This window comes from Priestia sp. SB1 (assembly GCF_038898415.1).
In genome coordinates this window covers 1-110,476 of the sequence record NZ_JBBJSS010000010.1, presented here as the reverse complement: position 1 = coordinate 110,476, position 110,476 = coordinate 1, and the positions used below count along the sequence as shown (strand labels likewise).

136 protein-coding genes, 2 pseudogenes and 2 riboswitches (1 of these 140 cut by a window edge) are annotated in these 110,476 nt (G+C 37.8%); of the genes and pseudogenes, 50 read left to right on the top strand and 88 right to left on the bottom strand.

What is annotated here, in order from left to right; all coding sequences use genetic code 11:
- Positions 1–405, bottom strand: partial view of an N-acetylmuramic acid 6-phosphate etherase gene (gene murQ, locus WKH56_RS30015; RefSeq protein WP_048019317.1) — the 5' end (the start) only. Its footprint begins 486 nt before the window's first position; the window shows 405 of its 891 coding nt (coding positions 1–405); it begins with the start codon at positions 403–405; the stop codon falls past the left edge of the window.
- Between the two features lie 604 nt (positions 406–1,009).
- On the opposite strand from murQ, the gene WKH56_RS30010 reads away from it, so the two are divergent.
- Positions 1,010–2,122, top strand: a complete 1,113-nt coding sequence (locus WKH56_RS30010) for a type II asparaginase (protein WP_048019316.1) — start codon at positions 1,010–1,012, stop codon at positions 2,120–2,122.
- A 134-nt stretch (positions 2,123–2,256) separates the two neighbouring features.
- Here the strand turns inward: WKH56_RS30010 and WKH56_RS30005 are convergent, their stop codons facing one another.
- The 10 genes from WKH56_RS30005 to mreC form a co-directional block, all read right to left on the bottom strand.
- Positions 2,257–2,643, bottom strand: a complete 387-nt coding sequence (locus WKH56_RS30005; RefSeq protein WP_048019315.1) for a hypothetical protein — start codon at positions 2,641–2,643, stop codon at positions 2,257–2,259.
- 308 nt (positions 2,644–2,951) lie between these two features.
- Positions 2,952–3,815 carry a DUF4097 family beta strand repeat-containing protein gene (locus WKH56_RS30000; protein WP_310884043.1) on the bottom strand — a complete coding sequence of 288 codons (864 nt, stop codon included), beginning with the start codon at positions 3,813–3,815 and terminating at the stop codon, positions 2,952–2,954.
- Positions 3,805–4,368, bottom strand: a complete 564-nt coding sequence (locus tag WKH56_RS29995) for an HAAS signaling domain-containing protein (RefSeq protein ID WP_048019633.1) — start codon at positions 4,366–4,368, stop codon at positions 3,805–3,807. The genes WKH56_RS30000 and WKH56_RS29995 overlap by 11 nt, the downstream gene beginning before the upstream one ends.
- Positions 4,355–4,684: a PadR family transcriptional regulator gene (locus WKH56_RS29990; protein WP_033580026.1), complete on the bottom strand. Its 330-nt coding sequence runs from the start codon at positions 4,682–4,684 to the stop codon at positions 4,355–4,357. The genes WKH56_RS29995 and WKH56_RS29990 overlap by 14 nt, the downstream gene beginning before the upstream one ends.
- A gap of 280 nt (positions 4,685–4,964) precedes the next feature.
- Positions 4,965–5,120 (bottom strand): hypothetical protein, encoded by a 156-nt coding sequence (locus WKH56_RS29985; RefSeq protein WP_048019313.1) that lies wholly within the window; start codon positions 5,118–5,120, stop codon positions 4,965–4,967.
- Between the two features lie 492 nt (positions 5,121–5,612).
- Complete coding sequence (locus tag WKH56_RS29980; RefSeq protein WP_048019312.1) at positions 5,613–6,281, bottom strand: phosphatase PAP2 family protein; 669 nt, start codon at positions 6,279–6,281, stop codon at positions 5,613–5,615.
- 140 nt (positions 6,282–6,421) lie between these two features.
- On the bottom strand, positions 6,422–7,840 hold the full coding sequence (locus tag WKH56_RS29975; RefSeq protein WP_048019311.1) for a HAMP domain-containing sensor histidine kinase: 1,419 nt from the start codon (positions 7,838–7,840) through the stop codon (positions 6,422–6,424).
- The gene (locus tag WKH56_RS29970; RefSeq protein ID WP_048019310.1) at positions 7,841–8,524 is read right to left on the bottom strand and encodes a response regulator transcription factor; all 684 of its coding nucleotides are present in this window, start codon (positions 8,522–8,524) and stop codon (positions 7,841–7,843) included. It abuts the gene before it with no gap.
- Positions 8,525–8,785: 261 nt separating this feature from the next.
- Positions 8,786–9,481, bottom strand: coding sequence for a response regulator transcription factor (locus tag WKH56_RS29965; protein ID WP_028414892.1), 696 nt, complete (start codon positions 9,479–9,481; stop codon positions 8,786–8,788).
- A 181-nt stretch (positions 9,482–9,662) separates the two neighbouring features.
- A complete protein-coding gene (mreC, locus tag WKH56_RS29960) occupies positions 9,663–10,454 on the bottom strand; it encodes a rod shape-determining protein MreC (protein ID WP_310884044.1) in 792 nt (263 codons plus the stop codon).
- Positions 10,455–10,964: 510 nt separating this feature from the next.
- Here mreC and WKH56_RS29955 point away from each other — a divergent pair.
- The 3 genes from WKH56_RS29955 (at position 10,965) to WKH56_RS29945 (ending at position 12,324) form a co-directional block, all read left to right on the top strand.
- Entirely contained in the window at positions 10,965–11,729 is a 765-nt protein-coding gene (locus WKH56_RS29955; RefSeq protein ID WP_230683497.1) for a COG4705 family protein, read from the top strand.
- A gap of 113 nt (positions 11,730–11,842) precedes the next feature.
- On the top strand, positions 11,843–12,001 hold the full coding sequence (locus WKH56_RS29950) for a hypothetical protein (protein ID WP_155017460.1): 159 nt from the start codon (positions 11,843–11,845) through the stop codon (positions 11,999–12,001).
- Positions 12,002–12,048: 47 nt separating this feature from the next.
- The gene (locus tag WKH56_RS29945) at positions 12,049–12,324 is read left to right on the top strand and encodes a hypothetical protein (RefSeq protein WP_155404455.1); all 276 of its coding nucleotides are present in this window, start codon (positions 12,049–12,051) and stop codon (positions 12,322–12,324) included.
- A 529-nt stretch (positions 12,325–12,853) separates the two neighbouring features.
- Here the strand turns inward: WKH56_RS29945 and WKH56_RS29940 are convergent.
- On the bottom strand, positions 12,854–13,756 hold the full coding sequence (locus WKH56_RS29940) for a LysR family transcriptional regulator (protein ID WP_168761387.1): 903 nt from the start codon (positions 13,754–13,756) through the stop codon (positions 12,854–12,856).
- 91 nt (positions 13,757–13,847) lie between these two features.
- On the opposite strand from WKH56_RS29940, the gene WKH56_RS29935 reads away from it, so the two are divergent.
- Together WKH56_RS29935 and WKH56_RS29930 are read left to right on the top strand one after the other, a co-directional pair.
- Positions 13,848–14,444 carry a cyclophilin-like fold protein gene (locus WKH56_RS29935; RefSeq protein ID WP_342837250.1) on the top strand — a complete coding sequence of 199 codons (597 nt, stop codon included), beginning with the start codon at positions 13,848–13,850 and terminating at the stop codon, positions 14,442–14,444.
- A gap of 81 nt (positions 14,445–14,525) precedes the next feature.
- Positions 14,526–15,695, top strand: a complete 1,170-nt coding sequence (locus WKH56_RS29930) for an MFS transporter (protein WP_221832201.1) — start codon at positions 14,526–14,528, stop codon at positions 15,693–15,695.
- Positions 15,696–15,825: 130 nt separating this feature from the next.
- On the opposite strand, the gene WKH56_RS29925 is transcribed toward WKH56_RS29930, so the two are convergent.
- From WKH56_RS29925 to WKH56_RS29880, 10 genes are all read right to left on the bottom strand, one after another.
- Positions 15,826–16,383, bottom strand: a complete 558-nt coding sequence (locus WKH56_RS29925) for a sugar O-acetyltransferase (RefSeq protein WP_275210893.1) — start codon at positions 16,381–16,383, stop codon at positions 15,826–15,828.
- 166 nt (positions 16,384–16,549) lie between these two features.
- Positions 16,550–17,908 carry an SLC45 family MFS transporter gene (locus tag WKH56_RS29920; protein ID WP_275210892.1) on the bottom strand — a complete coding sequence of 453 codons (1,359 nt, stop codon included), beginning with the start codon at positions 17,906–17,908 and terminating at the stop codon, positions 16,550–16,552.
- 1,398 nt (positions 17,909–19,306) lie between these two features.
- Complete coding sequence (locus tag WKH56_RS29915) at positions 19,307–19,720, bottom strand: helix-turn-helix domain-containing protein (protein WP_048019303.1); 414 nt, start codon at positions 19,718–19,720, stop codon at positions 19,307–19,309.
- 191 nt (positions 19,721–19,911) lie between these two features.
- Positions 19,912–20,064: a YjcZ family sporulation protein gene (locus WKH56_RS29910; protein WP_013058439.1), complete on the bottom strand. Its 153-nt coding sequence runs from the start codon at positions 20,062–20,064 to the stop codon at positions 19,912–19,914.
- Between the two features lie 284 nt (positions 20,065–20,348).
- Positions 20,349–20,456 carry a YjcZ family sporulation protein gene (locus WKH56_RS29905; RefSeq protein ID WP_081213975.1) on the bottom strand — a complete coding sequence of 36 codons (108 nt, stop codon included), beginning with the start codon at positions 20,454–20,456 and terminating at the stop codon, positions 20,349–20,351.
- 201 nt (positions 20,457–20,657) lie between these two features.
- Complete coding sequence (locus WKH56_RS29900) at positions 20,658–20,996, bottom strand: CotD family spore coat protein (RefSeq protein WP_028414903.1); 339 nt, start codon at positions 20,994–20,996, stop codon at positions 20,658–20,660.
- Between the two features lie 183 nt (positions 20,997–21,179).
- The gene (locus tag WKH56_RS29895) at positions 21,180–21,368 is read right to left on the bottom strand and encodes a hypothetical protein (protein ID WP_028414904.1); all 189 of its coding nucleotides are present in this window, start codon (positions 21,366–21,368) and stop codon (positions 21,180–21,182) included.
- 125 nt (positions 21,369–21,493) lie between these two features.
- Positions 21,494–22,237: an HAD family hydrolase gene (locus WKH56_RS29890; protein ID WP_243495026.1), complete on the bottom strand. Its 744-nt coding sequence runs from the start codon at positions 22,235–22,237 to the stop codon at positions 21,494–21,496.
- Between the two features lie 223 nt (positions 22,238–22,460).
- Entirely contained in the window at positions 22,461–22,643 is a 183-nt protein-coding gene (locus WKH56_RS29885) for a hypothetical protein (RefSeq protein WP_243495027.1), read from the bottom strand.
- Positions 22,644–22,776: 133 nt separating this feature from the next.
- Positions 22,777–22,983, bottom strand: coding sequence for a hypothetical protein (locus tag WKH56_RS29880; RefSeq protein ID WP_063247133.1), 207 nt, complete (start codon positions 22,981–22,983; stop codon positions 22,777–22,779).
- A gap of 186 nt (positions 22,984–23,169) precedes the next feature.
- Between WKH56_RS29880 and WKH56_RS29875 the strand changes: the two genes are divergently transcribed.
- From WKH56_RS29875 to WKH56_RS29860, 4 genes are all read left to right on the top strand, one after another.
- Positions 23,170–23,334 carry a hypothetical protein gene (locus WKH56_RS29875; protein ID WP_310884045.1) on the top strand — a complete coding sequence of 55 codons (165 nt, stop codon included), beginning with the start codon at positions 23,170–23,172 and terminating at the stop codon, positions 23,332–23,334.
- A 42-nt stretch (positions 23,335–23,376) separates the two neighbouring features.
- Positions 23,377–23,583 carry a hypothetical protein gene (locus WKH56_RS29870; RefSeq protein WP_016766362.1) on the top strand — a complete coding sequence of 69 codons (207 nt, stop codon included), beginning with the start codon at positions 23,377–23,379 and terminating at the stop codon, positions 23,581–23,583.
- 342 nt (positions 23,584–23,925) lie between these two features.
- The gene (locus WKH56_RS29865) at positions 23,926–24,132 is read left to right on the top strand and encodes an alpha/beta-type small acid-soluble spore protein (RefSeq protein WP_168761155.1); all 207 of its coding nucleotides are present in this window, start codon (positions 23,926–23,928) and stop codon (positions 24,130–24,132) included.
- 83 nt (positions 24,133–24,215) lie between these two features.
- Entirely contained in the window at positions 24,216–24,374 is a 159-nt protein-coding gene (locus WKH56_RS29860; protein WP_196299089.1) for a hypothetical protein, read from the top strand.
- A 221-nt stretch (positions 24,375–24,595) separates the two neighbouring features.
- Here WKH56_RS29860 and WKH56_RS29855 read toward each other — a convergent pair.
- Positions 24,596–24,697: pseudogene (locus tag WKH56_RS29855) on the bottom strand (esterase); the annotation flags it as partial.
- A gap of 265 nt (positions 24,698–24,962) precedes the next feature.
- On the opposite strand from WKH56_RS29855, the gene WKH56_RS29850 reads away from it, so the two are divergent.
- Together WKH56_RS29850 and WKH56_RS29845 are read left to right on the top strand one after the other, a co-directional pair.
- Positions 24,963–25,751, top strand: coding sequence for a hypothetical protein (locus tag WKH56_RS29850; RefSeq protein ID WP_221832190.1), 789 nt, complete (start codon positions 24,963–24,965; stop codon positions 25,749–25,751).
- 4 nt (positions 25,752–25,755) lie between these two features.
- Complete coding sequence (locus tag WKH56_RS29845; protein ID WP_221832188.1) at positions 25,756–26,226, top strand: hypothetical protein; 471 nt, start codon at positions 25,756–25,758, stop codon at positions 26,224–26,226.
- Between the two features lie 211 nt (positions 26,227–26,437).
- Here WKH56_RS29845 and WKH56_RS29840 read toward each other — a convergent pair whose 3' ends face one another.
- Positions 26,438–26,956, bottom strand: coding sequence for a YfiT family bacillithiol transferase (locus tag WKH56_RS29840; RefSeq protein ID WP_275210886.1), 519 nt, complete (start codon positions 26,954–26,956; stop codon positions 26,438–26,440).
- Between the two features lie 268 nt (positions 26,957–27,224).
- Between WKH56_RS29840 and WKH56_RS29835 the strand changes: the two genes are divergently transcribed.
- Complete coding sequence (locus tag WKH56_RS29835) at positions 27,225–27,455, top strand: hypothetical protein (protein ID WP_275210884.1); 231 nt, start codon at positions 27,225–27,227, stop codon at positions 27,453–27,455.
- A 79-nt stretch (positions 27,456–27,534) separates the two neighbouring features.
- Here the strand turns inward: WKH56_RS29835 and WKH56_RS29830 are convergent, their stop codons facing one another.
- From WKH56_RS29830 to WKH56_RS29805, 6 genes are all read right to left on the bottom strand, one after another.
- Positions 27,535–28,026, bottom strand: a complete 492-nt coding sequence (locus tag WKH56_RS29830; protein ID WP_243495029.1) for a hypothetical protein — start codon at positions 28,024–28,026, stop codon at positions 27,535–27,537.
- A 218-nt stretch (positions 28,027–28,244) separates the two neighbouring features.
- Entirely contained in the window at positions 28,245–28,520 is a 276-nt protein-coding gene (locus WKH56_RS29825; RefSeq protein WP_063247136.1) for a hypothetical protein, read from the bottom strand.
- A gap of 27 nt (positions 28,521–28,547) precedes the next feature.
- Positions 28,548–28,838: a hypothetical protein gene (locus WKH56_RS29820; RefSeq protein ID WP_063247137.1), complete on the bottom strand. Its 291-nt coding sequence runs from the start codon at positions 28,836–28,838 to the stop codon at positions 28,548–28,550.
- The gene (locus WKH56_RS29815) at positions 28,838–29,137 is read right to left on the bottom strand and encodes a DUF2089 family protein (protein ID WP_063247138.1); all 300 of its coding nucleotides are present in this window, start codon (positions 29,135–29,137) and stop codon (positions 28,838–28,840) included. Before WKH56_RS29815 ends, WKH56_RS29820 begins: the two co-directional genes overlap by 1 nt.
- A gap of 209 nt (positions 29,138–29,346) precedes the next feature.
- Positions 29,347–29,628: a hypothetical protein gene (locus WKH56_RS29810; RefSeq protein WP_025749994.1), complete on the bottom strand. Its 282-nt coding sequence runs from the start codon at positions 29,626–29,628 to the stop codon at positions 29,347–29,349.
- An 81-nt stretch (positions 29,629–29,709) separates the two neighbouring features.
- Positions 29,710–29,895: a hypothetical protein gene (locus WKH56_RS29805; protein WP_028414911.1), complete on the bottom strand. Its 186-nt coding sequence runs from the start codon at positions 29,893–29,895 to the stop codon at positions 29,710–29,712.
- A gap of 109 nt (positions 29,896–30,004) precedes the next feature.
- Here WKH56_RS29805 and WKH56_RS29800 point away from each other — a divergent pair, with 109 nt between their 5' ends.
- Positions 30,005–30,442, top strand: coding sequence for a hypothetical protein (locus WKH56_RS29800; RefSeq protein WP_243495030.1), 438 nt, complete (start codon positions 30,005–30,007; stop codon positions 30,440–30,442).
- Positions 30,443–30,516: 74 nt separating this feature from the next.
- Here the strand turns inward: WKH56_RS29800 and WKH56_RS29795 are convergent, their stop codons facing one another.
- From WKH56_RS29795 to WKH56_RS29785, 3 genes are all read right to left on the bottom strand, one after another.
- Complete coding sequence (locus WKH56_RS29795) at positions 30,517–30,918, bottom strand: DUF2178 domain-containing protein (protein WP_342837247.1); 402 nt, start codon at positions 30,916–30,918, stop codon at positions 30,517–30,519.
- Positions 30,919–31,410: 492 nt separating this feature from the next.
- Entirely contained in the window at positions 31,411–31,848 is a 438-nt protein-coding gene (locus WKH56_RS29790; RefSeq protein WP_231099188.1) for a DUF3267 domain-containing protein, read from the bottom strand.
- A 381-nt stretch (positions 31,849–32,229) separates the two neighbouring features.
- Positions 32,230–32,811: a manganese efflux pump gene (locus WKH56_RS29785; RefSeq protein ID WP_063247141.1), complete on the bottom strand. Its 582-nt coding sequence runs from the start codon at positions 32,809–32,811 to the stop codon at positions 32,230–32,232.
- 119 nt (positions 32,812–32,930) lie between these two features.
- Here WKH56_RS29785 and WKH56_RS29780 point away from each other — a divergent pair, with 119 nt between their 5' ends.
- Positions 32,931–33,572, top strand: a complete 642-nt coding sequence (locus WKH56_RS29780; protein ID WP_243495031.1) for a DUF1232 domain-containing protein — start codon at positions 32,931–32,933, stop codon at positions 33,570–33,572.
- A 43-nt stretch (positions 33,573–33,615) separates the two neighbouring features.
- Here the strand turns inward: WKH56_RS29780 and WKH56_RS29775 are convergent, their stop codons facing one another.
- Positions 33,616–33,888, bottom strand: coding sequence for a DUF3973 domain-containing protein (locus WKH56_RS29775; protein WP_063247143.1), 273 nt, complete (start codon positions 33,886–33,888; stop codon positions 33,616–33,618).
- Positions 33,889–34,080: 192 nt separating this feature from the next.
- Here WKH56_RS29775 and WKH56_RS29770 point away from each other — a divergent pair, with 192 nt between their 5' ends.
- Positions 34,081–34,422: an SPW repeat domain-containing protein gene (locus WKH56_RS29770; protein ID WP_375166594.1), complete on the top strand. Its 342-nt coding sequence runs from the start codon at positions 34,081–34,083 to the stop codon at positions 34,420–34,422.
- 240 nt (positions 34,423–34,662) lie between these two features.
- Here the strand turns inward: WKH56_RS29770 and WKH56_RS29765 are convergent, their stop codons facing one another.
- The 3 genes from WKH56_RS29765 to WKH56_RS29755 form a co-directional block, all read right to left on the bottom strand.
- The gene (locus tag WKH56_RS29765) at positions 34,663–35,535 is read right to left on the bottom strand and encodes an AraC family transcriptional regulator (protein WP_342837246.1); all 873 of its coding nucleotides are present in this window, start codon (positions 35,533–35,535) and stop codon (positions 34,663–34,665) included.
- A 249-nt stretch (positions 35,536–35,784) separates the two neighbouring features.
- Positions 35,785–36,354: an MEDS domain-containing protein gene (locus tag WKH56_RS29760; protein ID WP_028414918.1), complete on the bottom strand. Its 570-nt coding sequence runs from the start codon at positions 36,352–36,354 to the stop codon at positions 35,785–35,787.
- 1,128 nt (positions 36,355–37,482) lie between these two features.
- Positions 37,483–38,076, bottom strand: a complete 594-nt coding sequence (locus WKH56_RS29755; protein ID WP_342837245.1) for an NAD(P)H-dependent oxidoreductase — start codon at positions 38,074–38,076, stop codon at positions 37,483–37,485.
- A 119-nt stretch (positions 38,077–38,195) separates the two neighbouring features.
- On the opposite strand from WKH56_RS29755, the gene WKH56_RS29750 reads away from it, so the two are divergent.
- Positions 38,196–38,573 (top strand): winged helix-turn-helix transcriptional regulator, encoded by a 378-nt coding sequence (locus WKH56_RS29750; protein ID WP_013058468.1) that lies wholly within the window; start codon positions 38,196–38,198, stop codon positions 38,571–38,573.
- A gap of 124 nt (positions 38,574–38,697) precedes the next feature.
- Here WKH56_RS29750 and WKH56_RS29745 read toward each other — a convergent pair whose 3' ends face one another.
- Together WKH56_RS29745 and WKH56_RS29740 are read right to left on the bottom strand one after the other, a co-directional pair.
- Positions 38,698–38,883 carry a hypothetical protein gene (locus WKH56_RS29745; protein ID WP_342837243.1) on the bottom strand — a complete coding sequence of 62 codons (186 nt, stop codon included), beginning with the start codon at positions 38,881–38,883 and terminating at the stop codon, positions 38,698–38,700.
- Between the two features lie 250 nt (positions 38,884–39,133).
- The gene (locus WKH56_RS29740) at positions 39,134–39,916 is read right to left on the bottom strand and encodes a GNAT family N-acetyltransferase (protein ID WP_342837241.1); all 783 of its coding nucleotides are present in this window, start codon (positions 39,914–39,916) and stop codon (positions 39,134–39,136) included.
- 149 nt (positions 39,917–40,065) lie between these two features.
- Here WKH56_RS29740 and WKH56_RS29735 point away from each other — a divergent pair, with 149 nt between their 5' ends.
- On the top strand, positions 40,066–40,497 hold the full coding sequence (locus WKH56_RS29735) for a terpene synthase (RefSeq protein ID WP_342837239.1): 432 nt from the start codon (positions 40,066–40,068) through the stop codon (positions 40,495–40,497).
- A 420-nt stretch (positions 40,498–40,917) separates the two neighbouring features.
- Positions 40,918–41,058, top strand: coding sequence for a YvrJ family protein (locus WKH56_RS29730; RefSeq protein ID WP_080963362.1), 141 nt, complete (start codon positions 40,918–40,920; stop codon positions 41,056–41,058).
- Positions 41,059–41,072: 14 nt separating this feature from the next.
- On the opposite strand, the gene WKH56_RS29725 is transcribed toward WKH56_RS29730, so the two are convergent.
- On the bottom strand, positions 41,073–42,338 hold the full coding sequence (locus WKH56_RS29725; protein ID WP_342837237.1) for a molybdopterin molybdotransferase MoeA: 1,266 nt from the start codon (positions 42,336–42,338) through the stop codon (positions 41,073–41,075).
- Between the two features lie 114 nt (positions 42,339–42,452).
- Here WKH56_RS29725 and moaC point away from each other — a divergent pair, with 114 nt between their 5' ends.
- Together moaC and WKH56_RS29715 are read left to right on the top strand one after the other, a co-directional pair.
- A complete protein-coding gene (moaC, locus tag WKH56_RS29720) occupies positions 42,453–42,941 on the top strand; it encodes a cyclic pyranopterin monophosphate synthase MoaC (protein ID WP_033580001.1) in 489 nt (162 codons plus the stop codon).
- Positions 42,942–42,953: 12 nt separating this feature from the next.
- Positions 42,954–43,466, top strand: a complete 513-nt coding sequence (locus WKH56_RS29715; protein ID WP_275210877.1) for a MogA/MoaB family molybdenum cofactor biosynthesis protein — start codon at positions 42,954–42,956, stop codon at positions 43,464–43,466.
- A gap of 33 nt (positions 43,467–43,499) precedes the next feature.
- Here the strand turns inward: WKH56_RS29715 and WKH56_RS29710 are convergent, their stop codons facing one another.
- The 3 genes from WKH56_RS29710 to WKH56_RS29700 form a co-directional block, all read right to left on the bottom strand.
- The gene (locus WKH56_RS29710) at positions 43,500–44,162 is read right to left on the bottom strand and encodes a sulfite oxidase-like oxidoreductase (protein ID WP_310884532.1); all 663 of its coding nucleotides are present in this window, start codon (positions 44,160–44,162) and stop codon (positions 43,500–43,502) included.
- Positions 44,163–44,237: 75 nt separating this feature from the next.
- Positions 44,238–44,344, bottom strand: a riboswitch (SAM riboswitch).
- 141 nt (positions 44,345–44,485) lie between these two features.
- Positions 44,486–44,854 carry a hypothetical protein gene (locus WKH56_RS29705; protein ID WP_048020426.1) on the bottom strand — a complete coding sequence of 123 codons (369 nt, stop codon included), beginning with the start codon at positions 44,852–44,854 and terminating at the stop codon, positions 44,486–44,488.
- Positions 44,855–44,867: 13 nt separating this feature from the next.
- The gene (locus WKH56_RS29700) at positions 44,868–46,478 is read right to left on the bottom strand and encodes a putative polysaccharide biosynthesis protein (protein WP_342837233.1); all 1,611 of its coding nucleotides are present in this window, start codon (positions 46,476–46,478) and stop codon (positions 44,868–44,870) included.
- Positions 46,479–46,810: 332 nt separating this feature from the next.
- Between WKH56_RS29700 and WKH56_RS29695 the strand changes: the two genes are divergently transcribed.
- A complete protein-coding gene (locus tag WKH56_RS29695; RefSeq protein ID WP_114896401.1) occupies positions 46,811–47,395 on the top strand; it encodes a YjgB family protein in 585 nt (194 codons plus the stop codon).
- A gap of 27 nt (positions 47,396–47,422) precedes the next feature.
- Here the strand turns inward: WKH56_RS29695 and WKH56_RS29690 are convergent, their stop codons facing one another.
- The 3 genes from WKH56_RS29690 to WKH56_RS29680 form a co-directional block, all read right to left on the bottom strand.
- A complete protein-coding gene (locus tag WKH56_RS29690) occupies positions 47,423–48,265 on the bottom strand; it encodes a GNAT family N-acetyltransferase (RefSeq protein WP_342837230.1) in 843 nt (280 codons plus the stop codon).
- Positions 48,262–48,927: a cyclase family protein gene (locus WKH56_RS29685; RefSeq protein WP_342837228.1), complete on the bottom strand. Its 666-nt coding sequence runs from the start codon at positions 48,925–48,927 to the stop codon at positions 48,262–48,264. The genes WKH56_RS29690 and WKH56_RS29685 overlap by 4 nt, the downstream gene beginning before the upstream one ends.
- A 95-nt stretch (positions 48,928–49,022) precedes the next feature.
- A complete protein-coding gene (locus WKH56_RS29680; RefSeq protein WP_243495686.1) occupies positions 49,023–50,150 on the bottom strand; it encodes a 2-methylaconitate cis-trans isomerase PrpF family protein in 1,128 nt (375 codons plus the stop codon).
- 184 nt (positions 50,151–50,334) lie between these two features.
- On the opposite strand from WKH56_RS29680, the gene WKH56_RS29675 reads away from it, so the two are divergent.
- From WKH56_RS29675 to WKH56_RS29665, 3 genes are all read left to right on the top strand, one after another.
- Positions 50,335–51,195 (top strand): LysR family transcriptional regulator, encoded by an 861-nt coding sequence (locus tag WKH56_RS29675; protein ID WP_033579989.1) that lies wholly within the window; start codon positions 50,335–50,337, stop codon positions 51,193–51,195.
- Between the two features lie 296 nt (positions 51,196–51,491).
- Positions 51,492–52,808 carry a CitMHS family transporter gene (locus tag WKH56_RS29670; RefSeq protein ID WP_028414937.1) on the top strand — a complete coding sequence of 439 codons (1,317 nt, stop codon included), beginning with the start codon at positions 51,492–51,494 and terminating at the stop codon, positions 52,806–52,808.
- Between the two features lie 67 nt (positions 52,809–52,875).
- Positions 52,876–53,037, top strand: coding sequence for a hypothetical protein (locus WKH56_RS29665; protein WP_165636182.1), 162 nt, complete (start codon positions 52,876–52,878; stop codon positions 53,035–53,037).
- 104 nt (positions 53,038–53,141) lie between these two features.
- Here the strand turns inward: WKH56_RS29665 and WKH56_RS29660 are convergent, their stop codons facing one another.
- Together WKH56_RS29660 and WKH56_RS29655 are read right to left on the bottom strand one after the other, a co-directional pair.
- Positions 53,142–53,819: a hypothetical protein gene (locus WKH56_RS29660; RefSeq protein WP_221832173.1), complete on the bottom strand. Its 678-nt coding sequence runs from the start codon at positions 53,817–53,819 to the stop codon at positions 53,142–53,144.
- Positions 53,820–53,967: 148 nt separating this feature from the next.
- Positions 53,968–54,420, bottom strand: a complete 453-nt coding sequence (locus tag WKH56_RS29655; protein WP_063247159.1) for a hypothetical protein — start codon at positions 54,418–54,420, stop codon at positions 53,968–53,970.
- A 200-nt stretch (positions 54,421–54,620) separates the two neighbouring features.
- Between WKH56_RS29655 and WKH56_RS29650 the strand changes: the two genes are divergently transcribed.
- Complete coding sequence (locus WKH56_RS29650) at positions 54,621–54,863, top strand: hypothetical protein (RefSeq protein WP_063247160.1); 243 nt, start codon at positions 54,621–54,623, stop codon at positions 54,861–54,863.
- An 85-nt stretch (positions 54,864–54,948) separates the two neighbouring features.
- On the opposite strand, the gene WKH56_RS29645 is transcribed toward WKH56_RS29650, so the two are convergent.
- The 4 genes from WKH56_RS29645 to WKH56_RS29630 all read right to left on the bottom strand — a co-directional run bounded on the left by WKH56_RS29645 (position 54,949) and on the right by WKH56_RS29630 (position 57,289).
- Positions 54,949–55,083 (bottom strand): hypothetical protein, encoded by a 135-nt coding sequence (locus WKH56_RS29645; RefSeq protein ID WP_255902688.1) that lies wholly within the window; start codon positions 55,081–55,083, stop codon positions 54,949–54,951.
- A gap of 139 nt (positions 55,084–55,222) precedes the next feature.
- Positions 55,223–55,867 (bottom strand): Bax inhibitor-1/YccA family protein, encoded by a 645-nt coding sequence (locus WKH56_RS29640; protein WP_025750024.1) that lies wholly within the window; start codon positions 55,865–55,867, stop codon positions 55,223–55,225.
- A gap of 145 nt (positions 55,868–56,012) precedes the next feature.
- Positions 56,013–56,594, bottom strand: a complete 582-nt coding sequence (gene clpP / locus WKH56_RS29635; RefSeq protein ID WP_221832171.1) for an ATP-dependent Clp endopeptidase proteolytic subunit ClpP — start codon at positions 56,592–56,594, stop codon at positions 56,013–56,015.
- A 29-nt stretch (positions 56,595–56,623) separates the two neighbouring features.
- A complete protein-coding gene (locus tag WKH56_RS29630; protein ID WP_275210870.1) occupies positions 56,624–57,289 on the bottom strand; it encodes a sigma-70 family RNA polymerase sigma factor in 666 nt (221 codons plus the stop codon).
- 152 nt (positions 57,290–57,441) lie between these two features.
- Here WKH56_RS29630 and WKH56_RS29625 point away from each other — a divergent pair, with 152 nt between their 5' ends.
- Positions 57,442–57,981, top strand: coding sequence for a DUF2199 domain-containing protein (locus WKH56_RS29625; RefSeq protein WP_063247162.1), 540 nt, complete (start codon positions 57,442–57,444; stop codon positions 57,979–57,981).
- A 39-nt stretch (positions 57,982–58,020) separates the two neighbouring features.
- Here the strand turns inward: WKH56_RS29625 and WKH56_RS29620 are convergent, their stop codons facing one another.
- The 3 genes from WKH56_RS29620 to WKH56_RS29610 form a co-directional block, all read right to left on the bottom strand.
- The gene (locus WKH56_RS29620; protein WP_063247163.1) at positions 58,021–59,271 is read right to left on the bottom strand and encodes a C40 family peptidase; all 1,251 of its coding nucleotides are present in this window, start codon (positions 59,269–59,271) and stop codon (positions 58,021–58,023) included.
- 179 nt (positions 59,272–59,450) lie between these two features.
- Complete coding sequence (locus WKH56_RS29615; protein ID WP_063247164.1) at positions 59,451–60,650, bottom strand: MFS transporter; 1,200 nt, start codon at positions 60,648–60,650, stop codon at positions 59,451–59,453.
- Positions 60,619–61,071: a MarR family winged helix-turn-helix transcriptional regulator gene (locus WKH56_RS29610; RefSeq protein ID WP_063247165.1), complete on the bottom strand. Its 453-nt coding sequence runs from the start codon at positions 61,069–61,071 to the stop codon at positions 60,619–60,621. The genes WKH56_RS29615 and WKH56_RS29610 overlap by 32 nt, the downstream gene beginning before the upstream one ends.
- Positions 61,072–61,324: 253 nt before the next feature.
- Between WKH56_RS29610 and WKH56_RS29605 the strand changes: the two genes are divergently transcribed.
- Positions 61,325–61,753 carry a hypothetical protein gene (locus WKH56_RS29605; protein ID WP_063247166.1) on the top strand — a complete coding sequence of 143 codons (429 nt, stop codon included), beginning with the start codon at positions 61,325–61,327 and terminating at the stop codon, positions 61,751–61,753.
- 14 nt (positions 61,754–61,767) lie between these two features.
- Here WKH56_RS29605 and WKH56_RS29600 read toward each other — a convergent pair whose 3' ends face one another.
- From WKH56_RS29600 to WKH56_RS29585, 4 genes are all read right to left on the bottom strand, one after another.
- Entirely contained in the window at positions 61,768–62,145 is a 378-nt protein-coding gene (locus WKH56_RS29600; RefSeq protein ID WP_063247167.1) for a hypothetical protein, read from the bottom strand.
- 149 nt (positions 62,146–62,294) lie between these two features.
- Positions 62,295–62,945 carry an RNA polymerase sporulation sigma factor SigH gene (sigH, locus tag WKH56_RS29595; protein ID WP_013058500.1) on the bottom strand — a complete coding sequence of 217 codons (651 nt, stop codon included), beginning with the start codon at positions 62,943–62,945 and terminating at the stop codon, positions 62,295–62,297.
- A gap of 386 nt (positions 62,946–63,331) precedes the next feature.
- On the bottom strand, positions 63,332–63,487 hold the full coding sequence (locus WKH56_RS29590; RefSeq protein ID WP_162837669.1) for a DUF3934 family protein: 156 nt from the start codon (positions 63,485–63,487) through the stop codon (positions 63,332–63,334).
- Between the two features lie 77 nt (positions 63,488–63,564).
- Entirely contained in the window at positions 63,565–63,765 is a 201-nt protein-coding gene (locus WKH56_RS29585; protein WP_013058502.1) for a cold-shock protein, read from the bottom strand.
- Positions 63,766–64,246: 481 nt separating this feature from the next.
- Here WKH56_RS29585 and WKH56_RS29580 point away from each other — a divergent pair, with 481 nt between their 5' ends.
- Positions 64,247–64,921, top strand: a complete 675-nt coding sequence (locus WKH56_RS29580; protein WP_243495045.1) for a hypothetical protein — start codon at positions 64,247–64,249, stop codon at positions 64,919–64,921.
- 41 nt (positions 64,922–64,962) lie between these two features.
- Here the strand turns inward: WKH56_RS29580 and WKH56_RS29575 are convergent, their stop codons facing one another.
- From WKH56_RS29575 to WKH56_RS29565, 3 genes are all read right to left on the bottom strand, one after another.
- Positions 64,963–65,076 carry a YjcZ family sporulation protein gene (locus WKH56_RS29575; RefSeq protein ID WP_080754474.1) on the bottom strand — a complete coding sequence of 38 codons (114 nt, stop codon included), beginning with the start codon at positions 65,074–65,076 and terminating at the stop codon, positions 64,963–64,965.
- Between the two features lie 189 nt (positions 65,077–65,265).
- A complete protein-coding gene (locus WKH56_RS29570; protein WP_063247169.1) occupies positions 65,266–66,654 on the bottom strand; it encodes an amino acid permease in 1,389 nt (462 codons plus the stop codon).
- Positions 66,655–66,695: 41 nt separating this feature from the next.
- On the bottom strand, positions 66,696–68,090 hold the full coding sequence (locus WKH56_RS29565; RefSeq protein WP_342837225.1) for an amino acid permease: 1,395 nt from the start codon (positions 68,088–68,090) through the stop codon (positions 66,696–66,698).
- A 531-nt stretch (positions 68,091–68,621) separates the two neighbouring features.
- Between WKH56_RS29565 and pruA the strand changes: the two genes are divergently transcribed.
- The 3 genes from pruA to WKH56_RS29550 all read left to right on the top strand — a co-directional run bounded on the left by pruA (position 68,622) and on the right by WKH56_RS29550 (position 72,154).
- Entirely contained in the window at positions 68,622–70,190 is a 1,569-nt protein-coding gene (pruA, locus tag WKH56_RS29560; RefSeq protein WP_048020392.1) for an L-glutamate gamma-semialdehyde dehydrogenase, read from the top strand.
- Between the two features lie 72 nt (positions 70,191–70,262).
- Positions 70,263–71,177: a proline dehydrogenase family protein gene (locus WKH56_RS29555; protein ID WP_033579975.1), complete on the top strand. Its 915-nt coding sequence runs from the start codon at positions 70,263–70,265 to the stop codon at positions 71,175–71,177.
- 173 nt (positions 71,178–71,350) lie between these two features.
- The gene (locus WKH56_RS29550; protein ID WP_342837223.1) at positions 71,351–72,154 is read left to right on the top strand and encodes a YwqG family protein; all 804 of its coding nucleotides are present in this window, start codon (positions 71,351–71,353) and stop codon (positions 72,152–72,154) included.
- A 63-nt stretch (positions 72,155–72,217) separates the two neighbouring features.
- On the opposite strand, the gene WKH56_RS29545 is transcribed toward WKH56_RS29550, so the two are convergent.
- Positions 72,218–72,745, bottom strand: coding sequence for a YcxB family protein (locus tag WKH56_RS29545; protein WP_342837222.1), 528 nt, complete (start codon positions 72,743–72,745; stop codon positions 72,218–72,220).
- A gap of 172 nt (positions 72,746–72,917) precedes the next feature.
- On the opposite strand from WKH56_RS29545, the gene WKH56_RS29540 reads away from it, so the two are divergent.
- Positions 72,918–73,304 carry a VOC family protein gene (locus tag WKH56_RS29540; RefSeq protein ID WP_342837221.1) on the top strand — a complete coding sequence of 129 codons (387 nt, stop codon included), beginning with the start codon at positions 72,918–72,920 and terminating at the stop codon, positions 73,302–73,304.
- Positions 73,305–73,330: 26 nt separating this feature from the next.
- On the opposite strand, the gene WKH56_RS29535 is transcribed toward WKH56_RS29540, so the two are convergent.
- The gene (locus WKH56_RS29535; protein WP_165636172.1) at positions 73,331–73,483 is read right to left on the bottom strand and encodes a hypothetical protein; all 153 of its coding nucleotides are present in this window, start codon (positions 73,481–73,483) and stop codon (positions 73,331–73,333) included.
- Between the two features lie 189 nt (positions 73,484–73,672).
- Here WKH56_RS29535 and spoIIP point away from each other — a divergent pair, with 189 nt between their 5' ends.
- On the top strand, positions 73,673–74,857 hold the full coding sequence (gene spoIIP / locus WKH56_RS29530; protein ID WP_034271278.1) for a stage II sporulation protein P: 1,185 nt from the start codon (positions 73,673–73,675) through the stop codon (positions 74,855–74,857).
- Between the two features lie 257 nt (positions 74,858–75,114).
- Here spoIIP and WKH56_RS29525 read toward each other — a convergent pair whose 3' ends face one another.
- From WKH56_RS29525 to pgaC, 4 genes are all read right to left on the bottom strand, one after another.
- Positions 75,115–76,830 (bottom strand): sensor domain-containing protein, encoded by a 1,716-nt coding sequence (locus tag WKH56_RS29525; protein WP_342837218.1) that lies wholly within the window; start codon positions 76,828–76,830, stop codon positions 75,115–75,117.
- Positions 76,831–77,210: 380 nt separating this feature from the next.
- A complete protein-coding gene (locus WKH56_RS29520; RefSeq protein WP_048020379.1) occupies positions 77,211–78,077 on the bottom strand; it encodes a polysaccharide deacetylase family protein in 867 nt (288 codons plus the stop codon).
- The gene (pgaD, locus tag WKH56_RS29515) at positions 78,074–78,535 is read right to left on the bottom strand and encodes a poly-beta-1,6-N-acetyl-D-glucosamine biosynthesis protein PgaD (RefSeq protein ID WP_047750023.1); all 462 of its coding nucleotides are present in this window, start codon (positions 78,533–78,535) and stop codon (positions 78,074–78,076) included. The genes WKH56_RS29520 and pgaD overlap by 4 nt, the downstream gene beginning before the upstream one ends.
- Complete coding sequence (pgaC, locus tag WKH56_RS29510; protein ID WP_048020377.1) at positions 78,493–79,749, bottom strand: poly-beta-1,6-N-acetyl-D-glucosamine synthase; 1,257 nt, start codon at positions 79,747–79,749, stop codon at positions 78,493–78,495. The genes pgaD and pgaC overlap by 43 nt, the downstream gene beginning before the upstream one ends.
- 293 nt (positions 79,750–80,042) lie before the next feature.
- On the opposite strand from pgaC, the gene WKH56_RS29505 reads away from it, so the two are divergent.
- The 5 genes from WKH56_RS29505 (at position 80,043) to WKH56_RS29485 (ending at position 83,277) form a co-directional block, all read left to right on the top strand.
- Positions 80,043–80,564, top strand: coding sequence for a ferritin (locus WKH56_RS29505; protein WP_310884051.1), 522 nt, complete (start codon positions 80,043–80,045; stop codon positions 80,562–80,564).
- A gap of 22 nt (positions 80,565–80,586) precedes the next feature.
- Positions 80,587–80,787, top strand: coding sequence for a hypothetical protein (locus WKH56_RS29500; protein ID WP_014458732.1), 201 nt, complete (start codon positions 80,587–80,589; stop codon positions 80,785–80,787).
- Positions 80,788–80,929: 142 nt separating this feature from the next.
- A complete protein-coding gene (locus WKH56_RS29495; RefSeq protein ID WP_014458731.1) occupies positions 80,930–81,085 on the top strand; it encodes a hypothetical protein in 156 nt (51 codons plus the stop codon).
- Positions 81,086–81,566: 481 nt separating this feature from the next.
- Positions 81,567–82,292, top strand: a complete 726-nt coding sequence (locus WKH56_RS29490) for an AbrB/MazE/SpoVT family DNA-binding domain-containing protein (protein WP_168761178.1) — start codon at positions 81,567–81,569, stop codon at positions 82,290–82,292.
- A gap of 250 nt (positions 82,293–82,542) precedes the next feature.
- On the top strand, positions 82,543–83,277 hold the full coding sequence (locus WKH56_RS29485) for a class I SAM-dependent DNA methyltransferase (protein ID WP_168761179.1): 735 nt from the start codon (positions 82,543–82,545) through the stop codon (positions 83,275–83,277).
- A 321-nt stretch (positions 83,278–83,598) separates the two neighbouring features.
- On the opposite strand, the gene WKH56_RS29480 is transcribed toward WKH56_RS29485, so the two are convergent.
- On the bottom strand, positions 83,599–85,149 hold the full coding sequence (locus WKH56_RS29480; RefSeq protein WP_342837297.1) for an ABC transporter substrate-binding protein: 1,551 nt from the start codon (positions 85,147–85,149) through the stop codon (positions 83,599–83,601).
- A gap of 205 nt (positions 85,150–85,354) precedes the next feature.
- Here WKH56_RS29480 and WKH56_RS29475 point away from each other — a divergent pair, with 205 nt between their 5' ends.
- Positions 85,355–86,851, top strand: a complete 1,497-nt coding sequence (locus tag WKH56_RS29475; protein ID WP_048020368.1) for a gluzincin family metallopeptidase — start codon at positions 85,355–85,357, stop codon at positions 86,849–86,851.
- Positions 86,852–86,981: 130 nt separating this feature from the next.
- Here WKH56_RS29475 and WKH56_RS29470 read toward each other — a convergent pair whose 3' ends face one another.
- The 3 genes and pseudogenes from WKH56_RS29470 to WKH56_RS29460 all read right to left on the bottom strand — a co-directional run bounded on the left by WKH56_RS29470 (position 86,982) and on the right by WKH56_RS29460 (position 89,608).
- Positions 86,982–87,860 carry a 5'-methylthioadenosine/S-adenosylhomocysteine nucleosidase gene (locus WKH56_RS29470; protein WP_033579961.1) on the bottom strand — a complete coding sequence of 293 codons (879 nt, stop codon included), beginning with the start codon at positions 87,858–87,860 and terminating at the stop codon, positions 86,982–86,984.
- Between the two features lie 155 nt (positions 87,861–88,015).
- A riboswitch (purine riboswitch) is annotated at positions 88,016–88,119 on the bottom strand.
- Between the two features lie 113 nt (positions 88,120–88,232).
- Positions 88,233–88,446: pseudogene (locus WKH56_RS29465) on the bottom strand (hypothetical protein).
- Between the two features lie 151 nt (positions 88,447–88,597).
- Positions 88,598–89,608: an aldo/keto reductase gene (locus tag WKH56_RS29460; RefSeq protein WP_310884052.1), complete on the bottom strand. Its 1,011-nt coding sequence runs from the start codon at positions 89,606–89,608 to the stop codon at positions 88,598–88,600.
- A 286-nt stretch (positions 89,609–89,894) separates the two neighbouring features.
- On the opposite strand from WKH56_RS29460, the gene WKH56_RS29455 reads away from it, so the two are divergent.
- The gene (locus WKH56_RS29455; protein ID WP_028409779.1) at positions 89,895–90,140 is read left to right on the top strand and encodes a hypothetical protein; all 246 of its coding nucleotides are present in this window, start codon (positions 89,895–89,897) and stop codon (positions 90,138–90,140) included.
- A 124-nt stretch (positions 90,141–90,264) separates the two neighbouring features.
- On the top strand, positions 90,265–90,879 hold the full coding sequence (locus WKH56_RS29450) for an MSMEG_1061 family FMN-dependent PPOX-type flavoprotein (protein WP_168761183.1): 615 nt from the start codon (positions 90,265–90,267) through the stop codon (positions 90,877–90,879).
- A 38-nt stretch (positions 90,880–90,917) separates the two neighbouring features.
- Here the strand turns inward: WKH56_RS29450 and WKH56_RS29445 are convergent, their stop codons facing one another.
- From WKH56_RS29445 to WKH56_RS29430, 3 genes are all read right to left on the bottom strand, one after another.
- A complete protein-coding gene (locus tag WKH56_RS29445; RefSeq protein WP_168761184.1) occupies positions 90,918–91,085 on the bottom strand; it encodes a hypothetical protein in 168 nt (55 codons plus the stop codon).
- Entirely contained in the window at positions 91,069–92,073 is a 1,005-nt protein-coding gene (locus WKH56_RS35190; RefSeq protein WP_375166595.1) for a GNAT family N-acetyltransferase, read from the bottom strand. The genes WKH56_RS29445 and WKH56_RS35190 overlap by 17 nt, the downstream gene beginning before the upstream one ends.
- Positions 92,074–92,134: 61 nt before the next feature.
- Positions 92,135–92,683 (bottom strand): hypothetical protein, encoded by a 549-nt coding sequence (locus tag WKH56_RS29430; RefSeq protein ID WP_342837212.1) that lies wholly within the window; start codon positions 92,681–92,683, stop codon positions 92,135–92,137.
- A gap of 202 nt (positions 92,684–92,885) precedes the next feature.
- On the opposite strand from WKH56_RS29430, the gene WKH56_RS29425 reads away from it, so the two are divergent.
- A complete protein-coding gene (locus WKH56_RS29425) occupies positions 92,886–93,080 on the top strand; it encodes a hypothetical protein (protein WP_048407606.1) in 195 nt (64 codons plus the stop codon).
- Between the two features lie 583 nt (positions 93,081–93,663).
- Entirely contained in the window at positions 93,664–94,050 is a 387-nt protein-coding gene (locus WKH56_RS29420) for a MerR family transcriptional regulator (protein WP_033579956.1), read from the top strand.
- A gap of 36 nt (positions 94,051–94,086) precedes the next feature.
- On the opposite strand, the gene WKH56_RS29415 is transcribed toward WKH56_RS29420, so the two are convergent.
- Positions 94,087–95,049, bottom strand: a complete 963-nt coding sequence (locus WKH56_RS29415) for an aldo/keto reductase (protein WP_048019975.1) — start codon at positions 95,047–95,049, stop codon at positions 94,087–94,089.
- Between the two features lie 226 nt (positions 95,050–95,275).
- The gene (locus WKH56_RS29410; RefSeq protein WP_048019974.1) at positions 95,276–95,956 is read right to left on the bottom strand and encodes a CPBP family intramembrane glutamic endopeptidase; all 681 of its coding nucleotides are present in this window, start codon (positions 95,954–95,956) and stop codon (positions 95,276–95,278) included.
- Between the two features lie 83 nt (positions 95,957–96,039).
- On the opposite strand from WKH56_RS29410, the gene WKH56_RS29405 reads away from it, so the two are divergent.
- From WKH56_RS29405 to WKH56_RS29395, 3 genes are all read left to right on the top strand, one after another.
- Positions 96,040–96,777: a MerR family transcriptional regulator gene (locus WKH56_RS29405; RefSeq protein ID WP_049166009.1), complete on the top strand. Its 738-nt coding sequence runs from the start codon at positions 96,040–96,042 to the stop codon at positions 96,775–96,777.
- On the top strand, positions 96,774–98,018 hold the full coding sequence (locus WKH56_RS29400; RefSeq protein ID WP_240962117.1) for an MFS transporter: 1,245 nt from the start codon (positions 96,774–96,776) through the stop codon (positions 98,016–98,018). The genes WKH56_RS29405 and WKH56_RS29400 overlap by 4 nt, the downstream gene beginning before the upstream one ends.
- Before the next feature lie 199 nt (positions 98,019–98,217).
- Positions 98,218–98,499: a hypothetical protein gene (locus WKH56_RS29395; RefSeq protein ID WP_028414975.1), complete on the top strand. Its 282-nt coding sequence runs from the start codon at positions 98,218–98,220 to the stop codon at positions 98,497–98,499.
- 40 nt (positions 98,500–98,539) lie between these two features.
- On the opposite strand, the gene WKH56_RS29390 is transcribed toward WKH56_RS29395, so the two are convergent.
- Both WKH56_RS29390 and WKH56_RS29385 read right to left on the bottom strand, forming a co-directional pair.
- Entirely contained in the window at positions 98,540–98,713 is a 174-nt protein-coding gene (locus WKH56_RS29390) for a hypothetical protein (RefSeq protein WP_196299102.1), read from the bottom strand.
- Positions 98,714–98,845: 132 nt separating this feature from the next.
- The gene (locus WKH56_RS29385; protein ID WP_221832148.1) at positions 98,846–100,324 is read right to left on the bottom strand and encodes a glycoside hydrolase family 32 protein; all 1,479 of its coding nucleotides are present in this window, start codon (positions 100,322–100,324) and stop codon (positions 98,846–98,848) included.
- Positions 100,325–100,651: 327 nt separating this feature from the next.
- Here WKH56_RS29385 and WKH56_RS29380 point away from each other — a divergent pair, with 327 nt between their 5' ends.
- Positions 100,652–101,125 carry a YtxH domain-containing protein gene (locus WKH56_RS29380; protein ID WP_013058548.1) on the top strand — a complete coding sequence of 158 codons (474 nt, stop codon included), beginning with the start codon at positions 100,652–100,654 and terminating at the stop codon, positions 101,123–101,125.
- A 43-nt stretch (positions 101,126–101,168) separates the two neighbouring features.
- Here the strand turns inward: WKH56_RS29380 and WKH56_RS29375 are convergent, their stop codons facing one another.
- The 3 genes from WKH56_RS29375 to WKH56_RS29365 form a co-directional block, all read right to left on the bottom strand.
- Entirely contained in the window at positions 101,169–101,507 is a 339-nt protein-coding gene (locus tag WKH56_RS29375) for a hypothetical protein (RefSeq protein ID WP_033579950.1), read from the bottom strand.
- A gap of 297 nt (positions 101,508–101,804) precedes the next feature.
- A complete protein-coding gene (locus tag WKH56_RS29370) occupies positions 101,805–102,065 on the bottom strand; it encodes a hypothetical protein (protein WP_016765166.1) in 261 nt (86 codons plus the stop codon).
- 136 nt (positions 102,066–102,201) lie between these two features.
- Positions 102,202–102,810 (bottom strand): hypothetical protein, encoded by a 609-nt coding sequence (locus tag WKH56_RS29365; RefSeq protein WP_310884053.1) that lies wholly within the window; start codon positions 102,808–102,810, stop codon positions 102,202–102,204.
- Positions 102,811–102,983: 173 nt separating this feature from the next.
- Between WKH56_RS29365 and WKH56_RS29360 the strand changes: the two genes are divergently transcribed.
- A complete protein-coding gene (locus WKH56_RS29360) occupies positions 102,984–103,349 on the top strand; it encodes a DUF3221 domain-containing protein (protein ID WP_028414979.1) in 366 nt (121 codons plus the stop codon).
- 11 nt (positions 103,350–103,360) lie between these two features.
- Here WKH56_RS29360 and WKH56_RS29355 read toward each other — a convergent pair whose 3' ends face one another.
- The 6 genes from WKH56_RS29355 to WKH56_RS29330 all read right to left on the bottom strand — a co-directional run bounded on the left by WKH56_RS29355 (position 103,361) and on the right by WKH56_RS29330 (position 109,232).
- Positions 103,361–104,293, bottom strand: coding sequence for a patatin-like phospholipase family protein (locus WKH56_RS29355; RefSeq protein ID WP_028414980.1), 933 nt, complete (start codon positions 104,291–104,293; stop codon positions 103,361–103,363).
- Between the two features lie 126 nt (positions 104,294–104,419).
- A complete protein-coding gene (locus WKH56_RS29350; RefSeq protein ID WP_342837208.1) occupies positions 104,420–106,330 on the bottom strand; it encodes an ABC transporter permease in 1,911 nt (636 codons plus the stop codon).
- Positions 106,317–107,084, bottom strand: a complete 768-nt coding sequence (locus tag WKH56_RS29345; RefSeq protein WP_342837207.1) for an ABC transporter ATP-binding protein — start codon at positions 107,082–107,084, stop codon at positions 106,317–106,319. Before WKH56_RS29345 ends, WKH56_RS29350 begins: the two co-directional genes overlap by 14 nt.
- A complete protein-coding gene (locus WKH56_RS29340; protein WP_342837206.1) occupies positions 107,081–107,437 on the bottom strand; it encodes a YxeA family protein in 357 nt (118 codons plus the stop codon). Before WKH56_RS29340 ends, WKH56_RS29345 begins: the two co-directional genes overlap by 4 nt.
- Before the next feature lie 87 nt (positions 107,438–107,524).
- Positions 107,525–108,559, bottom strand: a complete 1,035-nt coding sequence (locus tag WKH56_RS29335) for a sensor histidine kinase (protein ID WP_154989849.1) — start codon at positions 108,557–108,559, stop codon at positions 107,525–107,527.
- A gap of 1 nt (position 108,560) precedes the next feature.
- On the bottom strand, positions 108,561–109,232 hold the full coding sequence (locus WKH56_RS29330) for a response regulator transcription factor (RefSeq protein WP_047750006.1): 672 nt from the start codon (positions 109,230–109,232) through the stop codon (positions 108,561–108,563).
- Between the two features lie 325 nt (positions 109,233–109,557).
- On the opposite strand from WKH56_RS29330, the gene WKH56_RS29325 reads away from it, so the two are divergent.
- On the top strand, positions 109,558–110,376 hold the full coding sequence (locus WKH56_RS29325; RefSeq protein WP_033579942.1) for a squalene/phytoene synthase family protein: 819 nt from the start codon (positions 109,558–109,560) through the stop codon (positions 110,374–110,376).
- Positions 110,377–110,476 lie beyond the last annotated feature (100 nt).

Sequence of the window (110,476 nt, the reverse complement as noted above, 5' to 3'; positions counted from 1 at the left end):
TACAACAATGTCTACCTTAGTAAGTCGAATGTTTTGTAAGTCTTCCATGCCTAACTCTTTACTATCTTCTGCTCCTTCTACTGCTTTGATAAAAGCTTTTTCTCCGCCGGCAATTAAGCCTATTACTTCATCTGGGTTTGTACCAAATGTAGGCGGACACTCAACAGCATCAAGCAAGCCGATGCGGCCACTGGTTCCTGCACCTATATAAATAAGGCGCCCTCCTTGTTTCTTAGCTTCTATAATAGCTTCTACAGCTTTCGCAATAGAAGGCAGTTCTTTTTTTATCGCACTCGCAACTTTTTCATCTTCTTCATTCATGGTTGTAAGAAAATCTAAAACGGACATTTCATCCAGATTCATTGTTTTTTCATTACGAGTCTCAGTAGTTAAATGTTCAAGCATTACTTATCCATCCTATCTTTGTTTTTGTTTGAAATCGTTCTCAAGTACAGAATAACGTCTTTGAAATTAAATTTCAACAATTATTTTAAAATCTTAAAATTTAATTTCAAATACTATAGTAATATGTGACTTTGAACAAGCATCATATGCCTGAATTTTAGTAAATAAGACAACTCTCGCCGTATAAATATCAAGCATGGCTTATATCAATAATGACTCCTTCCCTCCTGCAGCAAGGATTTTTTCACAAACGTTCCTATTAAAATCATTATTTTCATCCCTATATAGAGACTACCTTATGTTAAATGGGTAAAAAAGCGAAATGATTTCCATTTTTTAGAACAGAATAGTTCCTTAAAATGTTATAAAGGAACCCAACTCATGTCTAAACAAATGGAAGATATAAACGAAATAAAGATTTTAGATTCCCAAGTTCACTTATGTGAGGAGATTAGAAAATTGTTAAGAGAAAAAGCAACAAGGATCTCATAAAAATAATGCGTTTATCTATTTATTCTTCGTGCGGACAAATGATTGGATATTTCAAACTCAAATTACTAATAATACCGTTACATGTCTTTGGCGTAAAAGGAGCTACGTAACGATGAAACTGAAAAGAATAGTAAGCATCACCTTTTTATCAAGCGTTATCTTATTTTCGGGATCTTTATCATTTGTCAATGCATCAGTAAATGATTCTAAAATGACTGTAAAACATTCAGTGAAAGAAGAGTTGCCCAATATAAAGATTTTGGCCACTGGAGGTACGATTGCAGGTTCTTCTGAGAGCAGCACAGACACAACTGGATATGAATCAGGAGCCCTTGATATTAAAACCATCATTAAAGCTGTTCCTGAGTTAAAAAAACTAGCGAATGTAAGCGGAGAACAAGTTGTAAATATCGGAAGTCAAAATATAGATAACACCATTCTGTTAAAGTTAGCAAAACGAATTAATACACTATTAGCGTCTAAGGACGTTGACGGGATTGTCGTGACACACGGATCTGATACGATGGAGGAAACGGCTTATTTTCTAAACTTAGTAGTAAAAAGTGAAAAACCTGTAATTGTGGTTGGTTCAATGAGACCAGCTACCGCTATAAGTGCAGATGGGCCGCTAAACTTGTATAATGCGGTGAAAATTGCTTCTACAAAAGAAGCACGAAATACCGGTGTTTTAGTAGCGCTTAACGATCGAATTGGCGCAGCTCGTTATATAACGAAAACACATACAACGGCAGTAGATACGTTTAAATCCACCGAACAAGGATATGTAGGAGAAATAGCTGGAGATCAGGTAATATTTTATAACAAACCAACTCGCAAGCATACAACACAATCAATATTCGATGTATCAAAATTAGATAAGCTTCCTCAAGTAGATATCATATATGGATATCAAAATGATTCTAGGAACTTTTATGACACAGCCGTAAAAGCTGGAACAAAAGGAATAGTCGTTGCAGGAGTAGGAAATGGACTGCTATCGGATGCTGCCCTAACAGGTGCTAAAGATGCGGTAAAAAAAGGCGTAGTTATTGTTAGATCTAGCCGCGTAGGAAGCGGGGTTGTGACACATGAAGAATCAGATGATAAAGATACGTTTGTTACATCTGATTCATTAAATCCACAAAAAGCCCGTATTCTTTTAATGCTTGCTTTAACAAAAATAAAGGACCCTAAAAAGATTCAAGAATATTTTAATGAGTATTAATTAAAAATATCTTTCCTCCTCTATTTTGGTGCTTTAAGAACAATCGGTAACAAAAGTATAAACAGGCCGAGACACCACCACTAGCATACTTTTGTCTCAGCCTGTTTTCATAAGAAGAAACATCAGCAGGTCCCTTATTCATTTCCCCAATTCTTACTTTCCATAATTAAATGATGAGATGCTTTGTCTAGCACACGCCATACCAAGGTCTTACCTTCTATATCTTTTAACTCGATAATGCCTTCTAGCTTATTGGTATTCACATGGACACGCTTCTCATCTATTCTTTGCGCACTTTTTAATCTCGTTCCAAATGTTGCAGGACTTTCTTCCGTTAGCTTTACAATTACATCTATCATACGTTTGTCAGAAATATAGTTTTCGCTGTTTTCATAGTTTTGATCAGCAGGTTTAATAGCGTGTTCTAACCCAGTTTCATACTGACACCAATCAACAATTAAAAAAAGCGCAAATACTAAAGACACTGTTAGTAATAAGCCATACACAACATTTCGTTTCATTTACTTTTGCTCCTTTCGCAGGAATAGGTTGTATCAGAAAATAGTATCGTTTCATTTAAAGAAATATTCCTTTTTTAGCATAAAAGAAGATATATTTTTTCTAGACCTTCCATGCTCAAATTACAAGAACCAAGAGAGATTTGTATACGGCTCATTTTTAGCTGCCATTATTACTTTACTTCACCATAAACTAAATTAAAAAAGGTTCCACTCATCAACGTTCAATGAGTGAAACCTTTTTTTGATTATCTGCTGCTAGCTGTGCCTCTGCTTTTTTGCAGATGAGCTTTGTGCGTAGAGCTAACAGGCTACTTTGTTACAGAAATACTGCCGTTATGAGTGGCTAGTTTAATAATATTCTTTCCTTTTCCAATAACAGCGTCCCTATCATATTTATTCAAGATATCGACTTTTCCATTATCGACAGAAACGTTAAATTGAACGTTACTTGGTTCTTTTTCCGTTGTAATCTCAACTTTTCCATTGTGCGTTTTAAAGTCAATATCTCGATCAAGTTCTTCTGTTTCAAGAGTGATACTTCCGTTATGGGTTTCACCTTCTAAACTACCTTCCACGTTACTCAGCGTTATTTTTCCGTTATTTCCTTTTGCTTGAACTGTTTTGGCTGCAGCATTTTTTATGCTCGTAAGTCCATTGTGTACGCTGGTGGTCAGGTTTTGTGAATCAATGTCCTCTAATTCTACACGTCCATTGTTTGCACCGACAGAAACATCTGCTGCGCGTAATTTTTTAACAGACACATATCCGTTGTTACTGGAAATCCCCAATGAATTATACTGTTTTTCAGGCAGATAAACGTTGATGGATAGCGGTTTTAATACACTAACAATGTCAAAATTGACCCAGCTGCGCTGCTGTTCATTATAGGAGATAAAAAGCGTTGAATTTTTAACGTCAGTAGTGAAGTCTCTTTTTATATTAGGAGATGTTTCGCCTTTTAATGTTACTTTGATATTATCACCTTTGATAGGATACACGTGAACACGAGTATTATCCGTATCAATGTTTACCTTGGATACTTGATTGCTGTTAATAACTTTTTCTTTTGAAATAGGTTCAGGATCAATAGCACGATAAGTAAGGAGGCCTCCTATAATCCCAACAAGAATGAGAATGCCTGCAAGAACGGAGAGTTTCTTTTTATTCAGCACGTTTTAAACCGCCTTTCACCAGTGATACATTGTATTTCAGATAACGTACAAAGCCTTTTATAGCTAGCTTCGTTACAACAAACATACCTAGCATAATAAAATATCCAATTCCGCAAAATGCTAACGACATAAATAAATTAAAGAGAAAAAAGCCGCTCCAATGTACAATAGCCTCACCGAGAACTAGAATAGGTGATAGCAAGAAACATAGACCTATGGCCCAAGCTGATAAAATAAAGCCAGCTAATGCAACGGCCGGACCAAGAACAATTACTACATTAAAAAAAGCTAAACCAATTACGGCCCAAGTGGCTCTCAAAATATTTTGAGTTGTTGCCTTAGCTGTTGCTTGCTCAACGTGATAATCTGCCAGCAATTCTTTGGCTATTTGATTCGGGGATCCTAGCGACGCTACAATTTCTTCTTCTGTTTTTCCTTCTTCTAAGCCAATGGAAAAATGTTCTTCATAATCTTGCAAAATATCCTCTCGTTCTTTTGAGGACAATGGTTTTAATGATTCATTCAATTGCTGTAAAAATTTACTCTTCGACATTGTTCACACCTTCTTTAATTAATTGATTAACACCTCTTGAAAACTCATTCCATTCATCGATAAGTTCGTATAAATACTCCCTGCCTTTATCGGTAAGCTGATAATATTTCCTTGAAGGACCTTCTGTAGATTCCTTTAAATACGTTGTAAAATATTCTTCTTTTGTTAATCGGCGCAGAAGAGGATATACCGACCCTTCTGATATTTCAATTTGATCGGAGATTTTTTGAACTAATTCATATCCATAGCGGTCTTTCTTATCCAGTAATACAAGGACACAAAGCTCTAAAACTCCTTTTTTAAATTGCACGTTCACTGTTCTTCACCCTTTTCTTTTCACAGTCCACTACTGTTTATTGTATAGTACTGATTTATAATAACTTCCTAATAATTACAATATATCACCAGCTATTGTTTATTGCAAGGTACTGTTTAATATTTTTTAAATTTTAATCATTTTACAGTCGTAAGACATTTTTTATAAAGCAAGGTTCAACCTTCTTTTTCTAATTAGCTTATATATGAAATTATTTTTAACGTGGCCAAAAGAAAAAGCAGCCTATAACTATAGACTACTCAGCAGCGAACATTCTAGGCTATTTTTCTTTTGCCTGTTTGATAAATAAAAAGAAAACCGTTATTAAAATAAAATAATTTAGAGGATTTTTAAAGATATTACCGTCTAAAGCCAATTGTAATAAGATCCATAAAGCGAAGATAACTAATACGGCTGGTATTGTAAGTTTGTTCATACATTGCTCATCCTTCGTCTCAGAGTAATACAGTAATCATGACTCTCAATACTTTTTATACTGTAAAAATTAAATCCGCAAATAGTTTTGAAAGTATATTGATTGAATTCCTGTAAGAATATCACTTTTTAAGATAAAATTTAACAGTTTCCGCCACGATTGATAGAAATGGATCAATTTCATTTGATTTTTTTGTAATAAGTTCAAGAAAAAAGTAACCGTTATTTTACATTTTCTAATAATAAAAACAGTCAATTTTATGACTGTTTTAAGTAGAATGCTATCAAAAATTTCATTTCCTAGGTGGTGTATCATCTTTATAAAAAATGCAGTTCTTATAGATTCGTTTTTTATTCCCCCTACTGAAAAAACGTCCATAAATCAATGCTGGCTGTTCATATCAGTACTTTTGATAATCCACATTTAATTATGAAGCCAGTCACTTGCATCCGTACCCTATATGGTTATTTTCGCGTTGATATATCATCGTATTCATTCTTTACTTTGAGTAGATCTTCTTTGCTCAACCTTCTTCTCCTGATAGCGCTGATAGAACCAAATAGCAATAGCTAGCCAGCAGCCGCTAGCAAAATAGCCTCCAATAACATCGCTAGGATAATGCACGCCTAAGTAAATACGACTAATACCTATTGCTAGAATCATTGTAGTGCTAATAACGATTAAAAGTGTACGTCCCCAGCGAGTAGAAATATGACGCCAGAGCAAAAATGAAAGGACGCCGTAAACAGCAAAAGCACTCATAGCATGCCCACTTGGAAAGCTATAACCATTGATTTCGATTAATCGATGGAAATCAGGACGTGCACGATGAAAAAATAGTTTTAGCAGCTCATTGAGGATTGGAGAACCTACAATAATCGCGATAAATAAAATAAGCTCCGTTCGATGTTTTAATACTTTATAGAGAAAAAACAAACTAAAGAGAGAAATCACTGCAACAGATGGCGTAGAGCCAATAAAAGTAAAGCATTTCATAATAGTCGTTAGCCCAGGAGTTTCGACCCCTTGAATTAGCGATATAATAGACCGATCAAATGCGACAATTTTTGATCCATTAATTAAAAGAGCCATCCCACTAAAACAAATAAGGGACAACAAGCTTAACATAAAAGCAATTGTAAATTGAAACTTCAACTTCATACTAGACACCTCTACTTTCTGTGCTTTATCAAGCTACTTTTGATGAAATGTGATAAAGTCTTTTTACTTCTAGATTTTGATGCTTCTTTGCTTTTGAAGTTAGGAGTATTAAAAATAAAGATCTTGTTTTATATGCACATTTATAGAGAATTAGTAAACAGAGGCAATACAGCCGTTACATTTGTTCCTTCGCCCTCTTTACTCTCGATGTTAATCGTACCATGGTACTTTTCAATCCATCGTTTGGCTATAGCCAGTCCTAAGCCAAGCCCTCCTTGTTTTCTGCTTCTTGCCTTATCCACTCGGTAAAATCTATTTAAAATATAAGGTATATCCTCTTCTGGAATTCCAATTCCTTTATCCATTATTTTAAGGGATACCTTTTCATTGATGAGAGAACAGTCTATAACTACCTCTTTCTCTTCCTTCTTAGAATATTTGACTGCATTATCTAACAAAATGATTAATATTTGTTCTAGATGGCGAGAAGAAATATTCACGTACAGATTTTCATGTGAGTGTCTTATTTTAAACTCATAGTTGTTATACAGTACTTCAAAATTCCTTACAACATGTTGAACAGTGGCCAATACGTTAATAGGTTCAACATCTACAGGATTTATCAGACTATTTTCAGCTCGGGATAGCTCCAATAATTCTTGCACAAGATTCGTTAAACGCTCTACTTCTTTCAGACTGGATTTCAAGGATTTATCTAATACTGCTGCATCATTTTTCCCCCAGCGATTTAACAATGTCAAATGTCCTTGGATAATGGCTAACGGAGTTCTTAATTCATGTGAAGCATCCTCTACAAACTGTTTTTGCTGTAAAAAAGAGTCTTCGAGGCTATCCATCAACTCATTAAATAAACTGCCTAATTGAGCAAATTCATCGTTTTTTTCATTAACTGGAACACGTTCTTCAAGGCCATTTGTTTTTATTTTTTTCATCGTCAATGTTAACGCTTGAACGTTAGATAGTATTTTCTTTGCTAGAATGGTTCCACCTAGAATACTAAAGATTAGTGAGCCTATCCCTGCAGCAAGCATTAATAAAAAAATCTTGTCCATAAAAGCATCAGACATCTCCATATTTCTAACAATTTCAACCGTTCCAGTGAAGTTGTCGGTGACAATTGGAGAACGAAGAACGAGTAGACGTTCATCGTGGTTTCGAATCACTTTATACTCTTTGTGCTTCACCGCCTTCGGTTGCTGCCAATTTGGTGAAACATTGTTTGAGGTACTGGTTATAATGTTCCCTTTCCTATCAAGAACACGAATCAACTGATTCTTTTCATTAATTTTCGATAAGTATCCTTCACTGTTTTCAATTTGTTTTAAGGATAAAGGTTCATCATCAGATTGAATAAAAGCGAGAACCTCGTTTAATTGATGAATACCATTTTGCTTCTCATAATTTAAAATACCGTTATCAATCACAATGTATTGAAAGAGGTTATAAGAGAGAAAAAGAAAAAATAAAAACATGGAAGACCATAACGTTATCTTCCATCTTATAGGTAAATCTTTTATACAATTTATCCACTTTCTCATTTAAACATCACGCATCACGTACCCAACCCCTCTGATGGTTTGAATATATAACTCTTTGTCCTCCGCACTTAATTTATTTCTTAAATATCTAACATATACATCGACAACATTCGTTTCAACAACTGAATCGTACCCCCACACTTGCTCTAAAAGTATGTCTCTCGTTAATACTTTGTTAATGTTACGCATAAAAATGGCTAGGAGTTCAAATTCTTTATTCGTGAGTTCAATTAGTTTTTTTTCTTTTATCACTGTTCTTGATTCCAAATCAAGTTCAATATCTTTAAATGTTAATAGTAGCTTCTGATTCAGCATGTTGTTGTTTTCTTGACGTCTAAAAATGACTCGCATTCTTGCAAATAATTCTTCAATTGCAAATGGTTTGGACAAATAATCGTCAGCTCCATTATCAAGCCCCATTACCCTGTCCATGACACTATCCTTAGCTGTGAGCATAATAACAGGAGTATCCTTAGTTGTTCTTAGTCTTCTGCATACCTCAATTCCATTTAATCCAGGCATCATTAAATCCAATAATATAATATCGTACTTCTGCTTGGTTGCTTTATCTAAACCAGTACGACCATCGTAAGCTACGTCAACTAAATATCCTTCATATTTTAGTTCTAATTCTAAAAATTCTACTAATCCTTCTTCATCCTCTACAATTAGTACCTTTTGCATATAAAGTACTCTCCTTTGTCTAAAAATTAAAAACGTAAAAACTGCTTCTACAAATGAATATGAGTACTAGTACTATATCCCTCCATTTTGAAAGATAATAAGAAGAAATATGAAATAAGTTTTCTATGACTTTCTTCTTTATAGGCTTTTCTTCAATTTATCAAATAAAAATTAGATTTGAATAAAAAAGAGATTAAGAATAAATGAATTTATTTCTTAATCTTCTTTAATGAATCATATAAAGTTGCTTTCCTTGTTTCTTTAACTTTCTTTAATGGTGTATCCTATGCCTCGAACAGTCTCAATGAGTGAGGGACTAAATCCTTCTTCAATTTTCTTTCTCAAATAACTTATATAAACATCAAGTATATTTGTATCTCCTTCGTATTCATATCCCCATACATTTAGTAAGATTCCTTCACGAGTAACCGTCTTATTTTTATGGATGACTAAGTAAATTAATAAATCATACTCTTTCGGGGTTAAGCTGATTTTTTGCCCAGCCCTAGTTACTTCTCTTGATTCAGTATTTATAACCATATCTTCAATTAATAATAACGAGTCTTTTTCTACCTTATTCCTAATAACAAGGTGCTTATAACGTAGTAAAGAACGTATCCGAGCCAGCAATTCTTCAGTTTTAAATGGTTTAGTTATATAATCATTTGCGCCATGATCTAACCCCAGTATTTTGTCTAGAGTTGAGTTGCGAGCTGTCAAAAGAATAATAGGCACGTAATTTTCTCTCTTTCTTACTTTACGCAAGACCTCTATACCACTCATTTCCGGTAGCATAATGTCAAGTAAAATTAAATCAAACATATTTGATAAGGCCATTTCGAGACCATCTCTTCCATTGTTTTTAATTTTCACTTGGTAACCTTCATGTTCAAGTTCCATTTTTAATATATTGCCTATTTCTACTTCATCTTCCACAATTAAAATACTTTCTTTCATCTAACTAACCTCTCTTTTCAATCTCTATATTTTTGCTTTGCATATCGATCGCTCTTTCCAATAATAAAGAGAAGTGTACAGCTATCACAAACCAACATCTCAGTGGACAATAGGAAATTTTAAGTGCTGAACATAAAAACGTAAGATAAAAGACTTCTATTAGAATGTGATATTAAATTCACTACCCATTGCTCTTTGCTTTAATAACAACTACTTCACTAATATCATTAAAGTTGGATGAGGGTTTTACAACGGCCAATTGCGTTAGTCCATATTCATCAGGCTTTACTTTGATGACTTTTCCTAAGGCTAATTTCCCTTGAAAGATTGAACTGATAGGAGAGGTTTGAACTTTATCTCCTACATTAACCTCAGCCTCACTAGGGATTTTTCTAATAATTAAATTACCTTTTTTATCATCGTAGCCTTCTAATGTTCCATTCACGCTTTTCCTATCCTTTAACATTACCGCCATACGATTTGTCCTAAGGTTTGAGCTAATTAGTTCTACGATAGAGGTTGACGAAAAAACTTTGGATACCTTCCCAATGACGCCATTTGTACCTAGCACATTCATATCTATTTTTAACCCCTGCTTCTTTCCTTTATCAATTGTTAATTCATTGTTCCAGTTGTTCGTTGAGCGGCCAATTACGGTAGCTGTTACAGGATTATAGGTTTTTACCTGATCTTCTGCTTTTAAAATTTTTTTTAAGACTTTATTTTCATATTCCAACTTATAAGCATTTGCTTCCTCTTGGTTTTCAGTGGCTAGCTTACTCTTTAAGATAGAGTTTTCTTTGTAAGTGGAAAATAATTGACTCACTTGTTGAGGTTCACTCCAAGAAAGCTTGTCTAAAGAAAGTAAGCTACCTTTGTACAAGGTTCCAACAAAAATAAGTCCTCCTACAGTAAGAATCCCTCCTATCAAAATATATGTATGTCTTTTCTTCTTTCTTTGAAAACGTATCAAAATGGCACCTTCCTACCAATAGTCATGCTATTTATAATCTTACTAGCTGTTTCTTAAAAATTTCTTAAGTATTATCATCTTTGACCTCTTAACAACTATTCAACGTTCTCCTTCTTTTAATGAATTGTACTTATTTTCTAGTTTCAAAAGCTGAAGGCATAACGTTATGTTTAAAAAACTTGGCTCACATAATTTAAATTTAATACGGTGTAATGAAATTTAAATGAAATTAAAATGAGAATTCGATAAAAAATAAATATTTTATTTTTATAAAAACATAATGGTGCAACAGAGTTGATAAAACATTTAATTAAAACATTAATAAAAAGTTTTTTATAAAAATCTCATTAAATTCTTATTTATTTTTCATTTTGATTTTAGAAAAAGACTGTACAGTTTGAATTACAGCGATGAAGCTTTTAAAAAATTTCTTTAAGAAAAACGTTAGGCAAGTGTGCCGTTTATTTAAGAGAATAAACAGTTAGCACAAGAAGGAGAGAAAAATTAAAAATGCAAACATCTTCGCCAATGAATAAAATTGCACAAATTACCCTTGTTTTTTGGATTATGAAGATTTCTGCTACGACACTGGGTGAAACCGCAGGTGACTTGTTAGCACAAACATTAGGAGTTGGATATGCAGTTAGTACGCTGATCTTTTTTAGCATATTTTTAATTACACTTGTAGCTCAACTAAGCTCTAAGAGGTATATTCCGGCCCTTTATTGGACTGTTATTCTGTCAACTAGCGTAGCTGGCACAACTATGTCTGATTTTATGGATCGTACACTGGCATTAGGTTACGCAAAAGGCTCGATGATATTAATCACTATATTGTTGTCGATATTTGCATACTGGTATTTTAGCGAGCGTTCATTAAATATCAACTATATTAGAAACCGCAAGGCTGAAATACTTTATTGGATTGCCATCCTTTTCTCAAACACATTAGGTACAGCTTTAGGAGATTTTTTGTCTGATACGTCTGGCCTTGGATATATAGGTGGAGCTATTTTAATTGGCAGCTTACTAGCATTCATTGTTATATGTAACTTCTATACAAAGATTTCTCGTGTATTTTTATTTTGGGTAGCATTCGTTTTGACTCGCCCTTTCGGAGCAACATTTGGAGATCTTTTGACAAAGCCACATGAAAAAGGTGGTTTAGACTTAGGTACGGCAGGCTCTTCTCTAGTCCTAGCCTCCATTCTTATTGCCTTTATGATTCATACGACATTTAAACAAAATAACGTAAGCTCAGAACAAGCGCTGTAGATTTCTTTTTTTATTTAATACATTACAAAACCCATAAAAAGAAAAAATCTAACGAAGTGACTAATTGCATGAACCACCTCTTTTTCACACATACTCGTAAGGAGGTGGTGTTTATGGTTAATCAGTTAGAAGTTCTTACCCAGCGTGTTAATGATAAACAATATGATTACTGGCTTCATCATGATTTATTTAGTGCTCAATGGTGGCTAATTATCATTTTAAGTGCGCTTTTCTATTCGTTTTTTATCTCCTCATTGACCGACAACGAATAATATTTATTCTCTTAGTATTTTTCATTAGTTTTGTTTTAGTTGGTACTGTGGATGAACTCGGAAAGTTCTTTGGCGTATGGAGCTACCCTCATCAATTATTGGTCTTTACTCATCGTTTTCATTCCGTTGATTTTGCAGTTATCCCGGTTATACTTACATTAGTTTACCAATTCTTTAGCAAATGGAAGATTTATTGGATTGCTTCTCTTATTGCTTCAGCTTTTATCGCTTTTATTGGAGTGCCTATATTTACTTTTTTCCATATTCTATGGAGCATATTAATTACAGACACAAAAAAAGCTCACCTTAAAAGGTCAGCCTAAATAGGGGAGTTCTATAGAAAATGTTGTATTGCATTACTGATATTTATACTAGCATCTAATAGTGAAAAATTGGTGAAATGTTCGTCTCACTTATCTTTTTAAAAATTTCTTCTTTGAAAAATGAAGTCTACGTTTTAAGCTCTCACTATAAAAGCGTGAACTCGTGATAGGCTACGCTTTTATACATCTATATTCCATTAAGATCTATGAAAGTTAACCGGTCTCTAATCATCGCTTACTCGTTCAAGCCTGCTATTTTTAGGTACGTCTCTTTTATCTTCAATCGCTCCCTGTAAAGGAAGCTAAAAGAACTGTAAAATATATGGACGAAAAAGCTAATCATTACCTTGATATTATTAACGGTTTATCGCCAGATGACACTAACCCTGGCGAATGGAAGTTAATACATCCTAATAAAACATCCTAAGGCTCTTAACATCACCTCCATACCCGCAGTAAAAAGACTTATCTACCATACCGTATAGATAAGTCTTTTTACTCCATTTGTTTGAACTAGACCGACGCGCTGTCAGTTTAGAGTTTGTGAAAATTCCCCCTGCAGTTCTTTTAAAAACGCATCAGCTGCAGCTGAAAGAACATGATGCTTTTTCCACACAATATTTAAACCTGATTCAAGTCTTGGCTGTAACGGTCTGAAACAAAGGTTGCTATTAGTAGACGTATTGACTATTTTATCAAGTGTTATGGCATACCCAATGCCTTCTTCAACCATAATGGCCGCATTATATGCAAGATTGTATGTAGTAACGATGTTTAATTTATGAAAGTCTTCGCCAAACCAATCCGAAAATTCATTTTTTGAAAATGTCTGCTTCATGGCCTGTCGTGAACAGATTAGTGGAGCGTTTAATAAATCCGCAGCTTGAATGCTTTCTTTGAGGGCAAGAGAACTGTCTCTTCTCATCACAACGCCCCAAACATCTTTGGCAGGGATATTAAGATAATTGTATTTTGAAATATCAGCCGGTTGAATTAAAATGCCAAAGTCAAGCAGCCCCTTGTCAAGCCGTTCCGTTATATCTTCTTCGTTTCCGCTGTAGAGGTGATATCGTATATTGGAATAACGTACCTGCACATCTTTTGCGACTCGTGCAATATGTTTCATTGCTTCTGTCTCCCCGCCCCCTATATAAATATCACCACCTATTGTTTCTTCCATGGAACTAAACTCCGCCTCCAATTTATCGACCATATTAACAATTTCCTCTGCCCTGTTTCGCAGAAGCATTCCTTCATCTGTCAAAATGATACTGTGACTGCTGCGAATAAATAATTTTTTGCCCAACTCTTGTTCAAGATCTTTTAATTGCCTAGAAAGTGTGGGCTGTGTCACATGCAAAACATCAGCGGCCTTCGTGATGTTTCCTTCTCTTGCAACCGTAAGAAAATACCGCAAAACTCGAATTTCTATATCCCTCTCCTCCTTTCATAAGCTTTAGTATATACACTCTAGAAATGCTTATCAAACATATCATGATATAAGATATAAGTATTTTTTATATTTGGAAGAAGCCGTTAGAATAAACAACAAAGAAGTTCATATCACACCATCAACATCTTTAATAATTCAATGTGGAAAGGAGCTTAAGATGAAAAAAATGTTATATCTGCCTTCTATCTTAGTAATAAGCGCTGCACTCGCTGCTTGCGGCAACAATCATTCTTCTGCAACCGACCATAATGCCAGTAAGCATTCAAACCGAGTACCAGAACAAATAGAAGAAGATAGTATTTCAAATACAAAAATAAAGTTAACGTTCAACAACAAAGAAGTGTTTGTTAGGATGTACGATAACCCAGCAAGTAAGGGTTTTCTAGTTCAACTGCCTTTAACCGTAACGTTTGAAGATTATATAGGTAAAGAGAAAGTTAGTATTTTACAAAAAAGATTATCTATAGATGATGTACAAGCCGAAGACCTATCCAAAAAAGGAGACTTTGCTTATTACGCTCCTTGGGGAAATGTAGCTATTTTTTACAAAGGTCTTGAGGATGCTACAAACGACCTTATCATACTAGGTCAAATTGAATCAGGAAAAGAAAATGTTGAAAATGTTGATGGTGATTTTACAGGTAGAATTGAAAAAGTGACTAAGTAAAAACATGACAATACACCTTTAAACAACCCGATTTACAGCCACTAGAACACAACATTTTTTAGAAAGAAGGATCTTTATTTTATGTCTAAACAAACTAAGCTACTTATATTTGTCTTAACTTTAGGAGCTTTCGGTATTATCAATACCGAAATGGGCGTTATAGGGATATTACCCTACATTGCGGATCACTTTCATATCAGTGTATCAAAAGCAGGATGGCTGGTGAGTCTCTTTGCGCTTACCGTGTCAATATCCGGTCCAACGATGCCGTTATTATTTTCGGGAGTCAATCGCAAGAAGGCAATGCTGCTTGTACTTGGTATTTTCATTTTAGGTAACATTATCTCTATCTTTACTTCTAATTTTGCTATTGCCATCATTGCGCGTGTGATTCCAGCTATTTTTCATCCAATTTATTTTTCAGCAGCTTTTACAATGGCAGCGAACTCAGTCAGCAAGGAAGAGGCTCCAAAAGCTGTTTCAAAAGTCTTTATTGGCGTATCTGCAGGTATGGTACTTGGTGTGCCGATCGCAAGTTTTCTTGCAAGTACAGTCTCGTTTCAACTATCCATGACGTTTTTTACTGTTATTAACGCGATAGTATTTATTGCTACGTGGGCATTTTTCCCTTCTATGCCTGTTACAGAAAGACTTTCATACGGAGCACAGCTAAGCGTATTAAAAAAACCTGTTACTTGGCTTTCTATTATTGCCGTCCTTTTACTGAATTCAGCAGTATTTGGGGTATATAGCTATCTTGCTGAGTATCTTAAAAGCGTTACGAACCTCTCTGGACAATTAATTAGTTTCATGCTGGTTCTGTACGGTGTGGCAAATATTATCGGAAACATTATCGCAGGGAAATTACTTACGAAAAATGCCATTAAAACGGTAGTCGTTTTTCCTTTCGCATTGGGAATCGTTTACATCATTTTATTCTTCATCGGACAGTTTACTTGGCCTATGGCTATCATGACTTTAGTTTGGGGAATATTTGCTGGTATAGGAACGAATATTAATCAATATTGGATTTCATCAGCAGCTCCAGAAGCCCCTGATTTCGCGAATGGATTATTTTTAGCATCCGTTAACTTAGGAACAACCATTGGCACAGCCGTAGGTGGACTATTTATATCAGGAATGGGTATACAATACGTTGTACTAGTGGGCATCTTGTCATTAGTATTGAGCGCAGTATTTATTTTACCAAGAAGTTATATGAAACGTCCTGTAAGTCAACTTTCAAAATAAGACATCAACGCAACTTTCTTTCGTTAGGTTTATCATACAAATGAAAAATCCGAACGAGTTAGATTTCATACCAAGACCCTAACTCGTTCGGATTTTTTAAAACAAATAGGCTTTTGTAGCATATTAGAAATTAATCCAACTTCTTTATAATCTTTGCGGGGTTCCCTCCCACTACTACATGATCTGGAACATCTTTTATCACAACAGCTCCGGAAGCGATTACAACATTATGTCCAATTGTAACGCCTGGATTGATGACAGCTCGTCCCCCAATCCATACATTATCTCCAATCGTGACGGGCTTGGTATATTCAACTTCTGTAATTCGCTGTTCTGCATTCACAGGATGAGTATTCGTATAAATATGTACGCCTGGAGCCATCATACAGTTCTTCCCTATCGTAATTCGTCCCCCATCTAAAAGTGTGCAGTCAAAGTTCGCATAAAAATTTTCTCCTACGTGGATATTGTATCCGTAGTCGCATCGAAAGTTGGATTCAAGGTAGATACGTTCTCCAGTTGAACCAAAGAGTTCCTTTAGTAACTCCGTACGCTTTTCATAATTCGTCTCATCTGTATCGTTAAACGAACGAACAAGCCTTCTTGCATCTTCCCGGTCCTTTACTAATTCTTGGTCTGCTGGAAAATACAGCTCGCCATCCACCATTTTTTCTTTTTCAGTTTTCATTGATTCATTCTCCATTCTTGTTATCAAATTTCCCACTAAATTGAATTCGTTTACATTCTATCATGATAGTCAATACAAAAATGAGATGTTTATAGATTCCGGTCAATAGCTCGAACACAAAAAAGCTAAGAAACCACGCTGCTTTTGTACCATGGACAGTTACTAATTAGTTTGTATATGTTTCCTTAATAATTGAAACAGACGCTGCTCCCGTAGCAAGTAAAATACCTGAGATTAAAATCATGCCTGGCATAGAAGATCCGATTATTGGGAACAAAGCAAAACTCAAGCAAGAAGCTATAATTTGCGGCAAACAAATACTTCCATTAAATAACCCTAGATATGTTCCCATATTCTTTCCTGACAGGGCGTTGGTAAGCATCGTGAACGGAAACGTCATCATAGCAGCCCAAGCGATACCAATTAAAATAAATGAAGCAATCAGCATCCATTGATTGTGAATAAAAAAGACAGATCCAAAACCAATACCGCCTAGCAGTAAACTAAAAGCATACGCTGGCTTACGTTTGTTGTTGGCTACGCGTGACAAAACTAGTGACCAAATGACTGCGGCAATCGACTGTACAGCTGATAAAATGCCGAACCAGTTGCCAGCTGCTTGATAGCCGGAGCTAGACGGCTGATTCGTATACCAAACGTTTTCAGCGACTGCACCTGTACCGTATGTCCATAAATATTGAAAGCCCATCCAGCAGAAAAATTGAACAAGTGTCACCGTCCAAAAAACCTTTGGAGCGTTACGAAGCAGTTTAAAAACGTTTACATTTTCTTTTGTAGCTTCGTCTGCAATACCGTGGTATGCTGCAAATTCTGCAGGCGAATATTCTTTTACTTTAAGTATTGTAAATAAACTACAAATAATTAACACAACGGCTCCAACATAAAATGAAATAACAACTGATTGTGGTACTACCCCTTTTGGTGCACTATTTGATACGCCTAATACCGTTAAAACAAAAGGGAAAATACAGGCTAGCACAGCACCGCTGTTTGATAGAAAACTTTGAATAGAATAGGCAAAACCTTTTTGCTCTTCATTGACCATGTCTCCAACCATCATCTTAAATGGCTGCATGGCTACATTTGATGATACATCCATAAACAAAATAGTGATGGCGCCAAAAGTCATCGCAGCCACTGCACTAAAACCAAAACTGCCGGCGTTTGGCAGCAAACACATAACAATTACGGCTACAATTGCGCCAATCAGTAGATAGGGGATACGACGGCCAAGCCTTGGCATCCAGGTACGATCTGAAAAATAACCAACTAAGGGCTGAACCACTAAACCGGCCAACGGCGGTAAAATAAAGAAAAAGCCTAATGTAGTTGGATCAGCACCGATTGTTTGAAATATGCGTCCCATATTTGAACTCTGTAATGAGAATGCCATTTGTACACCTAAAAATCCAAAACTAATTAACCATATGGTACTGATCGGTAGATAAGGTAAGTTTGGCTGAACGCTTTTTTCACTGGTTTCAACGATTCTTTCTTCTAACATAACTGCCTCCTATGATTCAATTAACAGCCGCAAAAGATAGATGTTCTGATGTAAAGTGCTACGACATTCGTTGTGAACGTTTTCAAAACAACGATGAATACTGTAAATGTTAGTGTCTTTGGCTGGCTGTTTTCTATTTTGCTAGATTACCTCAGGAATACGGCATAACTAATAGTCCTGTCTAAAAATGCTGTTTGAGTATGTAAGAATTTTCACTATCTGCTCATCCGTAAGCTGCTGACTATCGCTATACCTTCTTAAAAGTTTCATAAAATCTAATTATTAAAAACATTAGAATACTTTTATTTGAACATTATATACTAAACTAATAATTTAATGCAATCGTTTGCACGAATTATTTTTTAAATATTTAAAGACCTTCGAATCTCGTGACACTATGCGTACATACTCATTATCATTGCTTTAATATTTCTAAGTCAAAGGAGGCTTTACTCTTGAAATCTTATAAAAAACCCAAAGAATATACGTATTCCTTGGGTTTAAGTTCCTTTAATTCACTTAATTTCCTTCTGGAGCAATCCATAATAGAACAGAGATTATCTGTAATATAACTTTAACTGAAGGTTTTTGTAACCATAAGGATTATAAAGAAGATAACCGCGAAGAAAAATCCTTGACTGACAGGGCTAGTAGTCTTTTTATCTAAGGATTTTCGGGTAAATAGCTTGAAGAACAATGGAAACAGAATGCCTCCAATGATTGCTGTAATTAGTGCTTTAACTAACATCCAATACTCCTTTCTAAAAACTGTTAATATCCGTGTATATCTGGTTCAGTAGAGAAAACAACATCGCCCCATTTCCCGGGCAAATATTTTGGTAACCAATAGGAATGTTTAAGAGTTGATACCTTTAGCTATCACACTACTTTCTTATGTAAAAGTTTTTACAATTAAAAGCATAATAAACATGATAATCGCAAACAAAGCTCCCTGAAGAACAAAGTTTATTGGCCTATGAGTAGCTTCATTTGCTTTTAGAAAATACTTTGACCATCTTGTATGCATCATTACGTTTGCACATAGGCTAAATAAAACCCCCGCAATGATTGAGGCAACTGCTGTTTTTAAGATATAAATTCACTCCTTTCTAAAACAATTAGAGGATACCCATAACTTAACATAAACACCTAAATCATACAAAAAAAACCATAGAGTCGAAAGCGTGTGGTAATCGCCCGTAAGCCATTCGTTTACAGACGAAACTGTGAATTAGACTACGAAATTTTGTGAAAAACCGTTCGTTTCCTTACTACTAACATCTTTATCTATATTACTCATATTTAATAAACCCTCTAAAAGAAAATAATAGCCAATGTTAATGTTTGTATGACTACAAGTACAAAAACAGGCTTTAAGGTTCCTTAAAGCCTGTCCACTTACCTTTCTTCCTTAAAATCCTTTTTTATATTCCAAAACGTTTGTTTTAATTCGTTATAAAAAAGCATAATTGCAAACCCTAGTATCGAAACACAGAATGAAAATTTACCCAAGTCAAAAAATATTCCTATAAATACAATGATAATCCCTATGACGAACCCTGGAGTAGCTGGCTCCTCTTCCTCTTCATCTATTGCAATTTTCTTTTGAAACTTCTGATCTCCCTTAATCAATTCATCCAGCGTCACATTATAAAGCTCACTTAACTTAATAAGGTTCTCAATATCCGGATACCCTTTATTATTTTCCCACTTATAGACGGCTTGTCTAGATACATTCATTTCCCCAGCTAGGTCTTCCCTGGACATCTTTTTTTCTTCCCTTAGCTTCTGCAGCTGTTCCCCTAAATTCACTCTCATCACCTCTAAGGCTTAGCTTACAATAAATATGTAAAAAATTCCATAAACGCTTAGTAACAAGCTGTAAACCATTGGTTAACGCGGCAAATATAAAGCGTAATCACTGGACATGTACAAATTCAACACAGAAAAAAAGCTAGCATAAAGCTAACTTTTTTAAGTTAGAGATAAAGGCAGGCTAATAATTAGCAACCGCCAAATCCTCCCCAACAAGCACAGCCAATAATGATTAATAAGATAAACAGCACGATAATTAAAGCAAAACCACTGCCACCGCCGTAACCGCAGCCGCCGCCATAACCATAGCCACAACCTCCGCCATAACCGCCAAAGAACATAAACTCCACCTCCTTCTTCTTCATACATTTAGCATATGATAAAAAACGAAATGTGCTCCACGAAGTGGATAGACTACGTTTTATACCACTATAAAAAAAACAATAACCTTTTAGTTTCTTTTACATACAATGAAGCATCCTCAGATCCCATATATGAGTTGTACACCCTCTGCAATAGAGTGTTTGAATTCCGCCCAATCAGTTCTATTGCGTATAAAAGCACTCCCTCACAACCTCGAATAAAAAAGTCTTTCTCAAATTAGAGAAAGACTTTTTTATTGTTATTAACAGCCAAATCCGCGACCGTAACAGCTGCATCCAATAATGACAAGAAGAATAAACAGAACAACTAATAAAGCAAAACCAGAACCAGCTCCACCATAACTAGACATATAAACACTTCCTTTCGTGATATTTAACTAAAGGAAAAAACTTTAAACTTACATGGGTTAAGGTATTATATGTAGACATAGCTCATATCGATTGGATTTTGGTCTAAAATGGGCTATTTTGTTTAACGATAGCTAAATAACATCCTAAATGTCACATAGTAAAAACCCTTCATTGTTAAAATGAAGGGGCTTTTTTGGCTATCAGCACCACGGACGAGGTCTAGGAGGACAGCTTGGAGCACAAAAATGTTGGTGCGTTTCCTGACATACAACGGATTCTGTATGCGGGAATGAGTGCATATATTTATAATTTTTTTGATAAACATTTGTAGTATGACTCGGATGCACCACTGGCACAAACACATCTTGACCAGTAAAAGATGTATTTTGTTTAACTGGGTCATACTGAGCAGGCATGGTTTGAGGAGGCAATTGACCACAAGGTTTAGCTTGAGGATAACCGCAGTTACCTTGCTGAGGATACATAGCCCCGTGATAACCACCGTAATTAGAGTGCTGATAAGGATAGTTGTTTCTCATATGAAAAATCTTCTCCTTTCTGTTAGTAGACTCCTATTACTGTATGTGAAACAACCATAGAATGTTTGGACAAATACCTAAAAAAGACCCTAACTAGTTAGGGTCTTTTTTACTAAGAGAAAAAATGTGTATCCTTAGTAACATAGCTATGATACTAAGAAATAAAAGGTTTTTTAATGCCCATTATTCCTCAAGATTAACATCCATCGCTCCGTTATCAATATTATTTAAAATGGTTTTGTTTTTATCGTCTAATTCATTACGTAAAAGTGAATTACGCGTCGCTTCGTATAAATCGTAGCTTCTTTCATCAACTGGAGAATTATGATCTTCACATATCATTTTTTCTGATTCTTTGGATTGACCTCCCATATCAGTCACCTCCTCTGTATAGTATGTGAGTTGATTAGAAAAAACATAAGAGCTTTATCTAGCTACTGTTAGGTAAGGTTTAATCAACGGTTAGCTGTTTCTGTATATTTTGTTTATATATGACCTTAGGTGGACACAACCGTTTCTTGAGCGTGCTTTTGAATGATTTCTGGAACTTCCAGCAGTGAATGAACGGTTATCATTTTACCTTTTGGCACAATATCAATTTCAACTTGATTATAGCTCCACTCCAGTTCAGAAGGTACATGAATCGCATGTATTCCAACCTCTACTGCCGGTCTTATATCGGTTTTTAATGAATTGCCAATCATCCAAGTCTTTTTTGGATCGTACTTAATTTGATTTAGTATCTCTTTTAATGCAGATGTATCTTTTTGTTCAGAAATGAATACCCTTTTTTCAAAATATTTAGCTAGCTCTAGCTGAACAATTTTTCTACCTTGGTTTTCCTCGTCTCCACCTGTGTGTAAGTAGAGATTATGTCCTTGTTCTTTAAGCTTATCTAATACTTCATACATATTTGGCAGAGGCTCTATCGGTACTTCAAATACACTTTGGCCAATTTTTTTGACTCTTTCGACTCTCTCGTCATGGATATCTTGATGATTTTGTTCACTAAAAAACAAATAAGTAGCTACTAATGATTCTGGAAAACGGGAAGAGTGAAGGCCATACTTTTCGATACTTTTTAAATCTATCTCTAACTGCTTTTGTTTTATTTCTTCCTTAGTCAGATTCTCAAACCACTCCTGCAATTGAGCCACAAAAGCATTTATGGTGTCTCTAAAATATTTATTACAGTGAACAAGCGTATCGTCTAAATTAAAAAGTAAGGTTTGCTTCTGCATTTCGTTAAATCCTTTCTACAATGGATGTACGGACAGTACATATGAAAAAACACTAACCACTTTTATTACCTATGCACACCTAAAACCAAGATAAAATCTCCAATGTGTTAGGAATAAGCAATTGATTACTACACTGAAATAAGAATATTTAGTGGAAAAATCCTTCTAACATATAAAATAGAAGGATCTTTTTAATAAAATAAAACGCTGCAGAATATTCCTGCTAATAAATATAACGTTCAAAATGTTCTCTATTCATATTTGTTTTGAACATAGAGGTACTCAGTCCTGAACGATTTATTAGCGGTTGGCTGCCTTCGTTTTCTTTAGGTATATTCATTTCAAGACCTTGTATAGTGAAAGGATCATACATATACGTTGTTCGTTCAGTTTCTGTATGCGACATTAACTTCACCTCTATTAATAGCCCTCGTTTTTTTAAACCATGTTAACTCGTTTACAGCAGATCCTCTAATAAAAATAGCTACGTTTCATAGGTCTTTTCGCTAAAAAAGATCCGCCATTTTTGACTTTTTTTATTACGTTGTAATTTCTTGTGGCTCTTCGCCTTCAAGGTCAGTAAAGAAATTTTCTAAAGATTCCCTTGGGTCAAGAGCACGTCCGTCTTCTTCGACAATACGGTTAAGCGTAGGGTCATTATGGCTATCTTTATTTTTATAGTTGTTATAATCAACTCTTTCTGCAATTCCTGAATTATCAACGTCTTTAAAGTCTTTCTTTGGCATAAAAACACCTCCTAGCCCTATTGTTTGAAAATTTGAAGATAAAATAAGTGGAAGGTTAAGTTATATTTTTATTTCCCCAGAATTAATTAGATACTTGTTGCTAAGAGATATGTACAACACGCTTAATTGTTTTACGAAATGGGGAAACTAAAGCGCCAAAACTTACTTTGCTGAGGAGGAATATAAGTGGAAGGAAACCCTAGCACAAGACAGTTTCAAGATGATCTAAAGCAGTATCAAATGCCAGATTCAGTAAAAAAACAAAAATCTGGAACTTATCGAGTTGGATTTGAATCAAACACTGAAATTGAAAAATTACAGAATCAGCAAGAAGGCAAAGAAAAGAAATAAGCTTGATCAATTTATGCTTTTACATGACGAGGAGGGTATCCCATGGATCAACAAAAAATGTTAGCAAATGAATTAAGTAACATGCTTACAGAAAATAAGCTGCCGATTACAATTGAAGAAGATATCCATGAAATCTGCAGAGGTTTACAATCAGGTGAAATCAGCGTGAATGATTTGAAGGAAAAAGATCCTTTTGTTGTAAATGCAGTTCAAGAAGCAATGGATAGAATCAATAAACCTAACTCTTAAAACAGATATAAAAAGCAATCCTTTGAGGCAGCTTTTTGAATATTGATTGTTTTCATCAAGCAAAAGACTAACTCTTTATAGAGTTAGTCTTTTTTCCTTCAAATAATATACCCATGAACATGAAAAAAGAATGACAAACGAATTGTCATTCTCCCTCCTACACATGGCAAGCGTTTAGTTTTTAGTCACAAGGAAATGAAACATCTAATCCCACTTTTTACAGTGTCGGTTGTTTCTAAAAATTAGTATGTCATCATAACAAGGAAATACACATCCATTATTTACCACGAATACATCTCTTCCACAATAGGAAACTTAAGAAAAACAAGGAGGTGACACAACATGGCAAACAACAACAGCAATAACAATGAATTATTAGTATACGGTGCTGAACAAGCAATCGATCAAATGAAATATGAAATCGCGAGCGAATTTGGTGTAAACCTTGGTGCTGATACAACTGCACGTGCAAATGGATCAGTAGGTGGCGAAATCACAAAACGTCTTGTACAAATGGCTGAGCAACAACTGGGCGGCGGACGTTTCTAAGACAACTTTATAATCGATGGCTGAAGGAAGAATGGATCTCCATTCTTCCTTTTTGTACGAATAAAAAAAGAAGGAGAGATTATATGCAGCAAAATCAATCGGCTAACGAAAATGCTGGTTTTACTGAAAAATCAACAGCTTCTGCAACAAATGCACAACAAGTAAAACAAGAAATCCAAAGAGACGTAAATGAAGGACAAGGTGCAATGACTTCTCGAGAAGCAGGCGCAATGCGCGATTAAAAAAACGCTTTAAGCAGTTTTTGATCACACACTCTTTGTATAAGAACCTATAAAAGTACCTCAATTAACCGAGGTACTTTTAGCAGTCTACTCTATTTCGACGCGAGAGATACTGTGACTTCGGGTGTGTTTCATCAGGTCCATACTGGTGAAACACAAAGGCAAACGGTCTAATCCCCAATATATAAAAGGCGAGCCTGCCTTGTCCACCTGAAAAATAATTAGTTTGTATTTTGTCCGTCGCCATTCAGCCCTTCTTTTATGTACCCGTTAACCTGACTATTTGAAAGCAACCCAATATATCCAATGCCATAAAGTTGAATATATTTCTATATCTTGAACAAACGAATCAAGACGCCATGAAGCATCTAACCACCTCTTTATTAACATAATACCAATTGTTAGAAACAACATGTAAAAAAGGTCTCTATCGAAAAATAAAGAGCTTTTTCTTATCAACGAATTCTCTATTTTGACAAAGATTAAGTGTATATCAATGGATTGCATAAAATAAGTAAACAAGACCATATTAAATATGAATGATAGGTATAAAAAGTATATTTCCTTCCAAACCATAGGAGATCGTATATGAATAATTATAAAAATGACAATACTGCAAGACGCTATATTGCTCATGTTAGTATATTTGGAACGACTCAAATTCATTTAAGAAACCCCTATATTGTTGCTTGGTGGTCAGCAGCTTTTCCTGGGTTTGGACACTTGCTACTGTCTAAATATCTTCGCGGCTTTGTGTTATTTATATGGGAGGTCGTCATAAACCTTAAATCTCATGTAAATTTAGCAATGATTTATTCTTTTCAAGGAAACATTGATATGGCCAAAGACGTGCTTAATACAAGATGGCTTCTTATTTATATTCCCGTTTATATTTTTGCTATATGGGATAGTTACCGAACAACCGTTGATTTAAATAAAATATACGTGTTAGCTGAAAGAGAAAATCATCGGTTCAACTCCTTTAGTATAGGAGCCATGGAAATAAACTATTTAGATAAACGGAATCCCGTCTTGTCGGTTGCCTGGTCCTTTTTGATGCCAGGTCTAGGACAACTTTATATTCATCGGATCATTGGTGCTTTCTTTGTTATCATTTGGGCAGTCATTTTCTTTTATTACTCTCACCTGCTTGAAGGGGTTTCTCTACTATTTTTAGGAGAAATAAAACAGGCTACTTCCATTTTAAATAAAGAATGGTTGTTATTTTTCCCTTCCCTATATGGTTTTGCTACTTTTGATTCCTACATGAATACTGTCGAGAACAATAAACTTGTGGAAAGAGAGCAAAAAAATTTCTTCGAGAAAACGTACCAACATCCAAGCTTTTGTATTGCGAAAGGAAAAAAGGTGGAGTGAAAATATGCAGGTCTTTTCCACATTTGAATACTCCAGTTACATAGAATTAGCTGTTTCAGATCTAGAAAGAAAAGGGATAAAGAAAGAAGATATATTTATTGTTCCTCTCAATAATCGAACGGAAGATCGCCGGATTTTTGACAGCCTTCATCGAGCCGATGGAGTTTCTCTTATTGATCTAGGAATGGCTCTAGCAACAGCTTTTTCAGTCATCGGCGCAAGCATTGGTTTTAAACTAAGCTGGGGGCCCATCTACTGGGGACTAATTAGTGCTTTTATCGGATTTATCTTAGGACTAGGAATTAAACTATTTATGTTTAAAGTAATCAAGAAAAATCAACGCCTTTTACGCGGCAAACATTCGGAAGTTATACTCATTGTGGATTGTCATACTGTGGACGCCGGAGTGGTTGAACAAACCTTGTGGGAAAACCTTGCCTTAGGTGTTTCAAAAGTCAGATCTGATGGCTTATAAAAATAAGTCACCATCGTACAATACAATAGCGAGATGCAGGATGAATGAATCACTATTCAGGATTAGAGATAACTTCCTTAACGGTTTGAGGGATTGAGGGAGTTTTCCTGTTTTTAAGCTGTATACTCTTTAATTAGCATAATTCATTTATTAGAACTAAAAAAGCTCTTAAAAAGAGCTTTTTTAGTTCTAACATATGTTAAATGCCTTTCTACCATCCTTTTTGATTTCTTAATGTCGTAATATGAGCAACATGATGCTTTCCATGCCAGGCGTACGTAGCTATCAATTGCTCAATCGTCACTTCCCCGTTTTCAGGATGATGGATAGTTTTCTTCAAGTCTTTTTCATCAAGCGAGTTTAACAATGTATAAAGGCGCTTATGTAAAGCTGAAAAAAGTTGGAGAGAAACTTCTATGGGTAGCTCATTATCAGGAAGATTCGACCAAGCTACTTCATCATATGCCTTAATAGTAGGCGCTTGCTCTGTTAACCCTAATTTAAAACGGGTATAAGCATTCATATGGGAGTCAGCTAAATGATGGACAACTTGACTTAATGTCCAGCCGCCTTCTCGATAAGGCGTGGCTAATTGTTCTTTTGTCAGTCCTTCTACAGCATCAGCTAATTGCTTTGGGGCATCTCCAATGTCATGAATCCAACCTTGAATATCTTCTTGCTGAATATTTTCTTTCACAGTAAATTTCCCAATCGGATATTGATTAAACATATTTCTTCCTCTCTTTCTATTTTTATTACTATCTAGTATAGCACTTTACTCAAAAATAAATTTAACTATTCAGAATTAAATATAGGTGAAGAATTATAATTTATACATATGGTGTGTACTTTCAGTTATCATCATGTATCTTCTCCGCAGTACAAAGACCTGCCTTTGCTATAATTCATGATCATTATTTCCCTAAATTAGGCCGCTTTTAATTAAAACAATAAACATATAGATAAACTTGCCGTAAAATTAAAGTGAGGTGAGTAAAATGAGCAGTGATTATAAAAGCTATTTCTACAGTAAGTTCTTTTTAATATATTTTATTACCATGTCATTATTTATTAGTGTTGATATTATAGAATCAGGAAGAATTACACTTTTTTCTTTTGCAGACAGCTGGAATTTCATTTTGTATCAAATTGGTTTTTGTTTAATTGCTATTGGCTTTTTTAGTGCCTTCCTTTCAACCTTATTATGGAAAATAAAAAGAGTTAAATAAATACGTCATAGCTCCCCACAGAAATAACAAAAGACCTTCAGCTATTAGAAGATCCTTTTTGGATAGTTGCTTTAAGCGCTTATAATCTTGACTGAGAATCATTGGTTTGCCCAATTACTTTTTCCACGATGTACTGATATCCATATAAAACAACGGCTAAAACCGTAGTCATCCCCCAGTACATGCTTGGCGACATCTTTTTCATTTTAAATATGCCCACTTTTTTCAAAGCGCCGCCAAAAGGGAAAATATTAAACCAGTCTAACACCGTATTGGCAAGTATGTATTTTAGAAAAGAGCCGTACGTTAGCTTAAATATCCAAAGCGTTCCTATTAAGTGCGGACCTAAAATATAAGTAAAATCTATAGGTGCTTTAGGAAATAAAGGATTATTATTTCTAAACCATTTTTTCTGATTGGCAATGACGGTAAACACAATGATGAATAAGTTAGCGAAAGTAGCTACAGGCAAAAAACGGACAAATGATTTTGTTCCTATAAAAGGCACGGTTAACCATGGAAAGATTAGCACGCTTAAAGAAATGATCAATTTTCTTTTATACTTACGCATGAATTGTCTCCTCAAACTATATTTTCCAAAATATTATTACCTAAAATTGAAAGGTTATGTAACATGCACAACGATTCTAGGCAAAGATAACCTAGATAACCATGACATACGTATATTTTTATATTTCTAGGCGTTTCTACCTTTGCACTTTATAATGGTGAATCGTGATAAAGAAAGCAAAGAGAATGTTCTCTTTGCTTTTTTGCCTTTATGCTACTTTATATATCCTGAGTTTTCATTTTATTTAATTCATCTTGCTGCTTCTTTTTAAAAATCTTTCTTCCTTCTTCCCATTCGATGAGAAATATACTTAAACCAAATAAAAGCAATAAAATTAATTTGATTGGGTGATTTATTTGGTGAGCTGTAAATATCCATCCGCAGTATACTAAGTAAGCTGTTGGCATAATCGCTCCCCAGTATACACTTGCTCGAGTAGATAAAAAGTAATGAACGGCACATATCAGTACAAAAAATAACAAATGATGAGGCATGATTTAATCTCCCTTTCAAAGATTCCTTTATATATCCTGAGTTTTCATCTTATTTAATTCATTTTGCTGCTTCTTTTTATGAGAATCTCTTCCTGTTCCCCAGTCGACAATGAATATAGACAACACAAAAAGGATTGCTAAAGGAGCCTTTATAGGATGATCCATTAGTATTTGATGATTCGTAAACAATCTCCATCCACAATAGGATAGAAAAGCGGTTGGAACGATAGCTCCCCAATACACACTCGCTCGAGTAGATAAAAAATGATGACCTAAAATTGCAATAGCAATAACTACAATCGTACTCCAATCAGACATTACTTAATCCCCTTTTCACCTTTATATTTCTCTATAATCAGCTTGGCATCTTCTAAGCTAATGCGCTCTTCAATAGCAAGCTTTTTAACAAGGCTAATTAATTCTTCTTTATCATGTTCTTCATTTATCTCAATCTTTTGTATTAAACGATCCAAACGTATACGAACAGTTGGATAGGACACTTCGTAGTCTTTTGCAAGCTGTTTTAAAGAACCTGAATTTAATACAAATTTTCTTATAAATTCTACATCATCACTTTCTAACGACAGTATCCACGAAGGAACATCTCTATTATCCATATATAACCACCTCTTCCTTTTTTAATATACCATGAACTTAAATAAAGTTAAAGTATTTTTTAATAAAATTAAAAACACTAATAAAATAAAGTTTCGTTTTATTAGTGTTTTTAGTTTATATAGCGTTTATTTCTAGTGACGATGGCATTAGAATCCAATCCTCAAAAAAAGAAGCATCTAGTCTTTAAAGACTAAATGCTTCTCCTCCTTTACACCTTATAGATTTCATTAGACGACAGCCAGTCAACGAATTGATGATACGGATAATATGTAGTCCCTTTCAGCTCTATTTTTGGAGCTCCAGGATATTTAGTTAACAGTTCTTCAATTTCACCCTTACTCAAATGAAAGTGATAGTGCAGATCTTTTTCTTTAATCAAATAAGGATATTTTGATTTCCTTTGAGGTTTACTAAAATTTTTTAAACCATCGCCTATAAAATAACCAAGGGCAGCTAATCCTAACGCTAACCAAAAAAAGTTCATTTCCAAAACAGGATACCCCCCAAACATTTCTAATAAATACATTCTAGCGTAAGATTCATAACAAAGGGATCTTACTTTATAAGATCTCTACAAATTAGCCAGTTTTTCATCAGCTATAAACTTCATAAGTATACCTGCCCCTGAAACATTTAATAATATGCTGCTTCCTAAAATAACACCATATAATAATCCAGCTATATGTAATGTTAAAGCTAAAATCAAAAAGACTGTTCCTATACCGACTAAAAATAATCCCAAGCTTCGATTATCCATCTATTTCACCACCAAAAAAATAAATATAGTTATATTTTAACATAATTATACTTATTTTACTTTTAAATGTTAAAATAGGCTTATTGATGAGCGGGGAGATTATAGGATCATGAAAAAAGTTATATCGTTTTTAATTTCTACCTTGTGCGGTAGCTTAGTTCTTTCTGGACTATCTTTTTCTAATGGTTACGAGCAAATGAGCTTAAACCATTTTCTAGACCAAATAATGTTTGGATTTATGTATATTGCACCATTTGTAATTGTATTAGGAATTCCTTCTTCTTTCATAATCGATGCTATTGTAAAGAATCAAACGAGGCATAAATATATAGTTGAGCTAGTATGGTATGTTGTGTTCGGTGTTATAACTGCATTCATTAGCTCCGTACTTATTTCACTACTTATCTCAATAGATGATCGTAAGTTTTTTATAAACTTGAGTTTAGTTAAACCATTCCTCTTTTTTTCTCTTAGTTGTTCAGTGCCGTTTGGAATCTGCTCTACCTTGTTGAAATTTAGAGTAAAAAAGAATTTTTTTAGTAAATAAATAGTGTACATCCTTCTAGCTTCTTATGAAAATCAAAAAGTTTAGAACCACAGTGGTTCTAAACTTTTTGATTTTTATCTATATCGCCTTGCCGAAAAGAATTGGACAATCGGAAAAATAATTAAAGAAAGACATATCGCTGCAAATAAAGATATGTTGCCAAAATCATTTCTTCTGACGAAAATAATTCGATCTAGTACCCAAAGAACAAAAAGAGCTATTGTTAGGATATGATAGCTTGTCTTTGCACTGATAGCAGCAATTTTCTTTCCCATTTCATCTTTTTGTACTTTTTTATCAGATCCCCATGTACTAAATTGCAACCAGGCAATTAATAAAAGGACAATTCCTAGAATACTATTTAGATTTAATTTCTTGTCATTTATAAAATCCGTTATGTATAAAGTAAGCAGCCCTAAAGTAATAATACCTAATATAATACCTCCAACTACATTGTTTCTTCTCTCATTATTCACCATAAATCCCTCCTGCTTCTATACAAAAATAATTCGTCATCACTTACATTAAAATTCTGTACTACTAGAAACGCTAGAACTAACTTGAATCATACTTAATAATTTCAACAGTATTAATCATTTGCCTGGAAACTTAGCACGCATTCACTAACCCCTCCGAGGATAATTTCTTTGGTTTCCTAAGGTTCTTTCATTCGGTGGTGCATTTATATCCCTCTACACCAACATGTAAAACATCTTTTACATATATAGTTTATGGTAAAAATTTCATAATATCAAACACCTTTTACAAAATTATTGAATTACTTTATGGTATTAGTAACTCCAAAGACAGTACCTTTAGAAAACATCGTCTAGTTTACCTATTACAGTAAACACTACAATCCTTACTTTTATCTTGGAATACCGGCTGGTTTTATCAGCACAAAAAAAGCACCTAATTACTACAGGTGCTCCTTTTCTAGATGTGAATACAAATAAACCAATCTACTACTATTTTACGTGATAATAACCTCTGCAAAAAAACGAGTTCTTCGGTTTAATCGCAATTAAAAATGAGTTATAGATATCTGAGCCAGAAATGAATGTATTTATCCAACATACAAACAATAGGATGGATCTAATATTTCCTGATACATAGAACGACGTAATAGCAGGAACTATCGATAATACAAGAAAAGGCAAGCTCATAAAGATCCAATATCTCGTTTTAGATAGAGTTGCATTTGTATTGAGCCAGAAAAATATTCCGCTAAATGTCAAGCTCACATCACCTTTTTTATATACGACTAAAACGTGCAGACATTCATGAATAGCAAAGACAATCATACCCATTATAATAAGATAAAAGAGATTGATGTGAGTAAAGTCTGCTCCAAAGAAATAAGGTATCAATAGAATAATAATTTGAAGTAAATATACAAACTTCATATAGTGTTTTCGATACCACGTATTCTGGATAAAAGGCGTCCATTCAGAAAAGTCCCTGCTTATTTGTGGCAAGTGGCGAAACCAACTGATGATAAGCGTTCCCTCCCTTGTCCAAACTTCCACTAATTATGCGTTTGTTTTAACGTAAAATCTCCTAATATATATTACGCTTTATTATTTAAATACTGAGTAAGAAAATACACTGCAGCATTTGTGAGTTGATCACTATGTCCCGCCCCCCTAATATAAAGAATATATTGATTATATTTCCATTTTATCATAGTTTAGTGGATGAACACGGTATACGAACTTAATCAACATAATGTACTAACTTAAAACATAAGGAAGAGACGCCACTTGCTTTAAATGGCGTCTCTTCTTTTAGAATATTTGAGTAAAAGCTACAATTAAAATCGTAATCCCGCTGATTAACGTTCCAAATTGACCTAATGTAAACTTCCCAATTTGAACATTTGCTGCTTTTTGCCCCACCATTACTCCTAGCCATACCGTTATAAAACTACCAAATGCTGATGTGAGCGAAATAGCTAAAGGTGATAAACCAAGTAAACCCGCTCCTAGACCGTTTGTAAGTGCATTGGCTGAAAGTGCAACACCTAGCACACTGCTTTCAACCCAGCCAATATATCGTACGTTTTCTTGACCACTACTATCTAATTCATCAATTTCATTATTTTTTTGGGAACCAACTAATAAAATAATTCGAATTCCAATTAGCGTTAATAATACGACGGCTACAATAACATGGAACACCCCTGGTAAAATCGTTGAAAGCCATCGGCCAAACATAATCCCGGTCATGCTAAAGAGGAAACAAATAGCTGCTATTAGTAAATTCGAAAGCCATTTTATCCTGATTTTTCGTACTCCATAAGATATTCCTACACCAAAGTTATCTATACTTGATGATAGAGCAAAACCTAAAATGAATAACCATTCCATTTTGTATTCTCCTTTTGATGATAATATTGAGGAAATTTGCTCACTTGTTGCATATATTGTTGATAAACCTTCAATAAAATGAGTACTGCGCGTTGAAAAATATAAAGAGGTGAATCGCAATGTCAAACATCCAAAATGACCAAAGCCTTGGTCTGTTATTAAGGTCTTTATTAAAGGAAAATGCTTTATCTATGCGGAAACTAAGCTCACTTACGGGGATTGACACGGCAACTATTTCACGGATTATAAATGGCAAGCAGCAAGCAAATCTACATCATTTAAAGCAATTTGCACACTATTTAAATACGCCTCTTGAAGCATTGATTGATCCTGCTGAAGCTGCTTCAAACCATACAGAAAATGAACTAGAAACAGGCATTCATTACTCCATCGATAAAATTCAAGAAATACTTAAATCTTTTAATATAGCAGATACCAACTTTACGATTGAACGTGTAAAACAAGAACTAACAAAATACAAGCAATATGCACAGACAGACGAAGGACACAGCATGATCATAAATAACTTTCAATCCAAAATAGAGCAAGTAGGAAGCGTTGGTACTTTCATCGACCAATTAAAGCAAATGTATCTTGAATATTGTAGCGAAGAAACCTCAGCCGCCAAGCGCTCTATATTGGGAAGTGCGCTATTGTATTTTATTTTGCCTACCGATATTATTCCAGACTACGTCTTTCCAATCGGTTATTTAGACGATGCAATAGCTGTACAACTAGTGATGAATCAACTTACGGAATAAAAACTGAGTTTTATTAAGGGAACTGAACGCGGCATTCCGCTATTTATTGTGAAAATGGAACTTTTTCTGAACCATGACGATGAGCAGGTAAATACTCTGTTGCCTTCTTTAATTTAGATAATTCCTTTGGCACAATCTTTTTAATGATTTTTTCTTTTTTACATGGCTCGCATGACTCATGGTTGCATCTATGTGCACACATACCTAAAGGGATTTTCTCTCCTACAAATGGATCTATATAGACTCCATTTTCAAATAACTTACTCTTAATAAGATTTTCATTTTGCAATCTGCAGCAATTAACGCAATAGTACATTTGTTTTCACTCTCTTTCTTATACTTGATTTTGAAACATCTTATGAGAACTCATCAACAGAAGTGCTTGTTCCTACATGAAAAGTTGAAAAAATCTCAACAGGCGTTGATGAATACTCAACACACGTTACTTCCAAACATATAGTTTAATCATGACATCACTACGAGTGTCATAATTTGAGGGGGGATAATGATGAAAGCAAGAGGAATCGCTAACGCCGTAATTGGTATTTGGTTTGTTATGGCCCCGTGGATGCTTGGGTTTTCATATAATGCAGGGGCTACGTCAGCAAGTATTGTATTTGGAACCCTTCAAGTGATTATGTCTTTTTGGGGAGTTACTAAACCCGGATGGAATTCATGGCAAAATTGGATTTCACTCATTACCGGATTATGGTTTATTCTTTTTCCCTTTATTTATTCATTAACAGACGGGGTGCCTTGGTCTAGCGTCATACTTGGGTTAATGACCGTATTACTTAGTTTATGGAGCTTAAACTCTAAAGCAAGATTAAAATTAAAAGCTGTAAGTTAAAAAGCGAATAATATTCCAGTGTTTGCTTAAACTACTCAAGATACCGCAACGTATCGACTATGTGAGAAATAATTCTCCTAGCAGAAAAGCTCCCTACGGAAATAGGGAGCTTTTTCTGCTTTTTATGTAAGGACGGTACATATTTATTTAGTCAACGTAATGTAGTTGATAGAAAGCTCTAAAGTAGCAAAGGTAGATCACATTTGCGATCTACCTTTGCTCTCCATTACGGAGTCATCATTACTTTTTTAACACGGGTATCCATATTTCACTTTTAAAGGTTGGCGACGTTACATTTTTATGTTCATTCCATAAGATTTCCGGTCCTTCTAATTGTTCATAAGTTGAGGCCGGAAACCATTCTGAATAAATTCGTCCCCATACATCTTGTAATGTGTCAGGAAATGGTCCGACTGCTTCGAATACAGCCCATGTTCCAGCTGGCACTTCAAGTTGTACTAAATGATTGGGACAATCCTTAGTTGTGGCTACACCGATATAATGGTCCAGCTGCCCTTTTTCCTCCATTCTCCCTTCAGAAAAGTTCACAGATGCACTAAGCAAACCTAATGGTGTAACATTAGAAAGTTCTTTTAATTCACGTATTGTTTCATCGTTCAAGCTTTCCCACATAGCAGCAATCTTTGGATTGACTCCATGAAAGATTATTGGAACTCTTTCTTTAATACCGACTATATGAAAGTCTTCTTTTTTTTCAATGCGATAATTCATCTCATTTCCCCCTTTAATCGATAACTGAAAGGTCATTTTTGGAAATGCTTTAAGTGAACTGCCGCTCTTTTTAGCTTCGGAAGGAGTTATACCATGCAAATTTTGAAAAGCTCTTGTAAACGAATCTGGTGAGCTGTAATTGTACTTGATCGCAACATCAATGACTTTGATGTTACTATCTTTAAGTTCAAATGCTGCAAGTGTAAGTCGTCTTCGGCGAATATATTCTGATAAAGTAATACCTGCAAGAAAAGAAAACATTCTTTTAAAGTGATACTCAGAGCAAAGAGCCAGTCTTGCTACTTCTCTAAAATCGATATCATTGGTTAAATTCTCCTCAATATAGTCTAAAGCTCTATTCATATTTCTAAGCAAATCCATTTATATGACCTCCCTTATTATCAGAATAGCAGGATTTGAATAGACCTATCCGACATTTCATGCACAGTTATGCAGGCTTTTTTCTTCTGTTCATAAGTTTTCACAAACTTAAACAAGCTATTCAAAATGCAATTTTAGTTAACATAATAACTTTCGAAAACAACCAATAAAGAGCCTTAAAGTATAAGGCTCTTTATTGGTTCTCTATTCACCTGTGTTTTTATGAGCAAATCCCAACCAAAATAGCAATTACACTGCATCTGTCATTACATATAAATGGGATGGCGCAATTTTGTTTTCTAAAATTACGTATGGATGGCATTTCATTAAAGCGAGCTTAAGAACTTCTGGTACTCTCTCTTCATCATAAGCGCATACTAAATACAATCCGCCTTTATTTACTAATTTATCGGCTTCATTCTCAAACTCTTCTAGAATAGGTATAATTCCTTCTTGCTGTCCCCATTCTACATGAGCCCATATTTGAAAAGATGTATTGTTTTTATAGAAAGGATCTAAGTGTCTAGAAAGGTGTTCAAAGATTATGGCAGGCTGAAAACTTCCACTTGAACAGTAATAATCAAAATTATTAATAGTATGTATATAGGTTAATTGATCTTTAGTTAGAATTCCCTCTAATTTTTCAAAAATTAATGGAATTAATCTTTCACTTTCTATAACTAAAGTATGTCTCTTCTGTTCAATACCCGAAACAATATAAGACACAAGATTGTCTAAGTAACTTTTCATATCGTCAATATTGTAGTAAATATGAACGCTTTCATTATTCTGTATTAATTGAGCAAACTGATTTTTCAAATATGTACGCTCCCTTATATAAAATCAACCTAAATTTTAAGCCTTTTAAAATAGTAAATTATCTATTCATTAGAACAATTCTACGCTTTGCATTCTTGTCTGTCAAAGCTAGATGTTTTCCCCTTTGTTTTAGAGTGTACGGCTGCTTTTAGAACAGTGTATCCATATCGATTGCAAAGGGTATAACATTTGCGGCAATTATTCTGGCACCTTGACTAAAGAATACTATACCCCTTTTCAAATACGATTAAACCCTAACAAGAAATGATTATGGAATTAAACTTAAAAGAGAAGCTCTAACGTTTCTTCTATATTCATTTATGTCCTCTCAAAACCTTCCATTATACGGAAAACAGAATGTATGCAATATGCTGCTTCTAAGTACCAAAAAAGAGCATCTAATCACCACATTAGATGCTCTTTCTTATTCATCATTTTTTTACTTTACTTAAAATCCTATAATACCATTCACTATTAATGATCTTTAGTAATCTTAAACACATAAGCAGTACTACTATTACTAAGGACACACACATTGTAAATGTACTAAATACTTTTCCGGGAAACTCAAAAGAAAAAATATAAATGAAACAAGATGTGATAAATACAAGCATATAACAAGGTATTAAACATAGTTCATAGCTGAAATTTAGTTGTTTCATTCTCCTAAAAAGCGATTCACAGCCTATTTTCATAACAGCAAGATAAACAAATAACAGTATTCCACTAATTAAAGAAATCATAAATGAACTTGTCCTCCGCACGTCATTTTTGAAATCTATTTACCAATTGTACCAAATGAAAATTCCGACAATGATTAAAGGAACACATGCCATTAATATCCCATAAAAGGAGAGTTCGAATTTTTCTGGGTGACCCATATACGACCTTATCCCAACTCTATCTAGACTAGGTTTCTCAATCTCTGATTCCATTTTCTCCTTATCACACATATCAACCCACTCCTCTTCTTTTTTTCTTTACACAATGGAATAATAAAAAGTCTTCTATATTGATATGTTTACAAAGAAAATTCATTGTATACAATGTCCCTTTTGGGTTTACATAATAAAAAATAAATTGGATTTCTCTCATTAACGGATTATGGTTTGTTCTTTTCTCCTTGGTTTATTCATTAACAAATGAGGTATTTTCGTCTAGCTGTTTTAAATAATTACGAAAACGAATTTTCGGATTTAATTCTGTATTTGTAATATGCTTTACATAGCGAATTGAACTTTGACTAATATCATAGTCACTAATTTTATTGGAACGATATTCTACAAAAGGAGGAAGGTAGGTCATGCCAACTAAACTAGCAGATGCCTGGAACGGCTTTGTTATTTCGCTTACTGAAAATAAATTATACCCACCCGCTTGATAAGAATGTTCAGGCGAACCGATGGAAATAGCCAGCACCCACTCCTTTCCCGTCAGCTTCGTTCCACCAGGACCATGAGCCCATCCAAAGGTAAACACTTCATCAAACCACTGTTTTAAAAGTGGCGGACTGCTGTACCAGTACAATGGAAACTGAAAAACAATACGATCATGAGCAAGAAGCAGCTGCTGTTCAACTTTCACATCAATGGGTTGATCACAATATGTTTCATAAAGATCATGAATCGTTACATCCGTTTTATTCAAAGCTGATTCCTTCCATTTTTTATTTACTCGAGAAGATTCAATATGTGGATGTGCAATGAGTACTAATGTTTTCATATATAGACCTCCTTGTTATTTTTGGTATGATTATATTGTATATTTTGTAATAAATTAGAGGAAGTACGCACATTAATTAAACATAGTATAAAACTGTATACTACAAGGAGTGAAAATGGATGAGAAACCAAAAAGTAGGCTTCGACTATTCCCCCAGTAAAGTCGGGTGCCCGGTCGAAACCACATTAGACGTAATAGGTGGAAAATGGAAAGGAATTATACTTTATCATCTCATTGATGGAAAGAAGCGTTTTAATGAGTTCCGAAAACTATATCCTGCCATTACACAGCGCATGCTGACTTTACAATTAAGAGAGTTAGAAAAAGACGGTATTGTTCACCGTGAAATATATAAAGAAATCCCCCCAAAAGTAGAGTACTCCCTAACCGAATTCGGAAGATCTCTCGAACCAATCATTTTGCTTATGAAAGACTGGGGAGAAACGCATAAGAACAGAATTATTAATGCGAGAGCAATAGAAAAAGAAGAAATTTAAATATAAATTATATTTATTAATAGATTCGTGTACTTTAGATATGGCCTATACACGAGTAGTTACTGTAATGTAATAAGCTAAAAAAGTGCTTGGATAAATATTATCCAAGCACTTAAAAAATTAATTATGTATGACTTTTCTTTTTAATTTGTACACCTGTATAAATAGAGTTACCTATTAATATTGCGGTTCCTACAAGCCAGCCCACCGTAGGAAAGTGCTCGAATACATCTCTCAAAGCCATTCCTAAAGAAATGGCTGCTATTCCTAGCATTAATAAAAGTACAGTAATGCTTTGCTGTCTTTGCATATATGCCCCCTCACCCTCTTTTTCTTCTAGTTATTGTTTTTCTGTCTGCTCTTTTTTCCCTACAATCCAAGCTAAAGATAAAATTGAAACAGTTACAACTGTTGCCGTTAACATCCCTATATCCCCCTTTTATTCCTTATAATTACATTGTAACATACTTTTAGAACAGTGCTTACACATGCTTATTTTATCTAGACTTTGTTGCTTTAAAAGTATAATCGGTACAAAAAAGCCCTATTTTTAGGGCTTTTCATTTTAATACATATAAAGCGTACCTCTCTTCATTAGAAAATCCAAGTTTACTAGCTAATACTTTCGATGCTTCATTATTATTATCGCAATCCCAAGCAGGCATAACATTCTTTTCTAAACACTTATTTATAAATTCTTGACCCACTATTTTTCCCAATCCTTGTCCTCTATAGCTAGGATTAGTCACAATATCAATTTCAGCTATTGTTCCACTATGAAAAATCGACACACATTCAGCGACAATATTTTCTTTATAGATTACATAAACTCCTAATCCGTTTTTCAGAAAATGACTTTCTGATCCCCAGTAATCCACTATATATGATTCATTAAAATTCTTACTTTTTCTTAAAGCGTCGGAGTTAAAATCTTTTAACTCATAAAAATCGGGAAGATTATACTTAGAAGGAACTTTTGAAGGAACAAATCTATACTTAGAACGCATCATTTTCTTTACGTACGGTTCGAAAGTCTCGTCAAAAAAAGCCTCCCAGTCGGTCGATGGAGTAAAAACAGTAAAACGTTTTTCCTTACCATAAACATTCTCAACAAAGTAACGATAGAGAGATTTATTAAACACCCCATCATTTCCTTTACCAAATACATAATAGTCACCTGCAGGTATTCTAAGAAATCCTGACGTTGGCCTCATACGATCATTTACATACACAAATCCTTCAATAACATGATTAACGACAGAAAAAGCAAATGTAGGAGTCTTAAATGACGCTTTTAAAATGTTATGTATCTTATCATAATCTTTTGGTTCTAAACAATACATTTTATCTACTCCTCCTTAACAAAGTATATGTTTATATATTTGTTAATTAATACCACACAAGACTATTTTACTGTAAACTGAATACTACAGATTTAACAATATCTAATTTATAAAAATATCGTACATCAACATGTTAGCAGGAGGAACTTATGATATCGCTTCATAGAATTTTAAAATTGCGTGATTTAGAGATTTTCCATGTAACAAGAAATGGAAGAATCATATCATATGTAGTCATTGAAGACACTCGAAGTCCATTTACAGAAGAAGATAAAAAACTAGATCCATTATGTTACATGGATGAAGAAGATATTGACGCAATTTTAAACGTCTTTAGGATTTCAATCATTAATGATGAAAAATTAAATACAGAAGATTCAGACCTTATAACCTCGTTCTTTTCAGACTTTGTTAACGATACAAATTTAACAAACTTTATTATAAAAGAATACATTCAAGAAGATTTGTATAATCATGAAGTTAATCTAAAATTCTTCAATAAAATATTAAAAAACATAGGCTCAAATTATAGTATTGAAGAATTTGATGAAATCAACTGGATTTATTTATCTCAGGATTAAGACCGTGTACACAAACCACCCTCTTAGGCACACAGGAAAAAAGAGAACCCCTAGGGAAGTAAGGGTTCTGAAAGAGTCACTTTTATAGAATACGCTGCTTTTTATACATCCTTCATTTAATTGGCTTTTGATTAGGAGGACCCACGTAATCGATGAATTAAAAGCGCACCTTTTATTCATATGTTAGAACACATCCAAAGTAGTATTTATATTCAAAAACATGTTAAAATCTAGTAGTCATTTATACTCGAATACGTATAAATGAACCCTTACAAAAAAGCAGCCTCGCTTGCCAATGCCGAGGCTGCGTTTTCTTATTTTTCAAGGACTTTTGTCTTAAAAATGGCCGTATACCCTGCGAACAAATACTTAGAAATCACATATGATAATATATCTTCTACGTGAAGGAGGTATGCTACTATAGAAAATTTAGTTAGCTATATTAAAGATTTAGGTTTTCCAATTGCACTATCTTTTTACTTACTTGTTCGCATTGAAAGCAAATTAGATCGAATTACAGAACTGCTTCAAATTCTTATTGAAAAAAAGGACAAGCAATAAGCAGACTTCTGCTTTTATACCCAAAGCGAACTTGTACCTTCTTTTTCAAGATGCAGCACATCCACTTCTATTCCCCTATCGTATCCATGTTCTCCACCCGGAAGAACAATCAAGCCGTTCGCCGCAGCTAAAGATGAAATAGCACCCGACTTGTCCATGCCAACAGGCGTTACTAAGAGCCTTCCCCCTTCGTCTGTAATTTCTCCTCGCACCATTCTTGTGAATGCGTTAGGCTCTTTAAAACGGCCGTTTAACACCGCTTTTGTTTTATGTAAATGAGGCGCCGGTGAATGTAAAAAGCTGCGAACAATCGGACGTACAAACAGTTCAAACCCGACATAGCAAGCAGATGGGTTTCCTGATAATCCAAACAACAGCTGTCCGTTTCGTTCTGCGACTGTTGTGACGCTTCCCGGTCGCATCGCAATTTTGTTAAACAGCACATTGGCACCAAGCTTTTCATAAATAGCCGGCAAATAATCATAGTCACCAACGGATACCCCGCCGGTTGTCAGTAAAATATCCACTTCTTCAAGTGCTTTTTCTACCGCTTCATAGCAGCGGTCAAAATCATCTTCAAGCTTCCCTAAATATTTCGGAATTCCCCCGCTTCTTACGATTTGCGCAAGTGCCATATAAGAGTTGCTGTTGCGGATTTTTCCTGGCTCTAGCGGCTCGTTTACATCAAGCAGTTCACTTCCCGTTGTTAACACGCCAACCACCGGCTGCTTCACCACGGCTACATCCGCATAGCCAAACGTAGCTAAAAAAGCCGTGACGCCCGGATTAATGCGCGTTCCTTTTGAAACGAGCACGTCTCCTTTTTTTGTTTCTTCTCCTTTTAACGCAATGTGTTCCCACTTTGAAGCCCGCCTGCTTAACGCCATATACGTTTTGCCTTCTTTTTCATACGACTTCGTTACTTCAAGCATCACAACCGCATCACATGAATGAGGCACTTGCGCTCCTGTCATAATGCGCACTGCTTGAAACGGCTTTACTTCTTCTTCAAAAACAGAGCCAGCGCCGATTTCACCTACAACTTCGAACTCTACAGAATGTTCATTTGATACTTCTACGCAGTCTTGTGCTCGAACCGCAAAGCCGTCATAAAGCGATTTATTAAAATGAGGCACGTTTTGGTCGGCAATAATATCTTCTCCTAAATAGCGCCCGTAGCTTTCGGTGATCGATACGCGTTCGATGCTGCCTTTTCTTTTATATGTCATAACTTTTTCAATTGCTTCAGGAATTGAAATAGGTGTTCTGCTTTCTAACATACATTCTTCACTTCCTTTATGTCTGTTCACTTTTTACGCTATGGTGTAAAATCATAGCATATCTCACTATTTCTATCATACAACAAAATTTACTGAAAAAGGATGAAAACACCGATGTCTTCTTTTACACATTTTAATGACCAAGGCCGTGCCAATATGGTCGATATTAGCGAAAAATCTATCACTCGCCGCGTTGCAACAGCTCGTTCAAGCATACTCGTTAACAAAGAAATTCACGAAGCCATTGTAGAACATAAAATCGGAAAAGGCGATGTGCTTGCTGTGGCACAAGTAGCAGGGATTATGGCAGCAAAACGCACGTCTGACATTATTCCGATGTGTCACCCTCTTTTATTAAAAGGCGTAAACCTTTCATTTGACTGGGATACAAGCAATGACAAGTATCGTTTATTAATAGAAGCAACTGTTAAAACGGAAGGCTCAACGGGCGTTGAAATGGAAGCTTTAACTGCCGCTTCTGCCTGCGCTCTAACCGTTTATGATATGTGCAAAGCCATTGATAAAGGCATGATTATCGGCGAAACATATCTGCTTGAAAAATCAGGCGGCAAAAATGGTGACTACAAGCGTACGGAAGCGTAAAGGAGGTACATAATGAGCGCACATGAACATAAATCCAAAGCAACTCAGCCCGTTCGCTGCAAAGTCATTACGGTATCCGATACACGTACAAAAGAAACCGATAAAAGCGGCGCGCTAATGATCCAACTTCTGAAAGAACACGAGATGCAGGTCGCTTCCTATGAAATTGTAAAAGACGATCAAACGTCGATTCAACAAGCGATACTTACCGGATGCAGTGCTGAGGACATTGACGTTGTTCTCACAAACGGCGGCACCGGCATTACAAAACGAGACGTCACAATTGAAGCCGTTCAAGCGCTGATTCATAAAGAAATCGTCGGGTTTGGCGAGCTGTTTCGCATGCTGAGCTATACCGAAGACATTGGCAGCGCAGCGATTATGAGCCGGGCAATTGCCGGGACGATTAACGAAAAAGCCGTTTTTTCTACACCAGGATCAAGCGGTGCTGTTCGCCTAGCTATGACCAAACTGATTTTGCCTGAACTTCGCCACGTTGTGTGGGAATTAAACCGCCAGCGCTAACAAAATGCCTATGCTTGCGCATAGGCATTTTCATTAATCATAGTCTTTATGTACCCACTCATCTTCTGGAATGCCTAAATCTTCTCCAGAAAAACGCTCTTCTTTAAACGGATCTCCTCTAAGATGAAAGCCGTTTTGCTCCCAAAAGCCCGGATGGTTTTCATCAATAGCTTCAAAGCCCCGAAGCCATTTGACACTTTTCCAAAAGTACAAATGCGGCACAACCAATCGCAGCGGATATCCATGCTTAGGTGTAAGCGGCTCTCCGTTAAAGGAATGAGCGAGAAGAATATCGTCTCTCAGTAAATCTTTTACTTCAATATTTGACGTATAGTCATTATCTCCGTGCAGCATGATGTATTTACTTTTCAACTCCACGCCAACTGCTTTTAAAAAGTCTGCAAACAGCACGCCCGTAAATTCATTATCAAGTCTTGTCCATCTCGTTACGCAGTGAATATCACATTTAACCGTTGTTTGAGGCATGTTCAATATATCTTGATACGAAAGCATCACTTCTTTGTCTACCAACCCAAACACGCGAAGCGTCCACTCCTCTAAGTTATAATCCGGCACATCGCCTTCGTGTAAAATGGGAAAGCGCTCTGTTACTACCTGACCCGGAGGCACTCGTCCTTCATACTTTGGATCAATTTCCGGTGTTTTCATTCGTTTAATACGGTCTGCTTTGTTCAAATTATCACCTCGTTGTTTTTTGTACATAAAAAGCCCTTCCTTAAATAAATAAGGAAGAGCTTTGTTTCAGCTTCTTCCTTATCTCTAAGAGCGATACACTCTTAAGGATTTGGCACCATTCTGTCATAGACAGCGGTTGCCGGGTTTCACAGGGCCAGTCCCTCCACCTCTCTTGATAAGGAAACAAATTGTATTTGTTTTATGTAATAAAGTCAGTATTAAGCTTTTTGTCATAATTGTCAATATTATTTTTCTTTTCCGCACAAAAAACTTTAAAAACAGATAGAGTTATAAGGTTTTAGTCTACTAAGTATGTAAAGCCTTTACCCTTCTCCATCAATCATCGTATACTTCCTAGCAAAGCGCTTGTAGTAAATTTGCTCATCCTCTTGCCCATTGTTAAAAACAAGTCGGTTATGATCAATATCTTTCTCTTTTAACACATAGCCTTTTTCATTCATCAGTTGAATATATTCATCTAAATGTCCTTTTTTCACCATATAGTAAAGAACATTATCTGAATCCGTAGTCTTTGCTACATCTTGACTTCCCACTTCTAACTTGAATACGGCTGTTGCTGTTTGAATGGGACGGTAGTCTCCAAACACCTTTTCCCAGTTTAGTAGCAGCAGCGCGCCGAAGATTATGATACATCCTCCAGCGGCTACGGTTAGTACAAATCGTTTTGACACTTCTTTCTCTCCTTTACATTCTTTTTCTTCTATTTAACACAACAGATTGCCCTAAACTTGTTTTGACGCCAAGCCCTAGATACACAGCAGCACCTAAAGCTATTGAAATACAAGACGTGCTACTCGCAAGTGAAGATGCAGACAGCTTATTTTCCAGAAAATAGTGAGAAGCATAATTGCCAATAAGCACAGCGGCTGACATCACACTTACTAATAAAACAGGAGTCAACGCGGCTTTTCCTAGTGATTGAACTCGGTAAGAAATGGATTTTTCAATTAAATAAAAGTTATAGATAACCGATACACCATATCCTCCGTACGTCGCGACAACAGGTCCAATTTCTTTTAAGCTTGAAACCAACAGTACGTTTAATACTATCTTCACAACAATACCTAAGCCCAAGCCAAAAATTAATTTCTTTTGCTGATTAATTCCTTGAAGAATCGCGGCTGTTACGGTAAAAAGAGCAAATAAAATGGCAGCAGGCGCATACCATTGTAAAACAACTCCACCGATTTCAGGACTGTTTTTCGCTCCAAAGATCATCATATATACCGGCTTACCCAATAAACAAAGCCCCACCGCAGAAGGAAGAGTAAAAAACAACAGCAGCTGCAGCGTTTTTGTAATCTTTCCTTTTACTTCTCGTAAATTTCCTTGCACAAAAGAAGATGTAATACCCGGAATCAGCGACATGCTGAAGGCAGTCGCTAGCGATACCGGCACCATTACTAAAATTTGCGCTAACCCAATGACGGAGTTAATCGTTTCGGCTTTAGCTTGTCCATACCCTATTGATTGAAAAAGCATGTTAATCGTAAACGTATCAATATTTTGATAGATTGGAATAGCTAAACCAACTAATACAAACGGAACAGCGTACGTCACAAGCTCTTTGAACATTAAAGAGAACGGAACAGATTTATTATTCTTTCCGCTATTCACTTCCTTCATAATCAGCCGCTTGCGTTTTAGATACGTCGCACCAAGAATCCCTATACCCCCTAAGCCTCCAATAAACGCTCCAAACGTACCAATTCCAACAGCTTTTGTCATCGTGCTATGAAAGAGATGAATAACAGCGTATGCTCCTGCTAAAATAAACAGCACACGCACTATTTGTTCAATAATTGTACTTAGCGCGGACGGTCCCATGGACTGGTTACCTTGAAAGTAGCCTCGTAATAGACTCATAGGCGGGATAATAATTAAAGCAAAGCTCACCATTCGAATCACGTATACCACGTCTTTTTGACTATTTCCTGAGGAATCTTTTCCGTTAATCACTAGCTCAGCGAGCGAAGGCGCCATGGTATAGAGGACTAAAAATCCTATTATGCCTGTTATCGTCATTAATAGAAGGCCTGCTTTTAATAGATCTTGCCCTGCCCTGTAGTTTCCAAGACCGTTATATTTCGATACATACTTCGAAACAGCAAGCGGAAGACCCATTGTCGATAAGCTTAGCATCAAGGTATATGGACCGTATGCATACTTATAAAGCGCGTAACCTGACGTTCCGACTAGCGCTGTAAACGGAATAATATAAATAAAACCCAAAATCTTTGTTAGCAAAGAAGACGCTGTTAACAAAAGCGTACCTCTCATCAAATTTTTTTCCATACATCAAAACTCCAGCAATAAATATTATATTTTTAACAAATACTTGATTTATTGTATCATACTTACAGTTATTATCTAGTTTTTTATAAAGACTTAGAATCCTCCCTATATTACGTTTTTTTACATAATAAAGGAACAAAAACCAATCTTTTCACCTATGAGAAATGAATCGTTTTTTGCTTTTCACCTTACCTGACGTTTATATTCTGAAAGGCGTGTTACATTATATATATCAGTTACCAACTCAACTAAGACTCCTTGACCATTCTGGCCTACCTTCTCTTTTAGGTAGACTGAGATTGATAAATCGTTATATATAGGAGGAAAAAATCATGAAAATGAAACAACGACTATCAAAAGCGGCTGCTGCTGCGACGATTACAGGAATTGCTGCGTTTGGATTTGCTCCTGTGGCTCAGCTTGATACCCCAGCACACGCAGCTACATCTCAAGAAACAAGCAGCCAAAGTCAAACAGCTGTAAAAAACATTAACGAAATTTATAATGCGGCGGTGCAAGGTGAAGTGCCGCGGTTAACAGCAGACTTAAAAATTGGCAAAAGCCTGCGTCAAGATGTTCGAGATCAGTTCGGTCCTCCGCCTGAAGGTTCATCAAATAACTTTGACTACTATCATGCGGAAATGGGCCATCCTGGATATGCATTTGGTTATGACCAAAATAACGTCATTAACGAAATTCGCTATTTTGGTACAAATGTAGAGCGTCAAACAAATTTAGGGTCCATCACGCAAGCTAACTTAAAGAAAGAATTAGGTCAGCCAAACTTTACAAGCAAAGTAAAAGGTGATGGTACGACTCAAACGAGATACACGTATCATGCCGGCGCCTATGATCTTGAATTTATTTTTGATGATAGCAAAACGTTGAATCACGTAAACTTAGTTGCAAAACCTTAAGAAATAGAAAAAGTAGCAGGCAGCCTGCTACTTTTTTTCATGAAATAAAACTAATGCGGAATCAGCTACGTGTTCATACCCAATCTCCATGTAAATCTTGTTAGACGTAGGGTTTGTCGTGTCCGTGTATAGACTTGTTGTTTGAAAACCGCTGTCTAGCATAAGCTGAGAAAGCGTGGACACACAGCTTGATGCATAGCCTTTTTTACGTTCTTCCCGCGGCGTGTACACAAAGTTAATCGTAACGTTGTGGGTTGTCGGACGCGTAGCATTAGCAATTGACACATACTTCCCGTTCACTTCCCATAAAAATAGCCGTTCTGCTTTAATAAAAGCTTCGCCTGTTTTGACAGCTTGCTCTTTTGATACAGGCTCTCCAATGACGTCCATAAACTCCCAAATCCATTCCGTCACGAGCGGAATATGCTCTGATCTTGCTTTTACCAGCACTCCTTTCGCGTCCGCAGCTTTTTTCACTTTGTCTAACCGATAAATGCGCTGATCCATTTTCAACGAAGCTTCTTGATTTTTTAGCGCTGCTAGTTTTTGAGAAAGATATAAAACCGTTTGCTTTTCTCCAACTAAGCCCGGTACGGCGGTTTCTTTTAACAGCTCAGCTACTTCGTTCAGCTCATCATTCGTTAGCTTCTGTATTTGAGACAGGATGATTTGCTGAGGATGGGTTTGCAGTAACACAAGCGCAGCACGATTGTCTTTTAAAATAATGCCCATAAAATTCGGTTTGCTGCTTTCATGTAAGCTTTGTAAAATGCCAAGCGCTAAGTTGTGAAGAACTTCATTTTTCTCTAAAAGCGGCTCGACTTGGTTTTTAAATTCCTGCACTTCCCTGTATCTATGTAATTGGATCATGTTCTTTCTACCTCCGCAAATGCTCTTACCGGAAATGTTCCGGCTCCTTTTATTTTAGGAGGCACGGCGTAAAATAAAAAGGACCCCGTTAGTTGATCTAAGCGACATAAGTGTTCAGCAATCACAATGTCCGCTCCTAACAGCAGCGTATGAGCTGGTCTTGCTTTTCCTTTTGTGTCGTCAATATTCATCGAATCAATTCCGACAAGAGCGGGCTGTTGAGACACTAAATAAGCCGCCGCGCTTTCTGTTAAGTATGGATGGTTTTCTAAATAATCGTCTGTATTCCAATAGCGATCCCATCCCGTATGAAGTAATACCGCTTTGCCTTTTACATCTACATGCTGAAAATGAGATTCATCAATAGCCGTTAAAGTCGGGTCGACTGAAACTACTATTCCTTCCAGTCCGGCTGTTTTATCAATAGCTGTTTGAGCCAAATCTGCTCCGTTTTTATATCTGTGAAACGGCACGTCAATATACGTACCTGTATTTGTAACCATTTCAATTTTACCGATTTGAAATTCAGTCCCTGGTTCATAAAGCTTTTTAGACTCTTCTCGGCTTAAATAGTCGCAAATGATCGGTGCCGGCAAGCCTTTATGTGTGATAACTCCGTCTTCGATGATGTGGCTTAAATCAATATACGTTCTTTTTTTCATACTACCACCCACTTTTTCAATATTTAGTAAAAATATTCTAACACAAAAAAACTCTTCCTAGTTTCCTAGAAAGAGTTTTTTTTTAGAGAACGTTATTAACTTGATAAACATACATCGTACGCATGCTTTGTATAAACAAATCCTTCAAAAATAAGACGGGCCGTACGCACTACTTTGATTCCATTAACCTGTCCTTCTTTTAGATCTACACTGGTTTCCATAATTCCCATTGGATGAGCAAGTCGAACCGTATCGCCTTTTAGTTGAACCATTTCTGACAGAAGCGTGCCTTTTGTATAGATAGCCGCCGTTGTACAAATTGCTCCTGTAATCGCAAGCGTTTGATGCGGTTTTTGCATGGACATCATCCGGATTAATACGTCCATTTGAGAAGCCTCTTTGTCTCTGCCAGTCCCGTCGCGGTGGTCCATCGGAGGAGCAATAATCGTCATTTTTGGAACCGCTGGTGATAGTTTAGTTGCTTTGTCTTGAGGTGCGAGCCCCGCTTTTTCCGCTGCAATGGAGCGAATTTCTTCAAATAGCTTCAGCTGTTTGTCCGTGTATTCATGCGGAAGTTCTGTTCCTTTTAGGCCAATATCCGCTGCTTTAACAAATACAAGCGGATTTCCTACATCAACAATTGATGCTTTTACTGTTCCGATAGATGTTTGCAGAAGATCAATAGCGTTCCCGGTCGGAAGCAGTTTTCCGGTAACGGCTCCTTCTCCGTTTTCAAACGAAAGATAAATAGGTGAACCCGTACCTGGCACTCCAGGAATCATACATTCTCCTTCTGTTTTCACTTTCCCGTTTTCTACTTCTACTTCCGCTACGATTACTTTTTTAGTATTCGTATTATAAATCCGCACTTTGGTCACCGATTCCACAGCTTGTACAAGTCCTTGTTCAATTGCGTAAGGCCCCACTGCTGAGGAGATATTGCCGCAGTTTCCTTTAAAATCAACGAGAGATTCGCTGATGCTGACCTGCGCAAACGTGTAATCTACGTCAGCTTCTTCTAAATCTGATTTTTTTATAATCGCAATTTTACTTGTCAGCGAATTGGCTCCGCCTAACCCGTCAATTTGACGTTGATCCGGACTTCCCATTATATCTAGCAAAAACGGTTCCCAATCCGATTTGTTCACAGGCATTTCTTCATGATTGATAAAGACCCCTTTACTCGTTCCACCTCTCATAACCGTTACAGGAATACGCGTCATCTTAATCACCTTTCTCCCCTACTAACAAACGCCGAGGCGTTCATCAAACCATTTTATTTTTTTACTATTTAGAACCGGTTCATTTGCCATTTATCGTATAATAGAGGTGGTCATAAGTAAAATACATAAAATTTATTGTCTTTTTAAAAATTTTTTTATAATCTAAATACAAGGGGGAATTGGGATGGATCAAAAAGATTGGATATTAATTAAAACGCTTCACGAAGAAAAGAACATTACGCGAACGGCTGAAAGGCTCTACGTATCGCAGCCTTCTTTAAGCTACCGGCTTAAAAATCTTGAAGAAGAATTTGGCGTGACGCTTTTTTTCAAAACGAAAAAAGGAATTGAGTTTACATCTGAAGGTGAGCATCTTGTTCGCTATGCAGAAAATATGTGGAAACAGCTGCAAGAAACAAAAGACAGCATGCGTAATATGAGCGAAACCGTTACGGGAACGCTTCGCCTAGGGGTATCGAGTAACTTTGCACAGCATAAGCTTCCAAAGATTTTAAAGCAGTTTTCTCTTCACTATCCAAACGTACAGTTCAGTGTGAATACAGGCTGGAGTACGCAAGTTATGAATCTATTAGACTCTTCCCGTGTGCACGTTGGTATTTTGCGAGGCAATTACCCGTGGAACGGAGAAAAATCACTGCTGACGAAAGAGCGGCTTTGCTTAATTTCAAAAAAAGAGATTGCGATCGATGACTTGCCGAACCTGCCTTATATTAACTATAAAACCGATACGTCGCTAAAAGATCTCATTCAAGACTGGTGGCATGACAAGTTTTCAGAGCCTCCGTTTGTGGCAATGGAAGTTGACCGGCAAGAAACGGCCAAAGAAATGGTTAAAAATGATTTAGGCTTTGCAATTTTGCCTGAAATTTGCCTTCACTCCAGCGACAACTTATATACATACGGACTTTCATACCGAGATGAATCACCTTTGCTTCGAAACACGTGGCTCATGTATGATCCTTCTTATTTGAATCTAGCGGTCGTGAAAGCATTTATTGACTTTTTAAAGCTAAGTGAAAAATAAAGCAAAAGCTAAAAAGTTTGCGTCTTGGAAGAAACTTTCTTTTAGACCAAGCTTTTTTCTAGACTACCATTATAAAAAATTTTTATGAACTTTCTAAAAAAACCTATATTTCCTTTATTTTTCAAAATGTACTAACATGAAAACAAGAAACATCAGCGGGAGTAAAGAGCGGCTTTAAAAATTCTTAATAATCAAACTACGGCTCATACATGGGGATGAGAGATGTTAGTCACGTTTTTTTACTCTAAAAGTAAACGCTTTCAAAGAAAAGAGGGAAAATAAAGGAGGTTGTTTGAATGCTAGCACTACTAGGTTTTACAATGATTATTGTCTTTACGTATCTCATTATGTCAAAAAGGATGTCTCCTATCGTAGCTTTAATGGTCATTCCGCTTCTTTTTGCGGTGATTGGAGGGTTTGGCAAAGGCGTCGGAGACATGATGCTAGAAGGGTTAAAACAAGTAGCTCCGTCAGCTGCGATGCTGCTGTTTGCCATTTTATACTTCGGCGTTATGATTGATGCCGGCCTGTTTGATCCATTAATTAAGCAGCTGTTAAAAATCGTAAAAGGCGATCCGCTCAAAATCGTGATTGGAACCGCTCTTCTATCGCTTTTAGTTGCACTAGACGGAGACGGTACAACTACTTATATGATTACGGTTTCTGCTCTTCTTCCACTGTATAAACGTCTGAATATGAGCCCGTTAGTGTTAACGACGGTTGCGATGCTTTCTCTTAGTATTATGAGCAGCATGACGCCTTGGGGAGGCCCGGCTACTCGCGCGATTGTTGCTCTTAACCTCGATGCATCAGAGTTCTTTATTCCACTTCTTCCAACGTTAATTGGCGGAGCTTTGTGGGTGATTTTTACAGGCTATATTCTTGGAAAAAAAGAGCGCAGACGACTTGGTGCTATTGACATCGAGCAGTTTGAATTAAAAAGCTCGCTTGCTTTTGCTGAAGACGCGTCTTTAACTTCTCAAGAAGATATTACGCAGCCTAAAAAAATCTGGATTAACTTAGCTTTAACCATTGCACTTATGGTCGTATTAGTTTCTGGTATTTGGTCCGTTTCTGTTTTATTTATGATTGGTTTTGCGCTTGCTCTTATGATTAACTATCCAAAACTTGAGGATCAAAAAGAACGTCTAATGGCTCATGCAGGCAACGCGTTAACCGTTGCAGCCCTTGTCTTTGCAGCCGGTATTTTTACAGGAATACTATCCGGCACTAAAATGGTTGACGAAATGGCAAGCCTGTTAATTCATTTAGTTCCTGATTCACTCGGTTCGTTTTTACCAACAATCGTTGCTTTGACAAGCATGCCGTTTACATTTGTGATGAGTAACGACGCCTATTACTTTGGTGTTTTACCAATCTTCGCTGAAACAGCTGCTTCTTACGGAATTGATCCAATGGAAATTGCGCGAGCTTCAGTACTCGGACAACCTGTTCATCTATTAAGTCCACTCGTTGCCTCTACTTTCTTACTTGTAGGTATGGTAGGTGTTGATCTTGGTGAACATCAGCGCTTTGCATTTAAATGGGCCGTTTTAACGTCTCTTGTTCTCATTGTCCTTGCTATTGTCACAGGCGCACTTACGCTATTTTAATAGGGAATAAAAGCTGCTATAGCTTTTTATTAATAAATTCTACATGATAGGTGGAGGTACTTCTAAAATGTATGTGATTACGTGTTATGTCAGAAAAGATGAAATAAAAATGTACGAGTTTGATAGTAAAGAAGAAGCGCTTTCTCAGCTCAAAAAGCTGAAAGGCTGCAGTATTCTTTCAGAAGTTGCTTACTTTAATGATTCATCGGTTATTCCGATAGCTATTTAATTATGCACCACTCAACCCTATAGGTACAAATTTGATAAGCTTCCTTTCGCTCAAAAGGAAGCTTCTTTTTTATGTTCTTCTCAAGCTCCGGCCCTTTTCTCTCATCAACGTTTTGTTACGTCTGGCTCGTTTTGTTTCCTTGCTTCAATCATATGAATAATTCGATTAGTATGTGGAGTTAATGCTGTACATTTTTGATAGAAGGCTCCGTCTACAACAAGCAGCTCTTCGTCCATCCCGCAAAACTTGCAGCGAAGCTCTTGCGGTCCCCTGTAGGATGTGTGATAGACGCTATCGTTAAAGATGGTGTAAAAAGTATCTCGTTGCTGCGCGTCGTAAAAGCCATATTCTTTATTACTGTCATCACGGTAGTTAACTCCATAGTTCCGTTCAAATTCTTCTTGAGTAAATCCATCCTGCAAAAGTTCATTTTGTACTAGTTCTCTTAAACAACCTTCTATTTCTTTGTAGTTAAATGAACAATTATGTGCGTAAACATCCAGTTCTTCAGTGCTGTTCTCTTTTACCATCACTTCACTGCCGCAAATCTTACAGGGGTGTTTAGGACGCTGTTGATTAAAGTAAGAGAGAGTTTGTACTTTTTCCACTGCTATTTCATCGCTCACCTTTTTAAATTTAATCATCACATTTTCTGTTTGACTAACGTTTTCGTTATACAACATCACTTCATATTCATCTATATTCTTTCCGTTTTCTTTTCGACTCGAATGCTCCATTACTTCATACGAAGAAATGGTAAAAAACTCATTAAAATTCACCACTAGCATGCATCCTTCCAAAAAATTTGCGTTCTCTATGTACCTGCTCTATACTACCATTTTTTCAAAGGCTCGCACCACTAAACGAACTTCTTTTAAATTCATGCATGTATAGCAGTTCACTATAACTCCCAAATATCCGATCAGTTGGCTATTTCACATTCACATCAAATAAATAAGTTGCCTTTCCATGAGGCCATTTACCCGATACTTCGTAAAGATAGTAACCGTTCTTTGAAGACACTTCAATATGATTATCCGTTATTTTAATTTTTTCTTTTTGATTATTTTTGTTTAGTTGATAAATTGTAAGTTTTGGATTGTTTTTTAGTAGAATTGTAACTTTGGTATCTTTCTCTAGCGTGAGGTCATCAAATTCTTTAGCAACCTCTTTTGGTGAGTAAGAATCCGTTTTGGTTATGTGCGCACCATCGTCACCGTTCCATTCATATTCTCCTACTCGCATTTCATACTCTTTGTCATTAACCATAATGCTTCCTGACACTGGAACTTGTTCATCATTAGGTGTAGATACATTGACCTGTTCTTGGTTGCAACCAACTAGTAAGAAAAAGAATAACGATGTAAGAACTACTTTATTCATACTTCCCCTCCTCTTAAGACTCGCTCTTCTCCTCATCTTATTTTTCATCACAAATATATAATACCAAAAATATCCATAAGAGAAACCATGAAAAATCGTCACAATTATGAGTTACATCAATCTGTTTGGTTACAACGCCTTATGCATATTCTTTTACTATGCGGCATACGTAACACTAACCCTTTTATAAGGAGGATTCCATGAATACGTATGTAATCATCAGTATTGGCGTTGTTGCCAGCGCATTTTTATTTCGTAAATATCGAAAGCAAGTCGTTGAAATATATACAATCAGTGAATTTATTCATGCTAAAAACGGCGCGGTCGCTACAGGCTCCACGTGGCTTGAAAAGTTTTTGAAAGAACCTTACGCTACCGGACCAAACTATGAAAAAACAGAGGATGACGTTAGCGAGGATGGAGAAGGGGATGGCGGAGAATAACTAAAACAAAAAAAAGAGATTGTGATATAACTACATCACTCCCATCTAAAGATCAACAGATTGGATACATGAGGTGGACTGCTTATTATACCGCTGTTGATTTCCGTGCAAGGCTTCGCTTTCCGCCGGCGGCCGCTGAGCCTCCTCGTCGCTTCCGCTCCTGCGGGGTCTCACCTATTCCGCTTCTCCCGCAGGAGTCTCCGCCTTGCCCTCCAATCAACAGCTAGAAGCATCTAAATGGATGACACCTACGCTCATCCTACCAATAAAAAATCCGAACGAAGTTGATTCTCCATCAAGAATCTTCACCGTTCGGATCGCCCTTCAGTTAGAACACTTTTGTCCCAGCCTATTTCTTATTAATCATCGCTGCCTAAAATACCAAAAAAGCGAAGCAAGTTGATGAATAGATTAATAAAGTCTAAATAAAGAGATAGTGCCAGCAGTGGAACAAGCTCTTCTGTAATTTCACCATGCTTCATTTTGTTAAAATCATATAGTACGTAAAGTGAGAAAACGATGGTACCAATCACTGAGAATGCCATGAGTCCAGGCGTTGTTAAGGGACTAAACAGCGAGAAAATACTGATGCACACTAGTGCTAACAGCGCCACTAATAAAAAGCTGCCTAAAAACCCTAGATCTTTTTTTGTTTTTGCGCCAATTACACCCATCACCGTAAAAATAACGAACGTGCTTCCAAACGCATAAAGAACGACTTGCGCCCCCGCTACTGATGTATAGTAGCTGACAATCGGAAACAGCGTGATGCCTGATATAAATGAAAAAGCATATGTAAAGCCATATCCTACGCTTTTTTTCTTTCGTAACATAAATGCCGCAACCAGCATCACAAGTTCAGCAATCGCTAAAGGAAGAAAATAAGCCGGCGGCACATATTGACCTACGTATAAGCCAACTGTGGAAATAAATAACGAAAAAATAAATGTGACTAATACTTTTTGAAACAGAGACCGCTGCTCTACTCCAATCACTTCTTGCATGTGTAAAACCTTCTTTCTAAAATCTGTTATATTTTATATAATACCTACCTTTTCAAGAAAAATAAAGATAATACTAAGGTCTTTTTTCTTATTTCTATAGACAAGCAAGCATAGACGCTGCCGTCTATGCTTCCTTATCACCTCTTTATTTCGGCAACAGAATACCATCAATAATTCCGTAAGTCATTGCTTCTTCAGCGCTCATAAAATAATCTCGTTCCGTATCGTTTGCCACTTTTTCAACCGGCTGCCCCGTTCGTTTTGATATGATTTCATTAATATGCTGCTTCAATTTTAAAATCCGCCGGGCGCTAATTTCAATTTCAGTCGCCTGCCCTCTAGCCCCTCCTAGCGGCTGATGAATCATCACTTCACTATTTGGAAGTGCATAGCGCTTTCCTTTTGCTCCTGCTAGGAGAAGCAGTGCGCCAAAAGAAGCGGCCATGCCCGTGCAAATCGTTTGAACGTCCGGCTCGATGTACTGCATCGTATCATAAATCGCAAACCCTGCTGAAGTCGAACCTCCGGGGCTGTTAATATAGAGTGAAATATCTTTTTTAGGATCATCTGCCGCAAGAAACAGCAGCTGCGCGACCACGCTGTTGGCAATATGATCATTGATTTCATCACCAATTAAAATAATTCGGTCTTTTAAGAGCCTTGAATAAATATCATACGAACGTTCACCGCGGTTGCTTTGTTCAATTACATATGGAATGGTACTCATATATATCCTCCCTATCACACGTAATATGGCTATGCAGCCATGCAGAGAGTGCATGTCGGAGTATACGTTGGTTTTTGAATGACGCTTTTTAAGGAAGGCAACTCCCGAATCAAAAGTGCTGGGTCCTGCGCTTCTAACGTTTTATAAAACAGTTCTGACAGCTTTTTACGCTCTCTTTCATTCCAAAAAGAATCTGTAGAAAACGGCTCACTGTCTTTTTCTAACCGCTGCTTAGCACGATGTAAATTGCTTTTCACCGCTGTTTCTGACGTTTGTAAAATCGAAGCGATCTCTTTCAGCTGATAGCGAAAGCCTTCTTTTAAGAAAAAGATAACCGCTTGCTTCGGCGTAAATTGACTAAGCAGCAGTTCGACCGAGTGTCCCTTACTATCAAACGTATGCTTGTCGGCTTGTTGTTCCAAAGCTTTTTCTTCGACTATTCCTTCACGCTTTCGTTTTCGCAGCAGGTCGATCCAGTGGTGGTACGCAATTTTATTTAACAGCGCAGAAGACAAATTGTGCTCTTCGCCTTTATATCGCTGAGCTTTTAAAAACGTTTCTTGCGCGATATCATCTCCGTCCCACACATTTTGTGCTAAAAAGCGGCAGTACTGCTGCAGTTTTGGGTAATGCTCGTTCCAGCAAGCCTCATCAAAGCTTTCTGTTTGTTTTTCAATTTTTTTTGAATGTGACATGGTTTTCACTCCTTTTGCACTCTCTATTTACTAAACGATTAAAGGAAGTTCAAAAGATACGGGGAATCAAACTTTTTTATACATTATACGCTTAAGCAGCCATTTTTTTGTATTATAATGGAGATACTTTTATCTGAGGAGTCTAAAATAATATGCGAAGAAGACGATTATACGGCAAAAAGAAAAAGAACAAACTTCACTATAAAGACTTAACTTGTGAACACCCTCTGCCCGCTTTGCCTATGAATTATACAAGTGAAGCTCCTTTTTACTATTATGAGGCGTCAGAAGACGAAAAACAAAACGACTTTGAACTATATTCAGAGATTTGTATCATGAATCAAGAACATTTTTTCGTCAGAGGCTGCGTTGAAATTCCCGTTCTTAATGAAGAAGACCCTTTCATTTGGAACATTTGGGTTTCTTTAAGCGAAGAAAATTTTCATCGAATGATAAATTTATGGGAAAGTGACGAAAGAGAACATGAACCGCCTTATTTCGGCTGGTTTTCAGTTTCAATTCCAGGCTATCCTGAAACGTTAAATTTAAAAACAAATGTGCATACAAGACCTGTTGGAACGAGACCTCTCATTGAATTAGAACCAACCGACCATCCTTTAGCCATCGAGCAGCGGGAAGGGATAACGCTAGAGCGAATCAAAGACATACAAAAACAATTGGCTACCTATTAAAAAACCAAGACAGCCCCAGACTGTCTTAGTTTTTTACCTTTATGGCATGCGCTTTGCTCCGTAATATTTAGGCGCCCAGTAGCTGTCTACTTTATAGTTTGTAATTTTCACGCCCTCAGATGTGGATACGTGAACGACATAGTCATTTCCAATATAGATAGATGGAATAAGTGAACTTCCTTCAAAAAAGACGAGATCTCCCGGCTTCAAGTCAGATTGTGAAATGGTTTCTCCTGCTTCCCACTGCTGACTTGCATAGCGCGGAATGTCTTTTCCAGCTGCTTCTTTATAAATGTATTGAACAAAACCAGCTGTATCAAAGCCTGTAGAAGGACTTGTCCCACCTTGTGCGTAAGGTACTTCTCCTACATATTTAAGAGATTCCGTCACAAATGGATTGTCTTTTGACAGCGATAAGTCATCGTAGCGCCTTGCTCCGGCGTACTTAGACGTCCAGTAGCTGCTTGTTAGGTAATCAACCGTCACATTTTCGCTGCGCTTGGCGTGAATAAACTGATTGCCGCCTGCGTAAATGCCTACGTGTGAAATCCCTTCACGATACGTGTCTTTAAAAAAGATAACGTCTCCTGGCTTTAAATCTGCCCGTGCAACTTCTTCTCCAACTTGCCACTGCTGATCGGTTGATCGCGGAAGGTAGACGTCCGATGCATGTTGAAATACATAGGCAACAAATGCGGAACAGTCAAAACCGTCTGTTGGCGACTCGCCTCCAAATACATATGGCGTGCCGAGATGTTTTAATGCTTCTGCAATGACTTCATTATCTTTTGCAATTTCCGGTGCTCCTGTAATGTGCTTTGCTTTGGCGAAATGTGATGACCAATAGGCACTGCTTGAAATGTTTTTCACCACGACTTTTCCGTCTGAGGAAGATGCATAAATCATCTCATCGTCTCCGATATAAATAGCGGCTACGTTCACTTCACCGTTTTCATTAGTGTCAAAAAACAATACATCACCCGCTTGCAGCTCGTTTTTATCAACGTCTGTCCCAAGCTCTGACTGTTCTTTCACGGAACGAGGCAGCGTTGTATCCAGCGCTTGCTTAAACACATATTGAACGAAGCCAGAGCTGTCAAACCCTTCGCTTAGCGTCTCTCCTCCAGATGTATAATCGGCTCCTTCATACGTTTTTGCTTTATCAGCAATCACGTTTTCATCTGTAGCAGCCTGTACTTGCACAACTTTTTCTGCAGGAAAAGCGCCTTCATAAAAAGTGGCAAGACTAAGCCCTAACGCTGTGACCATAAGAGGTTTCATTACTTTCATGTTTGTTCTCCTTTGTTTTTTATTTCATCCAAGAAGTTTTATATGTAAATGGTTCCCCTGTTAAAGTATGGTGCAGATGGATAGGAATTGGCTAGTACCTTTTGACTTAAATATGCTTCCCTTCCAAAGTCCTGTAAAAAATCCATAAAAAAACTCGGCGCATATTACGCCGAGCTTTTTTATTTCATGCCCACCTGGATATTTGCTGCTTTTTGTTTTTGACGTAAATTTGCAATCCACTTGTAGTAAAGTGTAATCAAAAGAACAAAAATACCAAGCGCAAAGTACAATTTTGAATAGCCTAAAGCACCTGCTACAATTCCTAATACAAACGAACCAACTGCAATTCCGCTATCATAAAACGTAAAGAACGTGGCAGTTGCATATGCGCTTCGGTGAGCAGGCGCTGCTTGAATCGCCAGCGTTTGGAAGCTAGGAAGCAGCGTTCCGTAGCCTAGTCCTACTAATGCACCTGAAAACAGCAGCATCCAAGAAGAATGCGTAAAGCTTAAGCTAAATAGACCAATCGCAAAGACAACGCATGATGGAATAATCACGATGTTTGGACCAGATTTATCGAATAGTCTTCCGGTAAACGGTCGTGAAATCAGCATCGCAGCTGCGAACACAACAAAGAAAAAGCTTGCTGTTTTAATTAATCCAAGCGACTGTGCGTACACAGAAATAAACGAAATAATACTTGCATACGAAAAAGAAACGAGAATACCTACAGATGAAATCGGCATGGATTTCTTTTCAAACAAGTCGCTCAGTGAAAATGATTTCTTCACTGGCGAAGCAGCGTTTTCTTGAAGATTTTTGACCATCATTCCACACAGCCAACCAACGAGCATAATCACGCCAAATACAAGGAAAATAATGTTGTATGCCATGTATTGATGAAGCGTTAATGCTAAAAACGGCCCTGCAACTACAGCTAAGTTCATTGACATTCCGAAGTAGCCAAGCCCTTCTCCTCGTCGTTTAGCGGGAACTAAATCCGCTGCAATCGCTCCGGTGACGGTTGTCGCTAAGCTGAATGAAATTCCTTGAAAGAAGCGCAGTAATAAAAGCACGTTAAAATGGTGGATAAACATATATAAGAAGGAAGAAAGCGCAAAAATGAGGGTACTAAATACAAGCGTTTTTTTCTTTCCAATGTTTTCAATGACTTTCCCTGAAAACGGTCTAACAATAATCGCAGATAATAAAAAGATGGTAACAACAAGCCCTGCCTGCGTACTCGTGCCGTCCAAGGCGTCTAATACATAAATCGGCAGCAGCGTCAGCAATGCATAAAACACGACAAAAATAAAAAAGTTGGTAATCGCAATGCTGATAAAGCTTTTAGTCCAGATTGGCTCCTGCTGGTTCGTCATTCATTTCACCCTTTTCTGTAGATTTACAAATTTTCTTTAATAACGAAATAAGCTGATTCTGTTCGCTGTCGGATAAAGCAATCAGCAAATTTTCTTCTAAACGTTCAATTTCTTGCTGAATTTCTGGAAGCTTTTTCTTCGCTTGAGGAGACAAATAAACGATGCGCTCTCGTTTATCACTGCCTGCTTTTCGAACGATCCATCCGCTTTTTTCAAGCCTTGTTAACGTGCGGGTAACCGTTGGCGCTTCGACATTTAAATACTGCCAAATCTCCGTTTGCGTCATCGAGCCGAATCGCTTTAAACAAAATAAAATCGAATACTGTGAGCTGTATAGCCCGTACGCTTTTAACACTTCATTTACTTCTTTAATAGACAATCTCGACTTTTGATGAAGCTCATGAAACACCAAGTTATTCACTTTTCTCACCTCACCTTTTCATTTTATTTACCTAGGTAACTAATTGCTCTTTTATTAGTATATGTGCTGCTAGTTGATGTGTAAAGGCGGCCAAAAAGAGTAAAAATCAGCTGTTTTCTCTCATTTTCTACTAATGATTTACGCTTACACTTCTGTTTTCTTATTCTTTCGTATCACGAAACTTTTTGTATAGATTTACATGCACCTGCAAACTCTGTTAAAGAAGACGAAACAATATGCGGGAGGCTGGTATATGTTTTCACTGCGCGGCGATGCTCATAAAGTCTACCTTAAACTGAAAAAAGCGGCTCATCAAAATCAAAACGCAGCAAATATTGATGAATTAGCGGAAATGGAAGAAATCCGGCAGCTTTACCTTACGCTAGAAAGCGCTACTTTGCGAAAAGTGTATTACCGAATGACCAAAGAAAAAAACGGCTCCGGCGTCATCCCTATCCTTGTTTCTGCCTTGCCTTGGCTCTTTTTTTTATTTTCGCAGCGGCTGCAGCAATTTTTATTTAAAGACGGCAGCTGGCTTTGGATTATTTTTGTCGTGCTGTATGTTTTTATTCTCATTCCAAGCGTGTTTCTTCATTTCCGTGAACAATCGTGGGCTTCTGTTCATATTGAAATTATTCAAGACATTTTAAAAGACCGTGAAAAAGAGCCGAAACCCCTTTGAGGTCCGGCCCTTTTCTATTCATGTAGCTTATTCATCACTTTTGGAATGACGTGAGACAGTAAAAACCTACCTAAAAGAATCAGCAGGTAAATCATAATGAATTGAAAAACAATGAACACATGATGCGTATGTGCCCAAGCAAGCATATGAGTCGTAGAATAAGCCAATACAACAATTAATAGTAAAAAACACAGTACGTATAAAATACGCTTACCCCAAGAGGTAGCTTTTATTTTCTTTTTAATAAGCCTGCGATGTTGAATTCCCTGTAAGCATATGTAGAGGGTCAATACAAATGTAAGCATATCTCGCCTTACGAAAAAAAGAATAAGTCCGATTCCTACAATCATCCACGTTAGCCTGTCATGATGCTTGTCTAGAAAGAAAAACATAAAATCCCCCTTCGAAATTAACGTGCTATTAGTTTAACACATAAAGGAAATTATGGTAAAAACCTAAATTTGTTAAATATTTCAGTGCAGAATAGACACCTATTCAATAAAAAAAGAACCTTATTATCCAATAAGGTCCTCTTTACCTATTATGAAATAGCTTGTCTGCTTTCTACGTCTCGACCTAACTTTCTTTTGATACGCTGCAGCGCGTTGTCAATTGACTTGACGTGCGTGTTTAATTCTTTCGAAATTTCAGCGTATGAATGGCCGTCCATATACAGCGTCAATGCTTTTCTTTCCAATTCACTAAGTGTTTCCGCAATTTTTAACTCGCGGTCTTCCACTTTTTCTTGATGAATCAGCACCGCTTCCGGATTAGCAATTTGATCGCCAGGAATCATATCCATCAGCGTATAGTTTGATTCTTCATCATACAGAGGCTTGTCCAATGAAATGTACGAATTTAACGGACCGTGCTTTTGACGAGTAGCCGTTTTAATCGCCGTAATAATTTGTCTTGTGATACATAACTCCGCAAAACCTTTAAAAGATGTTAGCTTGTCTTCGTTGAAGTCGCGAATTGCTTTGTACAGTCCAATCATTCCTTCTTGGACAATATCTTCTTTTTCAGCACCAATCAAAAAGTATTTTCTTGCTTTTCCCCTTACAAGATTTTGATACTTGTTGATTAAATACTCTAATGATTTTTCGTCTCCACTGTGAACCATTTCAACCAAAACATGATCTTCTAACATAGCATAATTTTGAACTTTTTCAATTACGATGCCTACGCTCACTCATATCCCCCCGTTACACTTAGTTGAGTTTTGATGTGTTCTAAACTGATGCATGATCTACTTGTTACGACGCTACTGCAATACGGTCCAGAAACGTAAAAAGCGTACAGAGTAAACTGTCGCTTTCCTCTCTCACTTTATGCTCCCCTGCATCTTTCTATAATCTATTATAAAGAAGTATAACCGATAAAAATCAAAAAGGTTGTCGAAATATGAAAGTGTTTGCAAAAAAAATCAATTTTTATAGAAAATTCACACAAATCACTTTATTATTTCATATAGTGACAGTAAACTGTAAAAAAAGCAATAAAAAAATACTTCCAATATGAAATAAACTTACTCAAACAGAGTAAGTCGAAGTTGCAGATGATACTGCGCATATAGGATTAGTTGCCTTCCGGCTTATCAGCATTTTTTGTTCCCTTACTTTTATAAGGCTTTGCATTTTTCTTCTTTTTTGCACTCGCCTGCCAGCGGTTCCATCCTTTTTTGCCGGTGCCTCGCCCCGTGCCGCCTTTACCTTTTGCTTTACTCATACGTATTCCTCCGTTACCTGCGTGTTTGCTACAATAAAAAAAGACCCCGTCCAAAGTCGGAGTCTTTTTTGGATTGCATAAAATTATGCTTTTACAACGTTAGCAGCTTGTGCACCGCGTTGACCTTGCTCGATGTCGAAAGTCACTTTTTGACCTTCGTCTAAAGATTTGAATCCGTCGCCTTGAATTGCGCTGAAATGTACGAATACATCTTCTCCGCCTTCAATTTCGATGAAACCGAAACCTTTTTCTGCATTAAACCATTTTACTGTACCTTCAGTCATACTATTTCCTCCAGTGGTGGAATTACTCCACACATATATTACTACCCTTGCTCAATCGTACTATTTCCAGATAAAAATTTCTATTGAAGAATATTTCTCTTCTTTCAATTTCATACCGAACAAAAATAATTAAACTTAGTGTAACATATCAATTTAGAAATAGCAAGTCTCTGTTCTAAGACAGGCTTTATCCTAATTATGTATGGTTAAAACCCTCTGTGTAAGCTTTGAGGCTACCGACATTTCTGGATTGTGATGCGCCATAAAGTTTTTTCATTCGGCAATATGTATCATTTGCACAAAAATAAATATTTCATACCCTGCTTTCTAAGAAACTACGACGCTTATAAATGGACATGCACATTTTTTATCAATTTATTTTCCACTCTCTCTTCTCCCACGCAATAAAATAACCATTAATTACAAAAAAAGATAATAATAGTATATAATGATACGTGATTTATAGCTAAGGAGGAACAACATGATTCGTGAACGATCACTTTTTACAAAGGGACTCATTTTTTTACTGATTGTTTTTATTTTAAACATCCCTTTCCCTAATTCAACACCGCTCAGTCATTCTGTCTTTTCTTTTTTAGGTCTTCCCCTCTATGGAGATGAAGAAACAATGACGGGAATTCAATATGCCAGCAATGCGTGGGGAATTATACTTTTACTTGGTCTTTTTGCACTTTACAAAAGTTTAAATCGTCACCGTTTAAAATTAACGATTTTAGCTGCGTTTATTGTCATATCGGGTCCTGGTCATATAGTTGAAGCGATGCAAAAGACCGTATTACCAGGTATGTATGCCATTTCTTATGATGTGGAAAACAGCATTTGTACATTTAAGAGAAATAAAAAAGAAACCGTATTAACGGGTACCTGTGACCTTTCATTTGAAAATCACAGCTCAAAACCCGTTACGTTTGAAGTAGCACTGGATGAACGCTTCTATTTTAAAGAAGATACCCCTTTTTTACAAATGATGAATAAGCCTAAACTTCATACCATTACGCTAGAATCAAAGGGGTATCAAACTGTAGAAATTACTTCATCTGTCAAAGTAGCTGATTTACCCTCTAAACTCTATATCGGAGAAATGAACGACTTTCACGTAAACATTTATCAAAACGGGAAAAAGCGTTATTTATAAGCATTGAAAAAAGCCCTTATAGGGCTTTTTAAATGAGTGAATTACCAGCCAAGGCCTCCGCCGTAGCAGCTGCAGCCGATGATTACTAATAAAATAAATAATACAACTAATAAAGCAAAACCAGATCCATATCCACATCCAGCGTTTCCAGACATACGAACACTTCCTTTTCTTTAGTTACTCTTTCCTCAAGAAAAACGCCGCTTGCATTTCGCTTGAGTTGGATTATCTTATGCCTGAACACGCCCTTTTGACTCTGGTTTTTTCTTTTTTCTTTTTCCTTCTTGCCATGCACCTCATTAGTAAAAAAAGAAAATGCTTTTCAGCCCCTCTTACAAAATCATTTATTTCACTAGCTTACGTCTTTCAGAAGACCGTACTTCCGTGCGCTTTCCGATACCTAGTACATAGTAGCTCAGCACGACAATAGCTAAAAAGATAATCCCGACAATCAGCGATATGCGCGTTTCATCATTAAACCACATACCTACAAGCACCATAAGTAAAAACGCGATGGTTACGTAGTTCGTCACAGGAGCAAAAGGCATTTTAAATGGATGCTGATCCATCGCCGCTCCTTTTGCTTTTCGAAAACGAATTTGACTGATAAGAATGACAAACCATGGAATCATACCTGGAAGCACGCTCGCGCTGTACACGTACACAAAAACATTTGGCGGAGCAATATAATTTAAGACAACGCCCGCAGCTAACCCAATCATTACCGCAACGGTACTATAAATAGGTACACCGTTTCGAGAAACCTTTGTAAAAAACGCTGGAGCCTGTCCGTTTACGCCTAACGTATAAAGCATGCGTCCTGCGCTGAAAATTCCGCTGTTACATCCAGACATTGCCGCTGTGATGACCACAAAGTTAATGATTCCCGCAGCTGCCGTAATCCCTACTTTCGCAAATGTAGAAACAAACGGACTGCCGAGTGAGTCAAGCTCATTCCACGGATATACCGTTACAATGATAAAGATGGCACCGATATAAAAGATTAATATACGCCAAATCAAGCTTTGAATCGCGCTTGTTAACGTTTTTTTAGGATCTTTGGCTTCTCCTGCTGTAATTCCAATAAGCTCTACTCCTTGATAGGCAGCAATCACAAGCGACAGCGCAAAGAAAAAGCCGGACCATCCGCCTGTAAAGAAACCTCCGTTTGCCCACAAATTCGATAGTCCAAGCGCTTCTCCCCCGTTTCCAAGACCGAAGAAAACAAGGCCAAGACCGGCAATAATCATGAGCACAATCGTCACGATTTTAATCATTGCAAACCAAAATTCAAACTCTCCAAAAGATTTCACTGAGATTAAATTTGCCGCACCGAGAATGATCATGGCGACAATTCCCGGAACCCACGCCGGCAAATGCGGGAACCAGTACTGCATATAAGCTCCGACGGCAATAATTTCTGCCATGCCGACAATCACCCACTGAAACCAGTTGCTCCAAGCCGTAATGTAACCAGCTAACGGGTGAATATATTTATGACCAAATGTCGCAAATGAACCCGTACTTGGCTCTAAGTAAAGCATTTCACCCATTGCACGCATAATAAAGAAAATAAAAACGCCGCAAATAGCATACGCAAGCAGGACGGATGGCCCCGTCCATTCAATGGTGCTTGCTGAACCCATAAATAACCCTACCCCGATCGTTCCTCCAAGAGCAATCATTTGAATATGACGAGATTCAAGCCCTCTTTTTAACTCTTTGTTTGCCAATTTACTTCCCCCTAGCCCCTCGTGATGATTTTCTCTTCTATTTAAGAGATTCTTTTATTTCCCTGTCCTGATAGGGAATGATCATCTTTTTTCTTTTTCATAAAGAAGTACGAACATACCACAAATATAGCAATCAGCAGCGTGAGATAAAACTGAGTGCGAAGCGAATCAATAAATGCCATCGCAATAAAGATGCTTGTGATCGCCGCAATTGTTCCATACGTTAAATAAGGAAACAGCCACATTCTGATTTTTAAAGCTTCTGGCTTTTCTTTTTCGTATTTCTTTCTCATGCGAAGCTGTGAAAAAGCAATAACAAGGTACACAAGAAGCGCTACGCCTCCAGATGCATTTACTAAAAATAAAAAGATTTTATCAGGTGAAAGATAGTTAAACCCAACGCTGATGTAAGAAATCACGGTACATCCTACAATGGCATTAAACGGAATGCCTTTTTTATTCACTTTCAAAAACATACGCGGCGCGTCTCCTTTTTGCGCCATTGAGTACAGCATACGAGAACTCGTATATAGACCTGAATTTAAGCAAGAAAGAACGGCAGTCAGTACGATAAAGTTCATGATTTGAGCAGCTGCCGGAACGTTTACCAGCTCTAATATCGAAACAAACGGACTTTTCATCAAGCTTGAAGAATCCCAAGGAAGGATCGTTACTAAGATTAAAATAGACCCAAGATAAAAAATTAAAATACGATAAATAACGGTATTTGTTGCGATGGTGATCGCTCGCTCAGGCTGAGCCGATTCTCCAGCCGCTGTTGCGACAATTTCGGTTCCCATAAAGGAAAACATGACAATCGCCACTCCTAAAAAGACGGAGCTGATTCCATTTGGAAGAAATCCTCCTCTATGAAGAAGGTTCGACGCTCCCGGAGACTCTACTCCCGGTATTAAACCGAGGATGATCGCTCCCCCTAAAAGTAAAAACAGCACTAAACTAACTACTTTAATAAGCGAAAACCAGTATTCAAATTCACCAAATGATTTAACAGAGTATAAGTTCGTTAAAGTTAATAAAAATGTCAGGAGCAGACTGACACCCCAAGACGGTAGAGATGGAAACCAGTATTGAATAATTGTTGAGCCGGCAATCGCTTCAACAGCAATAACAATTACCCAGAAAAACCAGTATAGCCAGCCGATTGTGTAGCCAGCCCACGGTCCAAGCGCTTCTCTGGCATATGTCGCGAACGAACCGCTTGAAGGATTAGCCGTAGACATTTCCCCCAGCATTCGCATCACTAAGATCACCAGCAAACCGGCAAACGCGTACGAAAAGATGGAACCAGGACCTGCTGCGTTGATAAGCGATCCGCTTCCAATGAACAAACCGGCACCAATGATTCCTCCTAAAGAAATCATGGTTATGTGTCGAATTTTTAATTCTTTTTTTAACTCAGGCGGTTGATGACTCATATTAAAATCCTCCTCATAGAAACCGTCATTTAAAGAATTACACGTTCTTCGCATCGCGCGTTAAATATGTAAGCCCTTACAATATCGTGGACAAATAACTGCCGTTTTCCTACCCTCCTTCTATCTGTGCATGCAAATGAAGCCTTCACTTGACGAAAAAGATAGCTTCATTCGGCAAAAATTACTTTTCGAATTATATGATAATTTATATTGAACAACTTTGTCTATTGTTTTTTTGAAAGGAAGATCATTTTAATTTACTACCGATAAACTCTTTCCGCTATCGTAATTCTTTACTTCAAAACATCTTTTCTTTCACTTTACCGACACTCCTTTCTTTTCATTTTGTTCAAAATCACTATAAAAACCATAGATTCATTGGATGTTTAAACAAAAGTGTTTATTTTTAATTTTTTTGAACATTTTTGTTAAAAAACTATGTACAAAACGATAATAAGGTGATTATAATACAGGTATAGGGTGTTGGAATATTAATTATGTTTAAAATTTTCTAAAAAAGGGGTAATGAAAATGAACACAATGAATATCAACGAAATCAAACAATACAAACACGAGCCTTTCACAGACTTTACGACTGCACAAAACAAAGATGCGTTTGAATCTGCATTAGAACTTGTACAATCAGAGCTTGGAAAGGACTATCCTCTTGTAATTGGCGGAGAATTCATTACAACAGAAGATCAAATTCAGTCCATTAACCCAGCAAATAAAGCAGAAGTTATCGGACGCGTGTCAAAAGCAGATCAAGACCTGGCTGAAAAAGCAATGCAAGCAGCACTTTCTACATTTAATACATGGAAAAAAGAAGCGCCGGAAGCTCGCGCTGACATTCTTTTCCGCGCAGCGGACATCATTCGCCGCCGCAAGCATGAATTTTCAGCTTACCTTGTAAAAGAAGCAGGAAAGCCGTGGAATGAAGCAGATGCTGATACAGCAGAAGCAATTGACTTCCTTGAATACTACGCTCGCCAAATGGTGCAGCTAAAAGACGGCGCGCCTGTTGAGAGCCGCGAAGGTGAAGAAAATAAATTTAACTACATTCCACTTGGTGTCGGCGTTATTATTTCACCGTTTAACTTCCCGCTAGCGATCATGGCTGGAACAGCAGCAGCAGCAATCGTAGCAGGAAATACGGTTTTATTAAAACCGGCTAACAACACACCCGTTATCGCAGCAAAATTTGTAGAAGTAATGAAAGAAGCTGGCCTTCCAGACGGCGTACTAAACTACGTGCCGGGAAGCGGAAGCGAAATTGGCGACTATTTAGTAGATCATCCAAAAACACGATTCGTTTCATTTACAGGTTCTCGTGAAGTAGGCTGCCGCATCTATGAACGCGCAGCAAAAGTACAGCCTGGTCAAATCTGGCTAAAACGCGTTATTGCTGAAATGGGCGGAAAAGACACGGTTGTTGTAGATAAAGATGCTGATTTAGATTTAGCTGCTTCTTCTATTGTGTATTCAGCGTTTGGCTTCTCTGGACAAAAGTGTTCAGCGGGCTCTCGTGCAGTTGTTCATCAAGACGTATACGATATCGTTCTTGAAAAAGCAGTTGCGCTGACAAAAACATTAACAATGGGCAGCCCTGAAGATGTAAACACGTATATGGGACCTGTTATTGATCAAGCTTCTTTCAACAAAATTACAAAGTACATTGAAATCGGTAAAGAAGAAGGCCGTTTAATGACGGGCGGAGAAGCAGATGATTCAAAAGGCTACTTCATCCAGCCTACGATTATTGCAGATGTAGATGAAAAAGCACGTTTAATGCAAGAAGAAATCTTCGGCCCAGTCGTAGCATTCTGCAAAGCGCGCGACTTCGATCATATGATGGAAATTGCGAACAACACTGACTACGGTTTAACAGGTGCCCTTCTTTCAAATACGCCTGAACACATTGAGCGTGCGAAAGAAGAGTTCCACGTTGGAAACCTTTATTTCAACCGCGGTTGTACAGGTGCCATCGTTGGGTACCAGCCGTTTGGCGGATTTAATATGTCAGGAACAGATTCAAAAGCTGGCGGTCCTGATTACTTGATTCTGCACCTGCAAGCAAAAACAACAAGCACAACGCTTTAATACTCAGTAGAGCAGCCCTAGGCTGCTCTATCTTAAAACAACAAGGGATTTTTTCTATAGGGGGAGATATTTATGTTAGCAGAGGTATCTAAAAATGTGTTTCTTCACGCTTCCCAAAATAAAGCGCTAAACAAAGCGGCGAAAAAATGGGGTCTTCGCTTTGGTGCAGCTCAAGTGGTAGCTGGCGACACAATTGAACATGCGATCAAAAAAGTACGGGAATTGAATGAAAAAGGGCTTGTTTGTACGCTTGATCATTTAGGGGAATTTGTTTCAAGCAGAGAAGAAGCTATCGAAGCAACTCAATATAACATCAGAACACTAGAAGCTATGGGCCAAGCCGGTGTAACGTGCAACTTATCTGTCAAAATGACGCAGCTTGGTTTGGATATTGACCGCAGCTTTTGCGTTGAGAACATGCGCCGCATTCTTGAAACGGCGAAAAAATACGATAACTTTGTTCGAATCGACATGGAAGACTATGCTCACTGTCAAATGACGCTAGATATTTTACGAGAGCTCCGCGAGACGTTTGATAATGTTGGAACGGTTATTCAAGCTTACCTATTCCGCGCTGAACAAGATGTAAAAGAGCTAAAAGGCATTCCTCTTCGATTGGTAAAAGGCGCGTATCAAGAATCACCAACCGTGGCGTTTCAAGACAAAGCCCAAATTGATGAGAACTATATGCGAATTATCGAAGAGCATTTGCTCAGTGGAACATACACGGCTATTGCATCTCACGACCACAATATTATTGCAAAAGTAAAAGAGTTCGCTCACAAAAATAACATCCCGCGCACGCAGTTTGAATTTCAAATGCTGTACGGATTCCGAACAGATATGCAGCTTAGCCTTGCAAAAGAAGGCTATACAATGCGCGTATACGTTCCCTTTGGCAACGACTGGTTTGGCTACTTTATGCGCCGCTTAGCGGAAAGACCGCAAAACGTCGCATTTGCTTTAAAAGGATTCTTTTCTAAATAAGCAATCTATTCAGTAAGTATCATAATGAAAACGCTATCATTTCTTTGTGCCCTTTGCGGATGCTTCTGCAAGGGGATTTTTTATACGATTTCTCTTCCCTTTCAGTATGTATTAAGGTAAAATCAAATCACGAACAAACGTTCTTTTTATTACAAACAAAAAGGAGAATACACATGAATCCTCTATCAAAATTAGCACTGCCTCCCAAGCTAGAACCTTACCGAAAAGAAATCGAAAAAACATGTAAACCTTATATTCACATCCATACGGTCATGAATAGTCCCAAACTATATGACAGCAAGTTCGGCGGCAATCCTTACCTGCCTCTAGAAGCAAATCATCCTCTCGACTCCGAGGGCAAACCTATGCTCCTGATGGCACAAATCAATTTTTCTGACGTGCCCCCCTATGAAAATATGCCTTCTCAAGGCATGCTTCAATTTTTCATCTGCGGAGCTGATAACAAAAACACCGGTGATGTGTATGGTCTGGATTTTGACCAACCCACGTCTCAAAAAGACTTTCGCGTCGTTTTTTATGAAGACATAACAACTGACGAAAACAAGTTAACAACCGATTTTACGTATCTAGAAGACGTTGACCGAGATATGTTCCCTATTCCTCAAGAAGTAGGCCTACAGTTTGAAATAAAAAGCGAACCCGTGTCTCCTACTGACTATCGATATAATGATATGGAATCAGATTTATTTGATGATGAAGAAATGGAAGAGATCTACTGGGATGAGCTTACGGGCGAGTATCATAAAATGGGCGGATACGCTTTTTTCACTCAAAGCGATCCTCGAGACTACGATGAAGCGCTGCGCGCATATAACGTTCTGCTTCTTCAATTCGCCATGGACGACGAAGCGGATATTATGTTTGGTGATGCGGGAGTGGCCAATTTCTTCATTAAAGAAGAAGACCTTCGCAACCGTAACTTTAAAGATGTTTTGTACAACTGGGACTGCTGTTAAAAAAAACACCCTCTTAGAAAAGTATCTAGGAGGGCGTTTTTTTACATTATTATTATTTACTACTCAGCCTGTTTTTCCAGCCCTTGCAGCATTCAGCGTTTCTTTAAACTGCTGTAGCGCTTTTACATCTGCAAATACGCTTGTAGGAATAACGTATCCGCTCATTGCACTAACAAGAATAAAGATATGTTCATCGGTTTCTCTGATTTGAGTGATGCTTGACCAAGGAGTCTTCACTTCTCCTTTTAAGCTTTTCTCTACCAAGCCATCTTCCGTAACCATCATAGTATGCTCACCTGTCAGACTGCTGTTATCTCCTTCATTTATTACCTTTATAATGTTCTTTTTAATACTTCCGTAAAAATATTTCGGATAAAATAAAAACCAAAGAACCGCAAGCAGCGCAAATGCTACGAACATGCCAAGTAAAAACTCTCCTTCAACCCACGAAACAAGCAAAGGAATAAGAAGAAAAATAAGCGACATCCATCGCTGAACTTTCAGCACTTTTTGTACTCTTTCCGAATGTTGAGCATGATGCATATTAAAAGCCACATAATCATCTTTTGTTAACGTATAGTGATATTCCATATTAATCTCCAATTCTTCTAAATAACAACAAAATAAAATATACCTCATTTGGTGTTATATGTATATAAAATAATAAGTTTTTCTTATGAAACACATCAACTTTTTATCATTTATTTACAGTGATACATCACGTAAACTTAACTAGTACTCTACTAGTTAAGGGGGAATGTTTATGACTTTTACACTAACGCATATTGATCATATTCAGCTAGCTGCACCACCGAACTCAGAAAGCGAAGCACGACACTTTTTCGGAACTGTTCTTGAATTAACAGAAGTCGAAAAGCCGGAAAGTCTAAAAAAGCGCGGCGGCGTTTGGTTTGAATTTGGTTCTTATCAGCTGCATATTGGTGTTGAACCTGCCTTTTCATCTGCCAAAAAAGCGCATCCAGGCTTTTATGTTAAAAACCTCCCTGCGTTCAAAGATCATCTGACTAGCTTCGGTATTTCTTTTATAGAAGACCAAAACATTCCCGGCGTCGAAAGAATTTACGTGGCTGATCCTTTTGACAACCGAATTGAGTTCTTAGAGAAAGTGAATCTCCCTTTTTCTAACTGAGTGTTCGACAAAACAAGAGCTCTTATTTAAGAGCTCTTGTTTTCTTTTGGTCCTTCTTTTTGCTTTTCTTTCCACAGCATGTACACCAACAGCCCTAGTACACAAAATGCCACGCCAAACATCGTTAAAGGAAATAACAGTGTATTAATAAAATGATGATAAACCCATGAATCGTTCATCTAACCAGCTCCAATACGCACCGTTTTTTTATAGTATGCCCTACTATAACCTTTTTTATATTGTGTTAAATATCATGGTTTCTATCATATTTCTTTTTCTTTTTAATAGAGTAAATAGTAGATACATAACATTCTCCTCTTAGAGTTCTTATTCGCTGATTTCAAATTTTATTAGAGGAGGTTTACTCTATGAAAAAAAAGTTCACTGAAAAGCCTAAAAAGCTTTTTTGGATTCTTTCTTATAAATCATTAATTATCGCTATACTATTTGTTCTGTTAACATCTGCCGCTATTTTTACCGTCACGTATTCAACTCTTCAGCATACGCTGCGCTCGAACGTTGTCTATCAAGCGCTATCAAATTATAAAGCTCAAAGCTTGTTCTACTTCATGCATACGGAAAACCATCATTTCTCTCATGCCTTTGAAGAAGACTTCTCCCCGCCTCCTCTTTCTTCTGTCGCCCTGCAGCTTGCGACGAATATTCGCGTGGCGGATACAAGAAGTCTATTTGGATCAGAACTGCCCGGCTTTTCTATTTTTGATTCTCATATTCTGTTAGCCGGTGAAGGAACGGATTATACCACGATTCCTCATGAATCGGCTCCTCCTCTCGAAAGCATTTCTGGAGAGCGTGATTTGGATCCTGCTGAAAGCAAAACGTACGAAGAAAGCAAAAAACAGTCTCAAACACAGGCTAAGCAAAGTACGGGAGACAGAAAAGTTGTGTACATCTACCACACGCACAGCTGGGAATCTTATTTCCCTTTACTTGGTATGCCAGGTGAAGCGAACGAAAATAAAGCAGTAGATAACAAAACCAACATCACGCTCGTTGGTCAAATGCTAGGAATGGAATTAAAAGCAGACGGAATTGGCTCGGAAGTAGATACAACCAACATGACGCAAAAGCTGAATGAAAAAGGCTGGGGTACAGGACGAGCCTATGCGATGTCTCGAAGCGTGGTGGAAACAGCTCTTCAGCAAAACCAAGACGTCGATTATTTAATTGATATTCATCGTGATTCACTGCGTCAAGAAAAAACAACGGCTACTATCAACGGCAAATCATACGCTAAAATAATGATTGTATTAGGTGAAGCCAACCCGAAATTTGATGAAAATGTAAAAATGGCCAAAGCGATTCATGAAAAGCTAGAGGAAAAATATCCAGGCCTTAGCCGCGGAGTGTTAAGTAAAAAGAAAACAAGCGGCAATAACGGCCTGTATAATCAAGACTTATCCGACCGCTCCATTTTAATTGAAGTAGGCGGCGTCGATAACAATATGGAAGAACTCACAAATACCGTCAAAGCCTTTTCAGATGTGTTCAGCGAGTATTACTGGCAAGCTGAAAAAGTGAATGCGCAGTAAACAAAAAACTAGCTACTCAAGGTAGCTAGTTTTTGTTTTTATGAGAGTCACGCTTCTCCTTTTCTTCACACGCAAAGCAGACAAGCTTCCCTTCAACAACCACACCGTTCAAAAATCCCTCTAAACAGTACACGTTCTTTTGACATATCGTGCAGATTCCAACGTACTCTTTCACGACTTTCTCACTCCTTACATACGATTAAAAACCATAAAAAAAGCTCTATTAAAGAGCTTCTTTCCGTACATAGGATTTTCCTTCATTTCAACAAACGGCTCATTTCCTCAGGAGAAAGCGGCTTATCAAATAGATAGCCTTGACCGATATGACAGCCTTGTTCCGTCACAAACTGCAGCTGTTCTTCGTTTTCGATTCCTTCTGCGGTTAGGGCAAAATTAAGTTTTTTCCCCATTTGAATAATCGTTTCCACCAGCACTTTTCCAACTTCATCTAAGTCGTCAATAAATGATTTATCAATTTTTAACGTATTGATTGGCAAGTGTTTAAGATAGCTGAGAGAAGAGTAGCACGTTCCGAAATCATCCATCGCCACTTTTATCCCTAGACTCCGCAGGCGGTTTAGCACTTTTTTCGATTCTTGACTGTTTTGAATAACGCTTTCGGTGATTTCAAGTTCTAGAAAGTGCGGCTCAAGGCCCGTTTTCTTCAAAATTTGTTCCATGTCCGTTACAAATCGTGAGGACTTCAGCTGAATAGGTGACACGTTCACCCCTATTTTACTCGCTTTTGAATTTATCTCCGTCCATGCTTTCATTTGCTGACATGCTTCTTCTAATACCCATTTGCCAACCGGCACAATCAAACCAACTTCTTCTAAAATGGGCAAAAATTCATTTGGATAGACAGTACCAAATTTTGCGCTATTCCAGCGGATAAGCGCTTCTGCCCCTATGACATCAGACGTTTTCAAATCGATTAACGGCTGATAAACGAGCTGAAACTCATTTCTTTCTAACGCATACTTTAACTCATTCTCCATGCTAATCGTTTTAATGATTTTTTCATTTGATGAAGAAGAACTCATTTCATATGTGTTTCGCCCATTTCGTTTTGCTACATACATCGCAATATCTGCTTGCTTAATTAACCTGTCAATTAGTTCATCTGCGTCTTTTGGAATAATATGCTGCTGACATTCCTTTGAAAATAGGCTGATGCCAACGCTTGTAGAGGTTAGCACTTTGTCTCCGTCTATATAAAAAGGAAGCGACATTTCTTTTACAATCTGCTCGGTCATTTTTTCAATTTCCTCAACAGTTTTTAGTGTATGAAGCACTAAAATAAACTCATCGCCCCCGTGCCGCGAGATAAAATCAGAGGACGGAATACATTTTTTTAATCTTTCTGCTACGCGCCTCAGCAGCACATCGCCGTGATGATGGCCAAGCGTATCATTTATTGATTTGAAGCGGTCTAAATCTAAAAATAAAATAGCCATCAGTTCTGGAGATTGTCCATCTAAAAGCAGCTTTTTCAGCTGCTTGTTTAACCAGTAGCGGTTAGGTAAATTAGTTAACGGATCATAATAAGCCATTTGCTTAATTTTTTCTTCATATGCTTTTCGCTTTGTAATATCATTGCGAATTGATACGTACTGATACGGTTTTCCTTGTTCATCTAAAAATGGAACAATGGTTGTATCCACCCAGTAATACGAACCGTCTTTTGCCTTGTTTTTTATTTCTTCGTGCCAGACCTTACCTGAGCTGATCGTACTCCATAACTCTTTAAAAAACCGTTTTGAGTGATGTTTCGAATTAATAATACGATGATCTTGACCGAGAAGCTCATGTCTTTCATACTTAGAAATTTCACAGAATTTATCGTTCACGTGATTGATGAATCCGCGACTATCTGTAATCGCTACAATCGATGATTCATTTAACGCAAGTTCAATATCATTTAGTTTTTTCAGCGCTTCTTTAAATTTATATTCAAAATGCCTGTTTTCCATATCCTATACACCTTTATCAAAATTTTAATGATAAAACAAAACCCATGACGAAATGATAGAGAGGAATCGTGAATAATGAATACAATTTAATTAGCAATGGACAGCGAATTAGTTTGTCCGATTGCCTTACATTCGTAAAATAGTAAGCGTACAATTGCCGCTTTTCCTCTTTACACCTTTACAAACTTCTTACACACAGTTTGTAAAAGGATTGATAGATAGTTTCGTTTATCCATATCTGTTATCACAACTTTTCTATGGTAACATTAAAATGATTTTTATAGAAATGAAAGTGTACTTTCTTCACGTAATTGACATACCTTTTGATGGTAAACAGAAAAAAGCCTCTGCTTTAGACAGAGGCTTTTTTCACTTTCTTCTCATGAGCTCGTACGCGTCAGCCACGGAAGAATAAGATATTGAAAGGTTTTGTTGTACACAACAATCCGGTTAAGGTAATACGGATCGTTGTCTTTTGTAATAACATGAGGGGCTAAAATAGCTGCTTGGTGAAAACCAGCATCTTTCACAATCTTAGCTACGTCATCATTTGTATTGCCGTATGGATAGGCAAAGTAAACGGGGGCTATTCCTAAATGGTTCTTAATCGTTTCTTTGCTTTTTCGTAAATCACGAGCAAACGCGCTGTATTTAGCAGGCGTCAGAAATAAAGGCTTGTCTTCTTCTAAACGGTGCATATCATATGTATGCGAACCGATTGTCGCAAGGCCGCTGTCTTTCATTTCTTTTAGCTGACTCCATGAAGCCATATTTAAATTTTGAAAGTCCTCTGCTCCCACTTGTCCTGCGATTACATATAGCGTAAACGGAATGTTTTCCTTTTTCAAAATTGGAAAAGCGTTTTGATACACGGTACGGTCAATATCGTCAAATGAAATCCATACGCAGCGTTTTGGAAACGTGCCTTTTTGCTGATACGTTTCAATATCTTTTGGCGTAACAAACGTAGCGTCAAGTTCCTTCAGCTTTTTTAACTGTTGTTCAAAATCATTGCTGTAGACGCTGTACTCTGTCAGTTCGTCAGACTTTGTAACTGAGCTGACAATTCGATTAAACCAATTATGCTTGCGCACGCGATGATAATTTAAGCCTAAGCATCCGTTCGTCTCAAGCGCTGGCTCCACGGTCGTTGTTGCTTTCGCCTTATCTTCCCAGTTCACTACTTTAAAGAAAATAAAACCAACTACCGCTGCCGCAATTAAAAGAAAGAATACATATTTCTTCATGCGTGCTTCCTCTCCTCAGTATGTTTTAACGGATTAACATCAAACTCGATGTACTGTGCACGCTGAAGCTCTTGAATTTGATCCTTCGATAAAAGCTCAAGACGCTCTAAATCTTTAATACTCGTATACGCCGGCTCTTTTCGTCGGTTTAAGCTTCCAAATCTCTTTTTGTTGTAGAATCTCCATAAAAACAGAGCCAGGAAAAAGAAGCAAAAAATAGCGAGTCCAATTACTAAAAACGTTCGAATTTCGCCGTTCGTCGTTTTGAACGCAATTTTTAATACCCCGCTGTAACGGTCATTTACGCCGATAACAGCTGAAAGGAAAAACCAAAGAACAATGGCACAATACAGCCAAAAAACAGATGAAACAATGATGCTTATCACGAATCGAGCAAGAGGCTGCTTGGCTTGAATCATGATTTGCTCTTCGTTAAGCCGCGGTCTGGACTGCTCCATGTGGCATAGCCTCCTTTCACTCTAGATCTGATAGCACGAGGAAATGCGCCCACTACCACAATCGTATTGACAATCCAGTAAAGCGCTGGGTACCATGCAGCCCATACGTAATACCGCTTCACGTTGTCGTATTTCGAATCAATTTTCAGCGCAATAAACAGCTGAATTAAGCTCATAAACACAAGGGAAAATGACGTAAACGTAAACCAAAACAGTATGTCTTGAGGACTGCTCGCGGTAACAAGCAGCATGATTGTCACAAACAGCCATGCGAATGACCAAAGAGTACTGATCCACTGCTCTAGGTATACAAGCCAAATTCTGCGCTGCTTCCATTTTAATAACACTTTCCAGTGGCGAAGCATTACCTCTTGCCCGCCTTGAGCCCAACGTACTCGCTGCTTCCAAATTCCCTTTAAGGTTTCGGGCACAAGCATCCAGCACAATGCCCGCGGTTCATAGCGGATATCCCAAAAGCGCTGCTGCAGCTTCCAGCTTACGGCGATATCTTCCGTAATCATGTCACGATCCCACAGCCCGACGTCCACAAGTGCTTTCTTTCGAAAAGCCACTACTACGCCTGAGACCGTCATTACTTTTCCTAAAATTCGCTGTGTTCGTTTAATAGAACCGATAATAGAAGAATACTCAACTAGCTGAATGCGACTCAGCAGCGTATTACGGTTTCGAATGCGCGGATTTCCGGTAACGGCTCCCAGCCGTTCCCCTTTATGAAGAAAATGATGGATTAGATAATACGGAGCGTCTTGATCTAAAATAGCGTCTGAATCTAAGCAGATTAAAAACTCAGCTTTAGATGCGTGCGCACCTAAATGCAACGCATTGGCTTTTCCTTTATTTTCATAAAGCTGAATCACACGAACTTCAGGGTGATTCCTGCTGATTTCCTTTAAAATATCAGCTGTTCCATCGGTGCTTCCATCGTTAATAAGAATGATTTCTTTAGACGGATAATCTAACGCCAAAAGGTGCTTAAGCGTTTCTTCAATCGTTTCTTCTTCATTATAGCAAGGCACTAAAAAGCTCACTAACGGCCAATCAACTGTTGAAAAATCAACTTTGGGATCTCGGTCGCGATAGCGTATGTAAATAAGCGTGCCCGCAATCCAAAATAAAGACATAATAAATGGATACCAGAAAACAAAGCTCGCGAGCTTTTCAAATCCAGGTATTAATACGTGTTGCATATTCATTTTTCTGACTCCTTCACACCAATTAAAATTGCACAGAGTGACAATCTTATCACTAAATTGGTTAAATAGAACATAGTAATTTTAACCATCTAAAAAAAGAGTCTTTTAAACTACGTTTATTCCTATATTATAAGACCCCTTTATGTAAGTAAGAAGCACCAATAAAGGATGGGCAAGTTACCTACTCAAAGAAGTGACATATAGTATCACTGTAGATTTCTTTCACCATAAAAAACGTGAGGGTTGCAGCTAGTATATGAAAGAAATTCTTTCCTTAAGGAGGAATAACAAATATGAACGAACAAATTCAAAAGCTGCTCAATAACTTAATTCAACTTGAACACGTCTCTTCGACTTTATACCTAGCTATGTCTAACTATATGAATCGATTAAACTATAAAGGAATGGGCAGTTGGCTGCGTCTGCAGTCTGAAGAAGAACGCACTCATATGCTAAAACTTATTGACTACTTAGTTGACCGCGGCGGCACGGTTGAATTAAGTTCTTTACCTGCTCAGCCAAGTGAGTTTGGAACACCGTTAGAAACGTTTCAAAAAGTATTGGAGCATGAAAAGTTCGTCACAAATTCTTATCGTCAAGCGTTTCAATTTATCAGCCAAGCGAACGATCCTCAAACCCTAGTCATCGTGCAGGACTTTTTGAGAGAACAAGTCGATGAAGAAGCTCAGGCTCAGACAATTGTAGACCGCTTAAAAATTGCTCAAAATAACCCTGCAGCTATTTTTATAATCGATCAAGAACTAGGACAGCGAAAAGCTGCGCCGGCGGCGGGCGGAGCAGCTGCGCAAGGTTAAACGCGCAGAAGAGCACCGAACAATGTACAAAAACAATAACACGCCTCCCGTTTCCTTGCTTCGAGTTGGGATTCATCACGGCTATTACGGCTATCCGCCCAATGTGTACGACGCCATTCAAAGGCTTATGAATCAATATATGCATCAGCTTCACTATCATCGTCCTCAGTACGTTCACGTGTACTACGTGCACCCTTCTCTTATTCACTACTACCTTCACTGAGTGGAGGAAAACAGGAATTTTGTTTCATGAAGAAATTCACCGCTTTTCCACCTAATTCAGGAATTCCAATCAAAAATATGGATATTTATGCTAATATAAAATTTGTTAATCATATAAAGAAATAATATTAGCGGGGTGTCATATGGATAATCAATACGTTGTAGGATGGGGAACGCTGGCTCTAATTAATGCCGGATTAGCGCAAGGTAAAAATCGAACCGGTCTGAACTGGTTCTTATTATCTCTTGCTTTAGGACCGCTTGCTACCTTCATCTTACTGCTGGTTGAAAAACGATAAAATTAGCTCAAAGCTCATTACATTGAGCTTTTTTCTTTATTCTTCAACTATAACTGCTCTCCGAAACAAGTAAAAAAAGCACTGCTTGAAATTTTTTTCTAGGCTTAATATGCATAAATCTATTCATCATTCAGACTGAGTTCCGCGGCATTTTTTGATTAAAAACCTACATCTACTCTTTAGAAATAGGGTATTGGCCCTTTTTAAGCCTTTTTTTCTTTCTCTTCTTGCAATAAAACCAAAAGAAAGAAGAACGCTTTTATTCTATGCTTTTTCAATTATAGATTAACTTGTTTTCTTCAGATGATTACCATTTACACGGGAAAGCTGTGCATCTACTGAATGAGGTCAAACTTCCTGTATTTCTCAATCTGTAGGATGAATAAATACTCATTTTCTTCATTTGACAAAGAAATAAATGCTGTGTAATTTAAGTAACATACCCCATCTAAACTGTTTTTAGAAAGGATTAAGTAGCAAGATGCGTACAAAAAAAGAAGAGTGTATAATTGATGAAATGGGAAGAGTATCCCTTCCTTCTTTGTTTATGCAACTAACGAAACTCGAGACGAACGACAAAGTTCTTTTACGGAGCTGTGATGATTGGATTATTATTGATCATCATGATGAAAATGTCCCCGTTCCTTCTCATATCTTCATTCGAACAATTGACCATATGGGTAGAATAGTCATTCCAAGATCCCTGCGAGATGACTATGAACTTAAGCCATTTGATTATGTAGAACTATACGTAGTACAACAGCAAATTGTTATGAAAAAAAGAGACGAAAAAACGATAGCGCTTTCACAAAAACCTGTGGCGCCTCCTCCTTATTATGCAACATTAACCGGACGGCAGATTCAGCTCACTTCTGAACTTTTAACGTCAGTCGAATTGGATGCAAACATGGAGGTTCAATTTTTTATTAACCAAAAAAATAACATTGTGATTCAAAAATACGAAATGAATTTCGGTGAAAAAACGACTTTAATATTTACGGCTCAATCTCGAAAAATTGATGAACGTTTTCGACTTACCATTCCTAAAAAGCTGCGAGATGATTTCTCCATCCACTCAGGTACGATGTTAAAAATCAAGACAGGTAATAAGCAGCTAATTTTAGAAAAAGTGGAAAATGAAAAAGAGATTAGCAGCGTATTATCTCAGCAAATAGACGCAGCAATTGTTGAAAAATTACCGAAATAAGAACGACGCCAAAAACAAATGGTTTCCTACGGATTCAAAGCAAAAGCTAAGAGTTACGCATAGACTGACCCTTTCTATACTCAACTCTTAGCTTTTAGACTTATCTTCCATAAACGTGTACAAGCCGGTTACTCCACATGATAGCACTATCTCCAAAATAATACACCCTTTCCATATCCCTCAAAATTATTGTAACTAATTTGAATATATGACTATAATAAGGTACTTTGGACAGAGGAGGCTGATTTAGTTGAAGATCTCAACAGGAGCTGAATTTTACGATAATGACGAGACGTTTTTGGCCTATACAAAACGCCGGCAGCAAAAAGAAAATGCCAACGATACGATTGAAAAACCGGCCATTTTACAGCTTCTAGGTGATGTTGCAAATGCAAACGTTTTAGACTTAGGGTGCGGAAACGCTGGATTTGGTGCGGAGCTTCTTGCACAAGGCTGTTTCTCTTATACCGGAGTAGACGGCTCTATCAATATGATAAATGCAGCTCAGCAACAGCTTTCAAACTATCCAAATGCAGAAGTGATCCATGAACCGATGGAGCACTATACTCCGCCCCGTGACAAATATGATTTAGTTACCGCAAGACTGTCTCTTCACTATATGGAAGACTTAGCTTCCATGTTCATCAAAGTGAATCAAGCACTCAAACCTGAAGGAAGATTTATTTTTTCTGTGGAACACCCAGTCATTACTTCCACTTTGCAGCCTTCCGCTCTCCACACAAACTGGACGGTGGATAACTACTTTTCAATGGGATTCCGTCAGCAGCACTGGATGGGCGGATACGTTCAAAAGTATCATCGCACGCTTGAAGAGTACTTTTCTTTGATGCAGCAAAGCGGATTCACCGTTACAAATTTAAAAGAAGCATGTCCTCAAAAAGAACATTTTGACAGCGCTGAGACTTACGAGCGTCGAATGCGGATTCCTTTGTTTTTACTGATGAGCGGTGTGAAGGATAGATAAATAAAAGAGATTGAGACATAACTCAATGGATTCAATCTAAAGACGAACAAACAGAATTAACAATCTAGCATGGATGGCTACACCGCTGTTGATTTCCGTGTAAGGCTTCGCTTTCCGCGGGAGTCTTCGCCTTGTCCTCCAATCAACCGCTAGAAGCACCTACATACATGAAATCTGCGTTCACCCTAACCATGAAAAAATCCGAACGAGTTAGATTCCCATTAAGAATCTTCACCGTTCGGATTTTCTTTTAACTAAAATACTTTTGTTCTAGCCTCTCTCGTACCTTTAAAACCGCTTTTTGTTTAAACTTAGCGTATGTTATTTATTCACGCTCACGTTATAAAATACAGGTCCTAAGTTAAAATCATAGCCTTTTACATGTGTAGACACGGCGTTAATATTGACTTTATGACCAATTAACGTAAACGGAAGCTCATCCCATACGTATTTCTGCGTAGCATCAATGGCTGGTCTCGCATCTTTTACAGAAGCAGCCGCTTTAATTTTATCTAAGTACTTTGTTGATTTCTCAACAGGAGCGCCCCCTGACGTCCAAAATCCTTGGAAAATGGTTGAACGCGCCGCCCAGTCTACCGGGTAAATATCCCATGCTTTAGGATCATTTACTTTATCTGTAAACGTTGCCCAGTCATACACTTCTAGCTTTACTTTTACACCGATTTTTTCAAGCTCTTGCTGGACGATAACAGCCGTATTGTACTGATCTTGATAATCGCGTGAAGTTAAAAGACGCAGTTCCTGCCCGCTGTATCCAGCTCTTTTCAAATAGCTTTTTGCTTTCTTTTCATCATGCTGATTGTACTCTTCTTTTCCTGCTTCACTGTAATAGTTAGGAAACTTTTTATTTACAATCGATGAAGTCAGTTCATAATAATCGGAATCGCCGTATGAACTTGATAAAATATCTTTTGCATTAATCGTGGCATTTACAGCTTTTCTAGCATTTAAATCGCTAAAGAACCCTTCTTGCGTGTTATAAAATAAACCAATAAATCCTCCTGGAGCCAGCTTGTTCTTAACGTTTTGCGTACTTTCAATTTGTGCCGCATTGTCGCTTGAAACACCTAAGGCAATATCAAACTGTCCAGCTGTAATGCCTGAAATTCTAGTAGATTCATCGCTTAAAAAACTAATTTTAATTTCATCTACGTGAGGAGTCTTTTTAATTTTTCGTCCTTTTGAAGAATAATCTTTAAATCTCTCTAGCGTGATATATTGATTCTTTTTCCATTCCTTCACTTTAAATGGCCCTGTGCCAACGAACTCAGTAGCTCCTTCAGCAGGTGCTTTTTCGATAATTTCTTTTGGAAAAATAGCGGCTGCCGGAATTGGATCTGCTAGCAGTGCCAGCGTATTCACGTTCGGTGTTTTCAAATGAAGCTCAACCGTATAGTCTCCTGTTCTTTTAACTTGTGCACCAACAAAGTTTGTTTTGCCAAGTGAAGACAGCTTAATCCAGCGGTTAATCGAAGCTTCTACATTGTCCGCCGTCATTTCCTTTCCGTTATGAAACTTTACGCCTTTTCGCAGCTGAAACGTGTAGACTTTTTTATCATCGCTTATATCAATTTTTTCTGCTAAATCAGGCTCTACATTGCCTTTACTATCAAAAATAACAAGTCCTTCGTAAATATTTCGCGCCGCATCTTTAACTGAAGAATTTCCAGTAATCTGAGAATCTAAAGTTGTTGGCTCGCTTTGAAACGCAATGTTTAGCGTACCTCCGTCTTTTTGGGCGGCACTGGTGCTTTTATCGCCTGAGCTGGCTTGATTATTGCTGCACCCGGCAACAAATAAAGCAATCACAATAAATAATAACCATTTCACCTTAACCTGTTTCAACGTCATTCCCCCAATAATTAAAATCACTTTTTAAAACCCACTATTTTTGTAAGGTTAGTAGGAATATAAACCATCCTACCACCTTTCCATTTGTTTGTGAAATTAGCAAAATTAAACTGTTTCTTTGCAATTACTGATTCAATTTGTCTTGTTTCAATTCTCAATTCTTAGTATGTTTATAAGTAAAGTATTTTATCTAAAGGAGGATATTATGAACTCTGCCATCCGTCTTCATACTAAAGAACATATTGCAACGATTGAACACTACAAACAAGCTTTATCTCTTCTATCATGGGACGCAAAAACATCCGCTCCTCTTAACAGTCAAAAGCAGCATGCAACCACTCAAGGCACGCTTTCCAAAGAGCTTTATTTGCTGCAAACAGATCCAGCCTTTGCAAAAGAATTGCAGCATCTTCAGGAACAAAATCTAAGTCAACTACAGCAAAAACAAGTACAGCACTATTGGAACATCTATCAAAAACTTTCCGCTGTACCACTGGAAGACTATCATCAATTTTCTGTTTTAAAAGCTTCTACTCATGCTCTTTGGTCACAGGCTAGAGAGCAAAATAACTTTAAGCTCGTTGAAGACAACCTGCAGCAGCTGATTCATATGCATAAAAGATTTGCGGAGTACCGTAATCCTCACCTCGCTCCTTACGAACAGCTTTTAGAAGAATATGAGCCTGAAATTTCTAGTGAAACCATCGATTCGCTTTTTCAACAAATTAAAGGTGCTATTCTTCCTTTGCTGACAAAAATCAAACGCTCCTCGGTTACACATGATACATCGTTTCTCCACGAATCGTTTTCGGTCGAAAATCAGCAAAAGCTCGGAAAACACCTGCTAACTGCGATTGGCTATAACTTTAAGTCGGGACAAATAGGCACCACTACCCACCCGTTTAGTGCAGGCATTCACCCTCACGATGCAAGGCTTGCAGTAAGATACGACGAACACAATGTAAAACTGGCAGCTTTTATGTTTTTACATGAAGGCGGACATTCTATTTATAATCAGCAAATTAGCTCTAAGTTGCTTGACACAGGGTTAGACGCATACACGTCTATGGGACTGCATGAATCTCAATCTCTTTTTTGGGAACGCATCATCGGAAAACATGAAGGGTTTTGGAGAAATCACGCTCACTTATTCAAAGAGTTAGAACCTGCGATCTACGGTAATATTTCATTTGAAACTCTTTACTTTGCCTTAAATGAAGTCACACCTTCTCTTATTCGTTTGCAAGCAGATGACCTTACGTATCTGCTGCATATTATCATTCGCTACGAGCTAGAAAGAGATTTATTCGCTGACAAGCTTCGCGTCTCGGATCTTCCTTCCGCATGGAATACAAAATATGAAGCGTACTTAGGAATCAAACCAGAAACGGACATTGACGGAGTATTGCAGGACGGCCACTGGTACGGAGGAGCGTTTGGCTACTTCCCTTCCTACAATCTAGGATTTATTTATGCAGCTCAGCTACAAGAAGCCCTAATCAATGACCATCCTGACTTTGATAAAATCATTTCGAGTCAAAATCTATCGCTTATAGCAGACTGGCAAAAACAGCATATTCACCAGTATGGAAAACTAAAGACGCCAAAAGAGATATTAACTGGTCTTTCTATAGATAGAATTGATGCTCAGCCGTTAATTAATTATTTGACGAAAAAGTATGAAGAGTTGTATAAACTTTAAATTTACCAATCCATTTATTTTATAAAATTTTGATAGCGTAAATACAGTAACCCCCTATAGACATGACGAAAAAAGCATCAAAGCCTTTTGTTAGAGAAACAAAAGCTTTGATGCTTTTTTAAATAAAGATTTACTTAGCGTTTGTGCTGATATAATGTTTAATTACTTCATAAACATAGTCTTGGCAAGCGGCTGCTGTATTTGGATTATATTTTCCACCGTTTACTTTGTTGTTAGATAACACTCTGATACCCAAGAATGGAACGTCGTAGCTTCCTGCAATTTGTGCTGCCGCTGCGCCTTCCATTTCTTCTACAGACGTCCCGTACTTAGTATGGAACCACTTAATTCGATCCACTTCGTTATTCCATGTGTCTGCTGATCCTATCGTTCCTTCAACCACTTTTCCTTTTTTATATGTATCTTTTACTGCATTTGCAGCCGCAAGTAACTTCTTATCTCCTTCATAATAACGAGCTTTTTCAGCATCAGGATCTTCTCCAGCGCTTCCTTCAGAAGCCATTAAATCCATCGGCTTCCACGCAGTAGGATCCATTCCTTCGCCTTCTTTTTTATCTTCTGTTTTTAAAGAGCCTATATTCGTTGTTCGCTTTCCTAATACAATATCAAACACGTTCAGGTTTTCATCATGCCCGCCCGATGTTCCTTGGTTGATAATTGCTTTAGGATGGTATTTTTCTATAGCTATCGCTGTAGCAGCTGCCGTGTTTTCCATTCCTTTTCCCGTTTTAACCACAATGACCGGATAATTGTCGACAGTTCCTTTGTAAAAAACAAAATTCCCTGACTTTTCTTCTTTTACATTTTCTAATTTTTTAGCGAATTTCTGCGCTTCTATCGGCATCGGTCCTTGCACAATAATAGGCTGCTGCTTCTGTTTATCTCCGGCTTCTTTTTTTGAAGCTGAATTACACCCGGCAAGTATAGATAGCAGTAAAACCATACCAATAGTAAATAAAGCCCCTGTTTTTAACATCTTGTTTTTCATAGATCGTTACTTTCACTCCATTTCGTTTTGCTGTTTCATACACTCGATGATTGGACAAAAGAAAAAAACCTAGAGCATGTTTCATGGTCTACGTTTTTAGAGTCAAAGTATAAGAAATTAAGTACGGAATACAGCTTCTGTCTGGATAAACCGAACATTTTTATACTTTAACTCGTAGTCCAGTTCTTTGAATGGGAACCAGGTAGAGACACTTAGACCATATTTCCAAGCATATACGAGCAATATTTTTCACTTTCTAAATGTATCAAATACAAAATGGTTATTCAATATAAAAAACGAATATTTTAATATTATTTATTTAAATTGTTCGTATTTAACCATTTCTTACTAAATATATGACAAATCCCTATCTCAAAACAAAAAAAGAGGCTGAGACATAACAAGATGAATCCAATTTAAAGACGCACAAATGGCATACATGAGCTGAACCGCTTGTGATAGTTGATTTCCATGCAAGACTTCGCTTTCCGCGGGAGGCCGCTGAGCCTCCTCGTCACTTGCGTTCCTGCGGGGTCTCACCTGTTCCGCTTTCCCCGCAGGAGTCTTCGTCTTGCCCTTCAATCAACTGCTAGAAGGATTTAAACAGATGAAACCTACGTTCACCTAACAAAAAAAGAACCACTAATCAAAGATTTTGATCAATGGTTCGTTTTTCACTTCGTCTAAAATACTTTTGTCCCAGACTCTTTTTCTACTTACTATTTACCGTTCTACCTTCATTTAACGTTTATTGGCAGCGGTGCATGAGACGCTACAAGCTGCTGTTCACGCATTTCTTCCCAGAAGGCTGCCGGAATTACCGTGTTTAATGCCGCTTTGTCTTCTGCAATACGCTCTGGACGACTGGCGCCAGGAATAACGGCAGCAACCGCTGGATTAGCAAGCGAGAACTGTACAGCAGCAGCCTTAATGCTGATCTGATGACGATCTGCAATGGCTTTGATTTTTTCTACTTTTGCCATAATGTCTGAAGACGCTTTTTGATATTCAAAGTGTGTACCTCCAGCAAGAACGCCTGAGCTGTATGGTCCGCCGACAACGATGTCCATATTATGCTTTACAGCTTCGGGCATCACTCGCTGCAGCGCACGTTCATGATCTAACAGCGTGTATCGGCCAGCTAGCAGCGATACATCGGGATTTGCTTCTTCCAATTCCAGCATAATTTCGATTGGTTCCACTCGGTTTACTCCAAGTCCCCATCCTTTTATAACTCCTTCTTCGCGCAAACGTGTAAGCACACGAAATGCGCCCGTTCGAGCAGATTCAAATTGTCCTACCCACTCATCTCCATAAAAATCTTGCGCAACATCATGAATATACACAAAGTCTAAGCGATCTGTTTTTAAACGGTTTAAGCTTTGCTCAATTGAACGAAGAGTTGCATCAGCGCTATAGTCATTAATAATTTTATTTTTACGGCCGAATTCAAAAAGCCCGCCTTTTTCTCCCATATCACGTGAAGATGTATCTTCCAATTCATCTGAAATGACGCGACCTACCTTTGTACTTAGCACATACTCATCGCGATTTCTTTTTGATAGTGCTTCACCAAGTCGCATTTCTGCTAAGCCAGCTCCGTAAAGAGGGGCTGCGTCAAAGTAACGGATGCCGCTTTCCCAAGCAGCATCAACCGTTGCGATGGCCTCTTCTTCTGGAATATTGCGATACATATTGCCTAGTGGTGCTGTTCCAAAACCTAGTTTTCCCTGCAGTATCTCTCTCATATGAATAAAACCTCCTGAAATTTTTATAACTCTATTTTAGAATTTGATTCGTATAATCAATTTATTAAATGTCTTATTATTCCCTGACAAAATTCATTATGAAGCATGGAAACACGAAAAAAAAGTACGCACTTTAAAGTAATATGGGAACTAAAAAGTAACCTACTAAGATGCAAATGAGCTTTTTAGACTCTTTTTTCTTTATACCCTTTCTACTTCTTACTCATGCAAACAAACATTTTGCATACAATAAGCAGAAAGCTACTTTATAAATGAGGTGAGAATTTTGAGAGATGAATACTTCAAAAAAATTGAAGATAAGCTCGATAAGCTCGATGAAATGGACGATTCCACAATGAAAGAAGAACAAAAAGATGAGTATTTTCAAAGTTTGCTAGATGATATGGATGATTTGTTAAAAGACATGCGCCAGAGAGAAAAAGACTCCGACCATCTTGTCAGTGAACATATGAAAACGGTTAATGACATATTTGATAACGCAATCAAAAACTTAAAAAAAGACCGAAATTAGCGTTACCATGCTTCTCCTTCTTTTAAATATACTGATTTTTCTGTTTTTTTAATATAAAAACATAGAATTTCATATGTAAAAATGGTATTTTCAGTATACGCAAACTGTAGGAGTGAAAAGAGGAATGAAAAACGGTCACTTTAAAGAACGAGTAAAAACAAAGGAAGAGCTTCGACGTATAGTCGGCGCGCCTAACAAATTGGCGCATCAAAAAATAATTCCTTATTTAGATCGACACTGCCGGGAATTTATTAAACATTCCCCTTTTGTCATCATCGCTACAGCTGATCATAAAGGAATTTGCGACAGCTCTCCACGAGGTGATCATGCTGGTTTTGTACAAGTCGTCGATGAGAAAAGGCTGTTGATTCCAGAGAGGCGCGGCAATCAAAAAGTAGATTCATTGGAAAATATTTTATCTAATCCTCAAATAGGGCTGCTTTTTTTAATTCCAGGCATAGAAGAAACGCTGCGTATTAACGGCAAAGCTTGCATTGTAAAAGAAAAAGCGCTGCTTGAAACAATGGCGGTTCAAAATAAAACTCCGCTGCTCGCTATCGGCGTCCAAGTACAAGAGTGCTTTCTCCACTGCAGCAAAGCGTTCAAGCGATCAAAACTGTGGAACCCAGAATCTTGGGAAAGAGTCGAAACGCTTCCTTCTGCAGCTAAAATAGTCGCAGAACACGCAGGCTTTTCCACTCTAGAAAGCCTCAACAATCCCGAAGGAAGCAAAACTTAGCACCTTTATGAAAAAAAGCCGCTATAATGCGGCTTTTGTCATTTTACCATCAAAAAAAGTATACCTCCAGCAATGATCAGAACGGGTAACAAAGCAAGAAGCACGCCCTTTTTCGAAGCTCCTATGTATTCATGGTCACCATAGGCGCGACCTGCTCTCAAATCGACTTTCACCTGAGATTCTTCTTTTTTATGTTCTTTTTTCATCCTCTTTGCCTCCTAGCGGCATTTGAGCGTCGATTTGCTTGATATGATGCTCCAAATGAGCGATATAATCTTTAGCCAACCATTCAAGCGAAACGAACTTTCCATCTCCTAGTTCGAATTGATACATATGCTTTTCTATTGGTATATGCAAAAGAACGGAAGCAATTTGCTTATTTAAGCTGCTCCATAGGGCAACTACTTCTTCCATGGACGTATCTTGATAGTGCTGCAGTTCTACCCATTCATCTTGTTTGTAAGGTATCAGTACACAAGGATTTTTTTCATGCTGCACGTTGATAAAGCGCTGTAAATTGTGAATGGCTGAGTCACATAAGTGCCCCACAATTTCTTTTGGTGACCATTTCTTAGGAGCAGGACGGTTTGACGTCTCTGCTTCAGAGAGTACTTCAAGCTTTTTAGGAAGCTTTATCACCCATTCATTTAACTGAACAATCGTCGTTTCCATGTTCATTTCTCCTTTAAACACGTTTTTTTCAAAAACCTTCCCCATATAATATTCATCGACTGCATTTCCATCTACAACGAGTGAACATACTTTTTTCCCTTCTATTTTAAAACCCATCTTTTTATACAGCGAAATGGCCGGTTCATTGTGAGTCATCACCGTTAGCTCTACTCGTTTAATGCCGCTCTGCGCTGCCCATTTCTCCATTTCTTCAAACAACGCAGTGCCGATACCTCGGTTTCCATAAGAATGAAGCACGCCAACAGCTAAGTATGCGCTGTGTTTTTTTCGGTTAACGCTTCCGCCAATCACAGATAAATGCCCAACAAGCTGTCCGTCTTGTTCCGCCACTAAAATGGTTGAGTTCGGCATCTTTAAAAAAGTTGTAATCATTTTTTTCTGCTGTTCAAGCGTAGTCGCACGCTCATTTTCCTCATACAGCATATAGGCGGTTTCTTTATCAAGCTTTTTATTTAACGTTAAAAAAGCGGCTGCATCAGAAGATGAAATTTCTCGAATCACGTTTACCCCTGCTTTCGTAAATAGTAGTTAACTAGAAAAAAACGTTAAAAAGCGGATGATATCATGACACACGAGGTGAACGTTTTCCTAGAAACGCAGTGAAGATGAAGCATATACTAAAAGCGACGGCTGAGACGAAAAAGCCAAGCATCCATCCTAAAGCTCGCATAAACGTATCTTCATTGGGATACAGAGGTTTAACGCTTAGCCACTGGCTCACCATAATCAATGCCAATATTAAATAAAAGCTGCTTCCTGTTAAAGCCATTTTAAGACGGTTTTTAAATGACCCTGTCCACGCTGTACTAAAAGCGCTCCACGTGAAAATACTTACAATCGTCGCTAAAAACATAAGGACAAGATGTAAATAAGGGATATCTGTAAACATAAGAAGATAGAGTAAAAATATCGTAGTGCCAAAATATAAAGCATTAATGCCAAACAAATAGCCTCCGCTCAGCCAGTGGTTTTGAAACCACTTTTTCTTGCTGAGACGTTCTACCACTCCGCTGGGAACCCACAGCGTACGCGAAAAAATAATCATCACCAGCATAAGTACCATGCCGGCCAAAAAGAATGTTGACACCTTTTCATCAGCCTTTCTATTCAAAATAAATATGGTTAATTATACTATTAATAACAAAATTAAACTATTGTTTTCTTTACTAATGAAGAGGCTGAGGCAAACGTATTTTATTAGTGGTAGGGAAATTTGAACGATGCATTGAGATTCTTGGTAGAGAATTAAATTCGTTCGGATTTTTTATGGATAGGCTGAATGTAAGTTTTATGTAGGTAGCTGCTTCTAGCTGTTGATTGGAGGGCAAGGCGAAGACTCCTGCGGGAAAAGCGGAACAGGTGAGACCCCGCAGAAGCGTAAGCGACGAGGAGGCTCACCGGCCGCCCGCGGAAAGCGAAGCCTTGCACGGAAATTAACAGCGGTGTCACAAACAATTCATATGAGCTCATTTATCCTATTTGTTCGTCTTTCAATGGGAGTAATTTAGAGATGTCTTAATCTCTATTTACATTCTTCCTCCAGTAAACGGATTGATTTCCCCTGTTAAATCACGTCCTGCTTTCTTTTCTTCGTAAGCGATGCGCTTGCCAATCGCAATTTTATTCCAAATTAGTGGAACTCAAATACACGCTCCGAAAAAATCATCCAAAAAAGTTCTCCCATTTCCTCCATCCTTTCATTTTCTGCTTTTATTTTGCAGACAATAAGAAACGCGTATACGGTTTTTATTCCTGATTTGAATCACTCATGCCGTATGAAAAGAAATAAACCAGGACTGATAAAGCCATTCCGTAAGCGGTCCAAGCCGCTAGTAAAATGGCGTACTGATGATTGATAAAAAACAATCCGCTTGAAATCAGCAGCAGTATAAAACTAATCCATTTTATTTTTTTTATTACTCTATCCCTTTTACAGTAAGTTTCTTATTGTCTACTTGTTATTACGGACAAAATGTATAAAAGTTCCATTTTTTAAAAAATAACCGAAAAAGAATTTGATAAAACGTTCAACTATCGATTATCATATACCTTAAAGTAAGCTTTGCGATTCATAAGTGGGAGTGAACAATCTTGTCTTATAGCATGAAAGAAATGAATGAAAAAACCGGGCTTTCCGCACCAACTTTGCGCTATTATGAAAAAGAAGGAATCCTTCCTTTTGTAGAACGTGATGAAAATGGAAAGCGCCTCTATAACGATACGAATATTGAGTGGATCCGTTTTATCTTAGCTCTGCGCTCAACTGGCATGCCGCTTGCAGAAATAAAGCGCTATGTAGAGCTCTATAAACAAGGGGAAAGCACGATTAAAGAACGAAAAAACATGATGCTTCAGCACAAAGAAGCGGTAGAAGAAGAAATGGCCAAAACTTTTAAATACCTCGAGCAAATTAACTACAAGTTGGCTTTGTACGACTCACTAGAAGCAAGGTTAGAGCAAAAAGAAATTAAAATATAAACACAAAAGTCCGCAGGTGCACCTGCGGACTTTTTATTAATACAGTGAATTTACGGTGTTTAGCAGTTCTTCTGACCATGTCCAATCGCTGATTTCAACTGCATCTTTTACGTGGTGCAATTTACTAGCTCCGATAATGCTTGATGTCACAGCGGGCTGATTTAGCACCCATGAAAGAGCAAACTGAGACAAGCTTACTTCATGTTGTTCTGCTAACTTGCGATACTGCTCCACCAGCTGAAAGTTTCGGTCAGTAAAGTAGTTTCGCAGTAGCTTTTCACCATGTGCAGCACGACTTTCTGGCGGCACGTCATTTGGTGTTTTATATTTGCCTGAAAGCATGCCGCGCGCTAACGGACTGTATACCATAACACCTACACCTTCGGATTGACTAAACGGCAGCAGCTCGTGTTCAATTTCACGAGAGAGAAGATTGTACTGAGGCTGAACGGAAATAAATTTTTCAAGATTCATGTTGTCACTAATATGATGAGACTTTGCGATTTGCCACGCGGCATAATTGGAGCAGCCGATATAACGAACTTTGCCTTGACGAACTAAATCATCTAGCGTGCGAAGCGTTTCTTCCATAGGTGTATGGTGATCAAAAAGATGAACTTGATAAAGATCGATGTAGTCCGTCTGCAGTCGTCGCAGCTGATTATCAACTTCTCTCATAATATGTGTGCGTGAAAGACCTTTATCATTTTTGCCTTTTCCTACGGCAATGCCGACTTTTGTTGCAAGCACAACATCATCTCGTTTTCCTTTTAACGCGCGTCCAATAATTTCTTCAGATTCCCCTGTGCCATATCTAAACTCTTCATCCTGCCCTTTTCCGTAATAGTTGGCTGTGTCAATGAAGTTAATTCCGTTTTCAATGGCGCTATGTAAAATAGCTGCCGACGCTTTTTCGTCAATCCATCGTCCAAAAGCCATGGTACCTAGACATAAATTTGATACTTCCAGACCTGTTGTTCCAAGCTTTCGATATTGCATCGATACCCTCTCCTTTTTATTTCTGTTTATAGTCACTATTATCATACACCTTAATGTTCACTTTAAGACAAGCCTCAAGCATGCGTACATATACAAAAAACGGCTAGGAACAGGCAGTGCTTCTAGCCGTTTTTTGGTTCATTTTCTGCTTATTTTTTGTAATTCGCTTCTTCATTAGACATAATATGGTAAGATAAATCATAGCTTACTCGTTATCGAAACTACATTAAGCTGCCGCTGTTAAAATCACGGCGATTCCATTAAAACAAGCGTGAATGATCATACTCGGAAGCAGCGACTTTGTTTTTTCGTACACCCACGCAAACACGAGACCTGATAAAAAGTTAACGGGCAAGGTATTGTACGTTGGAATATGCACTAGCATAAAGATAAACGAACTTCCCACTAATCCAAATATAATCCCTCCTTTACGTTTCAGCCACGTATAAAAAAAACCTCGGTAAATAATCTCTTCATAAAAAGGTGAGATCACAGCGGCTGAAACAAAAGCAAGTATAAATGAAAACAGCGACAGGTCATGCTGTAAACTGGCTGTTTTTTTATTTTCATACGTCATACCAAACCATTCCATGAGTACAACAATTGCCACACTTCCTAAGATCAGCACAAAAAGCCAAAAAAGAATGAGCGGCCAGTGCCGTTTTGAAAACGATTGAAAACCAATTTTTCTATCACCATCCTGCACCATCAGCCAATACAGAGCTGATAAAAACACAGTTGCCATAACAAATCCAGTAGCTGTTCCAGCATAGAGCTCACTTTTAAATAGCGACTGGAAAACGTGCTGCAATGCTCCTTCAATGAAAACAGGAACACCAATAAACGTAACGACTAGCATAATTACAAATGATTTTATTGTCCATAATCCTTGATTTTGTTGTTTCAATTTACTTCGCCTCCCTTTTACCTATATTCAGTGTAAAAGGTGACGTAACGTTACCTGCAAGCATTTTTTTGGAGGGATTAAACATGATTTATTTTTCTACGGGGCAAGCCGCTAAAAAATTAGGACTCACGGTGCGTACGCTTCGTTACTACGATCAAATCGGATTGCTTCATCCATCGTCAAAAGCTGAAAATGGAAAACGCTCCTACTCAGAAACGGACTTAGTCACACTAGAGAAAATTACCCTGTTAAAAAACTTAGCCGTTCCTTTGCGAGATATTGAACTTATTCTTCATCAAGTAAGTATTGATGAACTTTTAGCGATTCATCAGCAAAAACTTCAGCAAAAAGCTTCAGAAATTCAGCGAGCTTTAGAACACACCCACACTCTTCGCAACAGTATAAAAATAGAAGGTGAACTAAACTGGAAGCAGCTCCTTCCTTTAGTTCACAATCAGCCTACTACACAAAGCAGCTGGACTGATCTGCTTTCAATAGAAGAAAGTGAGATTCTGCAGCGTGATATGCCTAAACTGGAGAATGAGAGTGCTGATAAATGGATCAGCATCATTAAACGAATTCAGCTGTGTTTAAAGCATCAGCGTTCACCACAGTCTGAAGATGGCCAGCTGATTGCGGCGGATATACTGCTTTTATCAAGTGAGCTATTTGGCCCCCATACCGATTTAGAGAAAGCCTTTTGGGATATTCGCAAATCTCCTGAGGCATCCAGTTCACTTAATCTCTATCCTATTGACAGCGAAGTCCTTCAATTTATTGAAGATGCGATTATTTTTTACGAACAACACATAAAGGAATGAAAGTATTGAAAAAAGAAAAGCTGTTTGCTAATTCTTCTTATAAAAAATTATTTATTTCAAGTACTGCGGCAAGCTTCGGAGATTTATTTGATATGTTTGCGGTGATGACGCTTTTTGCATACGTGTGGCACGCAAATTCCCTCTGGATTACGCTTATTCCTGTCGCGTACGCTTTGCCTAGCATCCTGCTAAGTCAAGCAGCTGGAAATTTAGCAGACCGCTACAATAAAGTACAGCTGATGTTTCTGTCTGAACTAGTCCGTCTTCTGTTTACATGTCTGTTATTTTTCACAAATGAACCGCTTTTGGCACTAGGGGTGCTGACGCTGCGCTCTATGAGTTCTGTTATGAAAGTGCCCGCACAGCTCGCTTACGTTCGAGAAGTGGTCAAAGAAGACCAGCTGCTGCAGGCCTCTACTTTACAAAACATTATGTTTCAAATTGCCAAAGTTGTGGGACCGTTTCTCGGAGCCGCCGCGCTGACGTTTACAACACCTAAAGCATGTATTTTAGTTAACGCCGCAGCTTGTATGATTTCTATCGGCGTGCTGTTTTCACTTAAAAAAGCAGGTAAAAATATTCAAGGGCAAGCTGCTCGTTCTTCCCATCAACCGAAAGAAACGTACTCAAACGGCTGGAAACTCGTTTTTCAGCACCCGATTCTTTTACGTGTCGTTGTTTTGTTTCACGTTTCATACTTTGTCGTCATGCTTGTTGATGCTCAAATTAGCATCTTTCTTCGAGATGTGCTCCCTCATAACCCGGAAATGCTCGGCTGGCTGCTTTCTGGAATCGGGCTGGGAGCGCTAGCAACAGGAGTGTATCTTAATCGAAAAAAACAGGTTCACCATCCATTTAGACTTTTATCACTTGGACTGCTTCTATTTGGAGGTTCTTTATTTTTTATTAGCTGCTTTAACCCAGCCGTTATGTCGCGCTATTTTATTTTGATTGCTGCACCTATCGGTGGCGCCGGAGTTGGACTTAATTTGCTGCTGTTTAACTATATCGTTCAAAAGTACAGTGACAAAGAGCATCTAGGGAAAGTGTACGGATTCATTAACACCTTAACGAGCGCCGTTTTACTTACTGCTCCTGTTCTTGGAGGCATGGTCGTAAAGCTTGCAGGTGCTCAGACGACTTTTTTAACGGCGGCAATCATCGTAGTAGTCGTTGGATTTGTGAGTATGGTGATGCCGCTGCGTGATAAACCGGAAAGAAACGTTCAGATTGACGCATAAAAAATATCTTTCCTTATTCCCCTGCAGCTGGCTGGATTTTAGGGACACTGCTTTTGCTAGGAAACTCTTTTTATACGAGAAGATACTTACATAGAAGAACAGCCAAAAAGTAAATATCAGTCCGGAGCCGTATATACAAACCTTCATTCGGTTATGGTAAAATAGATAAGCAAAAACTGGATGTAAGGAGATTTTTAGTTTGAAAACGGGATTAATATCTGGCATTATATCTTTAATTATTGTGATTATCATTTCTATTACAGCAGGCAACTGGCAGTATATTTACTATATTTCAGGCCCTCTTGGCATATTACTTACGGCAATTGCACTCGTAACCTTACTGGATACATTTCGATTTGAAACGAGAGGACCTTACTTTACCCCGGTCCGGCAGCGAGAGGATACAGAATGGATGAAACGTTTTATTATTGCAGCTGTTCCTCATTTAGTTGCTTCTTGTATTTGTATTTTATTTTTATAGAGCTCAAAAAAAGGTTAAAACATAACGAAATGAAGCTAACCTAAAGACGAATAAATGAGATGCATGAGCTGAACCGCTTGTTACACCGCAGTTGATTTCCGTGCAAGGCTTCGCTTTCCGCGGGCGGCTGCTGAGCCTCCTCGTCGCTTGGATCCTGCGGGGTCTCACCTCTTCTGCTTGTCCCGCAGGAGTCTTCGCCTTGCCCTCCAATCAACTGCTAGAAGGAACGAAACAGATAAAACTATATTCACCATCGTAAAAAAAACGAACCACTAATCAAACATGTTAATTAGTGGTTCGTTTTTCACTTGCGCTAAAGTACTTTTGTCACAGCTTCTTTTCTCATTTACGAAATGCCGCGCGACATACCGTAATAATCAATACGGTAGTCCACAGATCCCTCTGCAAATACATTTACAGCTGATTTAGAATCTTTTTTCGGGAATACGCGGGAAGTGAAGACAATTTTACCGCCGTTTATATAAATTTCGACAATGCTTTTGTCGACAAATACGCGAACATCTACTTCATTTGACGCCGTCCATTTTTCAGAGCGAACGACACCGTATTCCGTTGCATATTGATGGTGGAATGAAGAGCGGTCGAGTCTCACTTCTTGCTTTTCTGTATCAAACACAAGGCGAAGCTCTTCTTCTTTACTATTAAACAGCTCTAAACCAAACTGTTTGGCCCCTATCTCGCGGAACGTCATATTGATTTCATAGGCATTGTTTGTTGCTTCATCAATAATCACTTCTTCATTTTTTAGCGTGCCTCTAAAATGAACCGCTTGATCTCGAAGCTTATTTAACTCTTCTACAGGCTTTTGAACAAGTTCATTACCTTCAAGGGAAAGCTCACGAGGAAGCGTTAATGCATGGGCCCATCCGTATTCGTCTGATGGATAGTCAACGTCCGGGTTTCCAATCCATGCAAATAGCAAGCGACGTCCGCTTTCATCTTGAAACGTTTGCGGTGCATAAAAGTCAAATCCTTTATCAATTTCACGGTAATACTCCATTTCAAACGTTAAACTTTCCACATCAAAGGTTCCCACCGCGTAAATCACATTATAAATATTATGAAAATCGTGGCCCTCCGCTTTGATTCCCTGCGGTGAAAAGACAAACACATCTTTTCCGTCCAGTTTAAAGTAATCCGGGCACTCCCACATATATCCAAAGTCAGGAAGCGATGTTTGAACTTCGCCTTTAAATGACCACTGAAGCGCATCGCTTGATTCATACACAATTAATGCGCCCGTTTCGTTTTCACGCTGAGCGCCCAGCAGCATATAATATGTATCATTTTCTTTCCATACTTTCGGATCGCGCACATGTCCTGTATACCCATCAGGAACGCCTCGTACCGCTGGATTGTGCATGTATTTTTCTACACTTCCATCCCTTTTTAGCATCGCGATACATTGATTAGCTGAGCGTGAGCCGTCTTCGTATTTTACATTCCCCGTATAAAACAGCAGCCCTTGACCATCTTTTTTGATAGCGCCGCCTGAGTATGCGCCGTGCGATTCATATTCTTCCGTTGGTGTTAGGGCAACCGGAAGGCGTTCCCACGTTACTAAATCCGTAGATTTCACATGAGCCCAGTGCTTCATTCCATGCATCGCACCGTACGGATACCACTGATAAAACACGTGATATTCACCGTTTAATTGAATCAATCCGTTTGGATCATTCATCAGCCCGTACTGTGGATGAATATGATAAATCGGCTGCCAGCTGTCTTTGATTGCTTTGTCTTTTAATGCTTCTAACTCTCCAGATTTTGCTTCTAAAATCGTTCTGTACTTCGATTCAGCCATTTCTTCAATCCCTCCAGCATCTAAAAAAAGAGAACGTATTCTCCTTGCACTCTATGATATAAAATTTCAAGTGAAAATGCTACCAAAGAACGAATGTTGTCGTTTTCTTGTGTCGGATTTTATAGATAAGTTTTTTTCTGTTTTTATAGCAGAAAAGAAGGTTTTTCTGTCAGGTGGTTGAATACTATATACAATCAAATTTCACCAGCCTGTACGAGCGTCCGACGGCACTTGCAGATTTTTTTAGCGAATCATTTGCGTTTTGCAGGAAGTATTCAACAAAATGGTAAACCCTTCATATTACATATTATAAAAGGAGGAAATGTCATGACAAAAGAAAACGTAAAAGAAACAGTGGGTAAAGAAACAAAAGGTGGAAGCAAAGAGTTATTAGTCGGCACTTTAGTAGGCAGCGTAGTGGGTGTAACAACAGCTTTACTAGTAGCGCCAAAGTCAGGAAAAGAGCTACGTGCTTCTATTCAAGACGGAGCGAATCAAGCACTTGCTAAAACAGGTCAAGTGAAAGAAACGGTATATGCAAAAGGCCAAGATCTCAAACAGCGCACGGCTCGTCTTTCACAAAAAGTCTCCGAACAATCTTCGCAAGTTGTCAACAAAGTGAAATCTCTACGCACTGCTAAAGAACAGCCGCTTGCAGAAACGGCTGCAGCAGAAGAGCTTGAAACGACAGAAATCGTTCAAGATCCTGTTCTTGAAGCTGAAGCGGTGCAAGAAGAATTAAATACAATTACGCAAGAAGTAAGTGACTTAGAACAATCTGTCGATGAAACAAGACGTTAATAACGAGCTGTAGAGATATCTCTACAGCTTTTATGTATATTCGCTATCCTTCCTTCCACCCTTCAAAAAAATAGCCTCCATACGGACACGGCTCTGATTCCGGCAGTTCTTCATAACGCTGTCCGCTGTAATACTTCGCCAGCACAATCTTAGGCTTAAAAGCCGCTACCCCTTCACTGTCTTCTTGCTCCGCTCCGCGTTCTCTCATCAAACAAAAAATATCCATTCCCGCAAACTCTCCGTACCCTTGATAGCACGACTCATAATAAACTTTACCAGGTGTCACCAAATAACACTCCCGCTGCCACGACGGCTGCTTACTGTAGACACTCGCAATACTTATTCCACTCACTGCACACTTCCAGCTGCAAATTCCAACCATATAACGCCTCCAACGACTTAATAGTCTATTCATCTACAATTTTTGATGAAATCAAACGTCCTGAGAAATGTACAGCATTTTATCGTCGACCAAAAACCTACGCTACCAGATTCCCTGACCCCTTGAATTCCCCCAAAAAGGTCCACCTATGCGGAAGTTGGCAGCCCGCAAGGGAGGGCAACTTCCGCTTAGGTCTAGCTCTGTCTCCTTGGCTGCTCTTTAGCCAAGGAGACAGAGCTACATCGATAAAAATAAAAAATAAAAAAGGTCTGATAAATCGACCATTTCTGGTGATTATCAGACCTCAAGTTTTTCTGCATTTGAGCGGCTTATTTGCTGTTCAAGCGATTTAGCCAGCAGGACAATTTCATGATCTACATATTTTGTTTTGATTTCTTCAATTTCCATTAATGTTTTAGAAAAGCTTTCTGCATTATTTCCCTGTCTGTGCTGCACATCTTTAAAGAAATCAAGCAGTGCCTCGTTAGACTGCGTTGGACGGCTAAAATCAATCGTGTACATTTTGTACCCCAGTGTTAAATTTGTTGTAGTTGTCATAATTATTTCCCCCATTCTTCCTATAGTGATATATCTTCTACTCTTTACCCTTTAATTCCTTCTTTTTAACCTAAATTAATTATTTTTTTCAAAAAAACTTCCCATTATAAGAAAAAACACCCTTATAACAAGGATGTTAGAGTATTCTTCCCTTCGGTACAATTCCAGATGAAAAGTCATCTTTGAACTTAAAGCTAGCAGAATTGTTTTCCTCTAGAAAATGTATTTCCCATTTAAAGACGGGATATTCAGGCTTGTACATTTCGACTTTTTGATTGGGATTTTCTTCTAATCTTGCAATTACTCGTTTGAATCCTTCATATGCAATCCACCAGTCGCTTCCGGTTTCATCGGTAATAAAACAAATAGAACCGTCAATTAAATGAAGGTTTTGCTTGATATCATCAGCATTGGTAAAATACGCATTTCCAAACGTTTGAAGACAACGATCGCAATAACCTGCTTTGCCTCCATCTTTATAAATCCAGTGTGCGATTGGCTCACTGCAGTCTTTACACGTATTCGTCACTTCTTGAAGAAATGTCTTGCCGCTCCACTGTTCTTTTTCATCTTCAAACACGGTCCATACTAAATAATTTTCCGTTTGCTCTGAAATAAAAAGGCGAAACGGCTCGTCTCGATGCCAAAAATGAATATTCTGTTCGTCTGATTCTTCAAAGTCTATGACAAAATTATCTCGTTCTAATATATGTCGAATAACATTGGTTAAAAAGGTAACATCCATACAAGGACCTCCCGTACTAAGCATAGCTTCTAGTAATATAGCGTTTATGAGTTAAAACATATCACGCGCGCTGAAATAACGTCAATGATTACCTCTTGCTTTCTCCGAAAACTGGAAAAGAAATGGTCAAACGCGCTATAATGGTAGTCATGTTAAAACGGAAAGGAGATTTTATGAAGTTTACCGTTCAATCAGCTGCACTTTTTCTTCTCTTTTTTATTTGTTTAAGCGGCTGTTCGGATAACGCCGAGCAGTCAAAAAAGCCAGCCGGCTATTTAGTTCAAGGGCGCATTTTACAAGTGAAACAGAATGAAATTCTTATTGCAAACGTCATTCCGCGAGATACCGCGCTTGACTATACAACAAAAGAAATACTTGGTTCAAGCGATGTACAGCCTATCTATGTAAAAGTTGCGGATGATCAAACATACAAAAAAGGACAGCTCGTTAAAGCATGGCTCAAAAAAGACAAAAGCGTTCAGTATTCTGTTCCCGCAAAAGGCGAGGCTGTGGAAGTCAACATTTTAAAACAGCCGTAGAAAAGCTCCTGTTACAGGAGCTTCCTTCGCGTCAGCGGACGTTCGGTCCGATTCATTTTATGCTGTTCAAAATCCCACTTTTCTAAAAAGCGCTTTGCTGATATATAACCAGATTCATATAAAAACTCGATTTCTTCTTCCTTTAAGGCAAAATCCGTTGCCGTAATCACACCCGTTGGAATTTGTACGGTTCGTTCTTTTGTCTCCGCGTTCAAATACCGCAAATCGTGAGCTTGCAGCATCGTTGTAAACATGCTTTTAAATAAATGGACAGGTGTTGGAATAATAGCAGCTGTATCAATTTCTTCTTTTACAAATCGAAAACCAAACGTCGGGAAACGCGGATGCTCCGTATCAAACAGCCAAATCGGAAAATTGCTTAAAAGCGCTCCATCGACAATGTATGACCTCTTGAACCCTTTGGATTTCCAAATGACGGGACGAAAGAAAAAAGGAATGGACGCACTCATCATCACGGCTTGTGAAATCTTCATATCGCTTGGCTGCATTCCGTATCGGGGCAAATCGTCAGGGAGCACAAGCATCTGTCCGTTCGAAATATCTGAGGCAATAATTTTCAGCTTATCTGCAGGCAAATCTGCAAACGTTTCGATTCCTTTTTCACGCAGCAGACCGTACACCCATTTTTCCAAATAATCATTTTTATAAAAACCTAAATGAACCATCAGTTCAATCAAGTTGCCAATGAGAGGAATTCGGTTAATGATCGTTTTTCCGCGAAACTTGGCATAGTCCATGTTTTGAAGCTCCTTGCGAATTTCCCCGCTTTTATAGCCGCTCGCCAAAAGTGCCGCAATCAACGCTCCGGCTGACGTACCTGCTAGACGCTGCCATTCTACATTGCTTTCTTCCATCGCTTCAATCGCACCCGTGAATGCAATTCCTCGAACGCCTCCCCCTTCAAACACAGCATCTGCTTTCACATTTTTCCCCTCCCTTGCAACTCTCTAGTTTTTATATACCCTTTTTTATATTCAGGTTTTCGCTACTCCATACCTTTTATTTTTTCAACAAAAAAGACTGTTTCATTTATCGAAACAGTCTTTTCTTTACAGTCGCTTTATTACCATTCGATAGTAATTCATTGTCAGCCAGTAGAAAATGAAATAAATAACCCCGTATACTGCATCCGCTATTAAAACAGGAACGATCAGACTTTCACCGGTTAGATTCGTAATGACCTTCAGCGCAAATAGACTGTGCAAGATGCCAATTACTAAAGGCAAACCAAACGTAAACAGCTGCTGCTTTCGAACGGCGCTCATCATTTGAGACACTGAAAACCCAAGCTTGCGCAGTACTTCAAATCTTTTGCGCTCTTGTTCGGCTTCGGAGATTTGCTTAAAATAAATAATACTGCCCGTTGCCATCAAAAAGACGAGCCCTAAAAATCCTCCAATAAAAATAAACAATCCTTTACTCATTAAGCCTGCCTGAAACACATCATAGTATGAAGTACGGCTTTCTCCAGCTTCTTTTGCGATTTGATGATAGTTCTTAGTAAGTTCATTTTGTTTGTTTCCATCATCGGTATTAAATACGTACACCGCTTGCTTTTTTCCAGCCTTTGAAAGTTTGATAAACGTGTCGTGATTGACTACAAACTGATAGCCGGCACTGTCAGAATCAAGAATGAGCAAAGGCTCGGATTTAACGACTTTTAAAGCAAGCTGTTCTGATTCCTTCAGCTGCACAGCTGCGGTTTTACCTGTACTAGGCTTAAACACTTTTCCTTTTGCCATTGAATCAAAAATAACGGTTTCGTTTGCGCTTAGCGCAGGAACGGAAACGCCATTTTTCCGCACTTCTTCTTCATCTAAAAAGCTGATTTGTTCCCTATCTTTATAGTAGCCCGATGTAATAAATCGAAAATCCGATAAATCAGCGGAATGCTTCACGATATGATAGACATACTGATTTGATTGAATATCTAACTCACGCAGTACATCCATAAAGCCTTGCGCTGCGTTTTTACTGTGCAGCGTATAGTCATAAGGCTGCATGCTTCTGGCATCGGCTTTTGTGTTATAGTACGAGGAATACGTCACACCAACTGCTACAAGTGTAGTAGCCGACAAAATCGTAATTAAGGTTAACACTCGTGCATTTGCTTTAATGCGATACATCATCGTAGAAACGCTTAGCATATTTGCAAACGAATAATATCGGCTTGCATGCTCTCGGTAAAGTCCCATCAGCCACTCAATTGTGGCTTTAAAAAGTAAAAATGTACCGAAAATGACCGAGAACAGTACAACGGCTACAATTAGAAAAAAATTAGGCGTCACAATGTTTCCCGATGAAAGGTAGTACCCATAGCCAACGAGTAAGATACCCAGTACTCCCACTGCAATTGAGCGTTTCGAATTCATTTTATTTACGCGTTCACTTTTGCTTTCTGCTTGAAACAGATCTAATAGCGTATAGCGGTACATAATAAAATAGCCTTGAAACGATATAAAAATGGTAACAATCAAAAACACTACGGCTGTTTTTAAAACCGCTTGAAGAGAAAATGTGAGCGTAATAGAAAGCGACAGTCCCATAAGCTTTAGTAAAAACAGCTCAAACAGCCTTGAAAACACGGTACCTAGTAAAATACCGACCACCAAAGAAAAAATCCCCAGCAGCATATTCTCGTAGAAAATCATTTTCCCAATCGTACGTTTTTCAATACCGACTAAATGATACAGTCCGAGCTCTCTCTTACGCTGTCTGATAAAAAATGAGTTTGTGTACCAAATAAAGACAACAATAAAAGTAAGCAGAACGTAATTTGAAGCATTAAAAATACCCTGCAGCCTCATCTCTTCTCCAATAACCTTTGAAATGGATTGATCGTACTGAAGCGTAGCAAACACATAGTACACAACAATACTAAAAATCATTGAAAAGAAATAAAGGCTGTACCGACTAATATTTTTGCGCATATTCTTTTTAACAAGATCAAATACGGTCATAGCCTTCACCGCCTAATGCGCCTTGAATGTTCATAATTCGTTTGAAAAATTCTTGTCTCGTTTGTTCGCCTTTAAACAGCTCCGTGTAAATTTGTCCGTCTTTAATAAACAGCACGCGGCTGCAGTAGCTTGAAGCCAGCGGATCATGCGTCACCATAATAATGGTGGCACGGTCTTCTTGATTTAACTGGGACATCTTTTCAAGCAGGCTTGAAGCGGCCTTGGAATCAAGAGCTCCGGTAGGTTCATCGGCGAAAATAACGGCTGGATTCGTAATCATTGCTCTCGCTGCTGCAACGCGCTGTTTTTGTCCGCCAGAAATCTCATACGGATACTTATCCGCTAGCTCATAGATGCCCAGTCGCGTTGCGGTGTCTTTAAGCTTCGCTTCCATTTCTTTCTTAGACATTTTTGTAACCGTAAGCGGCAGAAGAATATTTTCTTTTACAGTTAACGTATCCAATAAGTTATAATCTTGAAAAATAAATCCTAAATGATTGCGTCTAAAAGCAGACAGCTTCTTATCTTTCATGAGCGCCACGTTTTCTCCTTGAATCCATATCTCGCCGTCGGTGGGACGGTCAATCGTTGAAAGAATGTTCATCAGCGTCGTTTTTCCCGCTCCAGATGGTCCCATAATACCGACAAACTCTCCTTCTTCGATTGTAAAATCAATTCCTTGTAGCGCTTCGTATACGTTTCCTCTTGATCCAAACGTTTTGGTTACATTTTTCCCTTCAAGGACAATGCTCATTTCCCTTCCTCCTTTCGTTCTTTTGTAGGCCACACGCTTTTCACCCGCTGCGGCAGCTCATTTTTTGTTATAATGTCATATTTCCGAACTTCGTTACCTCGAACAAAAAGGTCAATAACCGTTCCTTCTTTTAACTGTTTAATCGTCGTAAACGTTTGAAACGTTGTTTGTCCTTTTTCGTTTATTACTGAAATGGTATATTGAACTCGTCCATAGTCGTCCACTTTTTTTGCTTCTTTTGGGATGATCCCGTATTGATGCTCCGTTGCGGCGTTTTGATAAACCTTTATTCCTCCTATACATGCTCCCACAATAAAAATCAGGGCTAAAAGGCTAATCCACTTTCGCTTCATGTACGTTCCCTCCTTGTGTATAGCTCTATCTTACTTCGTAACAAGGAAAGATTCGTTTGAAGCAGATGACAATCTCGGCTTTCAATCTTACATTTTTGAAAGGTTATCAAAAGAATTCGGTTTGTAGAAGGTCAAAATTACCGTGGTTCCTTCGTGTAAAAGTGAATGTACCTCTATTCGATGGCCAAGAGCATCTGTAATTTTTTTTGAAAAATACAGCCCTAGCCCCGTAGCTCCTTTCGATTTTCTTCCGACATTTCCTGTAAATCCTTTTTCAAATACGCGCGGAAGGTCTTGTGGTGGAATGCCCTCCCCTTGGTCAACGATAAATAACTTCACATACTTCGGCGTTTCTTCACTAAAAAAAGAAAGCTTTCCTTCTAGAGGGCTATATTTAATTGCATTGGATAACACTTGCCTCACAACAAACTGCATCCACTTTGGGTCAGTGTGCACTAACGTATCTAGATTCTTTTCATCAATATGCAGTCTTTTCTCAATACACCATTTCGAGAAATACGCAACGTTTGGAAAAACAAGTTCGCTTAGCGACACTGCCTGCACCTGGTAATCTTTTTCTAAGTGACGCAGACGTGCGGCATATAAATTCTGATCTACTAACCCATCAATTTTCATCCATTCATCTTCAATATCCTTAAGCCAAGGCCATTTATAAAGCTCTGTACGACGAGCGTTAATAAGCAGCTTCATAGCAGTAAGCGGCGTTTTGATTTCATGAACCCACGTCGTTATATATTCCTGCTGTTCTCGCTGCTGTACGTGAAGAGCGTGAGTTTGTCTGCGATAGACACGATCTATACGCTGCAGCAGACTCAGCATGTCTTCATCTGCTTTCGTTCGCACGTATGAATGCATTTCTTGTAAATCGTACGCGTCATTCTGCAGCATTAAACTTAATCTTTTTATAAATCTTCTTTCTTTTACTCCTCTCCATAAAAGAAAGAGAATTAGCATACACAGCGTTAAAAGATTCAAGTACCAAAACGAAGTAGACGATACCTTAATATCATACTCGAGAAGCAGCAGAGCATCGATTACACTCAGCCATAAAAGAACGAATAGAATCCAGCTTAGCCTTTCTCTTAAAAAACTTTTCCACATTTTAATTCACCAGATATCCTTGACCTTTTTTGGTCACGATTTGATCATTCAGCCCGATTTCTTCCAGCTTGGTACGAATGCGTGTGATGTTGACTGAAAGCGTATTGTCACTTACAAATTTCTCATCTTCCCATAATCTTCGCATAAGCTCTTCTCGCGATACAATCTTGCCTCGCTCTTCCAAAAGAAGCCGTAAAATAAAAAATTCATTTTTCGTTAAATGAACTTCTCGATCGTTATAATGCAAACTTCCTTTTTTTAAGTCTAGCACCGCACCGTTCCACTCGATAACGTCTGAAATCGTGTCTCCATACGAATACGTTCTGCGCAGAAGTGCCTGCACTTTAGCAATAAGAACATCCAAGTTAAACGGCTTTTGGATATAGTCATCCGCCCCAACATTCATTGCCATAACAATGTCCATTGGATGTTCACGAGACGACAGAAATACGATAGGAGTTTTTGAAACTGTACGTATTTGCTGACACCAGTAAAACCCGTCATATACAGGTAAATTCACGTCTAAAATGACCAATTCTGGGCTTTCTCCAATAAATACTTCCATTACCTTTTGAAAATCTTCTACTCCAGCCACTTCAAATGACCACTGTTCGAATTTTTCTTTCACTAATTCATATATTTTGCTATCGTCTTCTACAATTAAAATTTTCATACCTTCACCTCTGTATTCTCCTATGTATTATGTATACCCGACTGTTGAGGGTTCTCTTAAAAGTTCATCTAACCCATTAGCATGACGGCAATTTTCTTAAAAATAAACTTTTTATGTCTGTAAAATGAAGAATGAACGAGTATTATCGTAGTGTAAACTTGTGCATGATACAAGTATCTCTGTTTAAATACTACAAAATAATGACAATATCGTTAATAAGTAATCTTTAAACTCCATTAAATGCTCATTTTTTGTTACTATAGTATATAAGATGAAAACTTAAACTAATTTGACATGTGGATATGTAAAAAGGAGCTAGTTATCAATGAGTGTACCCAACAAATTACGCGACAACGCAATGGTGATGTTAAAAGAGACAAGCCGAACATTTTTTATTCCAATTAGCCACTTGCCGGCAGAATTGCAAGATGCAGTAGGATCTGCTTACTTATGTATGAGGGCAATTGATGAAATTGAAGATCACCCTGAGCTAGAAGCCGGTGTAAAAAGCCGCTTGCTTTACGCCATTAGTGACCTGTTAAAAAAGTCTTTTAACGAAGACGACTACATGGCATTAGTAGGTCCTTATCAAGCTGATTTACCTGACGTAACGCTTCAGCTCGGCAACTGGATTGCGCTTTGTCCGACTGGAGTTGCAGATCAAGTATTAGATGCAACTTCTATTATGGCCAAAGGAATGGCCGATTGGGTAGAAAAAGACTGGCATATTCAAAATGAAGCGGATTTAGATGACTATACGTTCTATGTAGCTGGTCTAGTAGGCGTGATGCTTAACGACATTTGGAAATGGTATGACGGCACGGAGACAGACAAAGAATTAGCCATTGCATTTGGACGCGGCTTGCAGTCTGTAAATATTCTGCGCAATACCTCGGAAGATTCAGAGCGTGGAGTCAGCTTCTTCCCTAACAACTGGAGCAGAGAAGATATGTTTGCCTATGCTCGCCGCAATCTGTCACTAGGAAAGAAATATTTAGAAGATGTCAAATCGCTTCCGATTCTTCATTTCTGTAAAATTCCGTTAGCGCTTGCCGATGGAACGTTAAACGCCTTAATGAAAGGAAAAGAAAAAATGACGCGTGACGATGTAAATAAAACGGTAAGTGAAGTTGTGGATATGTAAAAGAAAAAGCACGGAGCCCATTGTGATATGCTCCCCTAAAGGTAGACAGATGAAATAAAAAATCTGTTTCCTTTGGGGGAGTATTTTTATATGGCTAAAA

What these genes read in the sequence shown, in the direction of transcription:
- WKH56_RS29825 (WP_063247136.1), bottom strand. Translation starts at nt 28,520, where the DNA reads ATGCCTCATCATTTGTTATTTTTTGTACTGATATGTGCCGTTCATTAC.
- WKH56_RS29525 (WP_342837218.1), bottom strand. Translation starts at nt 76,830, where the DNA reads ATGGAAAACAGGCATTTTGAATATAAATTTAAAGAAGCGCTGAAAAAA.
- WKH56_RS29650 (WP_063247160.1), top strand. Translation starts at nt 54,621, where the DNA reads ATGAATACGTATGTAATCATCAGTATTGGCGTTGTTGCCAGCGCATTT.
- WKH56_RS29520 (WP_048020379.1), bottom strand. Translation starts at nt 78,077, where the DNA reads ATGAAGAAATATGTATTCTTTCTTTTAATTGCGGCAGCGGTAGTTGGT.
- WKH56_RS29885 (WP_243495027.1), bottom strand. Translation starts at nt 22,643, where the DNA reads ATGTCGCATACAGAAACTGAACGAACAACGTATATGTATGATCCTTTC.
- WKH56_RS29670 (WP_028414937.1), top strand. Translation starts at nt 51,492, where the DNA reads ATGCTAGCACTACTAGGTTTTACAATGATTATTGTCTTTACGTATCTC.
- WKH56_RS29335 (WP_154989849.1), bottom strand. Translation starts at nt 108,559, where the DNA reads ATGTGGAAAAGTTTTTTAAGAGAAAGGCTAAGCTGGATTCTATTCGTT.
- WKH56_RS29920 (WP_275210892.1), bottom strand. Translation starts at nt 17,908, where the DNA reads ATGTTAGAAGAAAGAATCGTTGAAACCAGTGAAAAAAGCGTTCAGCCA.
- WKH56_RS29600 (WP_063247167.1), bottom strand. Translation starts at nt 62,145, where the DNA reads ATGTTTTTCTTTCTAGACAAGCATCATGACAGGCTAACGTGGATGATT.
- WKH56_RS29995 (WP_048019633.1), bottom strand. Translation starts at nt 4,368, where the DNA reads ATGTCGAAGAGTAAATTTTTACAGCAATTGAATGAATCATTAAAACCA.
- WKH56_RS29565 (WP_342837225.1), bottom strand. Translation starts at nt 68,090, where the DNA reads ATGAGTCATCAACCGCCTGAGTTAAAAAAAGAATTAAAAATTCGACAC.
- WKH56_RS29630 (WP_275210870.1), bottom strand. Translation starts at nt 57,289, where the DNA reads ATGTCACATTCAAAAAAAATTGAAAAACAAACAGAAAGCTTTGATGAG.
- WKH56_RS29620 (WP_063247163.1), bottom strand. Translation starts at nt 59,271, where the DNA reads ATGAAAGTAATGAAACCTCTTATGGTCACAGCGTTAGGGCTTAGTCTT.
- WKH56_RS29685 (WP_342837228.1), bottom strand. Translation starts at nt 48,927, where the DNA reads ATGAAAAAAAGAACGTATATTGATTTAAGCCACATCATCGAAGACGGA.
- WKH56_RS29545 (WP_342837222.1), bottom strand. Translation starts at nt 72,745, where the DNA reads ATGGAATATCACTATACGTTAACAAAAGATGATTATGTGGCTTTTAAT.
- WKH56_RS29550 (WP_342837223.1), top strand. Translation starts at nt 71,351, where the DNA reads ATGAATCCTCTATCAAAATTAGCACTGCCTCCCAAGCTAGAACCTTAC.
- WKH56_RS29325 (WP_033579942.1), top strand. Translation starts at nt 109,558, where the DNA reads ATGAGTGTACCCAACAAATTACGCGACAACGCAATGGTGATGTTAAAA.
- WKH56_RS29340 (WP_342837206.1), bottom strand. Translation starts at nt 107,437, where the DNA reads ATGAAGCGAAAGTGGATTAGCCTTTTAGCCCTGATTTTTATTGTGGGA.
- WKH56_RS29675 (WP_033579989.1), top strand. Translation starts at nt 50,335, where the DNA reads ATGGATCAAAAAGATTGGATATTAATTAAAACGCTTCACGAAGAAAAG.
- WKH56_RS29805 (WP_028414911.1), bottom strand. Translation starts at nt 29,895, where the DNA reads ATGGATAATCGAAGCTTGGGATTATTTTTAGTCGGTATAGGAACAGTC.
- WKH56_RS29470 (WP_033579961.1), bottom strand. Translation starts at nt 87,860, where the DNA reads ATGAAAAACAAGATGTTAAAAACAGGGGCTTTATTTACTATTGGTATG.
- WKH56_RS29350 (WP_342837208.1), bottom strand. Translation starts at nt 106,330, where the DNA reads ATGACCGTATTTGATCTTGTTAAAAAGAATATGCGCAAAAATATTAGT.
- WKH56_RS29540 (WP_342837221.1), top strand. Translation starts at nt 72,918, where the DNA reads ATGACTTTTACACTAACGCATATTGATCATATTCAGCTAGCTGCACCA.
- WKH56_RS29890 (WP_243495026.1), bottom strand. Translation starts at nt 22,237, where the DNA reads ATGCAGAAGCAAACCTTACTTTTTAATTTAGACGATACGCTTGTTCAC.
- WKH56_RS29735 (WP_342837239.1), top strand. Translation starts at nt 40,066, where the DNA reads ATGATATCGCTTCATAGAATTTTAAAATTGCGTGATTTAGAGATTTTC.
- WKH56_RS29380 (WP_013058548.1), top strand. Translation starts at nt 100,652, where the DNA reads ATGACAAAAGAAAACGTAAAAGAAACAGTGGGTAAAGAAACAAAAGGT.
- WKH56_RS29840 (WP_275210886.1), bottom strand. Translation starts at nt 26,956, where the DNA reads ATGTTTAATCAATATCCGATTGGGAAATTTACTGTGAAAGAAAATATT.
- WKH56_RS29765 (WP_342837246.1), bottom strand. Translation starts at nt 35,535, where the DNA reads ATGGATTTGCTTAGAAATATGAATAGAGCTTTAGACTATATTGAGGAG.
- WKH56_RS29780 (WP_243495031.1), top strand. Translation starts at nt 32,931, where the DNA reads ATGTCAAACATCCAAAATGACCAAAGCCTTGGTCTGTTATTAAGGTCT.
- WKH56_RS29815 (WP_063247138.1), bottom strand. Translation starts at nt 29,137, where the DNA reads ATGGATAATAGAGATGTTCCTTCGTGGATACTGTCGTTAGAAAGTGAT.
- WKH56_RS29775 (WP_063247143.1), bottom strand. Translation starts at nt 33,888, where the DNA reads ATGTACTATTGCGTTAATTGCTGCAGATTGCAAAATGAAAATCTTATT.
- WKH56_RS29975 (WP_048019311.1), bottom strand. Translation starts at nt 7,840, where the DNA reads ATGAGAAAGTGGATAAATTGTATAAAAGATTTACCTATAAGATGGAAG.
- WKH56_RS29640 (WP_025750024.1), bottom strand. Translation starts at nt 55,867, where the DNA reads ATGCAAGAAGTGATTGGAGTAGAGCAGCGGTCTCTGTTTCAAAAAGTA.
- WKH56_RS29445 (WP_168761184.1), bottom strand. Translation starts at nt 91,085, where the DNA reads ATGAAAAAAGAACATAAAAAAGAAGAATCTCAGGTGAAAGTCGATTTG.
- WKH56_RS29405 (WP_049166009.1), top strand. Translation starts at nt 96,040, where the DNA reads ATGATTTATTTTTCTACGGGGCAAGCCGCTAAAAAATTAGGACTCACG.
- WKH56_RS30010 (WP_048019316.1), top strand. Translation starts at nt 1,010, where the DNA reads ATGAAACTGAAAAGAATAGTAAGCATCACCTTTTTATCAAGCGTTATC.
- WKH56_RS29905 (WP_081213975.1), bottom strand. Translation starts at nt 20,456, where the DNA reads ATGTCTAGTTATGGTGGAGCTGGTTCTGGTTTTGCTTTATTAGTTGTT.
- WKH56_RS29490 (WP_168761178.1), top strand. Translation starts at nt 81,567, where the DNA reads ATGCGTACAAAAAAAGAAGAGTGTATAATTGATGAAATGGGAAGAGTA.
- WKH56_RS29925 (WP_275210893.1), bottom strand. Translation starts at nt 16,383, where the DNA reads ATGAAAACTGAAAAAGAAAAAATGGTGGATGGCGAGCTGTATTTTCCA.
- WKH56_RS29575 (WP_080754474.1), bottom strand. Translation starts at nt 65,076, where the DNA reads ATGTCTGGAAACGCTGGATGTGGATATGGATCTGGTTTTGCTTTATTA.
- WKH56_RS29330 (WP_047750006.1), bottom strand. Translation starts at nt 109,232, where the DNA reads ATGAAAATTTTAATTGTAGAAGACGATAGCAAAATATATGAATTAGTG.
- WKH56_RS29870 (WP_016766362.1), top strand. Translation starts at nt 23,377, where the DNA reads ATGGATCAACAAAAAATGTTAGCAAATGAATTAAGTAACATGCTTACA.
- WKH56_RS29835 (WP_275210884.1), top strand. Translation starts at nt 27,225, where the DNA reads ATGAGCAGTGATTATAAAAGCTATTTCTACAGTAAGTTCTTTTTAATA.
- WKH56_RS29370 (WP_016765166.1), bottom strand. Translation starts at nt 102,065, where the DNA reads ATGACAACTACAACAAATTTAACACTGGGGTACAAAATGTACACGATT.
- WKH56_RS29865 (WP_168761155.1), top strand. Translation starts at nt 23,926, where the DNA reads ATGGCAAACAACAACAGCAATAACAATGAATTATTAGTATACGGTGCT.
- WKH56_RS29880 (WP_063247133.1), bottom strand. Translation starts at nt 22,983, where the DNA reads ATGCCAAAGAAAGACTTTAAAGACGTTGATAATTCAGGAATTGCAGAA.
- WKH56_RS29365 (WP_310884053.1), bottom strand. Translation starts at nt 102,810, where the DNA reads ATGGATGTTACCTTTTTAACCAATGTTATTCGACATATATTAGAACGA.
- WKH56_RS29450 (WP_168761183.1), top strand. Translation starts at nt 90,265, where the DNA reads ATGAAAAACGGTCACTTTAAAGAACGAGTAAAAACAAAGGAAGAGCTT.
- WKH56_RS29555 (WP_033579975.1), top strand. Translation starts at nt 70,263, where the DNA reads ATGTTAGCAGAGGTATCTAAAAATGTGTTTCTTCACGCTTCCCAAAAT.
- WKH56_RS29690 (WP_342837230.1), bottom strand. Translation starts at nt 48,265, where the DNA reads ATGATCCAATTACATAGATACAGGGAAGTGCAGGAATTTAAAAACCAA.
- WKH56_RS29375 (WP_033579950.1), bottom strand. Translation starts at nt 101,507, where the DNA reads ATGGTTGGAATTTGCAGCTGGAAGTGTGCAGTGAGTGGAATAAGTATT.
- WKH56_RS29965 (WP_028414892.1), bottom strand. Translation starts at nt 9,481, where the DNA reads ATGAAAGAAAGTATTTTAATTGTGGAAGATGAAGTAGAAATAGGCAAT.
- pruA (WP_048020392.1), top strand. Translation starts at nt 68,622, where the DNA reads ATGAACACAATGAATATCAACGAAATCAAACAATACAAACACGAGCCT.
- WKH56_RS29715 (WP_275210877.1), top strand. Translation starts at nt 42,954, where the DNA reads ATGAGCGCACATGAACATAAATCCAAAGCAACTCAGCCCGTTCGCTGC.
- WKH56_RS29505 (WP_310884051.1), top strand. Translation starts at nt 80,043, where the DNA reads ATGAACGAACAAATTCAAAAGCTGCTCAATAACTTAATTCAACTTGAA.
- WKH56_RS29500 (WP_014458732.1), top strand. Translation starts at nt 80,587, where the DNA reads ATGTACAAAAACAATAACACGCCTCCCGTTTCCTTGCTTCGAGTTGGG.
- WKH56_RS29740 (WP_342837241.1), bottom strand. Translation starts at nt 39,916, where the DNA reads ATGTATTGTTTAGAACCAAAAGATTATGATAAGATACATAACATTTTA.
- WKH56_RS29725 (WP_342837237.1), bottom strand. Translation starts at nt 42,338, where the DNA reads ATGTTAGAAAGCAGAACACCTATTTCAATTCCTGAAGCAATTGAAAAA.
- WKH56_RS29415 (WP_048019975.1), bottom strand. Translation starts at nt 95,049, where the DNA reads ATGCAATATCGAAAGCTTGGAACAACAGGTCTGGAAGTATCAAATTTA.
- WKH56_RS29800 (WP_243495030.1), top strand. Translation starts at nt 30,005, where the DNA reads ATGAAAAAAGTTATATCGTTTTTAATTTCTACCTTGTGCGGTAGCTTA.
- WKH56_RS29770 (WP_375166594.1), top strand. Translation starts at nt 34,081, where the DNA reads ATGAAAGCAAGAGGAATCGCTAACGCCGTAATTGGTATTTGGTTTGTT.
- WKH56_RS29985 (WP_048019313.1), bottom strand. Translation starts at nt 5,120, where the DNA reads ATGAACAAACTTACAATACCAGCCGTATTAGTTATCTTCGCTTTATGG.
- WKH56_RS29895 (WP_028414904.1), bottom strand. Translation starts at nt 21,368, where the DNA reads ATGGGAGGTCAATCCAAAGAATCAGAAAAAATGATATGTGAAGATCAT.
- WKH56_RS29860 (WP_196299089.1), top strand. Translation starts at nt 24,216, where the DNA reads ATGCAGCAAAATCAATCGGCTAACGAAAATGCTGGTTTTACTGAAAAA.
- WKH56_RS29615 (WP_063247164.1), bottom strand. Translation starts at nt 60,650, where the DNA reads ATGACGAACCAGCAGGAGCCAATCTGGACTAAAAGCTTTATCAGCATT.
- WKH56_RS29625 (WP_063247162.1), top strand. Translation starts at nt 57,442, where the DNA reads ATGCGAAGAAGACGATTATACGGCAAAAAGAAAAAGAACAAACTTCAC.
- pgaC (WP_048020377.1), bottom strand. Translation starts at nt 79,749, where the DNA reads ATGAATATGCAACACGTATTAATACCTGGATTTGAAAAGCTCGCGAGC.
- WKH56_RS29750 (WP_013058468.1), top strand. Translation starts at nt 38,196, where the DNA reads ATGAGAAACCAAAAAGTAGGCTTCGACTATTCCCCCAGTAAAGTCGGG.
- WKH56_RS29790 (WP_231099188.1), bottom strand. Translation starts at nt 31,848, where the DNA reads ATGAAGTTTGTATATTTACTTCAAATTATTATTCTATTGATACCTTAT.
- WKH56_RS29755 (WP_342837245.1), bottom strand. Translation starts at nt 38,076, where the DNA reads ATGAAAACATTAGTACTCATTGCACATCCACATATTGAATCTTCTCGA.
- WKH56_RS29745 (WP_342837243.1), bottom strand. Translation starts at nt 38,883, where the DNA reads ATGCAAAGACAGCAAAGCATTACTGTACTTTTATTAATGCTAGGAATA.
- WKH56_RS29460 (WP_310884052.1), bottom strand. Translation starts at nt 89,608, where the DNA reads ATGAGAGAGATACTGCAGGGAAAACTAGGTTTTGGAACAGCACCACTA.
- WKH56_RS29980 (WP_048019312.1), bottom strand. Translation starts at nt 6,281, where the DNA reads ATGAAGTTGAAGTTTCAATTTACAATTGCTTTTATGTTAAGCTTGTTG.
- WKH56_RS29900 (WP_028414903.1), bottom strand. Translation starts at nt 20,996, where the DNA reads ATGAGAAACAACTATCCTTATCAGCACTCTAATTACGGTGGTTATCAC.
- WKH56_RS29695 (WP_114896401.1), top strand. Translation starts at nt 46,811, where the DNA reads ATGAAAATGAAACAACGACTATCAAAAGCGGCTGCTGCTGCGACGATT.
- WKH56_RS29955 (WP_230683497.1), top strand. Translation starts at nt 10,965, where the DNA reads ATGCAAACATCTTCGCCAATGAATAAAATTGCACAAATTACCCTTGTT.
- WKH56_RS29665 (WP_165636182.1), top strand. Translation starts at nt 52,876, where the DNA reads ATGTATGTGATTACGTGTTATGTCAGAAAAGATGAAATAAAAATGTAC.
- WKH56_RS29970 (WP_048019310.1), bottom strand. Translation starts at nt 8,524, where the DNA reads ATGCAAAAGGTACTAATTGTAGAGGATGAAGAAGGATTAGTAGAATTT.
- WKH56_RS30005 (WP_048019315.1), bottom strand. Translation starts at nt 2,643, where the DNA reads ATGAAACGAAATGTTGTGTATGGCTTATTACTAACAGTGTCTTTAGTA.
- WKH56_RS29910 (WP_013058439.1), bottom strand. Translation starts at nt 20,064, where the DNA reads ATGTTCTTTGGCGGTTATGGCGGAGGTTGTGGCTATGGTTATGGCGGC.
- WKH56_RS29850 (WP_221832190.1), top strand. Translation starts at nt 24,963, where the DNA reads ATGAATAATTATAAAAATGACAATACTGCAAGACGCTATATTGCTCAT.
- clpP (WP_221832171.1), bottom strand. Translation starts at nt 56,594, where the DNA reads ATGAGTACCATTCCATATGTAATTGAACAAAGCAACCGCGGTGAACGT.
- WKH56_RS29700 (WP_342837233.1), bottom strand. Translation starts at nt 46,478, where the DNA reads ATGGAAAAAAATTTGATGAGAGGTACGCTTTTGTTAACAGCGTCTTCT.
- WKH56_RS29535 (WP_165636172.1), bottom strand. Translation starts at nt 73,483, where the DNA reads ATGAACGATTCATGGGTTTATCATCATTTTATTAATACACTGTTATTT.
- WKH56_RS29400 (WP_240962117.1), top strand. Translation starts at nt 96,774, where the DNA reads ATGAAAGTATTGAAAAAAGAAAAGCTGTTTGCTAATTCTTCTTATAAA.
- WKH56_RS29605 (WP_063247166.1), top strand. Translation starts at nt 61,325, where the DNA reads ATGTTTTCACTGCGCGGCGATGCTCATAAAGTCTACCTTAAACTGAAA.
- WKH56_RS29580 (WP_243495045.1), top strand. Translation starts at nt 64,247, where the DNA reads ATGATTCGTGAACGATCACTTTTTACAAAGGGACTCATTTTTTTACTG.
- WKH56_RS29655 (WP_063247159.1), bottom strand. Translation starts at nt 54,420, where the DNA reads ATGAATAAAGTAGTTCTTACATCGTTATTCTTTTTCTTACTAGTTGGT.
- WKH56_RS29585 (WP_013058502.1), bottom strand. Translation starts at nt 63,765, where the DNA reads ATGACTGAAGGTACAGTAAAATGGTTTAATGCAGAAAAAGGTTTCGGT.
- WKH56_RS29820 (WP_063247137.1), bottom strand. Translation starts at nt 28,838, where the DNA reads ATGTCTGATTGGAGTACGATTGTAGTTATTGCTATTGCAATTTTAGGT.
- WKH56_RS29830 (WP_243495029.1), bottom strand. Translation starts at nt 28,026, where the DNA reads ATGCGTAAGTATAAAAGAAAATTGATCATTTCTTTAAGCGTGCTAATC.
- WKH56_RS29845 (WP_221832188.1), top strand. Translation starts at nt 25,756, where the DNA reads ATGCAGGTCTTTTCCACATTTGAATACTCCAGTTACATAGAATTAGCT.
- WKH56_RS29475 (WP_048020368.1), top strand. Translation starts at nt 85,355, where the DNA reads ATGAACTCTGCCATCCGTCTTCATACTAAAGAACATATTGCAACGATT.
- pgaD (WP_047750023.1), bottom strand. Translation starts at nt 78,535, where the DNA reads ATGGAGCAGTCCAGACCGCGGCTTAACGAAGAGCAAATCATGATTCAA.
- WKH56_RS29950 (WP_155017460.1), top strand. Translation starts at nt 11,843, where the DNA reads ATGGTTAATCAGTTAGAAGTTCTTACCCAGCGTGTTAATGATAAACAA.
- WKH56_RS29495 (WP_014458731.1), top strand. Translation starts at nt 80,930, where the DNA reads ATGGATAATCAATACGTTGTAGGATGGGGAACGCTGGCTCTAATTAAT.
- WKH56_RS29480 (WP_342837297.1), bottom strand. Translation starts at nt 85,149, where the DNA reads ATGACGTTGAAACAGGTTAAGGTGAAATGGTTATTATTTATTGTGATT.
- WKH56_RS29785 (WP_063247141.1), bottom strand. Translation starts at nt 32,811, where the DNA reads ATGGAATGGTTATTCATTTTAGGTTTTGCTCTATCATCAAGTATAGAT.
- WKH56_RS29360 (WP_028414979.1), top strand. Translation starts at nt 102,984, where the DNA reads ATGAAGTTTACCGTTCAATCAGCTGCACTTTTTCTTCTCTTTTTTATT.
- spoIIP (WP_034271278.1), top strand. Translation starts at nt 73,673, where the DNA reads ATGAAAAAAAAGTTCACTGAAAAGCCTAAAAAGCTTTTTTGGATTCTT.
- WKH56_RS29345 (WP_342837207.1), bottom strand. Translation starts at nt 107,084, where the DNA reads ATGAGCATTGTCCTTGAAGGGAAAAATGTAACCAAAACGTTTGGATCA.
- moaC (WP_033580001.1), top strand. Translation starts at nt 42,453, where the DNA reads ATGTCTTCTTTTACACATTTTAATGACCAAGGCCGTGCCAATATGGTC.
- WKH56_RS29680 (WP_243495686.1), bottom strand. Translation starts at nt 50,150, where the DNA reads ATGACGCGTATTCCTGTAACGGTTATGAGAGGTGGAACGAGTAAAGGG.
- WKH56_RS29930 (WP_221832201.1), top strand. Translation starts at nt 14,526, where the DNA reads ATGTCTAAACAAACTAAGCTACTTATATTTGTCTTAACTTTAGGAGCT.
- WKH56_RS29385 (WP_221832148.1), bottom strand. Translation starts at nt 100,324, where the DNA reads ATGGCTGAATCGAAGTACAGAACGATTTTAGAAGCAAAATCTGGAGAG.